Annotated in this window: 87 protein-coding genes, 1 tRNA gene and 2 pseudogenes (1 of these 90 cut by a window edge); 32 read left to right on the forward strand and 58 right to left on the reverse strand. The window is 68.3% G+C overall.

Going from position 1 to position 115,343, the window contains the following annotated elements:
* Positions 1-676: 676 nt before the first annotated feature.
* The 3 genes from OG587_RS43685 to OG587_RS43695 all read left to right on the forward strand — a co-directional run bounded on the left by OG587_RS43685 (position 677) and on the right by OG587_RS43695 (position 9,556).
* Positions 677-1,861: a serine hydrolase domain-containing protein gene (locus OG587_RS43685; RefSeq protein WP_329084745.1), complete on the forward strand. Its 1,185-nt coding sequence runs from the start codon at positions 677-679 to the stop codon at positions 1,859-1,861.
* A gap of 681 nt (positions 1,862-2,542) precedes the next feature.
* Entirely contained in the window at positions 2,543-5,470 is a 2,928-nt protein-coding gene (locus OG587_RS43690) for an ATP-binding protein (protein WP_329084746.1), read from the forward strand.
* A gap of 309 nt (positions 5,471-5,779) precedes the next feature.
* Entirely contained in the window at positions 5,780-9,556 is a 3,777-nt protein-coding gene (locus tag OG587_RS43695; protein ID WP_329094191.1) for a S8 family peptidase, read from the forward strand.
* 245 nt (positions 9,557-9,801) lie between these two features.
* Here OG587_RS43695 and OG587_RS43700 read toward each other — a convergent pair.
* Positions 9,802-9,875: transfer RNA gene (locus tag OG587_RS43700), tRNA-Lys, on the reverse strand.
* Between the two features lie 135 nt (positions 9,876-10,010).
* On the opposite strand from OG587_RS43700, the gene OG587_RS43705 reads away from it, so the two are divergent.
* Both OG587_RS43705 and OG587_RS43710 read left to right on the forward strand, forming a co-directional pair.
* Positions 10,011-10,862 carry an AAA family ATPase gene (locus OG587_RS43705; protein WP_329084747.1) on the forward strand — a complete coding sequence of 284 codons (852 nt, stop codon included), beginning with the start codon at positions 10,011-10,013 and terminating at the stop codon, positions 10,860-10,862.
* Positions 10,863-10,893: 31 nt separating this feature from the next.
* Entirely contained in the window at positions 10,894-12,255 is a 1,362-nt protein-coding gene (locus tag OG587_RS43710; protein WP_329084748.1) for a vWA domain-containing protein, read from the forward strand.
* 105 nt (positions 12,256-12,360) lie between these two features.
* Here the strand turns inward: OG587_RS43710 and OG587_RS43715 are convergent, their stop codons facing one another.
* Positions 12,361-13,098 (reverse strand): nuclease-related domain-containing protein, encoded by a 738-nt coding sequence (locus OG587_RS43715; protein WP_329084749.1) that lies wholly within the window; start codon positions 13,096-13,098, stop codon positions 12,361-12,363.
* Positions 13,099-13,322: 224 nt separating this feature from the next.
* Here OG587_RS43715 and OG587_RS43720 point away from each other — a divergent pair, with 224 nt between their 5' ends.
* Positions 13,323-13,925, forward strand: coding sequence for a TetR/AcrR family transcriptional regulator (locus OG587_RS43720; protein WP_329084750.1), 603 nt, complete (start codon positions 13,323-13,325; stop codon positions 13,923-13,925).
* Between the two features lie 31 nt (positions 13,926-13,956).
* Here the strand turns inward: OG587_RS43720 and OG587_RS43725 are convergent, their stop codons facing one another.
* The 3 genes from OG587_RS43725 to OG587_RS43735 form a co-directional block, all read right to left on the reverse strand.
* A complete protein-coding gene (locus OG587_RS43725) occupies positions 13,957-15,066 on the reverse strand; it encodes an acyl-CoA dehydrogenase family protein (protein ID WP_329084751.1) in 1,110 nt (369 codons plus the stop codon).
* A gap of 170 nt (positions 15,067-15,236) precedes the next feature.
* Positions 15,237-16,412, reverse strand: coding sequence for an acyl-CoA dehydrogenase family protein (locus tag OG587_RS43730; protein ID WP_386266948.1), 1,176 nt, complete (start codon positions 16,410-16,412; stop codon positions 15,237-15,239).
* A 126-nt stretch (positions 16,413-16,538) separates the two neighbouring features.
* Positions 16,539-17,741, reverse strand: a complete 1,203-nt coding sequence (locus OG587_RS43735) for an acyl-CoA dehydrogenase family protein (RefSeq protein ID WP_329084752.1) — start codon at positions 17,739-17,741, stop codon at positions 16,539-16,541.
* A gap of 76 nt (positions 17,742-17,817) precedes the next feature.
* On the opposite strand from OG587_RS43735, the gene OG587_RS43740 reads away from it, so the two are divergent.
* Together OG587_RS43740 and OG587_RS43745 are read left to right on the forward strand one after the other, a co-directional pair.
* Positions 17,818-18,414: a YdeI/OmpD-associated family protein gene (locus OG587_RS43740; RefSeq protein WP_329084753.1), complete on the forward strand. Its 597-nt coding sequence runs from the start codon at positions 17,818-17,820 to the stop codon at positions 18,412-18,414.
* A gap of 44 nt (positions 18,415-18,458) precedes the next feature.
* Positions 18,459-19,046 (forward strand): GNAT family N-acetyltransferase, encoded by a 588-nt coding sequence (locus OG587_RS43745; protein ID WP_329084754.1) that lies wholly within the window; start codon positions 18,459-18,461, stop codon positions 19,044-19,046.
* Between the two features lie 145 nt (positions 19,047-19,191).
* On the opposite strand, the gene OG587_RS43750 is transcribed toward OG587_RS43745, so the two are convergent.
* Positions 19,192-19,770, reverse strand: a complete 579-nt coding sequence (locus OG587_RS43750; RefSeq protein WP_329084755.1) for a TetR/AcrR family transcriptional regulator — start codon at positions 19,768-19,770, stop codon at positions 19,192-19,194.
* Between the two features lie 73 nt (positions 19,771-19,843).
* Here OG587_RS43750 and OG587_RS43755 point away from each other — a divergent pair, with 73 nt between their 5' ends.
* Positions 19,844-21,061 (forward strand): FAD-dependent monooxygenase, encoded by a 1,218-nt coding sequence (locus tag OG587_RS43755; RefSeq protein ID WP_329084756.1) that lies wholly within the window; start codon positions 19,844-19,846, stop codon positions 21,059-21,061.
* 24 nt (positions 21,062-21,085) lie between these two features.
* Here OG587_RS43755 and OG587_RS43760 read toward each other — a convergent pair whose 3' ends face one another.
* The 3 genes from OG587_RS43760 to OG587_RS43770 all read right to left on the reverse strand — a co-directional run bounded on the left by OG587_RS43760 (position 21,086) and on the right by OG587_RS43770 (position 24,343).
* Positions 21,086-21,946 (reverse strand): DMT family transporter, encoded by an 861-nt coding sequence (locus tag OG587_RS43760; protein ID WP_329084757.1) that lies wholly within the window; start codon positions 21,944-21,946, stop codon positions 21,086-21,088.
* 174 nt (positions 21,947-22,120) lie between these two features.
* On the reverse strand, positions 22,121-23,671 hold the full coding sequence (locus tag OG587_RS43765; protein ID WP_329084758.1) for a pentapeptide repeat-containing protein: 1,551 nt from the start codon (positions 23,669-23,671) through the stop codon (positions 22,121-22,123).
* Positions 23,672-23,977: 306 nt separating this feature from the next.
* On the reverse strand, positions 23,978-24,343 hold the full coding sequence (locus tag OG587_RS43770; RefSeq protein WP_329084759.1) for a VOC family protein: 366 nt from the start codon (positions 24,341-24,343) through the stop codon (positions 23,978-23,980).
* Between the two features lie 543 nt (positions 24,344-24,886).
* Here OG587_RS43770 and OG587_RS43775 point away from each other — a divergent pair.
* Positions 24,887-25,012: pseudogene (locus tag OG587_RS43775) on the forward strand (EamA/RhaT family transporter); the annotation flags it as partial.
* A gap of 314 nt (positions 25,013-25,326) precedes the next feature.
* Here the strand turns inward: OG587_RS43775 and OG587_RS43780 are convergent.
* Complete coding sequence (locus tag OG587_RS43780; protein ID WP_329084760.1) at positions 25,327-26,118, reverse strand: class II aldolase/adducin family protein; 792 nt, start codon at positions 26,116-26,118, stop codon at positions 25,327-25,329.
* 439 nt (positions 26,119-26,557) lie between these two features.
* Here OG587_RS43780 and secA2 point away from each other — a divergent pair, with 439 nt between their 5' ends.
* Positions 26,558-28,759, forward strand: coding sequence for an accessory Sec system translocase SecA2 (gene secA2 / locus OG587_RS43785; protein ID WP_329094194.1), 2,202 nt, complete (start codon positions 26,558-26,560; stop codon positions 28,757-28,759).
* Positions 28,760-28,799: 40 nt separating this feature from the next.
* Here secA2 and OG587_RS43790 read toward each other — a convergent pair whose 3' ends face one another.
* Entirely contained in the window at positions 28,800-29,192 is a 393-nt protein-coding gene (locus tag OG587_RS43790) for a hypothetical protein (protein ID WP_329084761.1), read from the reverse strand.
* Positions 29,189-29,422, reverse strand: coding sequence for a hypothetical protein (locus OG587_RS43795; RefSeq protein ID WP_329084762.1), 234 nt, complete (start codon positions 29,420-29,422; stop codon positions 29,189-29,191). Before OG587_RS43795 ends, OG587_RS43790 begins: the two co-directional genes overlap by 4 nt.
* A gap of 199 nt (positions 29,423-29,621) precedes the next feature.
* On the opposite strand from OG587_RS43795, the gene OG587_RS43800 reads away from it, so the two are divergent.
* Positions 29,622-30,425 (forward strand): helix-turn-helix domain-containing protein, encoded by an 804-nt coding sequence (locus tag OG587_RS43800; RefSeq protein WP_329084763.1) that lies wholly within the window; start codon positions 29,622-29,624, stop codon positions 30,423-30,425.
* Positions 30,426-30,548: 123 nt separating this feature from the next.
* Here OG587_RS43800 and OG587_RS43805 read toward each other — a convergent pair whose 3' ends face one another.
* The 10 genes from OG587_RS43805 to OG587_RS43850 all read right to left on the reverse strand — a co-directional run bounded on the left by OG587_RS43805 (position 30,549) and on the right by OG587_RS43850 (position 42,673).
* Positions 30,549-32,021, reverse strand: a complete 1,473-nt coding sequence (locus tag OG587_RS43805) for a PepSY-associated TM helix domain-containing protein (protein ID WP_329084764.1) — start codon at positions 32,019-32,021, stop codon at positions 30,549-30,551.
* A 330-nt stretch (positions 32,022-32,351) separates the two neighbouring features.
* A complete protein-coding gene (locus tag OG587_RS43810) occupies positions 32,352-32,894 on the reverse strand; it encodes a hypothetical protein (RefSeq protein WP_329084765.1) in 543 nt (180 codons plus the stop codon).
* Positions 32,895-32,999: 105 nt separating this feature from the next.
* Positions 33,000-34,067, reverse strand: a complete 1,068-nt coding sequence (locus OG587_RS43815; protein WP_329084766.1) for a CU044_5270 family protein — start codon at positions 34,065-34,067, stop codon at positions 33,000-33,002.
* Positions 34,060-34,902, reverse strand: a complete 843-nt coding sequence (locus OG587_RS43820) for an RNA polymerase sigma factor (RefSeq protein ID WP_329084767.1) — start codon at positions 34,900-34,902, stop codon at positions 34,060-34,062. Before OG587_RS43820 ends, OG587_RS43815 begins: the two co-directional genes overlap by 8 nt.
* Before the next feature lie 92 nt (positions 34,903-34,994).
* Positions 34,995-36,818, reverse strand: coding sequence for a GH39 family glycosyl hydrolase (locus OG587_RS43825; RefSeq protein WP_329084768.1), 1,824 nt, complete (start codon positions 36,816-36,818; stop codon positions 34,995-34,997).
* 53 nt (positions 36,819-36,871) lie between these two features.
* A complete protein-coding gene (locus OG587_RS43830) occupies positions 36,872-38,476 on the reverse strand; it encodes a glucoamylase family protein (RefSeq protein WP_329084769.1) in 1,605 nt (534 codons plus the stop codon).
* 18 nt (positions 38,477-38,494) lie between these two features.
* Positions 38,495-39,304, reverse strand: a complete 810-nt coding sequence (locus OG587_RS43835) for a carbohydrate ABC transporter permease (protein WP_329084770.1) — start codon at positions 39,302-39,304, stop codon at positions 38,495-38,497.
* A gap of 116 nt (positions 39,305-39,420) precedes the next feature.
* Positions 39,421-40,368 (reverse strand): carbohydrate ABC transporter permease, encoded by a 948-nt coding sequence (locus OG587_RS43840; protein ID WP_329084771.1) that lies wholly within the window; start codon positions 40,366-40,368, stop codon positions 39,421-39,423.
* A 2-nt stretch (positions 40,369-40,370) separates the two neighbouring features.
* Complete coding sequence (locus OG587_RS43845) at positions 40,371-41,621, reverse strand: sugar ABC transporter substrate-binding protein (RefSeq protein WP_329084772.1); 1,251 nt, start codon at positions 41,619-41,621, stop codon at positions 40,371-40,373.
* A complete protein-coding gene (locus OG587_RS43850) occupies positions 41,618-42,673 on the reverse strand; it encodes a LacI family DNA-binding transcriptional regulator (RefSeq protein ID WP_329084773.1) in 1,056 nt (351 codons plus the stop codon). The genes OG587_RS43845 and OG587_RS43850 overlap by 4 nt, the downstream gene beginning before the upstream one ends.
* A 484-nt stretch (positions 42,674-43,157) precedes the next feature.
* On the opposite strand from OG587_RS43850, the gene OG587_RS43855 reads away from it, so the two are divergent.
* Entirely contained in the window at positions 43,158-46,271 is a 3,114-nt protein-coding gene (locus tag OG587_RS43855) for an AfsR/SARP family transcriptional regulator (protein WP_329084774.1), read from the forward strand.
* A 179-nt stretch (positions 46,272-46,450) separates the two neighbouring features.
* Here OG587_RS43855 and OG587_RS43860 read toward each other — a convergent pair whose 3' ends face one another.
* The 4 genes from OG587_RS43860 to OG587_RS43875 all read right to left on the reverse strand — a co-directional run bounded on the left by OG587_RS43860 (position 46,451) and on the right by OG587_RS43875 (position 50,605).
* Positions 46,451-46,594: a hypothetical protein gene (locus OG587_RS43860; RefSeq protein ID WP_329084775.1), complete on the reverse strand. Its 144-nt coding sequence runs from the start codon at positions 46,592-46,594 to the stop codon at positions 46,451-46,453.
* A 728-nt stretch (positions 46,595-47,322) separates the two neighbouring features.
* On the reverse strand, positions 47,323-48,366 hold the full coding sequence (locus OG587_RS43865; RefSeq protein WP_329084776.1) for an NADP-dependent oxidoreductase: 1,044 nt from the start codon (positions 48,364-48,366) through the stop codon (positions 47,323-47,325).
* 295 nt (positions 48,367-48,661) lie between these two features.
* A complete protein-coding gene (locus OG587_RS43870) occupies positions 48,662-49,657 on the reverse strand; it encodes a zinc-binding dehydrogenase (RefSeq protein WP_329084777.1) in 996 nt (331 codons plus the stop codon).
* Positions 49,658-49,768: 111 nt separating this feature from the next.
* Positions 49,769-50,605 carry an SDR family NAD(P)-dependent oxidoreductase gene (locus OG587_RS43875; protein WP_329084778.1) on the reverse strand — a complete coding sequence of 279 codons (837 nt, stop codon included), beginning with the start codon at positions 50,603-50,605 and terminating at the stop codon, positions 49,769-49,771.
* Between the two features lie 201 nt (positions 50,606-50,806).
* Between OG587_RS43875 and OG587_RS43880 the strand changes: the two genes are divergently transcribed.
* Positions 50,807-51,934 (forward strand): helix-turn-helix transcriptional regulator, encoded by a 1,128-nt coding sequence (locus tag OG587_RS43880; RefSeq protein ID WP_329084779.1) that lies wholly within the window; start codon positions 50,807-50,809, stop codon positions 51,932-51,934.
* Positions 51,935-51,953: 19 nt separating this feature from the next.
* On the opposite strand, the gene OG587_RS43885 is transcribed toward OG587_RS43880, so the two are convergent.
* From OG587_RS43885 to OG587_RS43895, 3 genes are all read right to left on the reverse strand, one after another.
* Positions 51,954-52,343 carry a DoxX family protein gene (locus tag OG587_RS43885; protein ID WP_329084780.1) on the reverse strand — a complete coding sequence of 130 codons (390 nt, stop codon included), beginning with the start codon at positions 52,341-52,343 and terminating at the stop codon, positions 51,954-51,956.
* Positions 52,344-52,726: 383 nt separating this feature from the next.
* Positions 52,727-54,061: an ATP-binding protein gene (locus OG587_RS43890; RefSeq protein WP_329084781.1), complete on the reverse strand. Its 1,335-nt coding sequence runs from the start codon at positions 54,059-54,061 to the stop codon at positions 52,727-52,729.
* Entirely contained in the window at positions 54,058-54,960 is a 903-nt protein-coding gene (locus OG587_RS43895; RefSeq protein ID WP_329084782.1) for a hypothetical protein, read from the reverse strand. The genes OG587_RS43890 and OG587_RS43895 overlap by 4 nt, the downstream gene beginning before the upstream one ends.
* A 97-nt stretch (positions 54,961-55,057) precedes the next feature.
* Between OG587_RS43895 and OG587_RS43900 the strand changes: the two genes are divergently transcribed.
* The 5 genes from OG587_RS43900 to OG587_RS43920 all read left to right on the forward strand — a co-directional run bounded on the left by OG587_RS43900 (position 55,058) and on the right by OG587_RS43920 (position 59,899).
* A complete protein-coding gene (locus tag OG587_RS43900) occupies positions 55,058-55,501 on the forward strand; it encodes an MmyB family transcriptional regulator (RefSeq protein WP_329084783.1) in 444 nt (147 codons plus the stop codon).
* 90 nt (positions 55,502-55,591) lie between these two features.
* The gene (locus OG587_RS43905) at positions 55,592-55,981 is read left to right on the forward strand and encodes a hypothetical protein (protein ID WP_329084784.1); all 390 of its coding nucleotides are present in this window, start codon (positions 55,592-55,594) and stop codon (positions 55,979-55,981) included.
* 594 nt (positions 55,982-56,575) lie between these two features.
* Entirely contained in the window at positions 56,576-56,845 is a 270-nt protein-coding gene (locus OG587_RS43910; RefSeq protein ID WP_329084785.1) for a hypothetical protein, read from the forward strand.
* Positions 56,838-57,482 carry a DUF6879 family protein gene (locus tag OG587_RS43915; RefSeq protein ID WP_329084786.1) on the forward strand — a complete coding sequence of 215 codons (645 nt, stop codon included), beginning with the start codon at positions 56,838-56,840 and terminating at the stop codon, positions 57,480-57,482. The genes OG587_RS43910 and OG587_RS43915 overlap by 8 nt, the downstream gene beginning before the upstream one ends.
* 179 nt (positions 57,483-57,661) lie before the next feature.
* The gene (locus OG587_RS43920; RefSeq protein WP_329084787.1) at positions 57,662-59,899 is read left to right on the forward strand and encodes an ATP-binding protein; all 2,238 of its coding nucleotides are present in this window, start codon (positions 57,662-57,664) and stop codon (positions 59,897-59,899) included.
* A 95-nt stretch (positions 59,900-59,994) separates the two neighbouring features.
* Here OG587_RS43920 and OG587_RS43925 read toward each other — a convergent pair whose 3' ends face one another.
* From OG587_RS43925 to OG587_RS47435, 9 genes are all read right to left on the reverse strand, one after another.
* Positions 59,995-61,167: a hypothetical protein gene (locus OG587_RS43925; protein WP_329084788.1), complete on the reverse strand. Its 1,173-nt coding sequence runs from the start codon at positions 61,165-61,167 to the stop codon at positions 59,995-59,997.
* A complete protein-coding gene (locus tag OG587_RS43930) occupies positions 61,164-64,106 on the reverse strand; it encodes a DEAD/DEAH box helicase (protein WP_329084789.1) in 2,943 nt (980 codons plus the stop codon). The genes OG587_RS43925 and OG587_RS43930 overlap by 4 nt, the downstream gene beginning before the upstream one ends.
* Positions 64,103-65,527 (reverse strand): hypothetical protein, encoded by a 1,425-nt coding sequence (locus tag OG587_RS43935; RefSeq protein ID WP_329084790.1) that lies wholly within the window; start codon positions 65,525-65,527, stop codon positions 64,103-64,105. Before OG587_RS43935 ends, OG587_RS43930 begins: the two co-directional genes overlap by 4 nt.
* A 488-nt stretch (positions 65,528-66,015) precedes the next feature.
* Complete coding sequence (locus tag OG587_RS43940) at positions 66,016-67,215, reverse strand: McrC family protein (protein WP_329084791.1); 1,200 nt, start codon at positions 67,213-67,215, stop codon at positions 66,016-66,018.
* The gene (locus OG587_RS43945; RefSeq protein ID WP_329084792.1) at positions 67,212-69,290 is read right to left on the reverse strand and encodes an AAA family ATPase; all 2,079 of its coding nucleotides are present in this window, start codon (positions 69,288-69,290) and stop codon (positions 67,212-67,214) included. Before OG587_RS43945 ends, OG587_RS43940 begins: the two co-directional genes overlap by 4 nt.
* An 815-nt stretch (positions 69,291-70,105) precedes the next feature.
* On the reverse strand, positions 70,106-71,068 hold the full coding sequence (locus OG587_RS43950; RefSeq protein WP_329084793.1) for a DNA-processing protein DprA: 963 nt from the start codon (positions 71,066-71,068) through the stop codon (positions 70,106-70,108).
* Between the two features lie 194 nt (positions 71,069-71,262).
* Positions 71,263-72,498 carry a hypothetical protein gene (locus OG587_RS43955; RefSeq protein WP_329084794.1) on the reverse strand — a complete coding sequence of 412 codons (1,236 nt, stop codon included), beginning with the start codon at positions 72,496-72,498 and terminating at the stop codon, positions 71,263-71,265.
* A 46-nt stretch (positions 72,499-72,544) separates the two neighbouring features.
* Positions 72,545-74,007 (reverse strand): IS3 family transposase gene (locus OG587_RS43960; protein ID WP_443075356.1). Its coding sequence is split into 2 segments (ribosomal slippage): positions 72,545-73,633 and positions 73,636-74,007, totalling 1,461 coding nucleotides; the frame shifts between segments, so codons are not numbered across the junction.
* Between the two features lie 35 nt (positions 74,008-74,042).
* On the reverse strand, positions 74,043-74,228 hold the full coding sequence (locus OG587_RS47435; protein ID WP_443075357.1) for a helix-turn-helix domain-containing protein: 186 nt from the start codon (positions 74,226-74,228) through the stop codon (positions 74,043-74,045).
* A gap of 210 nt (positions 74,229-74,438) precedes the next feature.
* On the opposite strand from OG587_RS47435, the gene OG587_RS43970 reads away from it, so the two are divergent.
* Complete coding sequence (locus OG587_RS43970) at positions 74,439-74,996, forward strand: ATP-binding protein (protein ID WP_329084795.1); 558 nt, start codon at positions 74,439-74,441, stop codon at positions 74,994-74,996.
* Positions 74,997-75,170: 174 nt separating this feature from the next.
* Here OG587_RS43970 and OG587_RS43975 read toward each other — a convergent pair whose 3' ends face one another.
* The 4 genes from OG587_RS43975 to OG587_RS43990 all read right to left on the reverse strand — a co-directional run bounded on the left by OG587_RS43975 (position 75,171) and on the right by OG587_RS43990 (position 89,114).
* Positions 75,171-76,928, reverse strand: a complete 1,758-nt coding sequence (locus OG587_RS43975) for an AIPR family protein (protein ID WP_329084796.1) — start codon at positions 76,926-76,928, stop codon at positions 75,171-75,173.
* A 122-nt stretch (positions 76,929-77,050) separates the two neighbouring features.
* Positions 77,051-81,178 (reverse strand): Eco57I restriction-modification methylase domain-containing protein, encoded by a 4,128-nt coding sequence (locus OG587_RS43980; protein WP_329084797.1) that lies wholly within the window; start codon positions 81,176-81,178, stop codon positions 77,051-77,053.
* Positions 81,175-84,000 (reverse strand): helicase-related protein, encoded by a 2,826-nt coding sequence (locus OG587_RS43985; RefSeq protein ID WP_329084798.1) that lies wholly within the window; start codon positions 83,998-84,000, stop codon positions 81,175-81,177. The genes OG587_RS43980 and OG587_RS43985 overlap by 4 nt, the downstream gene beginning before the upstream one ends.
* Entirely contained in the window at positions 83,997-89,114 is a 5,118-nt protein-coding gene (locus tag OG587_RS43990) for a DEAD/DEAH box helicase (RefSeq protein ID WP_329084799.1), read from the reverse strand. Before OG587_RS43990 ends, OG587_RS43985 begins: the two co-directional genes overlap by 4 nt.
* Positions 89,115-89,371: 257 nt before the next feature.
* On the opposite strand from OG587_RS43990, the gene OG587_RS43995 reads away from it, so the two are divergent.
* Complete coding sequence (locus OG587_RS43995; RefSeq protein WP_329084800.1) at positions 89,372-91,468, forward strand: UvrD-helicase domain-containing protein; 2,097 nt, start codon at positions 89,372-89,374, stop codon at positions 91,466-91,468.
* Between the two features lie 48 nt (positions 91,469-91,516).
* Here OG587_RS43995 and OG587_RS44000 read toward each other — a convergent pair whose 3' ends face one another.
* Positions 91,517-94,030, reverse strand: a complete 2,514-nt coding sequence (locus tag OG587_RS44000; protein ID WP_329084801.1) for a GmrSD restriction endonuclease domain-containing protein — start codon at positions 94,028-94,030, stop codon at positions 91,517-91,519.
* 411 nt (positions 94,031-94,441) lie between these two features.
* Here OG587_RS44000 and OG587_RS44005 point away from each other — a divergent pair, with 411 nt between their 5' ends.
* Positions 94,442-94,999 carry a DJ-1/PfpI family protein gene (locus OG587_RS44005; protein WP_329084802.1) on the forward strand — a complete coding sequence of 186 codons (558 nt, stop codon included), beginning with the start codon at positions 94,442-94,444 and terminating at the stop codon, positions 94,997-94,999.
* 269 nt (positions 95,000-95,268) lie between these two features.
* Here OG587_RS44005 and OG587_RS44010 read toward each other — a convergent pair whose 3' ends face one another.
* On the reverse strand, positions 95,269-95,874 hold the full coding sequence (locus OG587_RS44010; protein ID WP_329084803.1) for a DUF998 domain-containing protein: 606 nt from the start codon (positions 95,872-95,874) through the stop codon (positions 95,269-95,271).
* Between OG587_RS44010 and OG587_RS44015 the strand changes: the two genes are divergently transcribed.
* Entirely contained in the window at positions 95,762-96,214 is a 453-nt protein-coding gene (locus tag OG587_RS44015; RefSeq protein ID WP_329084804.1) for a TetR/AcrR family transcriptional regulator C-terminal domain-containing protein, read from the forward strand. The genes OG587_RS44010 and OG587_RS44015 overlap by 113 nt on opposite strands.
* Positions 96,215-96,366: 152 nt before the next feature.
* Here OG587_RS44015 and OG587_RS44020 read toward each other — a convergent pair whose 3' ends face one another.
* From OG587_RS44020 to OG587_RS44050, 7 genes are all read right to left on the reverse strand, one after another.
* The gene (locus OG587_RS44020; protein ID WP_329084805.1) at positions 96,367-97,521 is read right to left on the reverse strand and encodes an ARPP-2 domain-containing protein; all 1,155 of its coding nucleotides are present in this window, start codon (positions 97,519-97,521) and stop codon (positions 96,367-96,369) included.
* Positions 97,518-99,002, reverse strand: a complete 1,485-nt coding sequence (locus OG587_RS44025; protein ID WP_329084806.1) for a hypothetical protein — start codon at positions 99,000-99,002, stop codon at positions 97,518-97,520. Before OG587_RS44025 ends, OG587_RS44020 begins: the two co-directional genes overlap by 4 nt.
* Positions 99,003-99,162: 160 nt before the next feature.
* Complete coding sequence (locus OG587_RS44030) at positions 99,163-100,119, reverse strand: phosphotransferase family protein (RefSeq protein WP_329084807.1); 957 nt, start codon at positions 100,117-100,119, stop codon at positions 99,163-99,165.
* Between the two features lie 181 nt (positions 100,120-100,300).
* Positions 100,301-100,618 (reverse strand): hypothetical protein, encoded by a 318-nt coding sequence (locus OG587_RS44035; protein ID WP_329084808.1) that lies wholly within the window; start codon positions 100,616-100,618, stop codon positions 100,301-100,303.
* Positions 100,619-100,675: 57 nt separating this feature from the next.
* Complete coding sequence (locus OG587_RS44040) at positions 100,676-101,266, reverse strand: phosphoribosyltransferase (protein ID WP_329084809.1); 591 nt, start codon at positions 101,264-101,266, stop codon at positions 100,676-100,678.
* A gap of 142 nt (positions 101,267-101,408) precedes the next feature.
* Positions 101,409-102,329, reverse strand: coding sequence for a DNA-processing protein DprA (locus tag OG587_RS44045; protein ID WP_329084810.1), 921 nt, complete (start codon positions 102,327-102,329; stop codon positions 101,409-101,411).
* A gap of 112 nt (positions 102,330-102,441) precedes the next feature.
* Positions 102,442-102,870, reverse strand: coding sequence for an ATP-binding protein (locus OG587_RS44050; RefSeq protein WP_329084811.1), 429 nt, complete (start codon positions 102,868-102,870; stop codon positions 102,442-102,444).
* 352 nt (positions 102,871-103,222) lie between these two features.
* Between OG587_RS44050 and OG587_RS44055 the strand changes: the two genes are divergently transcribed.
* Together OG587_RS44055 and OG587_RS44060 are read left to right on the forward strand one after the other, a co-directional pair.
* Positions 103,223-104,116, forward strand: a complete 894-nt coding sequence (locus OG587_RS44055; RefSeq protein ID WP_329084812.1) for a helix-turn-helix domain-containing protein — start codon at positions 103,223-103,225, stop codon at positions 104,114-104,116.
* A 16-nt stretch (positions 104,117-104,132) separates the two neighbouring features.
* Positions 104,133-104,342, forward strand: coding sequence for a DUF397 domain-containing protein (locus OG587_RS44060; RefSeq protein WP_329084813.1), 210 nt, complete (start codon positions 104,133-104,135; stop codon positions 104,340-104,342).
* A 124-nt stretch (positions 104,343-104,466) separates the two neighbouring features.
* Here the strand turns inward: OG587_RS44060 and OG587_RS44065 are convergent, their stop codons facing one another.
* The 3 genes from OG587_RS44065 to OG587_RS44075 form a co-directional block, all read right to left on the reverse strand.
* Positions 104,467-104,631 (reverse strand): hypothetical protein, encoded by a 165-nt coding sequence (locus OG587_RS44065; protein ID WP_329084814.1) that lies wholly within the window; start codon positions 104,629-104,631, stop codon positions 104,467-104,469.
* Positions 104,632-104,900: 269 nt separating this feature from the next.
* Positions 104,901-105,896 (reverse strand): CU044_5270 family protein, encoded by a 996-nt coding sequence (locus OG587_RS44070; protein ID WP_329084815.1) that lies wholly within the window; start codon positions 105,894-105,896, stop codon positions 104,901-104,903.
* Positions 105,889-106,473, reverse strand: a complete 585-nt coding sequence (locus OG587_RS44075) for an RNA polymerase sigma factor (RefSeq protein ID WP_329094196.1) — start codon at positions 106,471-106,473, stop codon at positions 105,889-105,891. Before OG587_RS44075 ends, OG587_RS44070 begins: the two co-directional genes overlap by 8 nt.
* 164 nt (positions 106,474-106,637) lie before the next feature.
* On the opposite strand from OG587_RS44075, the pseudogene OG587_RS44080 reads away from it, so the two are divergent.
* The 5 genes and pseudogenes from OG587_RS44080 to OG587_RS44100 form a co-directional block, all read left to right on the forward strand.
* Positions 106,638-106,769 (forward strand): annotated as a pseudogene (locus OG587_RS44080) (DNA/RNA helicase domain-containing protein); the annotation flags it as partial.
* A 279-nt stretch (positions 106,770-107,048) separates the two neighbouring features.
* The gene (locus OG587_RS44085) at positions 107,049-107,447 is read left to right on the forward strand and encodes a transposase family protein (protein WP_329094197.1); all 399 of its coding nucleotides are present in this window, start codon (positions 107,049-107,051) and stop codon (positions 107,445-107,447) included.
* On the forward strand, positions 107,444-107,671 hold the full coding sequence (locus OG587_RS44090) for a hypothetical protein (protein WP_329084816.1): 228 nt from the start codon (positions 107,444-107,446) through the stop codon (positions 107,669-107,671). Before OG587_RS44085 ends, OG587_RS44090 begins: the two co-directional genes overlap by 4 nt.
* 247 nt (positions 107,672-107,918) lie before the next feature.
* On the forward strand, positions 107,919-108,332 hold the full coding sequence (locus OG587_RS44095) for an ATP-binding protein (RefSeq protein WP_329084817.1): 414 nt from the start codon (positions 107,919-107,921) through the stop codon (positions 108,330-108,332).
* A complete protein-coding gene (locus OG587_RS44100) occupies positions 108,329-108,622 on the forward strand; it encodes a hypothetical protein (protein WP_329084818.1) in 294 nt (97 codons plus the stop codon). Before OG587_RS44095 ends, OG587_RS44100 begins: the two co-directional genes overlap by 4 nt.
* 205 nt (positions 108,623-108,827) lie before the next feature.
* On the opposite strand, the gene OG587_RS44105 is transcribed toward OG587_RS44100, so the two are convergent.
* On the reverse strand, positions 108,828-109,310 hold the full coding sequence (locus OG587_RS44105; protein ID WP_329084819.1) for a hypothetical protein: 483 nt from the start codon (positions 109,308-109,310) through the stop codon (positions 108,828-108,830).
* 143 nt (positions 109,311-109,453) lie between these two features.
* On the reverse strand, positions 109,454-112,054 hold the full coding sequence (locus OG587_RS44110) for a DNRLRE domain-containing protein (RefSeq protein ID WP_329084820.1): 2,601 nt from the start codon (positions 112,052-112,054) through the stop codon (positions 109,454-109,456).
* A 521-nt stretch (positions 112,055-112,575) separates the two neighbouring features.
* On the opposite strand from OG587_RS44110, the gene OG587_RS44115 reads away from it, so the two are divergent.
* Together OG587_RS44115 and OG587_RS44120 are read left to right on the forward strand one after the other, a co-directional pair.
* Positions 112,576-113,028, forward strand: a complete 453-nt coding sequence (locus tag OG587_RS44115; protein WP_329084728.1) for a hypothetical protein — start codon at positions 112,576-112,578, stop codon at positions 113,026-113,028.
* Positions 113,025-114,050: an IS3 family transposase gene (locus OG587_RS44120; protein ID WP_329084729.1), complete on the forward strand. Its 1,026-nt coding sequence runs from the start codon at positions 113,025-113,027 to the stop codon at positions 114,048-114,050. The genes OG587_RS44115 and OG587_RS44120 overlap by 4 nt, the downstream gene beginning before the upstream one ends.
* Here the strand turns inward: OG587_RS44120 and OG587_RS44125 are convergent.
* Together OG587_RS44125 and OG587_RS44130 are read right to left on the reverse strand one after the other, a co-directional pair.
* On the reverse strand, positions 113,992-114,780 hold the full coding sequence (locus OG587_RS44125; RefSeq protein WP_329084821.1) for a DNRLRE domain-containing protein: 789 nt from the start codon (positions 114,778-114,780) through the stop codon (positions 113,992-113,994). The two genes, OG587_RS44120 and OG587_RS44125, sit on opposite strands and share 59 nt — an antisense overlap.
* Positions 114,731-115,343 carry the 3' portion of a hypothetical protein gene (locus OG587_RS44130; RefSeq protein ID WP_329084822.1) on the reverse strand. The gene runs 290 nt beyond the window's last position, so 613 of the gene's 903 nt are visible here — the last part of the coding sequence; its start codon lies off the right edge, out of view; it ends in the stop codon at positions 114,731-114,733. The genes OG587_RS44125 and OG587_RS44130 overlap by 50 nt, the downstream gene beginning before the upstream one ends.

Raw genomic sequence — 115,343 nt, forward strand, 5'->3', positions numbered from 1 at the left:
TGCAACCGACGAAACCCGCGGCGAACTGCTCCAACTCGTCCGCGAAAGGCGTGCCGAATGCTCTCCCGGAACCGCTCTCCGTCTTCATCCTGTTCTTGATCTGAGCAATCTCAGCTGGATTCACAAACGCCTCCACAGGCTATTGCGGATGGACCTTTACCCCCTTTTGGGGGGCTGTTTATCAACCGTACGATTTGGTGATCAACTCTGTCAATAGAGCTGATCCAACTTGCCGAAGGTGCCCGTGGCGGCTCGCCGGTACCGGCCCGAAGATCGGTCGCGTAGTGGGCAGGCGGCTACATCGGCGGCCTCGCGGCGGCGCTGAGCATCGCCGATCGGGGACACCGGGTGACCGTGCTGGAACGCCAGGCCACGTTCGCCGAACTGGGCGCCGGCATCCAGCTGGGGCCGAACGCCTTCCACGCGCTCCGCCGCCCAGGGGTCGGCGAGAGCGTGCGCGACCGGGCGGTCTTCATCGACGAGCTGCGCCTCATGGACGGCACGACGGGCGACCGGGTGGCCGGCATGCCGCTGACCGACGGCTACCGGAGCCGGTTCGGCAACCCGGGGGTAGTGCCAGCTGTACCAAGAGGCTCCAGCTCATGGGATCGAAGGGATGATCTCCTCCGCGACATGCTTTGGGGGTCGGCAAGTGACCCGCGAACAAGGAGTCCCGATGTTCAAGCCCACCTCCTCCCGATCCCGCCTCCTCGCCTGCGGGCTCGCCACGATGATCGCCGTCGGCGCCGTCGCCGCGCCGGCCACGGCGTCGGCCACCGCGACACCCGCCGGGACCGCTGCCGCCACCGACAGCGCGCCCCTGCAGAAGGCGCTGGACGACCTCGTCAAGAAGGACAACTTTCCCGGAGCGCTCGCGACGGTGCATGACAGTGATGGCAAGGCGCACTACTACACCGCAGGCGTCGGCAACCTGAAGACCAGGAGCAAGGTTCCCGCCGACGGGCGGGTGCGCATCGCCAGCAACACCAAGATGTACACCGCCACCGTCGTGCTGCAGCTCGTCGGCGAGGGAAAGGTCGAGCTGGACGCGCCGATCGAGAGATACCTGCCGAAGCTGGTCCGGGGCAAGGCCGGCGACGGCCGCAAGATCACGGTCCGCCAGATCCTCCAGCACACCAGCGGCCTGCCCGACTACGACGAGGCCCTCTTCGCCGACTTCGCCGACTTCGCCGGCTTCCTGCGGAAGTACTGGAAGCCGCAGGAGATCCTGGATCTCGCCCTGAAGCAGAAGGCGCTGTTCAAGCCCGGCAAGGGCTGGAGCTACAGCAACACCAACTACGTGCTGGCCGGCATGCTCGTGGAGAAGGTCACCGGCCGCCCGATCGGCCAGGAGATCACCGACCGGATCATCAAGCGCATCGGGCTGCGCGACACCTACTGGCCCAAGGCCCGCGAAAAGGGCATTCGCGGCCCCCACCCCCGCGGTTACTTCGCGACCAAGCCCTCCGAGCCGTGGGTCGACGTCACCACGTTCGACCCCTCGTCCGCCTGGGCCGCCGGGCAGCTGATCGGCACCCCCGGCGACCTCAACCGCTTCCTGCTCGCGCTGCTGAACGGCGAGCTGCTCGAACCGGCCCAGCTGGCGGAGATGAAGAGGACCGTCGCGGCGCCCGACGCCGACACCGTCGGCGGCTCGCGCTACGGCCTGGGCCTGGCCACCTTCAAGCTGAGCTGCGGCGGCTTCGCCTGGACCCACGGCGGGAACGCCCCCGGCTACACCACCCGCAACGCCGTGACCAAGGACGGCAAGGCCGCGGCCGTCGCCATCACCGCCCTGCCCATCACCATGGAGGGCGCCAAGAACGTCGAGAAAGCCCTCGACACCGCCCTGTGCGAGTAAACGCAAGTAACGGGTAACCGGCCCGCTCGCCCCCGCGCCGCCCCGGCGGCACGCGGGGGTGTCGGCGTTCCGGGTGCCGTCCGACCACCCGACGACTGTTCCCGCGAAGACACGACCGTGAGACGGCCACCCGTCGGCCGTCGCGCAACCGACGCCACCTTCAACGGGGGGCGCACTGTGGTTCCCGCCCCGGAGCGCCGAGAGATTCACTGATCTCCGCACGTATTTTCACGCCATTGTGCGCGTGTCGGAGAATGTCCGCCATGGACTCCCCTGTGATCTTAGCCAGCCTGCCTTACGCCCTTGGCATCGTCATGCTCGGCCTGGGCCTCAGCCTGACCTTGGATGACTTCCGGTACGAGTCCTAGCCACGCAGAGGCTCGGCCAGGAATCTCTCGGCGGCTCGCCCGCGCGTCGTATTCCCGGCGGCCGGTTCGCGGACCAGGTCGTGCGCGAAGCGGAACGTGTGCGAGTCGCCGGGCGAAGGCCCGAGCAGAGCGAGCGCCTCCCAGCGGTTCCAGCCCGTCGGGACATTCCCAAACCACCGAGCGTCACCACCCGATGAGAGAGGAGCTTCTGCGGAAGGCGTTCCGTGCACTTGGCGGGTGACGACTGGAAGGCGTTCTACGATTTTATTGTGAAATTCACCCGAAATGGCCACAAAGCAGGTTTTGTAGGGATGTGAGTACGAGACCCCCGTATGACTCGTCGGATCGCCCGCCCGCGAAGGCGGCGCGGAGCGCCGCTGGGAAGCGAGTCGTATCCCCGACCCTGGTCGGGCGCGTCGAGGAGCTGGCGACGCTGGTGGCGGCGGTGGCCGGTCCGCCCGCGGTGGTGTCGATCGAGGGCGAGGCCGGGGTCGGCAAGACCAGGCTGGTGTCGGAGCTGCTCGGCCGGCCCGAGGTCGCCGGCCGCCGGGCACTGCTGGGCCGGTGCCACCGGTTCCGTGAGTCGTTTCCGCTGGGCCCGGTGATCGAGGCGGTGCGCGGCATCGGGGATGAGCTGCGGGGGATGCGTCTCAGCGGAGTGGCCGGAGCGTTGCGGCCGTTGTTGCCGGAGCTGGCAGAGATGCTGCCGGCCGCACCCGATCCGCTGGACGATCGGATGGCCGAGCGTCACCGGGTTTTCCGGGGGCTGGCGGATGTCCTGGTGGCGGTTTCGCCGGCGGTGCTGGTGCTGGAGGACCTGCACTGGGCGGAGGAGCAGACCACCGATTTCATCGCTTATCTGCTGGGCAGTCCGCCGCCTGGGCTGACGGTGGTGCTCACGTACCGGGGTGAGGAGGTCAGCGCGGCGGTGCGGGCGTCGACGGTCAGGCTGCCGCCCGGTACGAGCCAGGCCCATCTCGTGCTGGCACCGTTGGACCAGGGCGAGACCGGCGCTCTGGCGACCGCGATCCTGGACACCGAGCGGGTGTCGGAGGAGTTCGCCCACTACCTGTGGGAGCGCACCGCCGGACTGCCGTTCGCGGTGGAGGAAGTGCTGGCTCTGGTGCGTGAGCGCGGTTCGCTGGTACGCCGCGGTGACCGCTGGACCCGCAGAGTGCTGGAGGAGCTCGAGGTTCCCCGGGGGGTCCGGGACTCGACGCTGGAACGGATCGCCCGGCTGCCGGCCGACGCTCACCGGCTGGCCGAGGCCGCAGCCGTGCTGCATACCCCCGTCGCGCTATCGGTTCTGCTGTCCGTCGCCGAGGACGCGGGTCGAATCGAGGGCCTGGAGGAAGCCGTCGGCTCCGGCCTGCTGATCGAAGACGGCGAGGCGTTCGGGTTCCGCCACACACTGGCGGCCCAGGCGGTCTACGAGACCCTGAGCGGTCCTCGCCGACGTGAGCTGCACGGCCGGGCAGCCGACGCGCTGCGGGCCCTCGACCCCGTTCTTCTCGGTCAGGTGGCCCATCACCTCAAGCACGCGGACCGGCTCGCCGAGTGGGCCGCGGCCGCGGAACAGGCGGCGGGGCAGGCCGTCGCGCTGGGACACGAGGACGAGGCCGTCCGCCTGCTCGCCGAGGTCGTACGGCATGCGCCGATGACGGGCGAGCGGCGCGGCCAGGTCGCGGTGAGGCTCGGGTGGGCCGCACTGGACACGCTGCGTGCGCGGGAGGTCGTCCCGCTGCTGGACCACGCTCTGGACGACGACCTGGCCGGGCCGGTGCGCGGAGAGTTGCGGTTCTTGATGGCCCTCGCCCTGGGCCAGGCGGGCCAGGACTCGGCCCGGCAGCGGGAGCTGTTCATGGCCGCGATCGACGATCTCCAGGACCGCCCGGACCTGCGGGCGTGGGCGCTGGTGGGCCTGGGCGTCACGCCTCGTCCGAACGAACCGATCCGTGAGAATGTGCGGTGGCTGAGCCGCGCACTCGAACTGGTCGACGAGGTCGACGACCGGCTGCTCGAGGTGTTCGTGCTGGGCAAGGCTGGTTCCGTCTTCCTCGACATCGGGGACCCGGCGTGGCGTGACGTGACCGATCGCATGCTGAAGATCACCGGTGGCTCCCCTCAGCAGCGTCGCGAGGCGAACGCCCATTGTTCGGTTGGTATCTCCGCCTGTTACGCAGGCCATTTCGACATGGCCGAATCAATGCTCAGCAGCGGGCTGCGCGCTTCGGCCGTGCAGCAGAACCGGCGGCTCGAGGTCATGCTCCGCAGCGGACTCACGCTGGTGCGGTACTGCCGCGGTAGCTGGAACGGATTGCGCGGCGACGTCGACGACCTCCTCGCCGACGTCGCTCACTACGCGCCGAGCCTCATGGATGTCGAGCTGGCCGGCGGCAACCTCAACCTGGCGTACGGCGCGGTGGACCAGGCGGATGAGCAGCTGCGGCGGGTCACCGAGCTGGCGGTGGAGATCGGGGCGTACGAGGTCGTGCCGGCGGCGGCCGGCGGATGGGCACGGGCCAGGCTGGCACTTGGTGACACGCAAGGTGCGCTCCACTGTGTCCAGTTGCTGCTGCACGAGCTCGACAGGTGGGGTTGCTGGCCCTCGGCCGGCTGGGCGCTGCCGTCGGCCGTCGAGGTGTGGGCGGCGGCCGGCGAGTACGGTGAGGCGCGGCGGTTCACCGAGCGGGTGGAGCGAGAGCTCCGCCACCTGGACGCGCCGCTCGCCTCCGCCGCCTTGTGTTACGCCCGGGGTGTGCTGGACGGCCGTGCCGACGACTTTCTGACGGCGGCCGTGAAGTACCAGAACGCGTCCGCCCCGTACGAGGCGGCAAGGGCGAGCGAACGCGCGGCCGGCCTGCTGCTCGACGGCGGCGACCCGCGGGGCGGCTCGGTGCTGCGAGACGCCGTGGCCGTCTACGAGCGGCTCGGCGCGTCATGGGACCACGGCCGGGCGGCCGGCGTCGCCCGGTGGCACGAGGTCGCCCTCCCGGCCCGCCATCGTGGTGGGCGTCAGGGCTACGGCGCGAGGCTGTCCCCCCGCGAGCGTCAGGTGGCGGAGCTGGCCGCCCACGGGCGGACCAACAAGGAGATCGCACAGGCGCTGTTCGTCTCGGCCAAGACGGTGGAGAAGCACCTCGCCGCGGTGATGCGCAAGCTCTCGGCCCGCTCACGCACGGAGCTGGAGCGCCTGCTGGAAGACGCGGCGAGCAAAGATGGGGGATTCCCCAATAGCTAGCGGTTCGCCCGCTCTCGCATCGTGTCCGTGTGGAAGAGAGCAGATCACCAGCGCCGGACGACGAGGTCGGACCGACCGATCGCGACCGGAACGAGCGGCTGCCGTCAACAGAGCCAGAGGCTGCGACGCCGGCCGAACCCACCACCGCCGAACCCGTCGAACCGGACGAGGACGGGTGGGTGCCGCTGTGAGCTGCCGTAGGAACCAGTTCTGAGAACCGATCTTGCTCCGTAGATCATATAAAGCACCGAAAGGGTTTCCATGCGCTTTCTCCGTTCCAGGGCGCCCGTAGTGTTGGCGGGCGTGTTGATGGTCGCGGTCGCCGGGCCCGCCGCGGCTGCCGTACCCCCCGCCTCCACGCCACCGTCGCCCCCTGCGAGTCGGGCCACCGCCAAGCCGCCGGTGGAGAAGACCTTCACTCTGCTGACCGGTGATGTGGTCCGGTTGAGAACCTCGGCCGACGGCAGCGCGACCGGTGAGGTCGTCAAGGATGTCGCGCCCCTGGGCGACATCACCTTCCAGCGAATGACCGGAGGTCTCTACGCGCTGACCGGCGAGACGGTCCGCCAGATCGCCGCGGGCAAGCTGGATCGCGAGCTGTTCAACCTGACCAGGCTCGCCGAGTACGGCTACGACGACGCGCACACCAAGCAGTTGCCGGTCATCACCACCTACAAGGACACGCAGGCGCGGGCCGCGGTGCCCTCCGCGCCGAAGGGCACGTCACGCAAGCGGACGCTGACCAGCGTCAAGGGCCAGGCGCTGGCGGTCGACAAGAGCAGAACGACCGACGCGTGGGCGGCGCTCAAGGGCGGAGACACGCAGAAGGTCTGGCTGGACGGCCGGGTGAAGGCGTCGCTGGACGTGAGCGTGCCCGCGGTCGGCGCGCCTGCCGCCTGGTCGGCGGGGCTGACCGGCAGGGGCGTGAAGATCGGTGTGGTGGACACCGGCATCGACCGGGACCACCCGGACTTCGCCGGCCGGATCGCCGCGTCGCAAAGCTTCGTGCCCGGCTCCTCCTCCGCGATGGACGACAACGGGCACGGCACGCACGTCGCGTCGATCGCGGCGGGGTCCGGCGCGGCATCCGACGGCAAGTACCGGGGCGTCGCGCCGGATGCCGAGCTGGTGGTCGCGAAGGCGCTCGACGCCGGAGGCTCCGGCGCCAATTCCGACATCATCGCCGGGATGGAATGGGCGGCGAACCAGGGCGCCAAGGTGATCAACATTAGCCTGGGCGGCCTCGCGACCGACGGGACCGATCCGCTGTCGCAGGCGGTCAACCGGATCTCGGAGGCCACCGGCGCCTTGTTCGTCGTCTCGGCGGGCAACGACGGCACCGCCGAATCGCCGTACTGGATCGGCAGCCCGGGGGCCGCGGACCAGGCGCTGACCGTGGGAAGCGTGGCCAAGACCGCCCCGTACGAGCGCAGCTACTTCTCCAGCTGGGGCCCGCGGGTGGGCGACAACGCGGTGAAGCCGGAGATCACCGCGCCGGGGGCGGAGATCGCCGCCGCCAGGGCGGACGGCTCGACGCTCGGAGGTGACGTCGGCAATCCCAGATACCAGTCGATGTCGGGCACCTCGATGGCCGCGCCGCACGTGGCCGGCGGCGCCGCGCTGCTGGCGCAGCAGCACCCGGACTGGAACCGCGGTCAGATCCGCGACAGGCTGGTCAGCACGGCCAACCCCGGCAAGGAAGGCGAGGTGACCCGGGAGGGCGCCGGCATGATGGACCTGGCCCAGGCCACGACCGGCGGCCTGAGCGCGACCGGCACCCTGAACCTGGGCATGATGCGGCCTCCGTACAAGACGGCCACCGGGACGGTGACCCTGCGGAACACCGGCACCGAGGCGGTGCGTGCCACCCTGGGGCTCACGCTGTCCACGATGGACGCAAAGATGGTCGAGGCGACCCCGTTCGAGCCCGGCGAAGCCGTCACGGTGACCCCGTCGGCGGTGGACGTGCCGGCCGGCGGCACCGTCACGGTGACGGTGACGGTCAACCCGGAAGCTCTGGAACTCGGGGCGTCCTACGGCTTCCTCGAGGCACGACACGGTGACACGGTGGTGCGGACCACGCTGGGCTGGACCAAGGACGCCGAGCGTGCCCCGTTGAAGGTCCGCGGCATCGACCGCACCGGCACCCCGGCGCACACGACGTGCTGCTCGTTGCTGAGCCTGATGGACCTGGAGACCGGCCAGGACTGGCTCGGCCTGTACGACCACGGCTCGGCGTACTTCATCGGGCTCGGCTACGACCCGATGCTGCTGCTCGGCCGCCGGTACGCCCTGATGACCAACATTTCGGACTGGACCGCCGAGGAGCCGTACTTCAAGGTGTCGGAGAGCATCGCCGGTGAGCCGGAGCTGCTCATGGACGGACCTCGGGAGCTGGTCTTCGACATGCGAAAGGCCCGGCGCGTGGAATACCCCACCCGGCAGCCGACGGAGGCGGTCGACCGGATGAGCGTGGGCTGGAGCCGGCGCGTCGGAACTCCCGGCCACGACATCGGCGTGATCGGGCAGACCTTCCACGGCGGCACCGGCCCGGCCGAGGTCTACGTGCTGCCCGGCACGACCAAGGCCACCACCGGCACCTTCACGATGGGATTCGGTACGCAGCTCGTCGCTCCCGCCCTGACCATGAAGGTCACCGGCCCGCGGGCGCCCAAGCTGCGCCCCGCCTACCCGCTGGAGCACTCCGGCGCCTGCTACGTCGTCCTGCGGTGCACGGCCACGTTCCGGTCATCCGGGGCGTACCAGGTGGTGGACGCGGGCAAGGGCAGCCCGGCGGAGCTGGCCGCGGCCGGCGTCCGGGGCAAGCTGGCGCTGGTCGACGAAACCCTCGCCATCGACGAATGGGGCACGGTGACGCCGCTCGACCAGGTGGTGGCCGACGCCGTGGCGGCGGGCGCGGCCGGTGTGCTGGTCGCCGTGGCCGACTCCGGACCGGCCCGGCGCGCCATGGAGAAGCCGGCCACGGTGCCGGTGGCGGTGCTCACCCACGACGAGGGTGAGCGGCTGGGCGCGGCCGCCGCCAGGGGCCGGACCACCGTGGAGACCGGCGGTGAACCGGTCTCTCCCTTCCTGTACGCCCTGTCCCACACCGTCAAGGACAAGATGCCGACGGACACCGTCTTCGAGACGGAGCCGAGGAATCTGGCCACCATCACGGCCCGCTACCGCGCGGACACCCCCGGCACGCTGTACCGCGTCGACAGCATCACTTCCAACAACCTGATAACGGGAATCACCAAGGTCGTCGCTCCGTTCACCCGCACCGAGTACGTCTCGCCGGGCATGCGCCGGCAGTATGTCAGCCAGACGAACGGGCTCCACGAGGAGAACTCGCGCGAGTACGCGGCCGGTACCCGCGTCACCGAGGACTACTTCTCCGCGCCGATCGCACCCGGGCCCACGAGCCCCGAAACCCTGACCGCGTTGTCATACGCGCAATGGGGGTACGGCTACATCACGCTCAACCTGTTCCCGCTCCGGATCGGCAACGGGTACCACTACCTGCCTCAGTGGCCGCAATCGACCATCCGGTACCTGAAGGACGGCGACGTGCTGTGCGAGACGGCGTACCTCAGCAGTTGCACCGTGCAGTCGCCGACACCTGGCCGGCACCGGATAGAGCTCGACACCCAGCAGTCGTTCAGGCCGCTGTCCCCGTCAAGCCGTACGGCCTGGGAGTTCGCCGTCCGGTTCGACAGTGACGGCTCGGCCGGGAACGAGGCCGGCGAGATCCTGCCCATGGTCGACGTGCGCTATGACGTGGAGCTGAACCCGAACAACACGGTCCGGGCCGGGTCGAAGTACTCGATCAAGCTGCTTCCCGGTTACCAGCCCGGATACAGCGGATCGGACAGGTTCGGCGTACGCGCCTGGGTCAGCAGTGACGACGGGGCCAAATGGACCGACCTGGGCAGCCGCAAGGTCAGGGACGGCAAGACGGCCGAGTACGAGGTCGGCGCGCCACGCAACGGCGAGTTCGTGACCCTGCGGGTGCAGGCCACCGACTCCGCCGGTAACTCGATCGACCAGACCATCACCAGGGCCTGGAAAGTCGAACGGAGGTAGGAGGACCGCGACATCGGTGCCGTCCGCGGGGACCACCCCCGCGGATGGCGCCGTTCGTCCAGGCGGCCGACCACGCGCTGCGCGACTCGTCGTCTTGGTCGTCGTCGATGAGGGGACTCGTCGACCTCGCGCCGCCAGGCGTGGCTTTCCTCGATGAGGACCAGGCGAGCACCCCCGGGCCCAGAAACGACTGTGGGCATCCCCGCCGACAGCGGGGATGCCCACAGCATCGATCTGAACCGAAGTGCGCCGCCAGGGACTCGAACCCCGGACCCGCTGATTAAGAGTCAGCTGCTCTAACCAACTGAGCTAGCGGCGCTTGAAGCCCTTGAAGGATAGCGCACATCGGGCGGCGCCTCGAAATCAGCGGCGGCCGCCGGCCGACGACGACCGTGGAGCCGAGACGATCACCGGCTAAGCTAGAACAACATTCGGTCCTGTACTGGGAGCACACATGTGGTTCGCCTCACCGAGCGACGCCGGCGACCGGCTCGACGCCGTCGACTACCTCCCCGACGACTCCATCTCGACCTCGGTCTTCCTGGCGGGCGCGCTCGGCAAACCACTTCTCGCCGAGGGCCCCGCGGGGGTGGGCAAGACCCAGCTCGCCAAGGCCGTGGCGGCGGCGACCGGGGCCCGGCTGGTCAGGTTGCAGTGCTACGAAGGGCTGGACGAGGCCAGGGCGCTGTACGAGTGGAACTACAAGAAGCAGCTCCTGCGCATCCAGGCCGGGCAGGGCGAGGACTGGGACGCCACCCACGACGACATCTTCACCGAGGAGTTCCTGCTGGAGCGGCCGCTGCTCGCGGCGATCCGGTCGGAGACGCCGGTGGTCCTGCTGATCGACGAGATCGACAAGGCCGACGTCGAGGTGGAGGGGCTGCTGCTGGAGATCCTGTCCGACTACCAGGTCACGATCCCCGAGCTCGGCACGATCGCCGCCGTGCGGAAGCCGTACGTGGTGCTGACCTCCAACGCGACCCGCGAGCTCTCCGAGGCGCTGAAGCGGCGCTGCCTCTACCTGCACCTGGAGTATCCGACGCCGGAGCGCGAGCGCGACATCGTGCTGGCCCAGGTGCCCGCGATCGAGGCGAGCCTGGCCGAGCAGCTCGCCCGCACGGTCGCCACCCTGCGCGCCCTGGAGCTGAAGAAGTCGCCCTCGATCGCCGAGACGATCGACTGGGCGAACACCCTGCTGGCGCTGGGCAGGACCGAGCTCGACGAGGCGGCGATCGGAGCCACCCTCGGCGTCGTCCTCAAGCACGCCTCCGACCAGACGCGCGCCCGCAAGGAACTCGCGCTGTGACCGGCCCGGTTCGCGGGACGGAAGGCCGGAGATGAGCCTGCTGGACCGGCATCTGGGGTTCGTGCGGGCGCTGCGCGAGGCCGGGCTGCCGGTGTCACCGGCCGAGGGGCTGGACGCGGCCAGGGCGCTGGAGGTGATCGACCTGACCGAACGGGAGTCGCTCCGGGCCGCGTACGCCGCGACGCTGGTCAAGCGCCCCTCGCACCGGCCGGGCTTCGACACGCTGTTCGACCTGTGGTTCCCCGCCTCGACGACCGGCCTGCGGGCGTCGCGCGCGGCCGAACCGGACCTGCCGGACCTGGAGACCGCCGAGGTTCCCGAGCTGCGCGACCGGCTGGCCGGGCTGCTGCTGGGCGCCGAGGGGATGAACGAGTTCGCGCGGGCGATGGTGGAGCGCTTCGGCCGCCAGGCCGCGAGCCCCGGCAGGCAGAACTGGTTCTCCTACCCGGTGATGCGGGCGCTCTCCCCCGAGACGCTCATGGCGCGGCTGCTCGCCGAGGTCCTCGCGGGCCGGGAGCGCGGCGGGCTCGCGGAGAAGGTCGCCCGGCAGCGGATCGGCGAGCACACCAGGCGCTTCGAGGACGCCGTCTCCGGGGACGTGCGCCGCCGGATCGCCGAGGACTCCGGGATCGAGCGGATCGCCCGCTCCGCCGTACGCCCGCCGCTCGAGCAGCTCGACTTCCTGCGGATCACCAAGGCCGACCTGGCGAGGCTCCGCCGGGAGGTCCACCCGCTCGCCCGCCGCCTCGCCGCCCGGCTGACCGTCAAGCACCGGCTCGGCCGCCGTGGCCGCCTCGACTTCCGCAGGACCGTACGGGCCTCGCTGTCCAGTGGCGGGGTACCGCTGACCACCTTCAACAGGCCGCGCCGCCCGCACAAACCCGAGCTGGTCGTCCTCTGCGACGCCAGCGACTCGGTCGCCTCCTTCGCCCACTTCACCCTGCTGCTGACGTACGCGCTGCGCGAGCAGTTCACCAAGGTCCGCGCGTTCGGGTTCGTGGACACCGTGGACGAGATCACCCGGTTCTTCGTACCGGGTGCCGACGTGGTGGAGGCGATGACCCGGCTGGCGCGGGAGGCCGACATGGTGCGGTTCGGCCGGACCGACTACGGCCGCGCGCTGGAGGGGTTCGCCGAGCGGTACGGCGACGCCGTCGGGCCGAAGACGTCCCTGCTGATCCTGGGCGACGCCCGGTCCAACTACCAGCCGCCCGCGCTGGACACGCTGAAGCGCCTGGCCGGGGGCGCCCGGCACGCCTACTGGCTCAACCCGGAGCCGACCGCCCAGTGGGACAGCGGCGACTCGCTGGCGACGGCGTACGGCGGGATCGTGCCGATGTACGAGTGCCGGAACGTCGCACAGCTGGCGGCCTTCATCGAAGACCTCGTCTGACGAACGGGGAAGGCGCCCGGTCCCGCCGGGCGCGGGTACCCGACGCCCACACGGATCGGCTCGCCCGATGACATGTCAGGCGAAAAGGCCAGGCGCCGGGCGCGGTCAGCTCATCCGGCGCAGCACCCGAGCGGCGGTCCTGACCAGGACCTCCACCTGGGCCTCGTCGAAGTCGGCCCGGGGACCCTGCTGGATCCAGCGCGCGACCAGGCGGGGCTTGAGAAGGGTGAGTCCCTCCGCGGTGACCGACCGCCTGATCTCCCCGCCGTGCACGGCGATCAGCGGCTCGATGGTGACGGGGATGCCCGACTCGCGGGAGAGCACCTCGGCCAGCGACTCGGAGACCTCGACGAGCGCCTTGGCCACCTTCGTGCCGTACTTCTCGCCCAGGAACAACCGGTCGCCGTACCGGGCGATCTCGGTGTCGGGGTCCCACGCCTCGTTGTCCACCACCCAGACGCCACCGGGGCCGATGACGAGGTGGTCGACCGAGGCCTTGCCCGGCATGGCCCGGCCTTCGAGGATGTGGTAGCCGGCCCTGCGCAGCTTGCGGCGGAGCAGCTTGCCGGTGATGGTCTCGCCCCGGCGCCTGCCACGCCAGACGGCGGTGGCGTCGTACTCCCGCCAGGCCAGGACCGCGTCCCCGGCGGCGACGAGCAGGCCGCACAGCAGCCCGAGGATCGGCGGGGAAAGGTTGAACCGGTAGGCGAGCGCAACGCCCACGGCCAGGCCGACCGCCGCCTTGACCGCGCGCATCTTCCTGCGCTGGACGGTTTCCTTGATCCAGAACTGCTCGTACATGACCTGCGGCGACAGGCCGTGGACCTGGTCGACTGGCGTCACGTAGATAGATCCGCCCGGCATAGCGAACCCCCATGGCTAGAACGGTCGGCGAGGAAAGGGAGGGGGACCTGCCACGCTGAAGATCCTTAGACTATGAAATACCCAATCGGGGGCTCCAGCTATCTCTGAATGGCAAAGGTGACGCAAGTAACACGTATTCGCCAGCCGTCAGCGCCATAACCGACCAGTCGGTATGCTTTCCCTCACCACACCATGGGGGACGCATGACTCAGGACCAGGAGCCGGTACGGCAACGCCTGCTCGGCGAGGCCACCCGCCTGTTCGCCGAGCGGGGCTTCGAGGGTACGTCAGTGCAGGAGGTCGTCTCGGCGGCCGGCGTCACCAAGGGCGCCATGTACCACTATTTCGATTCCAAGGATGATCTGCTCCACGAGATCTACGGGCGCGTGCTGCGCCTGCAGATGGAGCGGCTGACCCACTTCGCCGCCGGCCCGGGGTCGGTGTCCGAGCGCCTGCACGCCGCCGCCGCGGACGTCGTGACGACCACGGTCGACAACCTGGACGACTCCAAGATCTTCTTCCGCTCGATGCACCTGCTCGCACCCGACACCCGCAAGGTCGTCCGCGCCGAGCGGCGCCACTATCACGAGCGCTTCCGCGACCTGGTCACCGAAGGACAGCGCGAGGGCACCTTCAGGAGCGACGTCCCCGCGGACATCGTCGTCGACTTCTTCTTCGGCTCCGTCCACCACCTGGGCACCTGGTACAGCGCGGAGGGCGCGCTCTCCGGCCCCGAGCTGGGGGCACACTTCGCCGACCTGCTGCTCACCTCGCTGCGACCGGATCGGCCGGCACTCCCCGCGTGACCCTTCGCCCGACCAGGGCGTCGACGTGTGGTCAGGCCGGACCGGGCAGGTCCGCGAGGTCCGCCAGGGCTTCCCGGTGGGCACCGGGAGTGCCGAGCGCGATCTCAGTGGATTTGGCGCGCTTGAGATAGAGGTGAAGCGGGTGCTCCCAGGTCATCCCGATCCCGCCGTGGAGCTGGACGCTCTCCTCGGCGACGCGCACCGCCACCTCCGAGCACCACGACGTGGCCACCGCCGCCGCCAGCTCGCGGTCCCGGACCGCCTCCCGGTCGCGGGACGCGCCCGGCCCCGAGTCCGTGGCCAGCAGGTCGGCCGCGTTCCTCGCGGCGGCGCGGGCACGCACCACGTCCAGCCAGAGATCGGCCATCCGGTGCTTGATCGCCTGGAAGGACCCCACCGGCCGGGCGAACTGGTGGCGCTCCTTGATGTAGGCGAGCGTCGTCCCCAGACACCACTCGGCGACGCCCAGCTGCTCCGACGCGAGCAGTCCGGCGCCGAGGTTCAGCACCCTCCGCGCGTCGAACCCGCCGATCGCCTCACCGGCGGGGGTGCCGGAGAACGTGACGGTGGCGATCGGCCGCGTCAGGTCGAGCGACGGGACCACGTCGATCCTGACGTCCTCGGTCCGAACCACGTAGAGCACCGTTCCGACGGGCACGAGCAGCACGTCCGCCACGTCCGCGCCCGCCACCGCCCTGATCTCCCCGTTCAGGACCCGCCCGTCCGCGACGGTGACGGTCTCCGGCAACGGCCGGTACGGCGAAGCCGCCAGCGACACCGCGAGCGCCGCCGTCGTCTCCCCCGAGGCGAGTTCCTGGATCAGGTCCTCCTCGCCGGCCTGCAGCAGGGCCGTGGTGGCGAGCACCGAGCTGGTGAAGAACGGCAGCGGCGCCACCGCCCGCCCCAGCTCCTCCAGCACCACCGCGACCTCCCGCGCCGACGCCCCCGCCCCGCCGTACTCTTCCGGCACGAGCAGGCCCGCCACCCCGATGTCCCGGGACAGCGTCTTCCACAGGCCCATGTCGTACGGCGCCTCGGACTCGACTCGCCCCAACACGGCGGCGGCCCCGCAGCGGTCCGCGAGAAGATCCCGCACGGAGGCGCGCAGTTCTTCCTCGACCTCGGTATACAGCAGTGTCATCGGTCGCTCACCACTCCTCATTCACTACGCGGCCCGCTCGTCCCTCACGACCCACTCCACTCACTACGTCGGATTCACTCCGGTCATCGGTCGCTCACCACTCCTCATTCACTACGCGGCCCGCTCGTCCCTCACGACCCACTCCACTCACTACGTCGGGCTCACTCCGGTCATCGGGGGAGGTCCTTCCAGGGCACGTCCTTGTCGACGCGGGGTTCCGAGGGGAGGCCGAGCACGCGCTCGGCGATGATGTTGCGCAGGATCTCCGAGGTGCCGCCCTCGATGGAGTTGCCCTTCGCGCGGAGGTAGCGGTATCCGGGTCCCCGGCCGAAGAAGTCGACGGTGTCGGAACGGCGGAAGGTCCAGTCGTCGTAGACCAGGCCGTCCTCACCGCGCAGCTCCACGTCCAGCCCCGACAGGGCCTGGTTGAGGTCGGCGAAGGCGAGCTTCATGCCGGAGCCCTCGGGTCCGGGCTGCCCGGCGGAGAGCTGCTCGCGCAGGCGCGTACCGGCCAGGCGGGTCACCTCCGCCTCCACCCACAGGCGCAGCAACCGCTGGTGCAGGTCGTGGGTGCGCAACTCGGGCCGGGAGCGCCAGGTCTCGGTGACCAGGCCGACCACGCCGCCGCCCCGCCGGACCGGCGCGCCGCCGATGGCGACCCGCTCGTTCATGAGCGTGGTCTGCGCGACCCGCCAGCCGTCGCCGACCTCTCCCAGCCGCAGGTCGTCACCGAGCCGTACGCCGGTGAGGAAGACCTCGTTGAACTCGGCCTCGCCGGTGATCTGCCGCAGCGGTCTGACCTCGACCCCGGGAGCGTGCATGTCGCACACGAAGTACGTGAGCCCCCGGTGCTTGGGCACGTCCGCGTCGGTCCTGGCGACCAGGATCGCCCACCGGGAGTGGTGGGCGCCGGAGGTCCACACCTTCTGCCCGTCCACCACCCACTCGTCGCCGTCCCGCACCGCGCGGGTGCCGAGCGTGGCCAGGTCGGAACCGGCACCGGGCTCGCTGAAGAGCTGGCACCAGATCTCCTCGCCCGTCCACAGCGGGCGCAGGAACCGCTTCCGCTGCTCGTCGGTGCCGAAGGTCAGGATCGTGGGCGCCGCCATCCCCAGCCCGATCGTCTGCACCCCGAGGTCGAGCTGCGGTGTCCCCTCCAGCTCGCGCTCCACGACATTCTGCAGCTCACGCGCGGCTCCGAGCCCGCCGAGCCCCTCGGGGAAGTGCACCCAGGCCAGCCCGGCGTCGAACCTGGCCCGCAGGAACTCCAGCCGGTCCCCGGCGGGGTCGTGCCCCGCCAGGAACGCGGCAGCACGCTCCCTGACCGCCTTCTCGTCCAGCGCCACGAACGCTCCCTTCGTCGAATCTCCATGGACCCTCGCCGACCCTCTTCGGTTCGTGCCCCGCGCCTCCGGGACGTCTCGGCACCGCCCGCCGCCCCGGGTGTGCGGGATGACGAGGGCGACGCCGGGTCACATGTGTTTCTTGAGTTCCCGATAGGCCAGGGAGCGCTTGTGGACCTCGTCGGGCCCGTCGGCCAGCCTCAGCGAGCGCGCTCCCGCCCACAGACCGGCCAGCGGGAAGTCCTGGCTGACGCCTCCGGCACCGTGGGCCTGGATGGCCTTGTCCAGGATCCACTCCACATCGCGCGGTGTTGCGATCTTGATGGCCTGGATCTCGGCGTGGGCGCCCCGGTTGCCTACGGTGTCCATCAGCCAGGCGGTCTTCAGCACGAGCAGGCGGAGCTGCTCGATCCTCACCCGCGACTCGGCGATCCAGTCCTGGACGACACCCTGCTGGGCGATCGGCTTGCCGAACGCGTTGCGCGACAGGGTGCGGACGCACATCATCTCGACGGCCCGCTCGGCCATCCCGATCAGCCGCATGCAGTGGTGGATGCGGCCGGGCCCGAGGCGGGCCTGGGCGATCGCGAAGCCGCCGCCCTCCTCGCCGATCAGGTTGTCGACCGGCACCCTGGCGTCCTCGAACACGATCTCGGCGTGCCCGCCGTGGTCGGAGTCGGAGTAGCCGAAGACGTGCATTCCACGCTTGACGTGCATGCCGGGTGTGTCGCGCGGCATCAGGATCATCGACTGCTGCCGGTGCGAGGACGCCTCGGGGTCGGTCTTGCCCATCACGATGAAGATCCTGCAGTTGGGGTTCATCGCGCCGGAGGCGAACCACTTGCGGCCGTTGACGACGTACTCGGAGCCATCCCTGACGATCGACAGCGCGATGTTCGTGGCGTCGGAGGACGCGGTGTCGGGCTCGGTCATCGCGAACGCCGACCGGATCTCGCCGCGCAGCAGCGGCTCCAGCCACTCCTTGCGCTGCCACTCGCTGCCGAACATGGAGAGGACCTCCATGTTCCCGGTGTCGGGGGCGGCGCAGTTGGTCGCGGTCGGGGCGATCCTCGGCGAGCGGCCCATGATCTCGGCCAGCGGCGCGTAACGCAGGTTGGTCAGGCCCGCGCCGTGCTCACCCGGCAGGAACAGGTTCCACAGGCCTCGCCTGCGCGCCTCCTGCTTGAGATCCTCCATCAGCGGAGGGGTGGCCCACCCGCTTTGGGCGGCCTGGGCCTCGAAAGCCTCCTCCACCGGGTACACACACTCGTCCATGAAGCCGAGCAGCCGTCCCCGCAGCTCCTCGGTCTCGGTGTCGAACGCGAAATCCATGGGCCCTCCTCACGGTCTCCCGTGAGGGTACCGACCGGACGGTATGACTGTCGACACGCCCCCTATGCTGAACGCCATGGACCCCGTCTTCTTCGCCACCCCAGAGGAGTTCCGCACCTGGCTGGAGGCGCATCACGAGACCGGGACGGAGCTGCTGGTGGGGTTCTTCAAGAAAGGCACCGGCCGCCCCAGCATCACCTGGCCCGAGTCCGTCGAGCAGGCCCTGTGCTTCGGCTGGATCGACGGCGTCCGCAGAACCGTCGACGCCGAGAGCTACAGCGTCCGCTTCACACCGCGCAAGGCGCGCAGCACGTGGAGCGCGGTCAACATCGCCAAGGTCGCCGAGCTGACCGAGCGCGGCCTCATGCGCCCCGCGGGCCTGCTCGCCTTCGAGCAGCGGACCGAGGACAACTCGGTGATCTACTCCCATGAGCAGGCCGGGGAGTCCGCGCTGGAGGAGGAGCAGGAGCGCCGCTTCCGGGCGGAGACGGCGGCGTGGGAGTGGTTCCAGGGCCGGCCGCCCGGCTACCGCAGAACCGCGCTGCACTGGGTGACCACCGCGAAGCGGCCCGAGACGAGGGAGAAGCGTCTCACGCAGCTGATCGAGGATTCCGCGGCGGGGCGCAGGCTCGGGCAGTTCGACCGCCGAGTGGTTCCCGGGAACACTCCCTGAGTGGACCTTCGAACAGGTCCACCGCGGGTTCTAGGGTCATCCCCATGACCGCGAAGATGCCCGCTCCCGTCACCCTCGAAGGCGAGACCGTACGGCTGGAGCCGCTGACCGATGGCCACGTCCCCGACCTGTTCCTGGCCGGTGGCGGCGACGACGAGGTGTGGCGCTGGATGCCCGCCCCGACCCCGCGCACCGAGGCCGAGCTGGCGGAGATCGCGGTACGGCTGGTCGAGACGCCGGACCACGTGCCGTTCGCGGTGATCCTGAGGGAGACCGGCCGCGCGGTCGGCTGGACCACCTACATCGACACCCCGGGGTACGCCGACAGCATCGAGATCGGCTGGACCTGGTACGGCAGGTCCGTGTGGCGCTCCGCGGTGAACACCGAGTGCAAGGTCCTGCTGATCGACCACGCCTTCGACAAGCTGGGCGTGAACCGGGTCCAGCTCAAGACCGACAACCTGAACGTCCGCTCACAGAACGCGATCATGCGCGTCGGCGGCGTTCCCGAGGGCACCCTGCGCCGCCAGCGCCGCCGTGCCGACGGCACCTGGCGCGACACCGCCTATTTCAGCATCCTCGACGACGAGTGGCCCGCCCACCGCGCCCGCCTCACCGGCCTGTCCCGCTGAGCAGTCTCCCCTGCCGGGCCGCCACGTCGCCCGAACCGTCACCCGCTGAATCCTCGCGCCGCCTGAACCGCCGAACCGGCCCGCCGACCTCTCCGAACCCTCCGAACCCGGAGCCCGCGAACCCCCACGGCCCACGGCCCACGGCCTATAGGGCCTCGTGGCCGAGCATGCCGCGCAGGAGCTCCCTGACCCCCAGGCGGAGGTCGTCCAGGGTCGGTTCCGCTCCGGCGCCGATGACGGCGTCGAACATCACCCCCTCGCTGAAGGCGATGATCTGGCGTCCGTGCCGTACCGGGTCGGACGACCCCAGGGCGGAGAGAATCGCGACCGCGGGCTCACGGAAGCGCTCACCGGTCCTGTCGTAGATCTTGCGCAGCTCGGGGCGGCGGGTGGCCTCAAGGGCCAGCTCGTAGCGGGCGACCGTCCAGCGGCGGCCGACGGTCAGCTGCGTCCAGAGCGCCTGGGCCGTCATCTCGGCGAGCGCTTCGACCACGTCCGGCCCCGGGGGGCCGAGGAGCAGCGAGAACGCGTCGGACTCCAGCTGGGCGAGCCGGGCGAGGGCCAGCTCCAGGAGCGCGGACCGGGTGCGGGCCAGGTTGGAGGTCGACCCCGGCGGCAGTCCCGCCGCCTCGTCCACGGCCCGATGGGTCAGGCCACGCATTCCCCGATCCACCAGCAGGGCGATGGCGGCATCGGCGACGAGCTCCGCGCGTTGGGACTTCACCCTCCGATACTACATTTGTAGTTCAACTACAGGCGTAGTAGTGTCCACTACATCCGTAGTGAAGGAGAAGGTCATGGCACGTGCGGCGGTCATCGGAGCGGGCATCGGCGGGCTGGCGGCGGCGGTGGCGTTGCAGCGGCGGGGCTGGGAGGTGACGGTGTTCGAAAGGGCGGCGTCCCTGGAACCGGTCGGCTCGGGAATCGCCGTCGCCGCCAACGCGCTCAGGGCGCTCGACACGCTCGGAGCCGGTGACGAGATCCGCGAGCTGTCGGCCCTCCAGGGCTCGGGCGGCATCCGGCGCTCCGACGGCAGATGGCTGGTGAGGACCAGTGTGGAGGCCGCCTCGGCGCGCAACGGCGGCGACTCCGTGGTGCTGCTGCGCCGCGCCGACCTGGTCGACGTGCTCTCCGCCCGCCTCGCACCCGGCACGGTCCGGCTGAACACCGAGGTCTCGGAGGTCGACGCGGAGAGCGGCCTGGTGACCCTCCCCGACGGGCGGGTGGAGGCGGACCTGGTGGTGGCGGCCGACGGCATCCACTCCCCCATCAGGTCGGCGCTGTTCCCCTGCCACCCCGGCCCCCGCTACGCGGGAGTCACCAGCTGGCGGGTGCTCATCCCCGCCGAGGGCGTCCCGGGCCAGGCGTACGAGAGCTGGGGGCGCGGCAGGGTCTTCGGCGTCATGCCACTGGCCGGGGGCACGTCCTACTGCTACGCCACCGACACCGTCCCGGCGGGCGGCGGTGGCGGGGACCAGCTGGCCGAGCTGCGACGGCTGTTCGGGGACTGGCACTCCCCGATCCCGGAGCTGCTCGCCGCGGCCTCACCGGAGAAGGTCCTGAGGAACGACGTCTACCACCTCGCCACCCCGCTGCCCGCCATGCACCGGGGCAGGGTCGCCATACTGGGCGACGCCGCGCACGCCATGACCCCCAACCTGGGTCAGGGCGCCTGCCAGGCGATCGAGGACGCGGTGGTGCTGGCCCACGTGGTCGGCGACGGCGGAAGGTTCACCGGCGGCACCGGAGCGGACGGCGGAGGCGCCGCATCATCGGGCGGAAGCGGCGGGACGACCGGCGGGAGCGGCGGGCTGGCCGGGTACACCGCCGCGCGGCTGGAGCGTACGTCCAGGATCGTGGCCCGGTCCGCCACGATCTGCCGCGTCACCCGGATGCGCGACCCGCTGGCCGTGCGGCTGCGCGACGCGATGGTGACGCTCAGCTGGCGGCTCGCCCCCTCGCGCGTGCACGGCCCGATAGACGAGGTGCTCCGCTGGACACCCCCCTCCGCGTGATCGTCTCCCGCAGTGCGGATACGCCTACGGCGCGACGCTCGCCTTCTCGCGCATCGGGGCGGGAACCCCCTGGTCCGGGGAGAGCCGTCCCAGGGTGATCGTCCCCCAGACGAGCAGCGCGGCGGCGAAGAGGGCGGGGATCACGTTCAGCCAGCCGCTGGGCACCGCCTCGTCGAGCAGGAGAGCCCCCGCGAGGATGGAGGTGATCGGGTCGACGATCTGGACGGCGGCGTAGGAGATGCCGAAGTAACCCACCTCGTAGGTCTTCTGCAGCAGCACGACCGCGCAGACGAGCAACACGGGAATGGCGAACGTGAACCAGTTGAGCAGCGCGCTCAGGTCACCGTCGAAGTTGCCGCCCACCACCCGGACGAAGGTGGAGACACTGGCCGTCACGGCCCCCGCGGCGACCGACAGCACCAGCGCGTGGGCCGAGCCGGTCATCTTCCGTCCCAGCAGATGGGTCACCAGCACGATTAGCCCGACGCAGCCGAGGAAGCCCAGCGCCTCCTGGTTCGTCATGTGAGGTCTCACGGGGTGCGCGGGGACCAGCAGCAACAGGCCGAGCAGTCCGACGGCCACCGCGGCCGAACCGATGATCTCTCCCCTGTGCGGGCGCCTGCCGTGCAGCATCGCCGCCAGCGGTACCGCGAACACCAGCGTCGCCACGCTGATCGGCTGCACCGCGATCAGCGGCGCGAAACTGAGGGCGACGGCGTGCAGGGACGCCCCGGTGAAACCGATGACGCCGCCGAGCCACCAGCGGGGCCGCTTCATCAGCTTCAGCGAGGCGCCCTCGGAGACCGCCTCGAACTGCTGGAGCGCGGCACCCAGGGCGTAACCCAACGCGCCGACCAGGGCGATGGATATCCCGACCCAGGTCATCGCCACCCCACATAGCGGACGGGGCATCCGGAAAGAAGCGATTCACGGGTCATCCCGCAAGCTTAGGGCGCGTGACGAACGGGTAGGGACCTTCCCCGGCCGTACGACATGCGGCGAGACACCACCCGGCCGGTGCCGGTGAGAGCGCGGCGCCCTACCGGGTGGGAGACGCTCTCACGAACCGGCACCCCGGGCACGTCCGGCGTCCTGGTCATCGGCCTGGGCCCGGCCGGCACCCGGACCGCCGTCGCCGGTCCGGGTGCCGGCGGGTTCGCCGGGCCGGGAGTCCTCCCGAACGGGACGCGCCGCACCGGAACCGTTATCACGGACGAGACTCGCCGCACCGGAATCGTCGTCGCGGACGAGACGCGTGGTGCCGGGGCTGTCATCGCGGGTGGCCTCGCGCCAGCCGGTGGGCCAGGACCGCCGGACGCCGGGAGCCTCCCGTACCGTCGCCTCCCAGAAGGCGGGCGCGGTCGTGAAGACGGCCTCGGCGAAGGACGTCCCTCCCTCGAAGGCGGCCTGGCGGAAGACGGCCTCGTTCTCGAACACGGCGTCGCCGAAGAGCACGTCCCCCGCGAAGGTGGTCGTGCGGAAAAGGGCCCGGTCCTTGAAGACGGCCCGGCTGAAGAGCACCGTCCGCTCGAACGTGACCTCCCGGAAATCCGCCCGGAGGGCGAACACGGCCTCCCGGAACATGACGTCGCCCCTGAACACGGCCCCCTCGAAGCCCGCCTTGTAGTTGGCCTCCCCCCAGGCGGCCCTGCCGGTGAAGACGGTTCCCCCGAACACCGCCACGCCCTCGAAGATGGCCCTGTCGAAGCGGGCGAACCCCTCGAACCTGACTCCACCGAACCGGGCCTCCCGCATCCGGCAGTCGACGAACGCCGGCTTCACGAGCCACGCGCCCGTGAGGTCGAGGTCGATGTCCGGCCAGAACGTGACGGGCCGGACCGGCTCTGACCTGCTCCAGCGCAGGTGGTTCCTGAGGATTCCCTGCGCCGTGGCGCGCACCTGGAGTTCCTGCGGGTCGACGGCCTTCTCCTGACCGGTGGATTCCCCCTCTTCCGGCGCGGCGGGGACGGGAGGCATGCGGAGATAGGCGCAGATCACGTCGACGATCGTCTGGCGGTGTTCGGGATTGTCCTGCGCGACGCGTTCCAGGGCGTGCAGGCCGGCCAGGCGCACGGCGGCCTTGTCGTGCCCGAGCTGGTCGGTCGCCTTGGTGTAGAGCTCGGTCACGCGCCGCTCGCCGGCGTCGTACTCCTGGTAGGCCTGCGTACGCTCCCCGAGCCACTGTCGGCGCACACCCAGGAGGAGCGCCACCAGTCCCACGGCCCCGGCGCCCACGGTCAGGCCGGTCTTCACCGCGTCCAGGCGCATCTCGACGCGCTTGGACGCGTCCGGCGCCGTGTCCGCGAGGAACAGCAGGACGGCCGTGGCGCTCCACATGGACACGACGATGAGTACGACACCGGCGAGAACCCACCACCAGGACAGGACGCGCAGTGCCGCGCGGTCGTCCCGCCGAGGGCGCGCCAGGGTCAGCCCGGCACCCACCCCCGCGAGCACCGCGGCCACCAGGGCGAGCAGGCCGGGCAGGGGGACGTAGGCGGCCACGTCCGGAGCCCCGGCGCGACTCGCCACCAGCGCGGCCGTCGCCACCACCCCCGCCGCGACAAGTGAGCTCACGCCGATCGTCCCGCGCCTGGGGTGCCACCTCATCAGTCCTCCTTGGGAGTGGGGACCTCCACCTTCAGGCGAGCCTCAGGCGAGGAAGAACAGGCCCTCCCCCTCCCCGCGGAGAGAGGAGAACCCGGAAGGCAACTCCAGCGCATCGCTCCCGGATCGTCCAATCGCCCGGATAAACGTCCTGCCCCCGAACCCCCGACCTTCGGGGCTGCGGACCTCCCAGGCTCCGGAGCTTCGGGGCTTCGGGCGGTGATCCGGTCCGGGAGCCGCGCGGTCAGTGGTCGAATCCGGACCGAGCCCCCGATGTTTATCCGGTCCGAGGGTGTTCGCGGTCAGTCGTCACTGGCCGCTGGGCGGGCAGACGCAGAACAGGTGTCCCTCGGGGTCGGCGAGCACGACCCACTTTCCCTCGCCGGGCTGGAAGTCGGGCCGGGTGGCTCCGAGCTCCAGGTAGTCCCGGATGGCCCCCTCCAGGTCGGGGACGCGGACGTCCAGGTGGAACTGCTTGTCGGGGCCCGGCCACGTGGACGGCTTGCGGTCGAGGTTCTGCTGGAAGTAGATGCTCATCGTGCCGTCGCCGATACCGGCGTAGGTGTCCTCCGCGTACTGGACCTCGTAGCCGAGGACGGTCGCGTAGAACTCGGCCAGCCGCTTGGGCTCGGCGCAGTCGATGCTCACCGCGAGAAGTTGTGCTGTCGTGGTCATGAAACGATCGTCTCGCCCGTACCTGTCAGCTGCTGTCACGTTTACCGGGACGGTTTCCGGAGGGGATGCCGGGACGATTCCCGGAACATGGGCCGAGACAATTCCCGGCGCAGACGCAGACGCAGACGTCGGCGCCGGGAACAGAAACGGGAACGGGAACGGGGCCAGGGTCAGGAACGGGGCCAGGGTCAGGAACGGGGCCGGGAACGGGTGCCGGGGCACGGGCCGGGATAAGTGGTGGCCGCCGTGAGGAGCACCTGGCTAGGGTGATCCCGTGCTTCTGATCGTTTCCCCGCCGACCGCCCGCTAGCGGGCGGCCCTCTCCTGACGACCGGACCCCAGCGGTCCGGTGGGTGCTTGCCGTCCGCATACGTGCGACCTGACGACAACCACCTCATCTGGAGAGATCTTCATGACGCATGTCTCCGTACGGCGGGGCCTGCTGTACGTGTCCATCGCGGCGACCGCCTGGGGCACCGGCGGCGCGGCCGGCGCGCTGCTCCACCAGGCGGGCGGGCTCGGCCCCGTCGCCGTCTCCTTCTGGTGCTGCCCTCCGGTGACCCGCTCGCCTCCTGGGCGGTCGTCGTCTACCTGGGTACGGTCCCGACGGCCCTGGCCTACGGGCTCTTCTTCACCGGTCTCGCCGCGGTACGCGCCACGACGGCCGCCGTGATCTCCCTCGTGGAGCCGGTCGGCGCGGCGTTCCTGGGAATCGTGCTGCTCGGCGACGGTGTGCGGGAGCGTCCTGCTGCTCGGCGCGGTCGCCCTGCTCGCCCTGAAGGAGAGAGGACAGGTGACCGCCCCGGCGTGAGCCGCGCGAGGGTCTCGTACGAAGATCCGTACGGGACCCTCGCCGGACCCGCGCGTGAGCCGTACGGGACCCTCGCGGGTCGCACGGCTGTCCCGGCGGAGGGCTCGCGGTGCCGGAGCCGTGGCCGTGGCTCGGAGCCATCAGCCGGACGGGCCGTACGCCTCGCGGGATGTCAGTCGAACAGGTCGGGTTCGGCGGCGGTGATCTGGTCGTGCAGGGGCTGGAAGTTGATCCAGCCGACCACGTCGTTGCCGATCTGGCCGTGGGTGAGCTTGGCGTTCTCGTGGGTGATCTGGACAGTGGGCCCTGCGGCCTTGGCCAGGAGCTGGGCCTGACACGAACGCTCCATCGTGATGAACCACCAGGCGGCGGCGTCCACGCTGTCGCCGACGGTGAGCAACCCGTGGTTGCGCAGGATCACCGCCTTGTGGGAGCCGAGGGCCTGGGCGATGCGGCGGCCCTCCTCGGTCTCCACGACGACACCGGTGTAGTCGTCGAACAGGGCGTGGTCCTCGTAGAAGGCGCAGGCGTCCTGGGTGAGCGGTTCCAGGAGCGTGCCGAGCGACGACAGCGCCTTGCCGTACACCGAGTGGCTGTGCGCGGCGGCGACCACGTCCGGCCTGGCCTGGTGGACCATCGAGTGGATCGCGAACGCGGCCTGGTTGACGTGGTGGCGCCCCTCGACCACCTGGCCCTCGTGGTTGACGAGGATCAGGTCGCTGACCTTGATGTGCTTGAACGACACGCCGAACGGGTTCACCCAGAAATGGTCGGTGTGCTCGGGGTCGCGGACGGTGATGTGTCCGGCCACGCCCTCCTCGAAGCCGAACCTGCCGAACAGCCGCAGCGCGGCGGCCAGGCGTTCCCGGCGGTGGCGGCGTTCCTCCTCCACGGTCTCGAACTTCTGCGGCAGCCGGAAGACGAGCTGGTCGGTGGGAACGGGCTGCAGGTCGGACAGGCTCATCGCGCCTCCAGGGCGGTCATCGTGTCTATGACGATCATCGTATGTCCAGCACTCACCGGTTCATCGGTGCGAGTCAGCGCGAGTCAGCGTGGGTCGGTGCGAGTCAGCGCGGGTCGGCGCGGGTCGGTCCGAGTCAGTGCGGTCCGGGTCGGCGACGGACGTCGAGTACCGGGGCGGGTTCCCGGCCAGGCCGTCGAAGTGGATCTCGTACCGGTAACCGGAGAAGGCCATGTTCCAACCTTTGTTCCGATCACCGTGGATGTCCACGACTTGTTGGCTAAAATCACGTCCGACTTATCGCGCTATGGCATGGCAAGTCCCGGGTGCCCCGAAAACCTGACGGACGCACCTGGATCCTGAACGGCCGATCTTTGCACCACAATGTGCGGAGAGACGGAACGCGAGCCCGGAGACGGGCGTTGGAGGGAACGTGGCCTCGATTACCCAGCTATTCAGGCGGCTCCTCGAACGCCCCGGCTCCATCGACCTCTCGAAGTTCGAGCGGGTCGTCGCGGAGGCCGGGACCCGCGAGGAACGGATCCGCGCGCTCGACGAGCTGCCCACGCCGTCGGCCGACGACCTTCCGGAGTTCTGCGCGATCATGCGGGAGGCCTCGCGCCGCACGCTCGACCTGCGCCCGTACGACGTGCAGCTGGTCGGCATGCTGGCGATGCTGTCGGGAAACGTCGCGGAGATGGCCACCGGCGAGGGCAAGACCCTGTCCGGGGCGATGGCCGCCGCCGGATACGCCCTGCAGGGCAAGCGCGTCCACGTCATCTCGGTCAACGACTACCTGGCCCAGCGTGACGCCGAGTGGATGGGCCCGCTCTACGAGACGCTCGGCGTCTCCTGCGGCTGGATCGGACAGAACTCCACACCCGACGAGCGCCGGGCGGCCTACGCGGCGGACGTGACGTACGGCTCGGTCAGCGAGATCGGCTTCGACGTGCTGCGCGACCGGCTGAGCACCGGCGTGGACGACCTGATCGTGCCCGCACCGGCCGTGGCGCTGGTCGACGAGGCCGACTCCGTGCTGGTCGACGAGGCCCGGGTGCCGCTGGTGCTGGCCGGGGCCGCCGACCCCGGCGACTCGGTGCCGGAGATGGCGGCGCTGGTCAGGCAGCTGGTCAAGGGCTACCACTACGAGCTCGACGACCAGGCGCGCAACGTCCACCTGACGAGCAAGGGCATCGACACCGTCGAGCAGGCGCTCGGCCTCGACCTCTACGACACCCCGGCCACCCTGACGGACGTCAACCTCGCACTGCACGCGCACGCCCTGCTGACCAAGGACGTCGACTACATCGTCCGTGACGGCAAGGTGCACCTGATCAACCCGTCGCGGGGCCGGGTGGCGCTGCTGCAGCGCTGGCCCGACGGGCTGCAGGCGGCGGTGGAGGCCAAGGAGGCGCTCTCACCGTCGGAGACCGGCGAGATCCTCGACTCGATCACCGTCCAGGCGCTGATCACCCGCTATCCGGAGAAGTGCGGCATGACCGGCACCGCGGTGGCGGTCGGCGACCAGCTGCGGGAGTTCTACGACCTCAAGGTGGCCGTGGTCCAGCCCAACCGGCCGTGCGTGCGGACCGACGAGCCCGACCGCCTCTTCGAGTACCGCATGGAGAAGGACCTCGCGCTGGTCGAGGAGATCGTCGAGGTGCACGCCACCGGCCGGCCGATCCTGATCGGCACCCTGGACGTGGCCGAGTCCGAGCGCCTGGCGCTGACCCTGGCCGGGCGCGGGCTGGAGTGCGTGGTCCTCAACGCCAAGAACGACGCCGAGGAGGCGGCCATCATCTCCCGGGCCGGGGAGCGCGGCGCGCTCACGGTCTCCACCCAGATGGCCGGGCGCGGCACCGACATCCGCCTCGGCGAGGGCGTCGACGAGCTCGGCGGCCTGTACGTCATCGGTTCGGGCCGGCACACCAGCAGCCGCCTGGACGACCAGCTCCGCGGGCGCGCGGGCCGCCAGGGCGACCCCGGCGGCTCGATCTTCCTCGTCAGCGGCGAGGACGAGCTGATCACCCACTACGTCGCCGACGAGTACGCCAAGGGCGTGCCGGAGCACTCCCTCGTGGGCCACGCCCAGCGGGTCGCCGAGGGCGTCAACATGGAGATCCACCGCAACACCTGGCGCTACACCCGCCTGCTTGAGCGCCAGCGCGGCCAGCTGCTGGAGCGCCGCGACCGGGTCCTGCGCGACAGGGTGGCCGGCGAGGCCCTGGCCGCCGCGGCTCCCGAGCGGTGGGCGGAGCTGCAGGAGAGGGTCGGCGAGGACGTGCTGCACGAGGCCGCCCGCCAGATCGTGCTGTTCCACCTCGACCGCGGCTGGGCCGACCACCTGGCGTACCTGGCGGAGCTGCGGGAGGGCATCCACCTGCGGGTCCTCGGCAGGCTCAACCCGATCGACGAGTTCCACAAGGACGCCGTCCCGGCCTACCAGCGCCTGCTGGCCGAGATCGAGGCACGCTCGGTCGAGGCCTTCGAGACGGCCTCCGTCACCGACGAGGGCCTCGACCTCGAGGGCGCGGGCCTCAAGCGCCCCACCGCCACCTGGACCTACCTCGTCCAGGACAACCCCTTCGGCACCGAGTGGGACCGCATCCTCAACCGCCTCGCCACCAAGGTCCGCCACCGCTGACGCCCTGAAGGACGGCCCTCATCCCAGGGAGGGCCGTCCTTCAGGCGCCGAGCTGGTCAACCCGCGACTTCGACAGCTCCAGCAGGGCCGCGCTGTCGCGAACGGAGACGCCCGCCGCCCGGAGGGCCGCCACGGCCTCTCTGGCGGTCTCGCCGAGTTGCGCGGCCACCTGGTCGCGCCGGGCCCGAAGCTCCCTGTAGGTGTCGAGCACCGTGGACGGAACACCGGCCACCTCGTACAGGTACGTCACGACGATCTCGGCCTCCGCGGAGGCGTCGAGGATGAAGTGCTTGACCGCCTCCACTTCTTCGTACAGCTCCGCGAGGGTGTCGCCGGAGACGCCCCCCTGGATGGGGGCGTCCATCGGGAGCGCGATCCAGTAATCGGTCTTGCGCACAGCCTTCATCGTGAGCCGCAGGGGTGCACCGGTCATTCCAACCATCCCTTTCCGAACACGTCTTCCAAATCATGTACGAGAGCCGCGAGCAGGTCGGGGTCCATATGCCGCAGGGGAACCCGGGACCGGGCGACCACCACCTGATCGGATTCGTAGAGCAACAGGGACCGGGTGGTCCTGCCCGCGTCGATCCAGTCGGGACGCAGGGCATGCCGACGTGCGAGCTCGTAGATCCGATCGCGGATCTCGAGGTATGTCTGAAGCACGCACGGAATTTAGCGTACTGGACGAGTGGCGTCCAGCGAACTGGACAACAGGTCGGCGGTTTGCCGTGATGCATGGGGATAAATTCCAGCACCCTGTTCACATCGTCCGGACGTGGGGCGGTACGCGTCGCCGACATCATGGCGCGCGTTACGTACGTGGTAATGGTTTCGCCGAGCACCCCCGGTTATCGTGGCGTACGTGACCACCACCAGCGCGTCCCGGCCGGTAGGCGAGCTTCTGCGCCAGTGGCGGGAACGACGGCGGATGAGCCAGATGGACCTCGCGATCCAGGCCGACATCTCCACCCGGCACCTGAGCTTCGTGGAGACGGGCCGGTCCAAACCGAGCAGGGACATGATCCTCCACCTCGCCGAGGAGCTGGAGCTTCCACTGCGCGAGCGCAACCACCTGCTGCTGTCGGGCGGGTTCGCGCCGCTCTACGCGGAGACGCCGCTCAGCTCACCGCACATGGCGTCCGTACGGGAGGCGCTGGGGCAGGTGCTGAGCGGGCACGAGCCGTACCCGGCCGTGGTCGTCGACCAGCGCTGGAACCTCATCGACCGCAACGCCGCGACCGGGGTGCTGCTGCGCGGGGTCGCGCCGGAGCTGCTCGTCCCCCCGGTCAACGTGCTGCGGCTGAGCCTGCACCCCAAGGGCATGGCACAGCGGATCATCAACCTGGGCGAGTGGCGGGCCCACCTGCTGCACCGGCTCCGCCGCCAGATGAGCCTCACCGCCGACCCCGACCTGGCCGCGCTCTGGCAGGAGCTCGACGACTACCCCTGCGACCAGCCGGAGCCGGAGATAGACCGGCCGGGTCCCGGTGACATCGTGATTCCCCTCCGGCTCCGCCGCGGCTACCGGGAGCTGGCCTTCTTCAGCACCATGGCCACCTTCGGCACCCCGCTGGACATCACCGTCGCCGAGCTGGCCATCGAGGCGTACTTCCCGGCGAACCCCGAGACCGCCGCCTACCTGCAGCACCAGCACCACCCCGACTGACGGGGGCGGGGATGCGGCGTGCGCCCCACGCCGCACCCCCGCCGTCTCGGCCGGTCCGGCCGATGTTCACCCGGTCTCGGCCGGTCCGGGTCCTGGAAGGTCTTCAGCCGCCGTCAGCGGGTCTCAGCCGGAAACCCCGGCCCCGGCCTCGCTGGACTCACCGGGCCCGCCGGGCTCACTGTCCTCCCGCTTCCTCGCGCGTGACGCCGCGACCCTGGCCAGGACGACGTCGACCACGAGGAAGGCGAGCAGCGAGATGCCCAGCAGCGGGAGGAACACGCCCACCGCGATCACCACGACCGCCAGGGGCAGGACCACGGCCAGGGGCAGCCGCCGCAGGCCGCCGCGCTCGTAGGGGGCGCCGAAACCGCGGGTCGGGCGGCGCAGCCACCACATGCGGTAGCCCCACACGATGACCGAGATCAGCGCCAGGGCCAGCGCGGCCAGCAGGATCTGGTTGACCAGGCCGAACAGCATTCCCATGTGCCCGTCGATGCCCCACCGGGTCAGCTTGGCCCCGATGGGGAAGTCGTCGAAGCGCAGCTCGGCGGTCGCCTGGCCGCTGGCGGCGTCGACCGCCACCTGGTCGTTGCGCTGCGGCCAGAGGCGGTCCGCCTCCTTGACGACGTACGGGTTGCCGGGCTCGGCCGGCCAGACGATCTCCAGGGGTCCGGACAGGCCCTTGCCCGCCGCGGCCCGGACGACCTGGTCCGCGTCGGCGGCCGGGGTGGCGCCCGCCCCGGCACCCCCGGCGGCGTGGTCACCGTGACCGCCGGAGACGGGCATCGACGGAGTGGACCAGCCGAGCGAGGTCTGGAGCACGTCGACGTTGACTCCCGCGTACTTCGACCAGGTCAGGCCGGTGACCGACAGGGCGAGCAGGCCGACCAGCGCCCACAGGCCGACCGAGCCGTGCCAGGAGAGGGTCTTGCGCAGGCCGCGGGCGCCGCGCTCGGGGGCGACGACGCGGCGCAGCCGCTGACCGGCACGGCGGCGGCGGGTCAGCCACAGCACCAGGCCGCCGAGCCCGACCAGCCACAGCCAGCTGGCGGCCATCTCGCTGTAGATACGTCCCGGCTCGCCCAGGTGCAGGTGCCGATGGAGCTGGGAGATCCAGGTACGCACGGGCAGCGCGCCCGAGCTGCCGTAGCTCTCCAGTGCCCCGCGGACCTGGGCGGTGTACGGGTCGACGAAGACCGCCAGGCGGGTGCTCTCCGCGAGGCCGGGCACGTCGAGCAGTACCTGGGTCGTCGCGTCCGGCTCGTCGTAGGTCCGTACCGCCCCGACGGTCCCCTCGGGGTGCGCGGCGGTGGCGGCGGCGACCTGCCGTGCCAGGGGCAGCTTCTGCTGCCCGGCCGGTACGGAGGTCGTCAGCTCGTGGGAGTGGACCACGTTCTCCAGTTGGAAGGAGGCGGCGTACAGCAGGCCGGTCGTCGCCGCCACCAGCAGGAAGGGCGCGATGAGAATTCCGGCGTAGAAGTGCAGGCGGAGCAGGAGCGAGCGCAGCGTCGCCCAGGTGGAGGGCACCCCGGGCACGGGGGTCGGGGAGGGACCGGTCGGTCCGGCCTCGGGCTGGATCTCGACGTCAGACGTCATGGGAGGTTCTCCGTTCGCAGGGAACGCGCGCACCGTCAGGTACGCGCCACCGCGGTGTGAGGTTCAGTTCGGCGTCGCCGAAGGGCAGGCGGGGCTCCGGCCCTCACCAGCGGAAAGGCATGGCGGGAACCGGGCTCGCGGCCCGTTGGCATGGCGTGACGGGTACTGGCACAGGTACTGGCGGATGCCGCCGGGCGCCGGTGTGGCGGCGCTCGGGCTCACCGACGAGGGAGGGCGCGACGGCGCGACGACCCGCGGTCGGGGAGGGTACGGCGCTCGGAGGCGCGGGCCCGCGAGGGCACGGCGGCGTCCGGGCGCGACGGCCCGATGTCAGACGGCGTGCGAGGGCGCGGGCGGCCCGCGGCGCGAGACGGCGGCGGCGAGCAGCCGGGTGACCGGTGACACCCGGTCGTCGGGCACGGCGGGGAGGGTGACGCGCTGGACGACGGGCGCGTGCCACCGCAGCAGGGTGAGGACCGAGGCGAAGAGCAGCAGCAGGAGCGTGGCCAGGCCGCACTCCCCCCGCTCCAGCCAGTGGGCCGACAGCACCGCCATCAGGGCGTGCACCAGCAGCATGAACAGGCCGGTGGACAGGTCACCGGCGCCGTGCTCGTGCCCGGTCGACGGCGGTACCGCGCCGGAGGTGAACCACAGGTGCATGCCGTACTGCGCGGCGAAGCTCGCGCCCAGCAGCATGCCGAAGCCGCGCCGCCGACGGGCGAGCACGAACGCGCCCGCCGCGGTCGGCAGCACCGCCCAGACCAGCACACCCGGTCCCACCGGGCTGCCTCCGGCCAGCACGTGCATGGCCAGCGACGCCGTCACGCACGCGACCGCGAACACCGCGGCGCGAACAAGACGGAAGGCGTGCATGGGGCAATGGTGACAGAGAATGGCGAATCCGCCAGCCCCTTGAACTCTTGTTAAGAGTGTGGATTAATACCACTCGGTCTGTACGTCACGATTGGGCGGTCTGTGCTACTTGGCCACCTCGGGTGCGCGGTCGACCACCTCGACCTTCAGCTGCGCCGTCGAGGTGATCAGGGTGCCCTCGGGCGCTCCCGCCGCGGCCGCGTCCACCACGACGACGCGCTCGCCCAGGTACAGGTAGGTGGAGGAGTCGAAGATGTACTCGTGCCGCACCCCGCCGAACCTGTTGACCATGGCCACCGCGACCCCCCTGCGCCCGGCGGCGTCCTCGGCCTCGGCGACGGTCTCGACGCCGGGGATCGTACCGGCCGCCCGGAACAGCGCGGCTCGCTGGGCGGACGGCATGTACGCCTGCGTGATCATCGAGCCGACGTTCCCCCATGCCGTGTAGTCGGCCAGAGGGTCTCGCGCCAGATCCCGGTAGAGGTGTTCGCGCATCCCCGCGGGGTCGGTGGGCAACCGGCTCAGGTAGGCGTAGTCGGTGCGCCGGTGTTCGGCACGGACGTCGTAGCCGGTGAGCTTCGACGGCGGCGCGACGCCTCCCTCCCGCCGCTTGGCCTCGGCGGGCAGCGGCTCCCCGGGGAACGGCCTCGGCTCCAGGTGCTCGCCCGCCATGACCCCTCCGTCCAGGGGGGAGCCCTCGACCGGCAACCACACCTTGTGCACGCTGCGGTCGAGGTAGCGAACGTCCTTCCCGCCCTCCTTCAGCTTGACCGGGAACATGACCTGCATCTCGTAGACGAGGAACTGCCCGGGTTCCGGGTGCAGCTCGTCCCGTTGGCTCGCGGTGTCCGCGGCCCGCTGGAGGACCGCCGACATCGACACGGGCGCCACCTGGACGGCCGTCTCCGGCACGAGGGGCGAGCGAGTGCCGACGCCCCCGATTCCCACGATCATCGCGGCCCCGGCCCCCATCGCGAGGCTCGTCCTGAGGCTCAGCCGGAGGTTCCTCCTGAAGCTCTCCGAGCGGCGTGCCCGGCCGGCGGCCGATGCCGGCGGCGCCGCGCCGAGGGCGGCGATCTCCGACAGCAGCCGCCCCTCCTCGGCCCGCAGCTCCGCCGGGTCCGGCCGGGGCACCTCGGAGCGCAGCCGGTTCACCTGGGTCATCTCATCCATGGAAGGTCTCCTCGCTGACGGACGTGGGGTCGACCCCGCCGAGTTCCTTACGCACCTTGCTCCTGGCCCGGTTGACCCGCGAGCGGACCGTGCCCACCGGGATGTCCATCGCCTGGGCGGCCTCCGTGTAGGTGAGGCCGCCCCAGGTCACCAGCAGCAGCACGTCCCGGTGGCCCGCGGGCAGCCGCGCCAGGGCGGCCGCCAGCCTGCGCCGCACGGCACCGGCGCTCAGCCTCTCGTCGCTGCGCTCGGTGAACGGGACGGTCACCGGGTCGACGCCGGTCCGTTCGAGAACGCGCAGCTGCCGCACCTCGACGCGCTTGTGCCGCCTGATCAGGTTGGTCGCGATGCCGTACAACCACGGGCGCGCGCTGGGCTGCGACGGGTCGTAGCCCTCCCTCCCGCGGAACGCCGCCAGGAAGGTGTCCGCCACGACGTCCTCGGCCGCGTCGGCCCCCAGTCGCCGGGTGACGTAGTGCTTGATCTCGGGCGCGTGCCGGTGGAAGACCGCGGCGAACGCCTCCGGCTCCCGCCGGGACCGCTCGATGAGGGAGGCGTCGTCGGCCTCGGCCCCGTCGGCGGGAGAGACGTCGCGGTCCCGCGCCCCGTCTGCGGGGAGTGCGTCGCGACACCCCACCCCGTCGCCGTCGCCGTCGCCGTCGCCGTCGCCGTCGCCGTCGCCGTCGCCGGAGAGGGTGTCACGCTCCCGCGCCCTATCGGCGGGAAAGGTGCCACGATTCCCCGTCTCGCCAACGGGGAAGGCGTCACGGTCCCCCGCCTCGTCGACGGGAAAGGTACCGCCCACCCCCGCCCGGGTTCGGCTCGTTTCGCTCATATCCGGCCTCTCGGCTCTCGGTCAGGACACCCGTTGTTGCCCTCCCGCGTGCCCGCGGTTCCCGAAAGAGACAAGATGAATGCGCTCCCCCGTCACACCGGGGTGAACTCCAGGTAGGAGACGGCGGGCATGGGCAGGGTGAACTCCAGCCGCAGGGTCCCGTCCTCCGCGCGGACGGTACGGGCGGGTTCCAGCTCGTCCAGGATGTTCGCGGCGTGCAGCCGCTCCCACTGCTCGCCCTCCGGCCAGTCCGCGCCCCCGCCGACCTCCGCCCAGACCGCCCGGATGTTGGAGTGCCGCTCGTCGATCCGGTGGTGGCCGACCGCGTACTCCCCCGGGGGCAGTCCCTCGACGGTGAGGGTGACCTCGCGCGACAGGATCGCCGCGCCGTCGGCCCTGTCCTGGTCGAGGGTGCCGTTCCACACCAGCACCCCGACGGCGCCGGTGGCCGAGCGCGCCGCCCACGCCTCGACTCCCGCGACGTCGCCGGTGGCCGAGCAGGCGAGCTCGTCCGCGCCCAGCCGGTCGGCCAGGGTGAGCGCGAGGTAGCGGGGCTTGCGCAGGTTGCCGACCGTGAGCAGGCCGAACCCGCCGTGGAAGAGCGCCGGTGGGCGGCCCAGCTCCTCGAAGTGGTCCGAGGCCACCCAGTGGGCCAGCGCGTCCACCCGCCCGGCCGCCGACCTCATCCCGTGCAGCAGGAACGCCGCCCCGAACGGCCCGTCGCCGATGCCGTGGAAGTGCGTGGGGGTCGGGCCCCACTCCGTCCACCAGATCGGCGTGCCCTCGCGGCCGTGCCGCTCCAGGACGGGCCGCCAGTCGAGCGGGGCGTTGCCGTAGGTGTGGGTGGAGACGAAGTCGAGCGCCGCGCCCGAGGCGTCCACGTGGTCGATCAGCTCCTGGACCCAGCCGTTGGCCGCCGACGACGGGCCGCCGACGCGGATGTCCGGGTGGACGTCCTTGACCGCCGCCGCCGACACGTCGTACAGCCGGAAGAACTCCTGCGGCGTACCGCTCCAGAAGACCTCCAGGTTGGCCTCGTTCCACACCTCGAAGGCCCAGTTGTCGACCACCTCCCGCAGGCCGTACCGGTCGACGAGGTGCCGGGTGAGGTCGCGGACCAGGTCGCCCCACCGGTCGTAGTCCCTGGGCGGCGAGATGATCGCCCCGTAGCCGAAGACCGTCTTCGACGGGTCGGAGGCCAGGTCGCGCGGCATGAACGACAGCTCCACGATCGGCCGCATGCCGAACGCGGTGATCGTGTCGTAGACCTCGTCCACCCGGGTGAAGTCGTGCACGGGCTTCCCGTCGTCCTCCCGGTAGACGCCGAGGTCGTCGCAGAGGATCGCGTGGGCGCGCACGGTCTCGACACCGAGCTCCTCCCGCATCGTCCGCAGCGCCTCGGTCAGCTCGGGGCCGATCGGCCGCCCGCCCACGGTGTCGGCGGACAGCATGTACGACAGGTGCTCGGAGCCGATCATGTACTTCCACGGCCGGGGCAGCGGCCGCGTGCTCGCGGAGGCGTCCACCCGCAGGGCCGTCGCGCCCGGTTCGGTGAGCGGCGCGGCGAACACCGGTCCGGCGAAGGGGCCGGTCCGTTCCATGGTGGTGACGGCGGCGACCCGATACCAGGCGGGTTCCCCGCGCGTGTCGACGTAGCGCGGATCCGGCACGGCCGGCACGTCGACGTCGCGCTGCTCGGTCGAGGTGTACGGCCCCTCCTCGGCGGGCGCGCGGTGGACGATGTAGCCGATGGCCCCGGCCACCGGTTCCCAGGTCAGCGTGACGTGCCCGCCTCCGCTGTCGGCGCGCAGGCCGCGGGGGGCGGCGACCTCGACCCGTCCGGCCGCGGTCACCTCCCCCGACGCCTTGTAGATGCGGGCCTGCCAGTCTCGGCGTGCGGCATCGGCCGTGCTCATCAGATACGTCTCCCCGATGGTCGGTTGATGGATGTGTGCGTGGGCGGCACGACTCACTTGGGAGGCACGACGGCCCACTCCTCCTGGCGCAGGACGGGGGCGAGTCTGGCCGTGACGTCGCGGGTCGCGAAGTGGCGGCGCAGGCTGTCGTCCGCGAGCGCGTTGCCGAGCGCGATCATGATCATTCCCTGGTCGAGGGCGAGATACTGCTTGGCGACCTTGCCGCTGCGCACGGCGACCGCGTCGTAGAAACCGCCCGGCCCGTAGGAGTCGAAGTTCGCCCTGAGCCTGGCGAGGTTGCCGAGGGCCGCGTCGGGCGCGTGGCGCAGCGCGAGGAACGACGCGTGCGGGGTGACCACGCCGTCCCCGTAGGACTCCGGCTCGGGCTGCCCCTCGCGGCATCCCTCGAACCCGTAGTCGACGGAGGTGCGCTCCTGGTCGGAGGTGTAGCCGGGGGTGTCCATGCCGATCGCGTCCACGCCGTACTCGCGGTAGCCTCCGGCGGGGTCGTTGGACGGGGAGAAGCCCCAGTATCCGTACTTCGCCTCGTTCATGCCGTGCTCGATCTGGGCGGCGATGTAGACGGGCTGGTTGCGGCCCCAGCTCCTGGCGCCCCAGACGTCCTCCGGCACGAGCTGGGTCACCATCAGCTCCTCGAACATGCTGCCGCCCCAGGTGGGCACCAGGCGCATGCCGCGGTAGCCGTACGTGCCCTCGAAGACGTTGACGCCCATGTACGTGCGCCAGGCGCCGACCGGCTTCTGCTCGGCCCACGACCAGTCGCAGGTGTCGGGGAAGGTGCGCCACATGCCGTAGTAGTGCTCGGGCGGGAGCTGGCCGAGGGCGATGCCGACGTAGCTGGCGATCCTGGCCTCGGTGAGCGCGCCGTAGTGGTGGCAGGTGGAGTGGACCGTGGTCCCCGAGTCGTTGTAGTCGCTCTCGACCGAGCAGCCGGTGGGCTTCTCCGGCCAGAACCCGCCGCGCAGCAGGCCGGTGCCCGCGTCGGGCCGTGCCTGCGGGTCGTAGTAGGACTCGAAGTCCATGCCGTTCACCAGCGCCCCGGCCTGCTTGGAGACCTCGGGCACGGCGCTGCGGATCATCATGAGGGAGGCCGCGAGCCAGCCGTTGTCGACGCTGGACAGGAACGGCTGGACGGCGGAGCCGTTCTCCGGCCAGGTACGCACGATCTCCAGCGTGCGCGGGTCGTACCAGTTGTAGAACTGGCCGGTCGGGGCGTGGCGCTCCAGCCTGGCCGTCGAGGCGAGCGTCCTGGTCACCCGGCGCAGGGCCTCACCCCGGGAGATGAGGTGGGTGTCGCGGGCGGCCACCGTACTCCACAGGTAGGTGGCGATGTTGGTCGGCGAGGTCACCTTGGCGCGGGTGGCGGGGTCGAGCGAGCCGTCGATCTTGTCGGAGGGCAGCCCGGTCGCCGGGTCGGTCATCGCGTCCATGGACTTCCAGGTGTCCACGGCGTAGCGGCGCAGCAGTTCCCGCTGCCGCCCCGCCGCCGACGTTGTCAAGGGGACATCGGGGGAGACGAGGGGAGACGCGGAAGGGGAGACGGAGGGGGCGGGGGAAGGGGTGGCCGAGGCGGGAGAGGGGACGGCCGCGACCAGGGCGAGACAGGCCGCCAGGACGGCCGTGTGACGACGACGCACGGGGGCTCCTTACGTGGGTTACTTGAGTCCGGTGGAGGCGATGCCCTGGGTGAAGAAGCGCTGCAGGAAGACGAAGAGGATGAGGACCGGCAGCACGACGACCACCGCCCCGGCGATGAGCAGGCCGTACTGGGTGCCCTGGTAGCCGTTGAAGATCGCCAGTGCGACGGGCAGCGTGTACTTGTCCTCGCTCTGGGCCACCACCGCGGGCCAGAGGAAGTTGTTCCACGAGCCGAGGAACGTGATCAGGCCGAGCGTGGCCAGGGCGGGCCTGCAGAGCGGCATGACGATCCGGAAGAAGATCCGGAACTCCTTGGCGCCGTCGACCCGCGCGGCGTGGATCAGCTCGTCGGGGATGTCCGCGATGAACTGGCGCATCAGGAAGATGCCCAGCGGGGTGACCAGGCCGGGCAGGATGATCCCGAGAAAGGTGTTGACCAGGCCGAGCTTCGCGATGAGCACGAACTGCGGGATCATCACCACGATGGCGGGCAGCGCCATCTGCGTCAGGACCAGCGCGAAGAGCACGTTCTTGCCGCGGAAGGCCATCTTGGCGAAGGCGTATCCGACCATCGAGCAGAACAGCAGGTTGCCCGCGACGGTGGCGAGGGCCACCACCGCGCTGTTGACGAACACCTGCGTGATGTTCATCTTCTCCAGCAGCTCGCCGTAGTTGCCGAGCGTCCACCGCACCGGCAGGAAATCCGGCGGGTCCCGCCTGATCTCGGTCTCCGGCTTGAACGAGGTGAGCAGCGTCCAGACGAACGGGAGCACGACGAGCACGAGTCCGGCGCTGAGCAGCGCGTACGTGGAGAAGCGGCGTTTCACGAGGGCCCTGGGGCCCGGAACGGGTTTCGCGGGGGCACTCCGCCTCGGAGCCTGTCTCACCCCGGCCTCCCGGCCCGAAGCGGATTTCGAGTCGGCCTCCCGGCCCTGAACTTGTCTCACCTGGACCTCCCGACCCGGAACTGCAGGACCGCCAGGGCCACGATCACGGTGAACAGGACGCTCGCGGCGGCGGCGGCGTAGCCGTAGTTGCCGGAGCCGAACTGGTTGTAGATGGCGAGCGACGCCGAGGTGGTCGCTCCCGCCGGGCCTCCCCTGGTCATCACCAGCGGCTCCTCCATGAACTGGGCGAACCCGATCGAGCTGTAGACGGTGCAGAACAGCAGCGCCGGGCGGAGCATCGGCAGCGTGACGGAGCGGAAACGCTCCCAGCGCCCGGCGCCGTCGACCTCCGCCGCCTCGTACAGCTCCCGGGGGATGCCCTGCAGGGCGGCCAGCAGGACGACCATGTCGAAGCCGAAGCTCCGCCAGGCGGTCATCACGATGATCACGGGAAGCGCCAGGTTCTCGTCGGCTAGCCAGCGGGGGCCGTCCACGCCCACCGCTCCGAGCAGCTGGTTGACCAGTCCCGCGTCGGGTTCGAGCAGGAACCTCCAGGCCACCGCGACGCCGATGATGCTGGTGACGTACGGCAGGTAGTAACCGAGCCGGAAGAACGCGGCGGGCAGCCGGGCGATCCCCGAGTTCAGCGCCACGGCCGCGCCCAGGCCGAGGGCGATGGTGAGCGGGAGCGCCGTCACCACGAAGATCAGCGTGTTGACCGCCGCCTTGCGCATGAGCTCGTCGTCGAACAGCCGCAGGTAGTTGTCGATCCCGACGAGGTTCACCCCCAGGGGGTCGCGCACGTCGGTACTGCGCATGTCGGTGAAGCTCATGCCGAGCTCGACGAGGAGCGGCCCCGCCCAGAACACCGCGAACATCACGACGAACGGCGTCACGAACATCCAGGCCAGGCCGGTACGGCGGAATCCACCCCGGGGTCGCCGCGCCCCGGCGGGGGCCGGTCCGGTGGACTCGCGCGAGTCCACCCGCTCGCTGACCACCATGGTCAGACCCCGGTCCCGATGGTCTCGGCCTGTTCCTGGACGCTCCTGGCCGTCTCCTCGGCCGTCTGCTTGCCCAGGGCCATCTTCTCGATCTCGGTCTCCATCACCTTGGCCACCTGCTCCCAGGTCGGGACGGCGGGGACGGCCTTGGCGTCCTTGAGCTGCTCGCCGAAAACGGTGACCCGCTCGTCGGCGGTGAGCGCCGGGTCCTGCCAGGCGGCCTCGACGCTGGGCAGCGCGTTGACCTTGGTGTACCAGGCGGCCTGGACCTTGGGGTCGACGAGCCAGCGCAGGAACTTCCAGGCGGCGTCGCGGTTCTTCGCGTCCTTGAAGACCACCATGTCGCTGCCGCCGACCAGGCTGGGACCTCCCGCGCTCCCCTTCGGGTAGGGCGCGACGGCGAAGCTGTCCCCGAAGCCGTCGCCGCCCTCCTTCTCCAGGCCCGCGATCATCCACGGCCCCGAGTAGAAGGCGCCGACCTTCCCGTTGACGAACGTCTGCGGGAAGGCGCCGGTCGGCTGGTCGGTGCTGGAGAGCCCGCTCTCGAAGAACGAGCCGTACTGCTTGAGCGCCTTGACCATCTCGGGCGTGTCCAGCGTCCACTTCCCGCCCGAGACGATCTCGCCCCCCGCCTGCCACACCAGCGGCAGCACCTCCTGCCAGGAGCCCTGCCGGAAGTTCTGCTCGACGCCGAGCGAGGCGCCGCCCCGCTCCTTGAGCGCCTTCACGAAGGCGGTGGTCTCCTCCCAGGTGGCGGGCGGCTTCACCGACGCCTTCTCCGCGAGGTCCTTGCGGTAGTACAGGGCGCGGGTCTCGACGTACCAGGGCACGCCGTACGCGGTCCCCTCCACCTCGACCGTGCCCCACGCGCCCGGGAAGAACGCCGACTTGTCGATCAGGTTGGCCGGGGCGGGGTCGAGGGCGCCGGTCTTGGCCATCTCGCCCATCCAGGTGCTGCCCAGCATGGTGATGTCGGGGGTGGCGTTCCCCGCGATGGCCGCGGTGATCTTGTCGTGGGCCACGTCCCAGCCGAGCGGGGTCACCTTGATCGTGATGCCGGGGTTGGCCGTCTCGAAGTCCTTGGCGAAGGCGCCCAGCGCCTCCCCCTCGGCGCCGATCGCCCAGACCGTGACCTCACCGGTGGCCTTGCCGGTGTCGACGTCCCTCGCCTGCTCCGCGGCCCCTCCGCCGCTCCGGCCGCACCCGGCGAGCACCAGTCCCAACGCGAGGATCCCGACGGCGTACTTCTTCACTTTTCCTCCAGGGGGTGAGGACCGCAGCTGGATCGGACGATCAGCTGGGTGGGGAGAATCTCGGAGTTCGGGACGGTACGAGTACCCTTGATGAGCTCGTCCAGCGCGCGGGCGGCACGTGCGCCGAGCAGGCGCATGGGCTGGCGCACCGTGGTGAGGGCGGGCCTGGCGTGGCGGGCGGCCATGATGTCGTCCCAGCCGGTGATCGCCACGTCGCCCGGCACGTCGAGGCCGAGTTCCTCGGCCGCCAGGATGACGCCGAGGGCCACCTGGTCGTCGGCGCAGATCACCGCCCGGGGACGGCGTCCTCCCGCGGGTCCCCCGCCCGGCCCCCCACCGGGTCTCCCGCCGAGCAGCGCCCGTCCCACCGCGTACCCGCCCTCCACGGTGAGCTCGCAGGGCAACGGCTCCGGGGGCCGGATCCCGTGGCCGGACAGGACCCGCCTGACCCCCGTCCAGCGCTGGGTGACGTCGCCCCGGTCGTCGTCCCCGGCCAGGGCGAAGGTGGAGTAACCATGGCCGAGCAGATGAGTGGTGAGCGCCTCGGCCGACGCGATGTTCTCGCTGGAGACCGCGTCCGCCCGCTCGACGGGATCGCGCGCGAGCAGGACCAGCGGCGTCCTGCTCCTGACGATCTCGTCCACCACGGCGTCCTCGACGGTCCTGCCGAAGATCACCATGCCGTCCACCCGGCCGACAAGATCCCTGACCAGGTCCTGTACGGCGGCCCGCCCGCGCGTGGACAGGATGAGCACGGAGCGGCCGAGCTCGGAGGCCACCTCCTCGTACCCGAGGAGCACCTCGGCGAAATAGGGGCCCGACAGGTCGGGGAAGACGATCCCGTTGGCCGCGTGGCGCCCCTGGGCGAGGGAGACGCCGAGGCGGCTCGGGGTGAAGCTGAGCTCCTGGACCGCCCGCAGCACCTTCTCGCGCGTTCCGGCCGCGACGGGGCCGGTGTTGCGCAGCGCCCGGGAGACGGTGGCGATGGAGACGCCCGCCCGCTGCGCGACCTCGTAGATGGTCGCGCCCTGACCTTCGTCACTGTTTGACACCTGTCGTCCGATCTCCCCGCGAGTGGAAGCGCTTACACTCCACGGCGACGGAAGGTGGAAGCGCTTACAGTGGATGGTCGGAGTCAATCACCGGACGGAATCGCCGGTAAAGGTTTGTTACACCACCGTTACCAAATGGGCACGGTGTCACACCGGGCCCCGTGAGACCTTCCCGAGCCTCGTGAGACCTTCCCGGGAGAAACGAGACCCGGCCGGAGGAAAGAATCCGATCGGGAGGGCTACCTGACCGAAAGAGGGCAACCTGATCGGGAAGGGAATCTGACCGGAAGAGGGGACCTGACCGGGGAGGCGACCTGACCAGGAGGGGAAGGCCCTCGACGTCCCTTCAGAGGAACGAATGTCAATCGACTACCCTTAAAAGATCAGCCGAGCTATCCTCGCCGGAATCGGGCAGTCCATAACCTCCTGGGCGCGGCGCCGTTCACCTCGCCCCCTGAGATCCGTGAGCCGTTCGGGGAGCTTGATGAGATTCCAGGTACTCGGCGATGTGACGATCATCACCGACGGACGTCCTGTGCCACTGTCCTCACGCAGGCAGGAGCAGCTGCTGGCGCTCCTCGTCTGCGCGCGAGGGCGCATCGTGGCGGCGGAAACCCTGATCGACGCGCTGTGGGGGGAGCGGCTCGGGCCGCGCGCCGGCAAGAACCTACAGGTGCTCGTGCACCGGCTGCGCAGGACGCTCGACGCCCCCGAGCGGATCCGGCACGACCGCTCGGGCTACACGCTGTCCGCGCGGCCGGAGGAGGTGGACGCCTGGCACTTCGCCGACCTGGCCGAGCACGCCAGGCGGACACTGAACCAAGGAGAGCTGGAGGCGGCGTCCGTCCTGCAGCGGGAGGCGCTCGCGCTGTGGAACGGCCGGGCCTTCTCGGGACTGGACGGCGTGGCCCAGCTGGCGGAGGCGGCCGAACGCCTGGAGCAGAACCGCAGGCGGGTGCTGACCGAGCGCATCGACACCGACCTGGCACTGGGCAGGCACGCGGAGGTCATCCCCGAGCTGATCTCGATGGTCGCGGAGGATCCGCTGGTGGAGTCCACGACCGCGCGGCTGATGGTGGCGATGCACAGGGCCGGGCTGCGTACGGAGGCGCTGGAGGCCTACCGGCGCGCCCGCACCGTCCTGGCCGAGGAGCTGGGGCTGGAACCGGGACCGCAGCTGCGCTCGCTGGAACAGGCCATCCTGCGCGGGGACACCCGGGTCGGCCTGGATCCCCGGCCGGAAACGGCGGCACCGGTGAGGCCCCCGGACCCCGCCGCTCCGCCGGATCCGGCCCCGTCCCTGCTGCCCGCCGGGGTGAGCGACTTCACCGGGCGCGACACCGAGCTGCGCTGGCTCGTCTCGGTCCTGCGCGACCGTCCCGCCTCCGGACCGGTGATCTGCTCCGTCTCCGGCATGCCGGGGGTGGGCAAGAGCGCGCTGGCCCTGCGGGCCGCCCACGATCTGCGGGACGCCTTCCCCGACGGGCAGCTGTACGTGAACCTGCGGGGCGCCGGGGCCGAACCGGTCGAGCCGTCGCACGCGCTCAGCCGGTTCCTGCGCGCCCTCGGCACACCGGGGACCGCCATTCCCGACAACCTGGACGAGCGCGCCGAGGTGTTCCGCGCCCGCCTGTACGACCGGCGCGTGCTGGTGCTGCTGGACGACGCCGCGGACGAGGCACAGATCGAGCCGCTCATCCCCGCGGGGAACGGCTGCGCGGTGGTGGTCACGAGTCGCGGCGCGCTGACCGCCCTGCCCGGCGCGCAGCGGCTCGCCCTGGGAGTCCTCGGGACCGCCGCCGCCGTCCGGCTGCTGGGTACGATCACCGGCCGGGTCGAGCTGGCCGCCGACACCGCCACCGCCGGGCGGCTGGCCGAGCTGTGCGGGCATCTCCCCCTGGCGCTCAGGATCGCCGGGGCGCGACTGGCCGCCCGGCCGCACTGGAGCGTCGACCGGCTGGTCTCCCGGCTCGCCGCCGAACACGACCGGCTCGACGAGCTCACCCACGGCACCCTGTCGGTACGGGCCAGCCTCGCCCTCGGTTACTCGGGTCTCGACGAGCCCAGCCGTACCCTGTTCCGCCGCCTCGGCCTGGTCGAGACGCCCGACTTCGCCGGCTGGGTCGCCGCGGCCCTGCTCGACACCGGACCGCACGACACCGGAGCACGTGACAGCGGGTCGCACCACACCGGGGCACGCGACAGCGGAGCACGTGGCACCGGACCGTACGCCCCTGGGTCGCACGACTCCGGACCACACCACAGCGGAGCGCACGACACCCGATCTCGCGGCACCGGAGCGCACGACGCCGAGGAGATCCTGGAAGGACTGATGGAGGCGCAGCTCGTCGAGTACGCGGGCCAGGACGGCATCGGCGAGCCCCGCTACCGCGTCCACGACCTGGTACGCCTGCACGCCAGGGAACGCGGCGCGACCGACGATCCCCCCGGTGCCACCGACGCCGCGCTGACCAGGCTGGCGGGAGGGTACCTCGCGCTCGCCGAGCGGGCGCACCGGCGGCAGTACGGCGGCGACTACACCGTCCTGCACGGCGGCGGGCCACGCTGGGACTGCGGGGATGCCACCTCCGACCGCCTGCTCGCCGACCCGTCCGGCTGGCTGCGCGGCGAGCGGCTCGGCCTGGTGGCCGCGGTGGAGCAGGCCGCCCGGCTCGGCCTGAGCGAGATGTGCTGGGACCTGGCGATGACGGCGATCACCCTGTTCGAGGCGCAGGGCCACTTCGACGACTGGCGGCGCACCTCGGAGACCGCGCTGGCCGCCGCCCTGCGCGCGGGCGACCGGCGAGGCGAGGCGGCGATGCGCTACTCGCTGGGCACGCTCGCCCTGTTCCGGCAGCGCTACACCGACGCGCGGCCACACCTGGAGGCCGCGCTGCCGCTCTTCGAGGCGGTGAACGACCGGCACGGCCAGGCCCTCACCCTGCGCAACGCGGCGCTGATCGAGCGGGTGGAGGGTCGGGTGGAGACCGCGCTCGACGCCTACCGGCGGGCGCTGCGGATGCTCCACGAGGTCGGCGACCGGCACGCCGAGGCCCACGTACTCGGCAGCATGGCCCAGATCCACATCGAGCATGACCGCCCCTACGCGGCGGCCTCGCTCCTGGAGACGGCGCTGGCCGCCTACCGGGACCTGGGCAACGTCCGAGGGGTCGCGCAGATCCTCAACAGGCTGGGACTGCTGCACCTGCGTCAGAACGACCCGGGGCGGGCGAAGGACGCGTTCGGGCAGGTACTGGCGGCCGCCAGGTCGACCGGAGACCGCATCGGCGAGGCGTACGGCCTGCTCGGGATGGGCGAGGCCGAGCTGCTGGCGGGTGAACTCGACCACGCGGCCAACCGGCTCGACGCGGCGCTGCTGCTGGCCGAGGGACTCGGGGAACCCTTCGTCGCGGCCCGTGCCCGCCTGGCCTGCGGACGGCTCGCCATCGAGCGCGGCGAGCACGAGCTGGCCGCGTCCATGCTGGACCGGGCGGTGCGGGAGTTCGCCGACATCGGCCTGCCGGTCTGGCACGAGCGGGCACTCGACGCCCGGCGCGCCCTCGAAGGCATGATCTCCTCCCCGCCCGCCCCGTGCTGACCTCTCACCCGCGTGCTCTCCACACCGTCTCCCTCGGCACCGTCTCCCACGGCGGCCGGTCATCACTCGCATGCCTCCACATCGCCCGCTCCCGGCCGGCCCGGCCACGGTGCGCGGCCGGACGGGAGTGCCGCAGCCCCGCCCGGCCGCTTCACGCGACGCCGGTTCCCGCCCGTGGGCTACTCGCCCGGGTCCATCCAGTGGCTGTCGTAGTTGGGCTTGGTGACCTGATCATGCAGCTCGATCGCCGAGGCCGGTGTGGCGCCCGCGCCCAGCAACCCGGCCACCATCAGCGCCAGCAACCCCGCCTTGATCTTCTTCATCTCTCTCCTTGATCGTCAACAGATCGGTGCCATACCCCCGTGGGCGTTGGTGATCGATAGCAAACCACGACCACCAGGTGCCGCATATGGCATCTCGCTGTTGAACTTCCTCCCCTTCGAGGCGTCCCCGCCCCTCTCCCCTCGGGTGCCGACGGCCTTACGACAGACCGGCTCGGTCCCCCGGTCACCAGACCCCGCGCTGACCTGCCGCTCGACGCTGAGCGGCCGGTACTCGCCCCTGGGCGACCAATGCCCGGTACGTGACCGTTGGTGCCGGACGTCCGGCGAGAGCGAGCCGGCGGAGAAGTGAGCGACACTCCTCGGCGGGGTCGCGGTGACCACGTACGACCCGCTTCCCGGCGTCATCGCCGTGGCAGCCCCCGTGGCAGCCGCGGCGATGACTCCGGCGGTCGCTGTGGCCCGCCTGACGTCGTTCTCGATCGGTGTACCACCCGGCGTTCCGGACGGTTCCCGGACCGACGAGAAGCGAGGCGACGGGCATGGATACGGCCGGCTGACCGGCCGTACCCATGTCGCCCCGGTGTCGTGTCGTGTTGAGCCCCAAGTACGGACGACCACCTTCACCTCAAGCACAGCCCGGATACCGCCTGCGGACGGTATCCGGACTGGTCAAGGCCAAGATAAACGGCGCCGGTTTCACGCCGGTTTCACCTCGTTCCCCGTGCCGGGTCCGGAAACCACGGGGCCGGAGAGGCGCGGATCCGGTCTCACGGAACGGTGACAACGATCTTGCCGAGGCGGTGCCCCTCCTCGCTGAGACGGTGGGCGTCGGCGGTCCTTCCCAGCGGGAAGGTCCTCTCGATCGGCACGCGCAGCGCGCCGCGCTCCAGCAAGGGGAGGACCTCCGCGAAGACCTCCGCCGGGGAGACCCCGTCGGCACCGGTGGAGAAGCGCACACCGTACTCGGCGGCCCGCCCGTCGGCGATGGTGACCACCCTGTCCGGACCACCGGCCAGCTCGACCGACATGGCGAGCACGTCGCGGCCGGAGGCGTCCAGGACCGCGTCGACACCTTCCGGCGCCGCGGCGCGCACCCGCCCGGCCAGGCCGTCACCGCCGTCGCCGTACTCGACCGGCCGCACGCCCAGCTCGCGCAGGAAGTCATGACGGGCCGGGCTCGCCGTGCCGACCACCCGTACCCCCCTGGCGCGGGCGAGCTGCGCGGCGACCAGCCCGACGCCACCGGCGACCGCGTGGACCAGCAACGTGTGCCCTTCCTTCACGTCGAGCTGCCGCAGGGTACGCCAGGCGGTCTCGACGGCCACCGGCAGCGCGGCGGCCTGCTCGAAGGACAGCCAGGCGGGCATGGCCAGCAGATCCCTGGCGTCGACCGTCACGTGGGTGGCCGCGGCACCGGAGACGACCTTGCCGAAGACGGCCTGCCCCACGCTCCAGCCCCCGTCTCCGGCACCGGTCCCGGCAGCGCTCCCTCCACCGGTCCCGGCGGTGGTCCCTCCACTGGTCCCAGCAGTGGTCCCGGCACTGGCGCCCACGCCCGTACCCGAACCGATACCAGCGCCAGCGCCAACGGCGTCGACCGTTCCGGCGAACTCGACACCGACGCCCGCGGGCCCGGCCGACAACTGGCCACGGTCCATGAACCCGTAGCGGAGTTTCCAGTCGATGCCGTTGACCCCGGCGGCCCGTACCGCGACCCTCACCTGCCCGGGTCCGGGATCGGGAATGGGAACATCGTCAAGGGTGAGCACCTCGGGGCCGCCGTACCGGGCGTAGCGGATGGCCTGGGACATGGTTTTCTCCCTCTGAGCGCGTGCGCGCCCGATTGATGGGATGGAGGGCCGGGCGCGCGACCACGGAGGTGTGGGAAGCGCCCGGATCGGCTGGTGACCCCCCCGGTAAGTCACCGGATCCGGAACGGATAGGAAAGCGGGCACACGCCGTCACCCGGGAACGAACCAGAAGGCGGGTCCCGGCCCGGTGGAGGCAGCCCCCTCGGACCGGGAAGTGCCTCTCGGCGGGTCCCTCGGAACGGGAGGCACCGGCCGGCAGGTCCCTCACGACAAGAGGCACCGACCGGCAGGTCCCTCAAATCAGCAGCAGGGTCTTCCCCACCGTGTCGCGGGCCTCGATGGCGGTGTGCGCGTCGGCGGCCCGCTCAAGCGGGAAGGTCTGTCCGACGACCGGCCTGATCCGGCCCGCCGCCGCCTCGGACAACGCCAGCCCGGCCAGCCGCCTGCCCTCCTCCGGGGCGAACTGCACCTGCTCCATCCCGCGCACGCTCACCCCTCGCCGCTCCGCCTCCCCGGGGTCGATCTGCGCGAAGCTCCCGCCGGGCACGCCGTACGTGAAGAACCTGCCACCGCGCGACGTGATCCCGAACGCGTCCTGGCCGATCCGCCCGCCGGCACCGTCGAAGACCACGTCCACCCCGTCACCGCCGGCCGTCCCGAGCGGTCCCCCATCGCCGGCCGCCTCCCGCACCCGCTCGGACCAGCCCGGCTCGGAGTAGTCGACCACGGTGTCGGCTCCCAGCTCCCTGGCCAGGTCAAGCTTGCGCCCGCCCCGGGCGGCCGCGACCACGTGGGCGCCGACCGCGTGGGCGAGTTGCACCAGCAGGCTGCCGAGCCCCCCGGCCGCCGCGGTGACCAGCACCCGCTCCCCCGGTTTGATCTCGGCCGCGCCCGTCAGGCTCAGCGCGGCCGGGCCGATCTGGAGAAGCGCCGTCGCCTCCCGCACGCCCAGCCCCTCCGGCACCGGAACCAGGGCGTCCACCGGGACCACGACCCGCTCGGCGTAGCCTCCGTCGCCGGTCATGGCGATGACGTCGCGGCCGATCCAGCCCTGATCGACCCCCTCCCCTGCCGAGACCACCCGCCCGCCCACCCCGCCCCCGGGCACGTACGGCGGGCTCTGGCCGAAGAATTCGGCACCCCAGCCGGTGCGGAGCTGCGTCTCAAGGAACAGGACGTCCACGACGGACACCCCGATCACGACCTGCCCGGCTCCGGCGACCGGCTCCGGGGCCCGGCCCACCAGCAGTACCTCTGGTCCCCCGAACGCGGTTACCTGGACAATGCGCATATCGATCACTCTCCCTCGATGCCTTCACGCACAGTCTCAGACCTCAAGTTATGTTGATGTCAACCGGGGAAATCGGGGAGAGCGAGAAGACCGAGGAGACCAGGGAGGTTTTCACCAGGGAACGGGACCGGCGGCGTCGAAGTAGCCGCCGGTGGGGCCGTCCATCCCGATCAGGGCCATCCGCACGATGACCTCGGCGCCCTCCTCAACGGTCTGGACGCCGCTGTGGGCGTTGAAGTCGGTGGCCGTGTAGCCGGGATCCACCACGTTTATCCTGATCTTCGGGTAGGCCTTGGCGTACTGCGAGGTGATCATGTTGAGGGCGGCCTTGGAGGAGGCGTACGCCAGGGCGGGGATGGTCGACTCAAGGCGCCCCGGGTCGGTGGTCACGGCCAGCGACCCCAGGCCGCTGCCGACGTTCACCACGACGGGGGCGTCCCCGCTTTCGAGGAGCGGCAGGAACGCCCTCGTGACGCGCACGACGCCGAAGACGTTGGTCTCGTAGACCATCCGGATGTCGGGGACGGTGATCTCGCCGACCGGCTCGCCGGGGCCGGCGATGCCGGCGTTGTTGACGAGGACGTCGAGACGACCGGCCTGCTCGCGGACGACCGCCACGGCGGCCTGGACGGAGTCGTCGTCGGTCACGTCGATCAGCACCGAACGGGCCTCGCCCCTTCCCGCCTCCCGCGCGTGCCCGTCGCCGGAGCCTCCCGCCCCGCCCCCGGCATCGAGCCCTCCCGCCCCACCGTCGACGTTGAGCCTTCCCCTTCCTACCCCGTCGCCGGCGTTGAGCCTTCCGGCCCCGGCGTTGAGCCTTTCCACCGCCTCCCCGCCGCGCCGGGCGTCGCGCGCCCCGACGTAGACGGTGTGTCCCGCCGCGACCAGGCGGCGGGCGGTCTCGAAGCCGAGCCCCTTGTTCGCTCCGGTGATCAGTGTCGTTGTCATGCACCTCACTGTCGTCACGGCGGGAACGCACAGGTAGTACCCGGCGCTTCCTGGGACGGGCGGTACCAGGCCCGGGCGGGAAAGGCCCGGATGGCGTCCCACCCCCTCCGGCGGTACCGGACCGTGGACGGGAGAACAGTCCGTCCTGCCTGGTACGGGCGGTACCAGGCTGTGCCCCGGGAACCGGCGCATACTGGGTGAATGACCGGGAGCGGAGAACTGGGCCCCGCGCTGCGGCACTGGCGTGACCGGGTCGACCCGGCCGCGGTCGGGCTGCCCGGCGGCGGGCCACGCCGCGCGGCGGGCCTGCGGCGCGAGGAGCTCGCGATGCTCGCGGGGGTGTCGGCCGACTACATCACCCGCCTCGAACAGGGCCGGGCGACCTCCCCGTCCGCGCAGGTCCTCACCGCACTGGCCCGAGCGCTGCGGCTGTCCGCTCAGGAACGCGAGCACCTGTTCCTCCTCGCGGGGCAGCCACCACTCACCACCGGACGCATGTCCACACACATCACCCCGAGCGTGCAGCGACTGCTCGACCGGCTGGACGGCATACCCGTCAGCGTCTGCGACGCCTCCTGGAACCTGATCAGCTGGAACCGGCTGTGGGCCGCGCTCTTCGGGGACCCCTCCCTGCTGCTCGGGCGCGACCGCAACGTGATCTGGCGCCACTTCACGGGCCGGCCGGGTCGCGTCAGCCACACCCCGGAGCAGGAGACCCGCTTCGAGATGGCCGCGGTCGCCGATCTCAGGTCGGCGACCGCCCGCTATCCCGCCGACACCGATCTGCGGTCGTTCGTCACCGACCTCCGGAGCCTCAGCCCCCGCTTCGCGGAACTGTGGGACACCCACGTCGTCGGCATCCACGAGTCGGACCACAAGATCGTCCACCACCCCGACGTCGGCACGCTCACGCTCGACTGCGACATGCTCACCGTACCGGGCAGCGACCTCCGCATCATCACCTACAGCACCGCCCCCGACACCGACTCCGCCGACCGGCTGAAGCTCCTCAGCGTCATCGGCACCCAGACCATGTGGCCGTCCCGATCCTCTTCAGAGGACCTTGCAGGAACCATGACTTTCTCGTCGCGGGGCCCGCACGCGGCGCGGCCTCGACCGCGGCCCGCCGGGTCCGCTCGCGGTAGGCCAAGTAGGCCAAGCGCGGCTGTCGCGCCGGTGGGCCGTCGAGAGGTACATCAGCCGCGTGAAAAGACCCCGCCGGATGTGGCCTGGCGGGGTTGGGGTCTTGGGACTGTCCGGCCGGAATTAAACGACAAGCCTCCGCCACAGGTCAGAAGGTTGCGGGCTGAGGCGTCGCGGACGAGCTGATCTCGGTTTGGGCCGGAACTCAGTAGTAGGCCACGTTCACGGCCAGGGCGGCCGCCGCCAGCGTGAAGAACACGGACCAGGCGCCGAAGTGGTGGTCACGGGCCCGCAGGTGAACGCAGAACGCGCCGAGGAAGTACAACACGAGGCCGGCGGCGGCGAGCAGGCCCAGCACCGGAACGGCGAACCCGGCCAGCAGTCCCAGCGAGCCCGCCGCCAGCATCACGCCCAGCGGGAGCGTCCAGGAACGGGGCACGCGAAGCTGGTCCGCCTGCTTCTTGGGGTATTCATGGCCGATGAGGTTGGCGATGGCGGCCAGGCCGACGACGGCCGAGGCGAGGAGAGTGATCACGAGGTAGGCGGCGAACACGATGGTCCCCTTGTCCGTGAGAGTGACAGGCCGTTTGCGCACTACACGGACGAGATGAGCTGCCGGGAACGTGACATGCCCCGGCGTGACATGGGTCACGGCTCCGCCGGCCGACGCCGGGGACGACATCACATCGGTTGAGCACCAGGTGCATGAGGTGGTGAAGGTCACCCACCTGCAGTGCCCAACGAGCCGGTCAGACGATCGTGATCTGGGGTGGTCGGCCCTCGGGGAGGAATGGAACGATCAGTGGCACCGGCGCGTGCGGGAAACCACACACTCGTTCGCGCCTGGCCGCGGCTATGGGAGCAACGCGGCTCAGCGACGCTCGAAGGGATTGACTCCCCAAGGATCGCGGTGCGGCTCGCCGCGCGTCTGAACCGTCCGATTGAACCGTCCGATCCCTTCGCGTACGGTCCAGGCCCTCACGCCGTCCGCGTGCTGAGCGGGAGACGGAGGACGAAGCGTGCTCCGCCCGAGGACGCGTCCTCGACGTGGAGGGTGCCGTGGTGGGCGCGGGCGATGTCACGGGCGACGGCCAGGCCGAGCCCGGTGCCGCCGCGGTCGCGGCTGCGGGCGGTATCCAGCCGGGCGAAGCGCTGGAAGATGCGCTCGCGCTCCGCTGGAGGCACGCCCGGACCGTCGTCGGTGACGCTGAGCTCGGCTATGCCTCCGGCTCGGCGCACTGTGACCACCACGTCGCGCGCGGCGTGCCGTTGCGCGTTGTCCAGCAGGTTGTCCAGCACCCGGCGGATCTGTTCCGGGACGGCGTCGGCCGTCATGCCGGCGGTGAGGTCGAGCCGTGCCGGGTGCGGATCGCCGAGGCGGCGCGCGGTTCCGGCCTCGGCCAGTATGGCCAGGTCGACGGGCTCCAGGGCGGTGGGCGGTGCCGCCCCGATCCGGGCCAGCATGAGGAGGTCGCTGATGATGGCCTGCAGCCGGTCCACATCGCCCAGGGAGTGTTTCACCAGGTCGGCGAGGTCGGTCTCGTCGGGGTGAAGTTGCGCCTCCTCCAACGTGACCCGTAGCCCGGCCAGCGGAGTGCGCAGTTCGTGCGAGGCATCGGTAGTGAAGCACCGCTGGCGGTCGAGCGCCTGCTGCAACGACGCGGTGACGCGCTCCAGCTCCGCGGATATCGCGTGCTCGCGGGTGTAGCGGCGGGCGTTGTCGACGCACACCGCGGCGCGGCCGACCAGTTCCTCGGCCAGGGCGAGATCGTCCTCCTCGAACTCGTCCTTGCCCGTGGCGCGATAGAAACTCACCACCCCGAGTGTGACGCTCCGGGCCCGCATCGGCACCGTGATGAGCGAGTGGATGCCCTGCTCACAGATTCTCCGGCCGCGCTCGGGATCCTGTGCCGGCCATCCGAAGGTGGTGGACAACACCGGGTCGAGCACCGGCTGCTCGGTGGCGAGGCTGCGCCCCTGCGGCGTGGACGGGAGCGGGTGGATGAGTGCGCCAAGCTGGTACAGAGCGGTTCCCTCCCCGATGCCCGCGAAGGCGACCCGGCGCAGCCCCGCGTCCATGCTGCCGGGCTCGTCGCCCCGCAGAACGCAGTCGGTCAGGTCGACGGCGACGTAGTCGGCGAACCGGGGGACGGCGACCTGGGCCAGTTCCTCGGCGGTCCGGGTGACTTCTAGGGTGGTGCCGATGCGGGAGCCCGCGTCGCACAGCAGGCTGAGTCGCTCGCGCGCCCGCAGGGCGAGCTGGCCGATGCCCGGCTCGCTCACGGCGAGCAGCCACTCGTCGGTTCCGGTCACCTTCCTCCCCCGTTCGGCCAGGCCTCCTGGCCGTCGGTGAGCCTCGCCTTCACCGCGATGGCGGTGGAACCGATGATCGGCTGGGCCACAAGCGTGGCGGTGCGGCCGTCCGAGATGGCCATCTTCACCACCGCCGCCCGGCCCTGCGCGACCAGCCTCACGGCGGCGTCCTCCAGGGCGAGCCGATCACGGCGGCACAGGTCCAGGGGCGTGGAAGCCGTCGCGAAGCCTCCCTCTGGCGCCCGGAGGAACTCCTCCATCAGGGCCCGCTCGTGTTCGACCACCATTTCGAACAATCGCCGCTCAACGGCGGCGGCCGATCGCCGGGCCAGGACCATCATCTCCGCGTTGGCCGTGTCGTTCAGGCAGACGACGCTGATGGCCCCGTCCACCCGCCCGCTGAGCGGGTGGCGTATCGGGGCACCCACGCCGGTGAGCCCGCGCAGTTCCTCCGCGAAGTGCTCATTGCCGGTGACCTGGCAGATTCGCCGTTCCATCAGCGCCGAGCCGAAGGCGCTGGTGCCCATGTCCGCCTCGGCGAAGCGGAACCCGGGCGCGGCGCCGACCGCGTCCAGAGTCCGGCGCAGGGCCGGGTCGCCCTCGTTACGCAGGAACAAGACCCCACTCGCATCGCCCAGGAACACGGTCACAGGGGTGCCCATGATGACGTTGAGCATCCGCTCGAACACGGGCCGTGCCGCGCGCACCACCCCGCAATCGAAATCAAGATCACCGGACAGGCGCGGCCGCACGGTGCTGGGCGTGAGTCCCGCCTCCTGGCACCGCCGCCACGAATGCAGGGTCGCGGCGCGTACCTCATTCCCCGTGAGCTTCCCCTCCAGGAACCACTCCACGAGCTTCTCGTCGGGCCCTCCCCCGTCATCCCAGCCATCTGCCATCCGGCTCACTCCAGAAACTTCCACACGGTGAGCTTCATGCACCCTGCGTCCAGAATACGGAGGAACCACATCTCCAATCTCATATTCTGGCAAAGAAATGTCAGGTTCTGGCCTTCCCCTGCGGAGGTCGCCATGTCCGCGCACCCTCAGATGCGGATGCCACCGGAATGGGCCTTGCCCCAAGGCGGAGCAGGAGACCCGCTTCGAGATGGCCGCGGTCGCCGATCTCAGGTCGGCGACCGCCCGCTATCCCGCCGACACCGATCTGCGGTCGTTCGTCACCGACCTCCGGAGCCTCAGCCCCCGCTTCGCGGAACTGTGGGACACCCACGTCGTCGGCATCCACGAGTCGGACCACAAGATCGTCCACCACCCCGACGTCGGCACGCTCACGCTCGACTGCGACATGCTCACCGTACCGGGCAGCGACCTCCGCATCATCACCTACAGCACCGCCCCCGACACCGACTCCGCCGACCGGCTGAAGCTCCTCAGCGTCATCGGCACCCAGACCATGTGGCCGTCCCGATCCTCCCGATGAAGGCCTGAGCGATCGTCTCGCGCGGCGGAGCCGACAAACGCCTGCTCGCAAGGGGCGGAGCGTCGCGGTCAACGTACCGGGTCGCCGGGCGTGACAAGTTTCGCGGCGGCGGACTTTCGCCGTTTTGGAACATGGCCGACACTGAACAACATGTCGAGACGCACGCTGGCCTGGTCGGGTATAGCCGTGGCGCTGGTGGTACTGGCCGCGCTGGGGTGGTATTTCATCGCGGTCGGCCTGGATCGTGCCGATAAGCTCGCCAGCGTTCTCGGAGCCTTTGTCGGACTACTGGGGCTGGGGCTGGCGGTTTATGGCGTTGTTTCCTCGCGCCCAGAAGAGGCCGAGCCCGAACCCGAGCCCGGCGATGTTCACAACGAGATCAGCGGCACCGTGCACGGTAATGCCGTGCAGGCCAGGGATATCGACGGCGGTATCACCTTCGGTGCTCCAAAGCCTCACAGAGCGCAGGACGTGGACTGACCGCCCTTCACCGAGACAGTGATCAGATCCCACCGACAGCACCGGCCAACTGCCCCCGTACCAACCGGCACCTCAGCCGTAGATCACGAATCGTGCGTATGCGAGCCCGCCGTGATCGACACTCCGGGCATCTCAGATAGGGTCCTGGCCTGCGATGACACCGGCGCTTCCGCCCTCTTCTCATTAAATATGAGAGTTCCTGATATGAGAAAACCCCATGTGCACTGTTCATGCCATGGTGTTCTCAACGTCTTCGGAGTCCGCTGACCACCGGAATCGATCACCGATGAGCTGGATGTCGGAACACGCAGCCATGGCACAAATCTGAAAAAGTCCGTTTCGGTCCGCATCTAGCCGATACCCATCCACCCAAGGTCGACTCGGCGTCAAACCATCGTAACCCTACGTATTAAAAACCAGCGAAGCAGCGCGACGAACACTTTTCACTCAGTCCGTTTTCCTCCCGTTTCGGACCAGCCGTTTGTTTTTTCAGCTATTTTTGGGCGACAATCTACTCATTCCGTTGTCCCAGAGAAGCGTCCAACATATGCTCCGCACAGGTGAAACGTACAGCCAAGCCGAGTGGAGGCGGGCATGGCTCGTTCCTGGGAGGCCGACCCTTTCGCGTCGTTCGAGCGGCGATTAGGGAAGTCGGCCAAAGAGTTGGATCATTCGGACGGTCGTGACGAGTGCCCTGATATCTGGCAACTCAGCAACGGTGACATCGCGGTGATCGGCAGGGACCTCACGGCCGCCTACAGTCCTCACCTGCCGGAGGGCGTGTCCCTCGCCCCAGATGAGCGACTGGTCGTCATCCCCGGCATCATGCTCAGCGCGGCGAAGCCGGACATCGCCGATGCTTGATCCCTGTGCCCCTTTCGTCGTTCCCACGCAGAGCGTTCCCGCGCAGGGCGAGAAACTCGTCAGGGAGGCCTACAGACGCGACTTCCGGCAACGGGATGCGCTGATTCGCAACCGTGACTCCTGGAAGTTCGAGCGGCGGCAGCACTTCGAGGAACAGGGCAGTCCCAGCCGTGACGCGTTTCGCCGAGGTGACTGGGACGAGGCGCTGCGGCTTCTCAACGAGAGACGAGACGACCTGCTCGCGCTCACCCGGGAGGACGAACGGCGCGGCTCCTTCTTTCACCGGGTACGGGTGGTCGAGACGCCGCTCACGCCATACATTCGGTGGGAGCTGCACTCGCTGCGGCTCCGCGCCGAATGTGGTGAGAGAATCCGTGTGATCGGCGTGGAGAAGGTGGCGGCCTCGGAGAAGGCCGCTCCGCTGCCGGAGGTGGTCATCCTCGGTGGCCAGACCCTCTACCACGTCCTCTACACCACGGCCGGCGTCCCGGACGGCGCGGTTCGCTACACCGATCCCGGCTTCATCGCAGGTTGGGAGAAATACATCAAAGACCTCTATGAGGGCGGGGAAGATGTGATTTCCTACTTCGACCGCGAGTTGGCCCACCTTCACTCGCCCAGGACGAAGATGGAGTAGGCGTCAAAAGAACCGGAGAAGGAGAGGAACGCCCCGGCGGTTCGCGTTCCGAACTGTCGGGATCCTCTCGTGATGTCGTACAGGCCAGGGACGTCAGCGGTGGAGTCCACTTCCACGAGCACGGCAAACCGGGCCGGAGCGACTCCACAAACCTCACTCCACGGCAACTACCGGCCGATGTGCGCGGGTTCGTCAACCGCACCGACGAGTTCGAAGAGCTGAACACGGTTCTTGTCGGCGAGGACGGCGATCCGCGCGTCATCTCGGTGTACGTGATCGCCGGGACCGCGGGCGTGGGAAAGACGTCACTCGCGCTGCGCTGGGCCTATCAGGTCCAGGACCGCTTTCCCGACGGGCAGCTCTACATAAATCTCCGTGGCTATGACCCGGGAGAGCCGGTCACCGCTCAGGAGGCCCTGCACCGTTTCCTGGTCGCGCTCGGCGTCCGCGCCCATTCCGTGCCACAGGACCCCGACGCCGCCGCCGCGCTCTACCGCTCGCGGCTGGCCGGCCGCCGGATGCTGATCGTTCTGGACAACGCGGCGACGGCGAAACAGGTCCGCCTTCTGCTGCCCGGCAGCGCGGGCTGCCTGGTCGTCGTCACCAGCCGCAGCCGGCTGTCGGGTCTCGCCGTACACGATGGAGCACACCGGCTGACGCTGGGCACGCTGCCCGAACCGGAGGCCGTCGCCCTGCTGCGGGCCGTCACCGCCGGATACCGCCCGGAGGACGACGAGGAGAAGCTCACCGAGCTGGCCCGGCTGTGCGCCCGGCTGCCGCTCGCCCTGCGCATCGCCGCCGAACGCGCCGTCAGCTACCCTCACATGCGGCTGGACGACCTCATCGCCGACCTGCGGGACGAGTCCGCTCTGTGGGATGCCCTGAGCACGGGAGACGACGAAGAGGCCGGAGCCGTCCGTACGGTGTTCGCGTGGTCCTACCGCGCCCTGCCGGAGCAGGCCGCCCGGCTGTTCCGCGTGCTGGGCCTTCATCCGGGCCCCGAGTTCGGCCTCCACGCTGCCGCGGCCCTCGCCAAGCTACCCCCCGGCCGGACCCGGCAGCTCCTTGACTCCCTCGTCGGCGCCCATCTGCTTGAGCAGACGGCGCCGGACCGTTACCAGTTTCACGACCTGTTGCGTGCCTACGCCGCCGACCAGGCACAGCAGGAGGAACCGCCCGAGGAACGGGAGGTCGCGCTGCGCCGGGTGCTGGAGTGGTACCTACACACCGCCGACGCCGCCCAGAGCTGGATCAATCCCGCCGAAGCCTGGGTGGAACTCGCGCCACCGACGGACGGGGTGCGTCCACTGACCTTCTCCGACTACAACGCCGCCGTCGACTGGTCCGAGCGTGACCACACGAACCTCCTGCAGGCGATCAGAAGCGCCGCCTCGACCGGACAGGACCGGCTCACCTGGCAGCTGTCGGCCGTCCTGTCGAACGCGCAGTCTCCTTCGGCACCGGTCGCCGGCTGGCTGGCCGTGGGCCGCTTGGGATTGGCGGCGGCCGGACGGCTGGGTGACCGCGTCGCGGAAGGGCAGTTGCTCACGGAGCTGGGCATGGGATACACCCGGATCAATCGTCTGGCCGAGAGCCTCGAATGCCACCGGAACTCGCTGGCGATCTGGCGCGAACTGGGTAACCGGCTCGGCGAGGCGCACTCGCTCAACCTGATCGGGCTGGCGCATCTCCGCACGAGACGACTGGACGACGCCGCAGGGCACTTCGAGCAGGCCGCCGTCGCCTTCCGGGAGCAGGACTCCGCTCACTGGGAGGCCACCATGCTGTCCAACCTCGCCAGCACCCACTACCACGCGGGCCGCCTCCCGGAGGCCGCGGACGCCGTCCGGCGCGCACTGGCGGCACACCGATCCCTGGACAACCAGCGCGGTGAGGGCAACGTCCTGCGCCTCATGAGCGAGCTCCAGCGTGAACGGGGAGAGGTGGAGGAAGCCCTGAAGTCGGCTCAGGCCGCGCTGGACATCGCCCTCGCCCTCCGCCACAACCGGCTGGAGGGCTTCTGGCTCATTACCCTCGGCAACGCCCAGCAGGCCGGCAGCCGGTTCGCCGACGCACTGGACTCCTACCACCGCTCCGCCACGCTCCATCGCCGCCTCGGTGACCGCAGCCGGGAGGCATTGGCCTGGCATGGCGTAGGCGAAACCTATCGCCACCTCGACCGTCACACGGAGGCGGCCGACTTCCACCGCCAGGCCGCCGCGGTCCATCACGAGCTCGGCGACGCTTGGAACGAGGCCCTGGCCCTCGACGGCCTGGGTGCGGCCCTGCTCGACGAGGACCTGGAAGCGGCTCATCGGCACTGGACGGAGGCGCTGGGCCTCCTGTCCGGCTACGACGACCCACGGGCGGTGGCGGTACGCGACCGCATCGGGCTGCGGATGACGGAGACAGGCTGAGCCGGCCAGAAAATATGCATGAGACCTGGCCGTTCACCTTCGGCGGCCAGGTTACGGAAGACAGGACATACAAAGGGAGAACCGGCGTCGATCGGTCATTCGAGCACGTCGAGGTGGCCGAGATGGTCGTACATACGTTCACCGACAGCGTGGGCGCGCAGTTCGGCGAACGTGGGTACGGTGACTTCCAGCTGAACCGCCAGGATGCCGGCGCGCTCAGCCAGATCGGCCCGGGTACGGACTCCGTACAGGCGGGCCATACCAAGGACTCTTTCCAGCACGGCACGACGACGTAGCCCGGCATCGTCACACCACAGCTGCAGAAAATGGTGGCTTCGCAGTTGAAAGGAACCCACCTGGCTCAATGGCAGTTTCGGGGATCCGCCGAACGCGCCCGGGGCCAGGACCACCCGCCAGACGGCGTTCGGCAGTTCCTGAAGCCTGCCAGGGCCAAATTTTCTGTCGGCGAGCCATTCAGTCCATAGCTCGCGTGGGTTCACCCGGTCCACCGTGTCGATCCTCGCCCGGATCGCCGGAACGTCATGGCAGACGGCCTCCATGAAATCGTCCCGGCCGGAACCGGTATCGGTATAGGCGAGCAGGGAGCGGTCGCTGGTCTCGATCAGATAGGTGGGCAGGTAAGCATCCCGTGCCGCGACGCCTCTGATCTCCCTGAGCTGGGCAGGAAGGTTGTAGTCGGCCCGATCGGGACGGGCGGCGAGGTCGTCGACCATCCGGGAGTGGAACGCCGTCTGCGCGAACAGCGAAAGGAACCGCGTACGGTCCTCCAGCAAATCCTGCGGGACGTTCGGGTTGGGCAGCACGGTGAGTGATCCCCGATGGTAGCGCTGTGGCAGCGGCCTGCCGGTGAAGCGTTCGATCAGCACCTTCTGCCTGTTCTCCTTCGGGGTGTACCGCACGCCCGCCCGTACGGACCGCAGCCCCAGCTCGGTCAGCCTGACCTCCTCGTGGCCGCTCACCGTGAGATGGCCGATCACGGTGAGGAAGGCGAGACAGCGGTCCACCAGAGAGGGCTCCAGGCCGAAGAAGGCGACCAGTTCGTCCCGAGTGCCGATACCGCCCTCCGCGAGGGCGCGGGCCAGGAACCGGTCGATGACCTCGTAGGCCTGCTCGTCGTAGACGTTCGCGGTGACCTCCACCTCCCACAGGGGCCATGAGACGGCGAAGAGGCGCACCGGCCGGACTCCGGGGACGGTGACGGCGTGCTCCACGGCACGCCGGGCGGGGTAGATGGCGCGTGTCGTCATGAGAACTCGTCGAGGCGGTCGAGACGGGCGGCGACCTCGGCCGAGGGCCTCAGGTCACCGACGCGGCGGAGATGGTCCATCATCTGCCGCACCAGCACTCGGAACCCCTCGTCCCTGGCTGCGGTGAGGGTCGTGGTGTCCCCCACCAGCACGAGCTGCCTCCTGGCCCGGGAAACGGCGACGTTCAGCCTCCGCAGTTCCTTCAGGAATCCCACCTCTCCACGCGCGTTGCTGCGGGTGAAGGCGTAGACGATGAGATCACGCTCACCTCCCTGGAAGGAGTCGACCGTACCGACGTTGTCCGCCACCTCGGTGCCCTCACCGAGCACGCGAGCGAGTCCGGCACGGATACGCTCCACCTGCGCGCGATAGGGCACGATCACCGCCCAATCCTTGTAATACCGGGTGTATCCGGCCACCAGCCGCACCACGATGTCGGCCTCCAGCCGGTTGACGTAACCGGGTCGACTGCCCGCTTCCTCCGCTCGCTCGATCGCCGGTCTGTCGCTGGTATCAATCATCGCGAACGGGCTGGCGAAGATGGGGTCGTCGTGCCTCCCGGCATGGTCGGTGCGGAGTACACGTTCGTAGAAGGCCGCCGACACGAACTCTCCGACCTCACGCGGCATCCGTCGCTGCACGGTCAGCATGACCTGGTGGTCCGCCGACACGGCTCCGTAGAGCCGCTCGAAGGCGCTTCTACGCAGCACGTCGGCGACCTCATTCGCGTCGGCGGGCGGCAGGTCACCGTTCCGAGCCAGGTTGTCTCCCCATTCGCGTACCTCCTCGTCAAGGTACGGCGGAAGCTGCTGGTGGTCGCCCACCAGGATGGCGCGCTTCCCCCGGACCAGGGGAACGAGGAGGTTGGGCGTGGAGATCTGGCCGGCCTCGTCGACGATCACCAGGTCGAACTCCAGCTCGGCGAGCAATTTGGTGGTCGCGGTGCCTATGCAGGTGGCGGCCACCACGTCCGCGTAGCGCACCAGCTCACGCTGAAGGTCCTGCTCGGCGTCGCCGATCCTGGCCCGCCATTCGTCCAACAGGGCGGCCCGCGTCCGAAACATCGCCACGACCTGTCCTAACCGGTCACGCAGCGCCTCCCAGCCTGCCAGGTCCGCGGGTGGCCGTCCGTCCGGCAGCGACTCCTCCGAGATCGGGGTGACGTCCGCGACGATCGACCGCAATGATCTCGCGGCCTTGGACACCTCGTCCATCGCCTCCTCGCCGTCCCGACGAGCGGTGTCCCTGGCCGCCATCAGCCGAGCCGCCTCCGGATGAGCTGCGATGAGCCTCTCCGCCTCGACCTGTTCCGCGCGACACGCCGTCTCGGCTCGCGTCACCTCCTCGGTGGCGAGCACGAACTCCTGCCGGACCGCATGCAGCCGGGCCAGCCGACGGCCGGCCAGCCCGCGGTAGAAGAACGCGAGCATCCCCGAAGCCGTCCGGGCCTGGGCGCTCGCGTGCCGCCGCTCCCAGGTCTCCCGCCGGGCGTCCAGCCGCTCGGCGGCGGCGCGTGCGGCGGTGAGACGGCTGACGGCATCGGTGATCCGATCGGCCTGGACCGGCTCCAGCCGGTGGATGGCCGCGTCGAGACCGGCCGCGTGTTCCTGTTCCTCCCGCTCGGCCGTGCGGGCGGTCGCGAGAGACTCCGTGAGGTACGCCAGCCGGCGGCCGGCCGCGTCCCCGTCGCCCGTGAACGGCGCCAGGCGCGAGACCGTCCCCTCTGTGGAGGCGCGAATCCGTTGCCGCAACGCGGTGACGTGACTCTCCACCATGAGATCGCGGGCACGGCCGGTGATGACATCCTCGTTGCCGACGCGCACCGCCAGGAGGTCCGCGGGCAACTGTTCCAGGACATTGTCGACGGCCCGGTTGGTATGCGAGGTGATCAGCACGCGTTCGCCCCGTGCGGCGCACGCTACCGCGATCTCGGTGATCGTCCTCGTCTTGCCGGTGCCCGGCGGCCCTAGGATGAGCAGCAGGTCGGGCACGGCGAGTGCCCGCTGGAACGCCGACAGCTGGCTGTCCTGGTCGAGCACCCCACGCGGCCGATCCTGGGGATCCACCCCGAAAGAGGCAAGGCGCCGGTCGACAAGCCAGCCGAGCAGCCCACGGTTAACCACATCTCCCCGACGCAGTGCGTTCACGGTGTCGGCCTGCGCCTGGAACACGCGGTCACTGGGCATCACTACGAGGGCCCCCTGGGCGGGGATGCGGCCGTAGTCGACCGCCGTCTCGAACCGGATGAGCACGTCCAGCCCTTTCGCCCTCACCACCCTGCCCTTCAGGTCGGGCTGGTCGGTGAGATACACCACGGCCCCGGCCGCCAACGTGGCGGGACGCACCAGGCCGAAGACGTACATGCTCTGGGCGGAGCGCCGCTCCTCGCGGACGCTCTCCCTGCTCCGGTAGTGGACGGGCGGCGCCTCGCGCTGCCGAGCGACCTCGATGTCCCGGCCCGCCTCGATGACCTGGGCCATCCGGTCGAGGTACGCGGTGTGATGCGGGGGCAGCGACGGCCGTTCCGGCTCGGAGGAACCGACACCGCCCCAGGCTCGCCGCAGCAGCGGCCAGTGCGCCGACATCCCGTCCGGCACGTCGCGCAACTGGTGGAAACCCTGCCAACCGGCGGAGCAGTTCAGCAACAGGGCGCCACGCAGTAGCCGCTCCTCCTCCCGGAAGCCACGCGGGAACGCGGTTCCGAGATTGTAGGCGTCCCCGCGCCGGGTCACGAAGAGCCAGGCGACATGTGTGTCGGTGTAGACGACGAGACGGTCCGGATTCTCCTCCAGCCTGGCGGGCAGCGCTCCCATCCTGGACAGCCGGGCCATCTCCTTGATCAGTTGGTCCGGCCGCAGGTGTGGCGCCAGCCGACTTCGTACCTTCTCCGACGGGATCACCGCTACCGGACCCGGCAGGGACACCAGCGAAACCGTCACGAAAACCCTCCTTGGGAGATTTCCTTCCGTCCCTGTCGTAGTGCCGCGGCGAGCATCCCGATCCGCTCCGGGCGACGCCGTGGATCGGCGTCGAGGGCGCGCGCTAACAGCTCGTCGGCGACGGAGGGGAACCCTCGTACGGTGACCCGCATCGGCGGGGATCCCCCAGGCAGGGGCGGATGGCCCGTCACCGTGTGATGGACGACGGCGGCGAGCTGGTAGAGATCGGTGTGCGCCCCCGGCTTCGGGGAGTGCGGGCTGAAACGCGCCTGCTCGGGCGCGCGGTAGCCGTCAGTGCCCTCCCCTGGTCGCGGCGGCCAGGCCGCCAGTCCCACGTCTCGCAGCACCGGTTCGCAGGCCCGGCCGGTCATGACGATCGCGTCGGGGCTCAACTTCCGGTGGCTGTGACCTCGCCGGTGGAGCTCGGCGAGCGAATCGGCCAGCCGCGCGGCCGCGTCCAGGACCGCCGCGACCGTGAGGTGGTCAAGCGGCCCGTCGCCTGGCCCGAAGACCTCGCGCCAGACCGGCCCCGGGGGCAGTTCCGAGGCCACGGCGATCCCGCGAGCCGGATCCTCATAGTGGCCGAGCAGCCGGGGCAGTCGGCGCACGCCCAACATGCTGGAGAGCAGCGCCGCCTGGTCCCGCAGGGCACGCCGGGCATCGGCCGAGGCGGGACCGTCACGGAGCATCGTGATCTGACGCAGCCGTACTCGGGCGGACGCGGGTTCGATACGGTCGGCGGTCGCCTCTCGCCACGCCCATGACCGGTCGGGGCTGAAGGTCTCGGCCGCGTCATCGTGCAGGAGGTAACAGTCACCCCCAAGACGTAGCTCCTCGCCTCCACGCCAAGGAATGTCCGTCGGGACGGGACCCGCTAGCGGCATGAGGGGCGGATCGACTGGCTCGGCGGGCCGATATGGGTCGTAGTAGACCCTCCTGACGGTCGCCGCCTCGGGGAGGTCGAGGCGGCGACGCAGCCCGCTCTCGTCCCACAGCTCGATGGTGATGCCGGTCTCCGTCTGCTGCTCCTGCCTCCAACGCTGCCACCATCGCAGTGTCGGAGCGTCCAAGCTGCAGGGGATGCACAGCACCCATTTCTTTATGACATAGCCTTCTTTTTCCGCGTATTTCCGGGCCGACGCGAAGGATTCCCTGACCTGTCTCTTCTGGGATTCCCCGAACCCGTTGATGAAGTATTTCGCCTGCCAGTCCGTGATCTCATCGTTGAGATCTCCCACCAGCACGTCGATGCCCCAGTCACCGGGATTCGCCTGAACCGGCACCGCCTCCTGCCCGGTGACCGCCGAGACGAGCGAGACGAGCATCTGCTCGAAGTCCTCCCTGGCCCCCGCCTCACCCCTGCGCTGGCGGTGTGCCAGGAAGTCAATGGGATGCTCCCCCGCCCCGAACCCATGGCTCATCGCGGTCCTTTCGTCTCTCGTGGACTCCTCGTCCACCTCGGCCTCCGAGCCCATCGGGCCAGAGGCTCGGCATCTCCTCACCCGCGTCCGGGAGGCGCACACCGATCCCTCACCGCACCACCGGTCGATCCCGCATTACCAATCCGTTGTACATCAACGACACGTAATTGAAAGAGGCGCCGACCGGTTCACCGCAAATACCACGAGACTAACCATGCCAATAGCGACATTTAGCACAAGCACAAATGTCATTGATAAGTCACTTAATTCTCTTGAACAACACGGACGACGGCAGGCAACGGCCACCCCGCACCGATCCGGTGACCTCCACGGGCCTGGTGACGACGCGGCCGGCGGACCAGTACGCACCGCCCCTGTCTGCCCTCTCCCTCTCAACGCACGTCCGTTTTCGGCCACGCGGAGGGCGACGCTATCCGGCCGACGCACTCCATCGAGCTCATCCGCACGCCGCACCCGAGCGATACGGGTTACCGGCCGACGTCGTTCCGCAGGATCGATCCGGCGACCCGCTCGACGGTGGCGAGCAGGCGCACCGGTGGCAGGGTCAGGTCGATCGCGTGCTGCGTGATCTCGATCCCCGCGCCGTGCACCACGTGCCGATACGGCTCGGCGCTCCCCTCGGCGTACACCAGATGACCGCGATCGAGACCGAGCGCCGTGCAGTACGCCAGCATCTGATAGAGATCCGCACCATGGCCGTCGGGTCCTGTTGAGATCTTGTACTTGCTGTCCACCACCGCGGCGGGAACCTCTTTCCCCGCGGAGTCGATGACATAGCGCACCAGGTCGGGCTTGAGCAGAACCCGCCGCCCGTGATCCAGGTGGTGGCGGCGGTCTTGCGACTCGGTGCGGCCACCGGACGGGCGGAACGCCTCCGCGAGGGCCACGGTCACGAAGTCCTCGAACACCCGCCACATCTCCACCAGCAGGCCGTTCACCCGGACGGCCGTTCCGTCGTCCAGCTCGTAGGAGGCTCCGCGGAGCACGAGCTCGGCCAGCCCGAGCGCGGTCTGGTAGCGCGCGTTGATCCGGCTGGGACGCCACACCGGGGACGGCTGCCCCGGCACCGGCGGCGTGACCCCGGCCAGCCTGGCGATGGTGTGCCGTAACGTCTTGCGGGTCGATACGGCAATGCCGGGCAATCGCAGCAAGCGGGCGGACGCGGCCAGCAGCAGCCGGTTCTCGGCGATATCGACGGTGTAGTCGTCGTAGCGGACCTCGACCGGCAGCGGGAGCCCGTACCGGCGGCGGATCTGGTCGGCCTCCCGGATCCGGCCCCGCACGACCGGCAGTGCCTCCTCCACTTCCCGGTAACCCTGCAGCACTCCCTGTCGCAGGGCGCGGTCGACGGCCAGCGCGTAGGCGTGCGCGAGCGCCGGAAGCAGATCGGGGTGCTCCCCCGCGTTCACCTCCTCCTGCCGCCACCCGCGCGGCCGGCTGGCGTACCCGAGAAGGAAGAGCACCCGGTCGATCGGAGTCTTCGGGGTGATCCGCACCTCGACGCCACCGATGACCGCCGCGCCCACGTATCCGTTGTCGCGGACCTTCCACAGTCCCGGCCTCGGTCCGGGGCCCATCCGTACGACCTTCGCCGCCGCCAGCGCCGCCACCTGCTCGGTGGTCAGCTCGTACTCGACCGGTGGAGCGCCCTCCTTCAGATCGATCACCGATCGAGCCCCAGCCGGTGCCGGAGTACGGACAGGCCGTACCGCTCGGCGACGTCGATGCCGTCGCCGTAGTGGTGCTCCTCCAGCAACGGCAGGATCTGGGTCCGCCAGACCCGCTCGAACCCCTTGGTGTCCCGGTGGATCGCCGCCCGCATCAGGTACGACGGGCCGATCTTGAAGTCGCGGTCCTCGATCCGGGCGTTGAGCTCGGCCAGCAGGCGGGCGGCGGCGTCGGGCAGTTCCTTGCGCTCCAGCCATCGCCCCAGCATCTCCCGGGTCGGCGTCTCCTCCGGGTGCAGCTCCACGAACGCGAAGCGGCGCCGCATCGCCGCGTCCACCAGCGCGATCGACCGGTCGGCGGTGTTCATCGTGCCCAGGATGATCAGGTTCTCCGGCAGCGTGAACGCCTGGCCGGTCCCCTCCGCCGAGGAGTACAGCAGGTCGACGGCCTTCTTCCGATACTCCAGCAGGAAGTACAGTTCCCCGAAGATCTTCGCGAGGTTGCCCCGGTTGATCTCGTCGATGATCAGGACGTACGGCTCCTCGGGATGCTGCCGAGCGGCGTCCACCAGCCGCAGCAACGGACCGGGCAGCGGCTTGAAGGTCACGCCCTGTCCGTCGGCGGTCTGCACCGGCCGGAAGCCCTCGAAGAAGTCCTCGTACGAGTAGGCCGGATGGAACTGCACGAGCTTGACGTTCTCCGGCTTCCCGCCCACCAGGAACTGGGCGAGATGCTGCGCGAGGTACGTCTTCCCCGTCCCCGGTGGCCCATAGAAGATCAGTTGCGGACGGTCGCGGAGCAGTTCCACGCACTCCTGCAACCACTCCTGGTCGACGAGCAACTCTTCGGCCAACTCGGCACCGGCATCCGGCAGCACCAGGTCCCGGACAACCGCCGCCCTGTCCGGCTCGGGCCCGACCAGCGCCTCCAACTCCTCGACGAACTCCGTCAGGTCGAGCACGTCGTGCTGGGTGGCCAGCTTCGCCGAGATCTCATCCGGCAGGTCGTCGGCGAAGTCGAGTGGGGCCTTCGGGTTCAGCCACTCGACCGGCCGCTGCAGGTTGGCCCGGTTCTCCACGCTGGCCCGGAACGCCGGACCACCCTTGATCTGGCCGAGGTAGACCTTTCCCCCATCATTGCTGAGCACCAGATCGTCCTCGCGCATCCGCGACAGGAACGCGTGGAACTCGGCGGTTTTCTTCAACCGGTCGTTGTACGAGCCGTGTGCGTAGTCCTCGTCCACCGCCGCCCGGATCGCCTCCTGCGTCGTCCCCGGCGGCGACTCCCGGAGCTTGGAGGCCGGAAGCGAGCAGTATCCCTCCGCCAGCCAGTCCCCCACCAGACTCACCCCGTGCACGTTGGACCCGCGCACCAACCACGCGCGACGCGGACGCTCCGGCCCGTCGCCGTCCTCCGCGTCATCGTCCACCAGTTGCCGCAGGTCGGCGCCGGAGATCCGTCGCTCCTGCGGCACCATGCCGAGCAGCGCGTCCAGCCCGTCCGCGGTGAGCAACTCCTGCCACTGCTTCCGCAGCCGCTCATCGGCATGCGCGTCATCCGGAACACCACCGTCGGAATCCAGCACCCGATGCCAGCCCTCGGGCCGTTCCCCCTGGAACAGCCGTATCAACCACGCGCCATCGAGACCGGTCTGCGCGGCCAGGTCTCCGGCCGCGACCCAACTTCCCTCCGGTACGGCCTCCGCCAGCCGTTTGGCGGACTCGAACCCCGCCTTGTGCTGCGCCCAGTACTGGTAACCGGCATGGGCTTCCACGGTGAAGGACGAGACGTCGAGGTGGCGCTTGACGGCGATGCGGCCGAGCGGCGTCAGATACCAGCGGCGATGCGCCTTGGTGACCCAACCGGATTTGACCAGGCCACCGCTCTTCCACTGCAGAGCGAGCTCGGGCCTGTTACTCGACTTGCCGCTCTCGTTCCACTGCTCGTCCACGTCCGGCAGCCGCTTCTTGATGAGCGGCCACATCTCGGAGACGGGCAGGCCGTCGGGGTACTCGGCCAGTAGCCGAGCGGCCATGAACAGAATCTGCCGGGTGAGCTCCATCCGCGATGCCATGGTTGGATCATCGTCGCGTCCACCCTGACCATTACATCCTGAACCAGGTGACGACTCTTGGCTGCCTGCCACTTCTGCGGTCAATGGCCGATTCCAGTTCCCGGAAAGTAGCCACTCCACTCCCATGTGTTACGAAATGATGCCTCCATGCGTCCCCTCGCCCCCATGACGGGCTACATCGATGAGTCGATTCACACCGAAGCCCGGCTCTACGCGGTTGGGTTGGTGCTCGCGGATCCCGCCATCGCCGAGGACGCCAGAACGCGACTTTCCGCCGTGACACCTACCGCTCGCGCACCGCATTGGTCGCAGGAAGACAAGAAAACCCGCGCTGCGCTGATCCATGAGGTCGAATCTCTGCCGATCTCAGCACGGGTATACGGCTGCCGCTTCGAACGGCCCAAGCGCAAGGAAGCCGCACGCGCCCGAGCCCTGACCTGGCTGGTGAACGAGCTGCCGAGTCACGTCCGCCGCATCGTGCTGGCAGAGCGCGAGATGAACCAGGATCGTCATGATCGGAGAGTTCTCGGAGGACTGGCAGGCCGACCGGCGCGTTTCGAATATAGCCACGCCCCGTCCGCGAAGGAGCCGCTTCTCTGGGTGGCGGATGTGGTCGTCAGCAGCACAGCCAAGGTGCTTGCCCTTGATGAGGGTCCCGCGACATGGGAACTGGGAGCAGTGCTGTCGTATGTCGGATGCGAACCTATGCGACTCGATGAAACGCGAAAGCCGGGCCACCACCTGCGGAGGTTAACCCGGCTTCACTTCATGACCCCGAGCGGGCCATGCATCACCTATTGTAGTCATGCCGTTACTCATGTCAAGCAACTTTGCGCAAGTCCGGACGGAAGCCCGTGGATCAACTGCTTCAGACAGGGTGGAGCTTCCGAAAGAACATCAGGATCGGCCCGGAAGTCGGAGATCACTTGCTCGACCACCGACAGTAACTGCTCAAGGCCGGAGACCACATGCACTCCGGGCTTCTTCGCGTACTCCCGAGCCCAGTCGTGTTCCAGAAGCTGGTCGGGCATCACCACGGGACGGCCGTGCTCAAGAGCCAGCCGGGCCTGGATGCGTGCCCCGCTCTTCCAGGGCGCCTCGACCACCACCGTGGCCGCGGCGTAACCACTCACCACCGCGTTGCGCATCGGAAAGCTCTGCTTGCTGGGCGGTGCGTCCGGCCAGAACTGGCTGATCACCGCGCCTTCGTGGGCGATTCGCTCCTGCAGAGCGCGGTTCTCGTTCGGATAGAACCGGTTGATCCCGGTTCCGATCACGGCCACCGTACGGCCATGGGCGTCGAGCGCCGCCTGGTGCGCGGCGGTGTCGATGCCCCTGGCGAGCCCGCTGACCACGGTCACACCGTTCAGAGCCAGCTCTCTCGCCACCGCTGAAGCGATCCGTAATCCTCGCTCACTCGCCTGGCGGGTGCCGACGACGGCGATCGCCCGTTGATCCTCGACGAGGCCACCTCGCGAGAACAGCAGCGGAGGCATCTGGTGGATGCTGCGCAGCCGACTCGGGTAATCAAGGTCAAAGCAGGCGTGAACCCCGATACCCGCCGCTTCCCAACCCTCCACCAGCTCCGCCGCATCCGCGATCGCGGACACCACGGGATCGGATGCGGGGAACAGGGTCTCCTGCAGCCTGAGCCGGGATTCGAGAACGGTCACCGCACTGCCGGACTCCAGCACCTCAAGCCCGATGTCCTGCCACTTCGCCCCAGGACGCTGCAACAACGCCACAAGAGCGGCACGTTCGCGCAGTTCCGGAACCATGCTCCCGATGCTACTGGTGTACGAGAGCAATGCCCCGGTGCTTACCTCTCTCAGTCTCACCACATCTCCTTGAACGACACCTCTGTCGTCGGCGCGGTCAGACCGATCACGCGACACCTGCATCTTGGCGGCGACGTCAGACGGTCATGATCGCGAACGCCTTCTTATGCGGTCCGCGGAACGGCGGTGAGAGATCAGGCGGCGAGGGCGTGATTGAGGTGGTCGTGGAACTCACGAACCATGATGCTGTCCCCGTACGGCTCCAACTGGCTGGCGAACCGCCGAATCAGCTCGACCGAACGGGTGGAGGCCAACGCCTTCGTCTCCGGGATCGCGGCCCGTGCGGAGTCGAGGGCCTGCTCCAGCTCGCCCATTCCCAGGTATGCCTCGGCGGCATGCACTCGATTGAGCCGGGTGGACCTGGGGAGGCGCTCACCGAACGCGGCCACGGCCGCTTCCGCATAGTTCACCGCCCGTATGTGATCGCCGAGCAGCCGCCAGCAGTTGCCCGCCTCCGCGTTCAGCTCAGCCTCCTCATACCTGCTCGTCCACACCGGGTCGCGGTCGGTGGCCCCCTGAACGTGGATGCTCTCTGCCTCAGCGAGCAGGCGTTCGACCTGCTTTCCACTGTGGCCGTCACGGGTTTCGGCCGGTCTGGACTGCAGAGCCGTTGCCCAGGCCTCCCTAGTCAGCATCAACGCCATGACGCGCGGGGGTGCCTGCGCCCTGCGGGCGGTGTCGGTCGCGGCCCGTGCCAGCCACACCGCCAAGGTGGCCTGATCCAGGTGAATCGCCTGGCGGGTCAGCGTCGCCAACACCCAGGCGCCTGTCAGCGAATCGTCCCCCGCCTTTGCCAGCCGCAACGCCTGGCCGAAGTGCTGCTGTGCCTGGCCGTGATGACTCAGGTCGAAGGCCGTCCAGCCCGCCAGCCAGGTCATTCCCGCCGCCGCCGTCATCAGCACCGAACCCACCCGGTCGTCATAGCGGCCCCGCAGCAGCGGAGTGACCGTCTCGTTCAGGTATCGCACGACCACCGGACGAACCAGCCCGGCACCGAAGCGCTGATCTATCTGGCCGAACACCTCTCGTGCCTCGTTGATCCGGGCGACGTCGGCCGGGCCCACCGTGCACCTGACCCCCTGCTGCGCGACCGTCCGAGGAGCGGTGGCGTAGTTCCAGGACATCAGCCACTCGCCGAGCACCGAGGGCACGAACGGCAATGAGGCCAGTAAGTGACGCCGGGACGCATCCATCTCGTACCTCCACAACAACGCGGCCGACTTCACCGTAGCCGCCGTCGAGGTGTCGCCGTACTCCGTGATCGGCCACGATGATGTCTCCCCGAAGGACCAGCCGTCTATCCACCGCTCGACTTCCAGCGCGTCAACCCCGAACGCGGTGGCGATCCGGGCCCGGTGAGCCGCTCGCACGCCCTGCTCTCCACGCTCCGGTGCCTGTCAAACTGGGTGACACAGGTCAGGCTGCAGCGTTCTGTGCTGATTGCTCCGTTTCGATCTTGGCTTCTGGCTGGTTGATCCAGGCACGTTCGGGTAGTCGGGGCGGGGTGGGCATGCGTCGGAACCGCTCGGGGTTGGCGGCGTAGGCGGCGGCCAGGACCCGGGCGCGCTCGGTCTGGACCTGGCCGACGGTGTCGTGGTGGACCGAGGCCGGCGTGTGCAGAGCGATCCCCGAATGCCGGTGCTCGTTGTTGTAATAGGTGAAGAACCGCCGGCAGAACTGGCGGGCGTCCTGGATGGACCCGAAGCGTCCGGGAAACGCCGGGCAGTACTTCAACGTCCGGAAGTTCGCCTCCGAATAGGGATTATCGTTCGATACCTTCGGCCGGGAATGTGACTGGTCGATCTTCAAGTCGGTGAGGAGCTGGCCGACGGTTTTCGATGTCATCGGGGTACCCCGGTCGGAATGGATCGTCTTCGGCGTCGATCCGCCGTTCCGCTCGATGGCATTCTTGATGAACCGTTTTGCGAGGTGGGCGTTCTCGGCGGGCCAGGTCTCCCAGTGCACGACGTACCGCGAGTAGATATCGATCATCACGTACAGGTTGTAGACGACCCCCTTTTCGGGTCCTTTCAATTTTGTTATGTCCCACGACCAGACCTGGCCGGGGCCATCGGCGACGAGTTCGGGTTTGACCTTGGCGGGGTGGGTGGCCTGGGCGCGCCGGTCGCCGGTCATGCCCTCGGCACGCAGCAGCCGGTACATGGTGGAGATGCTGCACAGGTAGGTGCCCTCGTCCAGCAGGACCGCCCACACCTGGGCAGGTGCCTTGTCGATGAACCGCCGCGAGTTCAGCGTCTCGATCACCTCGTGCGCCTCTTCTCGCGACAGTTTCGCCGGATGGGCCGGACGCGGCCGCGCCACGGGAGGTCCCGGCCGGGGGTTACGTGATCGGTGCACGGTCGACCGGGATTTCCCGGTAATATCGCAGGCGTATTTCGTGGAAGTCAAGGGCTCGAGTTCGGTGAACGCCCCGTCGATCACTTCCGTGGCTTCGTGTCGGAATCCGCGCTCTCGGAGAGCATTTCCAAGAGCGCGTGTGCTTTTCCCATGATCTCCAGCGCGGCTTCCGTCGTCGCCAGTTTTTTGGTGAGTCTCTCGTTCTGCGCGCGCAGCTTCTCGTTCTCGACCTCGGCGGCCGACTTCGACGGTTTGCGGACCTTCGGGGTCAGTGCCTCCAATGCGCCGTTCTTGCGAGCTTTGCGCCATTCGGTGATGTGCGAGGTCAGTAGCTTTTCCCGGCGCAGAAGCGCGCCCGAGGCGCCGGGCTCGCCGTCGGCCAGCAGCCGGTCGTACTCCTCCAAGATCCGCAGCTTGTAGTCCGCGGTGAACGTCCGGCGCTTGGGCCGGCCGCCGCCCGAGGGCTTCTTGGAGCTGCTCACCTGGACATCATCTCCCGGCTCGGGCTCCAGGTCGGTCAAGCTCAACGTCACGTCAGAAACATCCAGTTCTCGCCCTACTCATGCCATGCAAGGTTAGTTTGTCCTTTTGTGTCACACCAGTCTGACAGGGAGGGCTCCCACCGCGCCCAGGTCGTCGGCCCCACCCCGACCGCCTCCGCCGCCGCCCCCTGACTCAGCCCGCGCTGCCTGCGTGCTCTGGTCAGCTCCGGACGCCCTTCGCCCCGCCGTGGCCCACCCACAACCGCCCCCCTGAAGTAATCGAACGACTACTCATTGTCATGTCAGCAAGCCTCGCCGCGCCACCATGCGCAGCGAAACGACCACCAAACGACCACCTCAGGCGCGCTGCTCACTCCCTGCAACTAATGGGCCGGCCTCGGCGTTCATCTCTCCCAGGACCGTGCCGTTTCCTGTTGTGCACCGTCACCGACAGCGAACGGAGCATTTCCATGCGGTCAGCCGACAACCTTCCCCCAGACGCTCCCGATCACCCCGGCATACGGCACACCACCGGCGAACTGCCCGGCGACATCCGGTTGATGGTCAGGGCCCTCCATCCCGGCTCGGCCTCCCGCCGGGCCCGCGCCATCCTCCGTGAGGTGCTCCAGGAGACCGGCCTGGACGAGGACGCCATCTCCGACGCCGAACTCGTCGTCGCCGAACTCGCCGCCAATGCCGAGAAGCACGCCCGCCCGCCGTACGAGCTGCGCATCATCAGCGTGGACACCGTCCCTACCTGGTGTGAAGTCGTCGACGGCGATCCCGACCTGCGCGAGGTCGGCATCATCTTCAACCTGCTTCACTCGGTGGACGAGATCGGCCTGCCTTTACTCGCCGAGAACGGCCGCGGCCTGCTCCTGGCCCACCGGCTCTCGCACGGCCACTGCCACGTCTACGCCACCACGACCTTCACCACCGGCGCCCCCACCAAGGCCGTCACCTTCGCCCTGCCCACCCGCCCCGACAACCAGCACCCATTCCCCACCGCTCCGCCCTACCTGACTTAATTCTCCTCCTGAAGCTGGAAAGCCAAGCCCTTCGATCGCCCATCACTCAGAGCCACTTCAACACCCATGTCCGTGACTTCCAGAAGCCCACACTCCTGGCAGCTCACAAGAGCAGCGCACCGCATGCAAACTGACTCTTCGGCATTATGGTCACATAAAATATCCACCTTGCCACTAAGGTCGGACTTGTATTGCTTCCCTAAAAGCATCCCATAGATCATCCACATCCTCTAACACTGGCTGGGCCGCTGCCTCAAATTTTTTGATAACCTCACCTTGTTGAGCCAAATTCCAGCGCACGGCTTGAGACACTAATGGCTGCAGGTGCTCGGGGGCGAAAGGGATTAAGCACTTAACCATTGGTCGCCATAAGGCAATAGCCTCACTAGGACCCACTGGGTCCGCTAACTCGATACGAAATAAATTTTTTGGAAGCTCGTCTAGATGCGACGTCACGCAGCTTGATGCCGCTGCGATCAAAAGCCACGTGGCACCTTGGCATCCCAGATAGTCAAGCTGCTTGCGTTTGCCGCCTTGCAACCGAGAAGAATTTTGAAGCTCTAATCGGCGTTCCTCTATGGCTTTCCCAACCCCCCAGCAAAGCAGAAAGTGACGCGCCGTTATATCCTCGTTGAAATATCTTCGATAAAGGGAGTTTGAGTCCCATATAGAGGAGGGGTTTCTGTGAGCAGTCACGGGATCGCCGTGGAATGAAGCCAGGGCCCGTGCTGCATAAGTGGCTCGAATGGCTGCGTTATCTACTCGACGGACCGCGTCCTGATTACCCCCTAAGCGAGGACGCACGTAATTCGAGATACCTAGACTCGAAAATTCTTTTACGAGTCGCTGCTGAGTTCGATCATTGCTGCGGAATCCCTCAACCGACACGCTATTCTGTCGATTGTTGAGCTTTATTATTTTTTCAATGACCGACTGATCGCGGCATTTAATAAATCGAATACCTACTTGCGCCTTCTCTAAATTAGCGCCCCCGCTTCCGGAAAGAGCGCCCGTAGTTTGAGCGCCATTGACGATGGAGATTCCTTTGATAATCAGGACATCTTCATTATCTATCTCGAAATCGTCGACCAAAGCAGTAACGCCATTGTTGTAGACGAAAAAATTCTCAGGCTCCTGTTGTAGGGTTACCCGAATACCGTTGTTTATATTGCTTGCACGATTTATTCGCCCTAGGTAGTCTCGCACATTGGCCGAAAAGAGCGCTTCTTTGTATGACCAATATTGCCCCGCGAGCCAGCTTAGCGGCACACTGGTTTGAATTGCTTCCCATCCAGGGCCGGAGATTTTTTGTCCTCCGTTCCATGGAATTTGTATTACTTCTTTTACGGCAATCGGAGACTCATAGCTCCGATACCATGAAGCGAGTTGGGGTAGAGATACTTCTAAGCTCTCAACGCTAATCTCTGGCGCAACATCCGAATAAAGCGAGTTCAGGGCGTTACTTGCAGCATCCTTAGCCCCAGTTAACGCCTCGTGAATCTGCGGCTGATCTTCGAGGTTATGAACAAACCAGATCTTAAGGTGCCGAATTTCTCCGTTTTCGATAGCCGACCTAGCTGACGAAATCGCTGAATCAAGCCGAACAGGAAGCCCTTTTAGTTCCTTTGTCAACAGCCAATCAACTGCCTGATGCAGGTCTCGAACTTTTGACTCAGCGACTGTTTTCTTCTTGAGAGCTTCGTATGATTGAGCTAAAACGACTATCCCGGCGTCTCGATCCACATGAAGAAAATCGCATGAGCGATCTCCCGAAGTATCGGTAAGAGCATCCGCAGCGATAGTGTGAATATCCTCGATCCCTAATAGGATCTGCGCAGCAAACAGCAGCCGCTTAGAATGCCTGTAACGATCTAGATCGATTCTAGAGTCCAATGCCCTCTGTAGTGCTAATTCAGGATCGACATCGTTCACTTCCAGACCTCTCCGGGTAAAAGCCGCCTTCAAAGAGGGCGGGAATCAGATTACATATAAGCTAATTTACTTCTGCAAATACTGGACATCGCACGTAAGGCGGGACACTCTTCTCAGGAGTATTACTTTTTCAATTCGGAACGTTTACGATGACGAAGGCCATTTCCGGGAGGCGGGTCGAGAGGAGTCTGGTACGGCTTGCGCCCGTCGATGGCACCCTGCATGGCGTCGTAAATTTCCAGGATCGTGTCCTTAGTGCGCTGAAATAGGTAGGGAGATTTGTTCCGGAAGGCGCGGAAGGTATCCATGATGTAGTCCACGTCTTTGCGAACGATGCCATACAGGTGGAAGTAAGCCGCGTCCAGCTCGGCCCGCAGCCAGAATCGGCGCTCGTCGTCCCATCTGTACGGAGCGCCTTCCTCGCCGTGATCGAGGGCAAAAGCTTCCATGTCGTAGGAGGTGTATGAAAGCTCCATCACTCGTACATTTACCCATGAGCTCAGCCGCTCGCTCGGATCCCACAGACAATCCTGCTCATATGACTCAGGCGGCAGCACTGCAAGCTGATTAAAATAGTTGTAGGTAAGATGCGTGCCAGAAATCTTCTGCCTGGCGACGTAATCCAGAACAAATGAACATAGATTAGCGTACAAGCCAGGTACCTGTTGTGAAGAGGTGAGCATCAGAGGGGAGGTATGGCCAGTGGCAGCCCGGGGAAAGATGCTACTGATGACAGTGCGAGTGTCTGAACTACGACAGATGTCGCGCCAGCCAAGCAGCCAACCTTTCTCCCACTTACGGAAACGACGATCACCTTCGACCATATTTGGCGGGCAAAGCTTCTCTTCGACCTCATCCTCAGCTACCCAGTAACGGGCCTGCACTGTATAAGATGGGTCATCTTTTTGCACCGAAGTCGGTCGAGGTAATGTGCCTACATTAGCTTGCGCTTGAGTCTGCCCCCCGTAAGTACCGAAACGATCGTCGAAATGATGGAGCATCTTCGCCTCGTACAGCGGCAGCAACCGCTCACCATCACGCGTGAGAACATTGCCTTCAAACTTCCAGCCAGAATCAAGCATGCTATCCATGCTCTCGTTATCAGCTGCACTAGGTCGGAAGATATCTGAGTCACTCGCCATGTTAAATACACCTTGCATGAACGAGATATCCCAAGGATTACCCCCCTCTCCGCCAAAGTGATCTCGCCATAGCACTGGAACGCGACGATAGATACTGAGAGTTATTTCTGCATTTTGTTTGTAATCGAACACTGGACAGGTGTTGGTGTTCGGGTTGAGCAACCTGATGTCTTCTGGAGTGAGAACAAATTCCCGTTCAGCAATATCCGGAACCTGGCGAACCCTGAAAGCTAGCTCGATTTTCCCTTGGGGAGACCGAGGGCCGGTGCCAGTCCATAAACAGAATCGAAACGAGTGATGGACGTCCGCGAAAACCTTATCCTCGTTCTCGAAGTCATAAAGCGAGGAAAGCGTTTTAGTCGCGATCATGTCCTTGAAGAAGAATTGCGTACCGGCATCGGTTGCGATACCGGTGGGGAGAACCATTCCTACCCGGCCACGCGGAGCAGTCATTATCCGCCCGGTTTCCGCAAAAACTGCGTATGTGTTCAAACGCCCCATACCCGTCAGCGGGTAGCGTCCCGATGACTTTAGGAAGCTCGTCCAGACAGAGGGCACACGCAGTTCGAGCAGGAAATCGGCATGAAGATTTCGGTCAGCCTCTTCCATACTGGTCGCCAGCGCCGCGATGGCCTTCTTCCTCGCTGCCGCGTTTTTTGCTTTGGCGATCTTCTCGTTCCGGGTTGCGAAGAACTCCTGCTCCTTGAACTCGACCTTCTCCCAAGGAGGATTGCCGAGAACACAGGTGAAGCCACCTTCCCAACCAGTGGCTGGGTTCAGGTCGGAACTGGAACCGCCGACACGGAAGACCTCGGGAAACTCCAGGTGCCAGTGGAAGAAGCCATACTGCTCGGTCAACTTCTGAAGTTCGTTTGCCCGATCCTGTGCCAACGAGGCACCAGCTTCCAAGCTGCGGATGGTAGCGGTGGTGATGGCTTCGGGGGCATCGTCGTGCTTGCGCCAGGCGAACGCGGCACACCATGCGTGAGCGATCTGGCGAGCCTGCATGAGAACGTCGGAACTCTCCAGCTCGCGGAAGCGTCGTTCCTGTTCACGGACGTCGGCGACGCCGGATACTCGGAGAGCAGCCAGAGTGCGAACCTGCTCAGCAAGCTCCTCGTTGCCTTGCGCTTCGCTCCTGTCGAACAGCCCATCCTGCCGAGACTGGGATGCGCTGCCGGACTCCCGCAAACCCCGTTGAACCTCTCGCGCGTTCCGCTTCTTGAGCGAGCCCGCCGTAAACCGGTCATCGCCTGGAATCGGCTTGAACGCATCATCAGGGATACCGGCGGCGATGAGCCTCGGTGTGGCGCCGATCAGGGCGTTGCCGACCTTGATATGGGCGTCCAGGAAAGCCAGCGGTCTGCCCGGTTCCAACGACTCGATCCACAGGGACACCTTGGCCAGTTCGGTGGCGAGGGGGTTGATGTCCACGCCGTAGACGCAGCTGCTGACCACCTTGCGCATGGCCTTGTTCACTTCGGACGGCACCGGCTCGGCCTCGCCGGTGACCAGGGTCGCGTACCGCTTGGCGACCCGGCGGGCGGCGGCGACGAGGAAATGTCCCGAGCCGCAGGCCGGGTCGCAGATGGTGATCTTCAACAGGTCGTCGGCGACCCCGGATGCGGCGTACTCGTCGATGACCGGGTCGAGGGCGGTGTCGAGCAGCGACTCGATCAGCGACGACGGCGTGTAGTACGACCCGGTGGTTTTGCGGTCGTTGCCCGCGACGGTCTTGAGCGTGAATGACGGCACCGCCAGCTCGGGGTGCGGGACCAGCTCCAGCAGTGATTCATAGACGCTGCCCAGTTCGTCGGCTCCCAGGTGCTGGAAGTCGACATCGCGGGGTCGTCCGTCCTTGCCCCGTACCGTGGACATGTGCCGGACGGCGGTGAGCAACGCCTGGTTGGGCAGGTCGCAAACGAGGAACTGGTCGGGCACGGGCCTGTCCGTCAGTTCGGCCAGGGCGTCGTCCGTACGGAAGAAGAGACCGCCGAGGCCGGGCAGGCCGAGCGCGGGTAGGCCGTCGTCGTCACCAAGCGCCCTGATGACCCGGGCGGTGGTCTTCCACAGGTCGGTGTGACGGTCCCCGGCTCGCCGGGCGGCGAGGTTGCGCAGCCGCCGGGTGGAGAAGTAGGCGTCGTAGCGGTCCTTCGCGGCCTGGGACGCCCCCGGGGCGAGCAGCGCGTTCCGGTCCTCGGCGACGAAGAGGAAGATGAGCTGGTAGGCCAACCGGAGCAGCTCGTGGTGGAAGTCCTTCTTCTTGAGCGCGCCGGAGTCGAGCTGGTCACGGAGCTTGGAGTTGGCGACGAGGAAGCCGGTGCCGAGCGTTTCGAGGGCGTGCTGCACACCGTCGCGGAGCTGTTCGCGGGCTCTCAGCTTGGTCGCGTCGGCGAAGGCGCGCCATTTCTCCAGCCAGCAGTCGGCGCAGGTGGGGACGGAGTCGTCGCCGGAGATCAGTTCGAAGCGGGAGGCGTGCAGCAGGGTGTAGAGAAGCACGAAGTCCGAGTAGAGCTCGCCGTCGAAGATGGCTTCCAGGTCGAACTCGACGTACGCCGCGCCGACCAGGCTGGTGGAGTCGCGCAGGATTCGGAGCTGCCGTCCGTTGGAGAGCACGCCCCACAGGTGGTCGTCGGAGAGGTTGAGAAATTCCTGGAGCATCGACTGCGGGGCCCGCTTGGTCTCCGCACGACCGGGGACGCCTCGATCCAGTTCGGTGTTCCAGCCGAGCAGGTGCATCGGCACGCTGTGCCACAGGTGGGAGACAGGAAACTCCTTCTCCCCCGCTTTCAAGCCACCCCGGACGTACGGCACGTGCCCGAAGCCCAGCTCGCCGAGGAGCACCTGCAGCCAGCGTTCCCTGGTGGGGGTGGTGGCGGCGTCGCCGTCTGGCAATTTGTCCACCCGGTCGCGGAACGCTCGGTAGGCGCCGAGCAGGTACTCCCACCTGCGGCTGGCCGCGTCGCCCAGCCGTTCCGAGGCTGCCAGGTGGTAGTCCTCGGGGCGGATGCCAGGAAGCTCGCGGTCGGCGGCGCCGATCCGGGAGAGCACGTCCTGCGGGATCAGACCGCCCTCGACCTTGACGGCCAGGTAGGCGAACTTCTTCATCGGGCACCGCCGGTCGGGAGGTAGACGTAGACACCGAGCACGTCGGTCTCGGGGTTGGCGGTCACCTTGAGTCCTCTCACTCTCTCGCCGATCGCGCCGCGGACCCGCTGGTGAGATTCGGCGAGCCTGTCGGCGAGGGCCTCTCCGCGGGTGCGCAGGTCGTCGTCGAGGACGGGGATCTCGTCGGCGACGCGCTGTGCGGTGCGGTCGATGAGCTGCCGCAGGACGTTCTCCGGCCGGGAGGTCAGCACCTCCGACACCTCGGCGTCGCTCAGCCACTCGCGCCCGTCCTCGGCTGCCCGGTAGCCGAGCACCTGGGCGTCTTCGGCGATGAGGGTGCGCGTCCCGGCCCGGCCGGGCAGCGTCACGTGGAAGCGGTAGCGGACCAGGAGCACCGTGGTGCGGGTGCGGACCACGTCGGTGCGGACGACGCCGAAGCGGCCGGCCGGTCCTTCCGCGTCGAGTGCGGAGTCCAGGACCGTCCGGGCCAGGTCGCGGATCATGGGGTCGGTCCGTACCAGGGCGTGGCTGCCGGGTGGTGCTGGAATGTCCGGGTGGAAATTCAGCTCCGGGGCCTTGCCGTTGAAGCTGAGGCCAAGGGCGTGCCGTACCGAGACCGGCAGTTGCCGGGTGTCGGCGGCGAAGCCCTCGACCCGGTTGTCGATGATCGCGCCGAAACCGGAGAGCGCGTCGCGGGCGAACCGCGCGACGTCGTCGGAGCTGCCAAGAGCGGCGCGAATCTCGGCGACCTCGCGTTCGACCTCGTCGAGCTTGACGCCGGAGTGCGCGTACTTGGTGAGCGCCTTGGACTCGCGGTCGGCGGCGCTCTCCCAGGCCCGGTGGATCTGGTCGCGGGTCTTGGTGACGCCGTAGTCCAGGTCGAGCTGGTCCTGGTCGTTGTCGCCGCGGATCAGCAGGCCCTCGATCAGAGCCTTGATCACGTCGTCTCCGCCGCTGGGGACGGGGACGGCGACACCGGTCTGCTTGGCGATGGCGCGGTGCTTGCGGATCAGCACGTTGAGCACCACGCCGTCGATGCCGTTGTCCAGGCCGTACATGGTGACGGCCCGGACGATCTGCTTGCGCTGGCCGAACCGGTCGACCCGGCCCTCCCGCTGCTCGTGCCGGGTGGGGTTCCAGGCCAGGTCGTAGTGGATGACCGCCTGGAAGTGCTCCTGCAGGTTGACGCCCTCGGACAGGCAGTCGGTGGCGACCAGCACGTGCCGGCCGGGTTCGGCGCCGAGCGCGTCGATGGCCTCGATGCGGGCCTCCGGGGGGAGGCGCCCGGTGACGTGGCGGACGTGCGCCTTCTTGCCGAGGGCCTTGGCCAGGTGCTCGGCGACGTACTCGGCGGTGGGGATGAACCGGCAGAAGACGATCGGGTCGTAGCCGTCGGCGAGCAGCGACTTGACCTCGTCGATGAGCGCCGCGAGCTTGGCGTCCTCCGACGGACCCTCGATCGCGGCGAAGGCCGACGCCAGCTTCTTGAGCCGCCTGGCCTCCGCCGACGTCTCGTCGTCCTCGGCAAGACCACCGGCCGCCGCGTCGATGCCCTCCAGGGCCTCCTCGTCGGTGAGGTCGAGCACGCTGGAGCGCCCCAGCTCGTCGGCCTCCCGGTCGGTCTCGGCGCGGATGGTGGCCGATCGGGTGACGAGCGTGGCGGCGGCGGCCCTCGGGGAGGAGGCGACGGAGCGCAGCATCGCGAGGGCCGACCACCAGGACACCCGCTGCCGCAGCCCGCTGCCCGGCTTGCGGACCGTCTCGCGGGCGTAGTCGAGGACCTTGCGGGCGAGCCTGCCGTACTCGCCGGTCAGCGCGTAGGAGACGTCGCGAATGTGCCGGTCCTGCGGGAAGGGCGTCTCCTGGTGGTAGGGGGAGTCCTCGCGGAGGAACTTGCGGATGTCGCGGCGGCGGCGCTGTACGAAGTGCCCGGCCAACTGCTCGCGGCCTTTCACGCTCTCCAGGTCGACGTTGCGCAGCTCGGGGTCGAGCAGGGCGATGAGGTCACGGAAGGCGTCCTCTTTACCACTGTGCGGAGTGGCGGTGACCAGGATGAGGTGCCGTTTGGGGGTGGCTCTGGCGATCTGCTCCAGCAGCCGGTAGCGGAGCTGGCCCTGCTTTCCGGTCGATCCGGCCGACACGCAGGTGTGGGCCTCGTCGACGATGACCAGGTCCGGACAGGTGCGGACGAACTGCTGGTAGCGGCGGTCGGTCTTGATGAATTCGGTGGAGACCACGGTGTACCGGTGCTTGTCGAAGATGGTCTCGTCATGGCGGAGTTCGCGCTCCAGCCGGTTGGCTGTGGAGCGCAGCACCAGGGTCGCCTCGATGGCGAACTTGTCGCGCAGCTCGTCGCGCCACTGCTCGGCCAGCGCCGGGGAGCAGAGCACCGTCAGGCCGGTGGCTTCACCGCGCTCCAGCAGCTCCTTGGCGATCAGCCCGGACTCGATGGTCTTGCCGATGCCGACGTCGTCGCCGATCAACAGCCGTACGGTCTCCATCCGCAGTGCGAGCAGCAGCGGGACGAGCTGGTACTGGCGCGGGCTGACCGCGATGGAGGCCAGCGAGCGGAACGGCCCGGCGCCGGAGGTGAAGCCGATGCGCAGCGCGGTCCGCAGCAGTCCGGCGGCGACGCTGTCGGCGACCTCCTCAGGCCTGGGCGGCGGGAAGGTCGCGTCGGTGACCTCGTCGGCGAACAGGCAGGCCTCGAAGTCGGTGTCGCCGTTGAGCGGCCGAGCGAGCAGGAAATCGTCGCCGCTGCCGGGCTGGACGACCCATTCGCGGCCCCGGGCGGCCACCAGGGCGCCGACGTCGTAGCTCATCGGGTGCCCCGTCCGGTGCCGAAGACGCTCGGGTACCTGCGCACGATCTCGCCCCACTCCTCGTCGTGTCGGAATCTGATGACCAGCCAGCCCAGATCCATGAGCCGGTCCTCGGCTCGAATGTCGCGCTCGGTGACATACGCGTCGTCGTGATGGGGTCCATCGACGAAGACGGCGACGTTGCCCGCCTTGGTCCGGTAGACGAAGTCCGGCTTCGCCCTGGCGTCGGACAGGAGCTCCTGGGCTCCGTCGGGGAGGCGGTAGTCGCCCTCCCGCAGAAAGTCAACGAAACGGCGCTCCAGCTCGCTGCCCGCGGCGTCGCTGAGGCTGTCCACGTGTTCCTCGACGGAGACATGGCCGCCGCTCGGCTCAGTGGCGGTGTCGGCCAGTGCCCGCAGGATGTCCACCACCGCGAGCCTGTCGATCTCCGCGTGCCAGCGCTGGTTGCCGTAGGAGAGCAGACAGTCGTAACAGCCGCGCTCGCATCGCTCGGTGGCGTTCGGCGCGTGGTCGAGGTCCTGTCCGGTGTCCGGATCGATGTGGATGATCTCCAACGCCCGGTGGGCCACCTGCCGCAACGCGTCGGAGTCGTCGTGCAGCCTGCGTAGCACCCCGGCACCGCCCTCTGCGCTCTCAACGAAGAGCATCCGCCCACGGTCCTGCGGGTCGGGCAGTTCCTCGCTGGTCAGCTCGGCGTCCTCCAGCTGGAATTCGGCCTCGATGCCGCGCTCCAGCGCGTAGCGCAGGGTGGTGGCCACGGTGCCGGACACCCGGTCGGTAAGCCGGATCACGCAGATGTTCTTACGGTCCTCGACGAACGGAACGACCTTCAACACGCGCTGCGCGTCCTGGGTCAACGCCAGCCCCTCGTCCTCGGGGGTGCGCTCGGCAGCTTTGGTCTCGCTGAGCCACCGGCCGCGGACTGGGTCCAGCCAGAAACCGACGTCGTTGGAGTTCCGTCGTCCCCTGGCTCCCCTGTTGATGACGCGGACGGTGGCGGTGTCGCCGTACACCACCTCGGCCAGCGATCTCCTCGCGCCGCCCGCCTCCCGTACGTCGGCCCGCAGCCGACCAGAGCGGGTGCCGTGTGTGCTGAACCGGTAACTGGTGACCAGCTCGAACCCGGCGCGGCGCCGCTCCTCCTCGTCGGAGGAGATCCGCTCGCGGAGGACGGTGTGCACGGTCTGCAGATGCATCAAGCCGTTGAGCGAGCCACCCAACTCGGTGTCGCACTCCTGGCAGCGTTCCACTCCTACCTCGCGGGCGTGCCAGTAGCCGCACTCCGCGCAGATCCGGGCCTCGGCGGTGGCCACGTCGCCGGACTCCCCGGCCGGGACCTGGACGCTGGCCACCTGGTAGCGCTGACCCTCGTGGTAGATCAGCGCGCCGGGGCCGAACTCTCCGATCGCGATGAAACGGGGGCGCTGCACGTAGCTGCCGCGCTGCTTGCGGCCGGGGATGTAGGCGGCGAGCGGAAGCCGGGGGAAGGAGTAGCCGGGCAGGAACCCCTCGGAGGCGAAGTAGCGGTAGGTGTAGAAGTCGCTGAACTGCTGCTCGGTGTCCTCGTTCTTGAGCAGCCGGATCTGATTCTCCGCCTGGAGGCGGCGCCCCTGCGCCTGTTTTCTGGCCTGAGGGGTGGAGGCATGGTCCAGGACGCGGCGGTTCTGCTCGGCCTGCTCGGACATCGCCGCACGGTACAGGTCACGCCACCGGTCGCAGGCGGCGTCGAACCGCTCGGCCGCGCCCCGCACCTTCCGCTCCACCCAGTCCTCGTCCCACCAGGTGGTCTGCTCCAGCTTCTCGGTCTTGGCGATAGTGTCGAGCATCCGCCGGGCACGCGGTACGGCACGGCGGAGCGCATACTCGTCCGCCATCTGAAGTCGGACTTCCTCGCGCACCGGCAGCTTGTCAAGGCGGGATATGTCGAGCACCTCGGCCATCTGGCTGTGCAGGTGCGCGCCCGTCTCAGCCAGCCAGATGGCGTGCACGTGGGAGAGGACGAGATCCTCGTTGGTCAGGTCGAGCCGGGGCGGCTGGACACTCCCGGCGACCATCAGGTGGCTGCGCCGGAAGTAGTACTGGTCGTGCGCGCTGCCGGTGGAGCAGTAGGTGGTGATGAGGGCCGGCTGGCCGCTCCGGCCCGCGCGGCCGGAGCGCTGTGCATAGTTGGCCGGGGTTGGCGGCACGTTGCGCATCGCCACCGTGTTCAGGGTGGCGATGTCGACGCCGAGTTCCATCGTCGGCGAGCAGTAGAGCAGCGGAAGCTTCCCGCCACGGAAGAGTTCCTCGCGCTCCTGGCGGATCTCGGAGCGCACCTGAGCTGTGTGCTCGGCGGCGTGGATGTCGGCGAACTCAGTGGCGACCTCCGCGTACAGGTTCTTGAAGAACGCGCTGACCCGGGTGCCGACCTCGGCGTCCACGGTCTTCCTGAGCGGGTCGGGGGCGCCGGTCCTGCCGTCTCCGGCCCGCCAGATCAGCTCGGACGACTTCAGCCGATAGCCCTTCGCCCCGTCGCGTCCCTCCTGGACCTCGGTGAGCAGGGCGTACTCCTTGAGGGTCTCCAGCAGACTGGCGATGATCGCCTGTGCGTCGTCGACGGTCAGCCGGTCCGGGTGGTTGGGGAACATCCCCGCTCGGCGGAGGTAATTGCCGAGGGCGGACCGGCCGGTGAAGTTAACCCGGTCGCGGCTCTCGCCGGGACGTCCGGGGCGGGCGAAGACGGTACGGGCGCTGTCGCGGGTGCCGCCGTCGGGCAGCGCCCAGATCCCGGTGAGGTGCTGGCCGCTCTGCTTCTGGATCCGCTCGTACCCCTCCGGGGTGAGATCTTCCACGTCGATGGCGAGCGCCCGCCGCATCTCGTCCAGCACGATGCGTGCCAGGTCCGCGCGGTGCGCGGGGTCGTCGGTACGCAACGCCGGATGTGCCTTCTCCCAGTACTCGGTGTCGGCGGCGATCTCGTCGAGGGCCACGTAGTCGAAGCGAAGCAACCCGGTCTGCTCCAGGTTCGGCATGGTGATCCGCCAGCCGCGCTCCAGATCGAGATAGATCAGGTAGGAGAGGACGCTTCGGAACGCCTTGAGCACGGCCTCCTTCTGACCGAACTTCGCCTCGGGATTGTCCGCGAAGGCGGCCAGTGGCAAGTTCATCGCCCTGGCCACCCGCTGAGCCACCTCGTCGTGGCGCAGCCCCTCCTCGGCCGCGGACCTCGCCGCCCGGTAGAGCGCGCCGCGAAGCTGGGTCACCTGGACGAAGTCGTTCAGGTGACCGGCCTGCAAGCTGGCGTCCTGTCGGTTGTCGACGAAGGTAAGCAGCTTGCGGGCATCCTCGTCGAGTTGTCCCTTCCCGTGCTGCTCGTGGAGGCTGCGCACCACGCTGGCACTGATGATCGACACCGCCGAGCTGCGACCCTCGGTCGCGAAGGTGGCCAGCTTGGCGAAGTCGCGGCCCCGGTTCTGCTCGTACGCCACCCGGCAACGCAGGCAGAAGCGGAACGGCGAGGGCACGTACCACGCCTGGATTCCCGCACCGGTGGGAACTTCGGAGCCGCCGGGGCCGAGCCACACCTCGCGGGGGAGCTTGTCGCCCAGCGCCGGGCGCACCTGGGACCGGCCGTCGGCGTCCGGCTCCAGCCAGGAGTCCGGCAGCCTGCCCTCTCCGATCGGGTCTGCCGGCCAGGGGTGCTCGGTACTGAGGTAGAGATAACCGTTGACCGTGTCACCACCGGGAACGTTCGCCTCCTGGCGGGCGCTGTAGCGGCCGCCCTTCTCCCTGGCGACGACGAGGTAGTCCTGGCCGCACTCCCGGCAGAAGGCCAGTGGCAGCAAGATCTTCTCTCGCTGCCCGGGGACGCTGACCTGGTACTGGCTGGTGATGTAGCGGACGTCCTCGGGCTCCAGGCTGACGTAGGTGGTGTCACCCTTGGAGAGGAACTGGTGCAGCCGGAACGCGAACAGCGGCCGGGTGGTCTCCGGGTGCGGGGCCTTTGCTCCCTCCTGGAGGAGGCGCTCGATCGCCTCCGTACAGTCCTGTTGGGCCCGTCCGGTGGCCACCGACAGTTTCTCGGCGACCTCGGCGACCTTGGCCGGGTGACGGCGGACCAGCCGGTCGCTCCCCGCCTCGGTCTCCAGGCCGAACTCCGACTCGATCCAGGTAGCCAGCGGGTCGTCGACCAGTGCCTCGTACGACCGGTCGCCGCCCGCCGCCGCCATGGCGTCGACCAACTCGGCGCGGGTTGGAGCGGCGTCGGCGGTGGCGCGGACGAGCGTCTCGCCGATCACTCGGTCGGCGGTGACCTCGGTGCCGAACAGGCGGGTGGCGACGCCGGCCACTACCTGCCGGGTCTTCGCGAAGGAGGTGCCGGTCGCCATAGTGGCCGAGGTGCCCACACACTGCAGGTTCGGTGCGTCACACGCGTCACGCAGCCGCCGTACCAACAACGCCACATCGGCGCCCTGGCGGCCCCGGTAGGTGTGCAGCTCGTCCAGCACGAGGAAGCGCAGGCCCTGGGCCGCGCCGATCAGGTCGCGGCGCTCGTCCGGCCGGGTAAGCAAGTACTCCAGCATCACGTAGTTGGTAAGCAGGATGTCGGGCTTGCGGGCCAGGATTCGGCTGCGCTTCTCCGGGGCTTCCTGCCCGGTGTAACGCTCGAAGCTGACCGGACGCGCATTGCTGGGAAGCCCCCATTCCAGGAAGCGTTCCAGCTCGTGGAGCTGGCTGTTGGCCAGCGCGTTCATCGGATAGACGACGATCGCCTTGACCCGTCCCGGTTCGGGATCGCGCAGGATGGAATCGACGATCGGGACCATGTAGGAAAGGCTCTTACCGGAGCCCGTCCCGGTGGTCAGAACGTAGCTGCCGCCGTCGCGGGCGATCTCGACCGCCTCGCGCTGGTGACGGTGGAGGGAGAGAGGCCGGCTTCCTGGATCGTTCCCATCTGTCTTGATCCTGAAGAGCTGCTCGCACATCGGGTGCAGCAGACCCTCGGTGACCAATTCGGAGATCGTGCCGCCACCGGCGAAGCTGGGGTTCAGTGAGACCCACGGGTGCGGCCATCGCACCCGCGCCTCCTGTTCGTCTTTCAGGTGCTGGGCGATCCGTTCGTCGCGCACGTGCACGAGCGAGGTAGTAAAACGGTCATAGTCGGATATAAGTCGCTCATGAACCCGAAAGACATCCATTTATGGACAGATACCCCTTTTAGGACAGCGCCCGAAATGACCGATTGACTGACCGGAACCCGAGCACTTCCACGGCTTTTCCGGATGAGCATCCGATTTAACCAGCTGAAGGGGCAGAAATGAACCTCGGTTTATCCTGCACCTCATACCGGTACGATCACGACGGCAGCAGCGAGAAACCCGGGAGATGATGCATGGCGAGACTCGGCGTCCACCGCGACTTCTTCCGCACCTTCCTCAAGCTCGAAAAACCGGTTCAGGACCAGACCATCGAGGTGTTCTCGAAATTCCAGCAGGCGACCCACACCGGGCTGCACCTGGAGCCGGTGGCCAAGGCCCGCGACCCTCGGATGCACACGATCCGCATCACCCTCTTCTGGCGGGGCGTCGTGCTCGCCCCCGATCGGGGCGGCCTGTATGTGCTGCTCAACGTGCTGCCGCACGATGACGCCTATGACTGGGCCCGGCGACGCCGTGTCACGGTGAACGCCGCTACCGGTGCCGTCGAGCTGCGTGACCTCGTCACGCTGGAGGAGCGGGCGGCGTCGGTCACTCCCACGGTCACGCCCGCGACTCCTCTTTTCGGCCACGTCAACGACGCCGACCTGACACGTCTCGGCATCGACGCCCAGGTGCTCGCGTTCGCCCGTACGTTCAACAGCGAGAACCAGCTCGACGGGGCGCAGGCGTTCTTCCCGAAACAGCAACACGACGTGCTGGTCGGCCTGGCGTCCGGCATGACCCCCGACGAGGTCTGGGCGAGCCTGCCCACCCCCTCCGCCGAGATCTCAGGATTTGATCCCGAGGACGTCACCGCCGCCGTCGAGCGCTCTCCCGGACAGGTGCTGCTGGTCAACGGGCCCGACGAGCTGATGGACGCGTTCACCAAGCCCTTCGCCCTCTGGCGCGTCTATCTGCACCCCTCCCAGCGCGACGCCGCCTCCGGCTCCTTCAGCGGACCGGCGCGGGTGACGGGCGGTCCGGGAACGGGGAAGACCGTCGTCGCCCTGCATCGCGCCAGACAGCTCGCCTCGCGGGTGAGTGACGACAAGTCCGTCCTGGTCACCACCTTCGTCCGGACATTGCCCGCCACCATGGAGGACGCCCTGCGGCAGCTCACCGACGACAACGGCACGCTGATGGACCGGATCGAGGTCCGGCACATCGACGGCGTGGCCTACCGGATCGTCACCGGCGGCACGGGCGGCCTCGCAGTACTGCGTTCCGAGGACGAGAAGGCGCGCTGGGCGAAGGTGGCCCGGAGTCTCGGCCTCCCCTCGCGCTTCGACGAGGCGTTCCTCGCCCACGAATGGCGACAGGTGATCCTCACCCAGGGCATCGTCTCCCAGGAGGAATACCAGCGGGCGTCGCGGCCGGGGCGGGGAAAGGCACTCGGCCAGCTACAGAGGACGCAGGTCTGGGCTGCCGTCACAGCGTTCACCGACGCGCTGCGTGCGGATGGGGTGTGGACCTACGAGACCATCTGCCTTGAAGCGACCCGGCTCATGGAGGACGGCGAGCGTAGGCCGTACCGGCACGTCATCGTGGACGAGGCGCAGGACCTCAGTCCCTGGCACTGGCGCCTGCTGCGGGCCACGACCGTCCGTGGCCGCGACGATCTGTTCCTCGCCGGTGACACCCATCAGCGGATCTACGACTATCGGGTGTCCCTGAAGAAGCTGGGCATCGACATCGCGGGCAGGTCCACCCGGCTCAGGATCAACTACCGGACGACCGCGGAGATCCTGCGGTGGAGTCTCGGCCTGCTTCGCGGGGAACGGATCGACGACATGAACGGCGACCTCGACACGCTCGCCGGATACCGGTCGGACGTCCACGGCGCCGATCCTCGGCTGAGCGGTTTCGCCACCCAGCAGGACGAGTTGGCGGGGCTGGTCGAGACCGTCGGCCGGTGGCTCGACCAGGGGGTCGCGCCCGGCCAGATCGGCGTGGCGGCGCGCTCCAACATGCTCGCCGACCAGGCCGTCGCCAAGCTCAAGGCCGCGAACATCCCGGTGACCGCGCTGGCCAAGAGGCACACCGACCACGAGGTCGGGGTGGGCACCATGCACCGGATGAAGGGGATGGAGTTCCGGTGCATCGCGGTCATCGGCGTCGGAGAACACTCGGTTCCCCCCGCCTCCGCCGTCACGTCCGCCGAGGAGGACCTGATCGCCCACCAGCAGGATCTGCAGAAGGAGCGTTGCCTGCTCTTCGTGGCCGCCACCCGTGCCCGTGAGGAGCTCACCATCTCCTGGCACGGCTCTCCCAGCGCATTCCTGCCCGCCTGATCGGCGTGTCCTCCGGAGCATGGACCGGAGGACAAGTGGGCTCACCGGCTACTCGTCCTTGGTCACGGTCTGGGTGAACCAGTCAAGCGAGGAGACCACGACGTCCCAGACGGATTCGTTGACCAGCAGCGTCGTCTTGAACGAGGGGTACAACTCGATCTTCGCTGCGGGTAGGTCGACGCCCGGAGCGTCGTTGAGGCGCCTGCGGAGCTGATCGCGGAGAATCGGATCGTCGAACGGCGGCCGCCGCTTCAGCGTTCCGAACGGGACTTCGACAGTGTCGGCGTAGAAGCGGATCATCGCCAGCGTCTTGCCGTCCCTCTTGATGATCGGCGCGCACGAGCTGCCCGCGGACCGGCCGAACTGGATCTCACCACCGCGGGCCCGCCACCAGTCGAGCAGCCGGGTGACCGCACCGGCCGCCTGCGGCCCGCTCCCCTCACCCAGTTGCTCGAAGAAGCGGCGCTCGTACTCCTCCAGATCTCCCTGGTCGCCGGGGAGCAGCTCGGCCTCGCTGATGTCCAGCGCGGCGGGGAGTCCCAGCAGCTCGGCGAGCTCCCTAGCGGAGATCAACTGGGTCCGGTCCGCCCTGCCGACCTCGTCGAACTTGATGCCCTCGGCTCGGAGCACCTCGTGGACGTCCCGCTCGTCATCCTCGTCCGCCCAGCCGAAGCCCTTGGACACCTGGCCCGACGCGTTCAGCACCCGATGCGCGTTGAGCAGGCTGGTCTTGGCCAGGTGAGCACCCACCGGGACCGCGTGCGAGCCGATCAGCTCGGCGAGGTCCCCGTAGGTCGTCCAGGTGCCGGCCGGAAGCGCGGCGAGCGCCGCGTGCAGCAGCGTCCAGTCGCGGGACGGCCCCACCGGGCCGCTGTCCAGCGGGCCAGGCCAGATCTCGATCGCCCGGGTGGCGAGCCGTTCCGCGCGGGCCTCGATCTCCGCCTTGCCCCATCGCTCCTGCTTGGCGATCTCCTGGTTCATGACCACTCCGCTGCGCGTGAAGAAGTCACGCTTCCTCGCGAAGGACATGTTGCCTAGCTCGGAGTTGTAGCCGCTGAGGGTGAGGTTGCCCAGGGTGTGCACCAGCTCCTTGTGTAGCCGCTCCGCCTCCCCCTCAGTGGCGAGTGTCTCAAGCCAGTCGGGCGTCGGGCTCTGCGGCAGCACATGCTCGATGGTGATCTTCTTGTCGGAGAGGTCCACCCTCTCCTTGGGGTCGTAGGTCTCCTCCAACCGGCGAAGCACGAGCTTCTGCTGCGCGGTACGTCCCTGCCAGTAAAAGGCCTTACCGCGGATGTCGGCACGGAACTGTTCGTCGGAGGACCAGTACAGCCTCGCCGCCGACAGCTCAGTACGCAGAACATCCGCCACCTGCTGCTCGCCCGTCAGCTGACGGGTGAGCCGCATGAAAATCTTGTTCAGATTGCCGGATGTGACGCCCGAGATCAGCCGCCGGATCAGGAAGCTCTCGATATAGCTCAGCCCCTCGCAGACCTCCTCGTCGGTGCAGTCCCCGCTGTCACGGAGCTCCAGCAGTCGCATGATGACGGGGTACGCGGTGCTGCCCTTCCACTCGTTGAGAAAGCGCAACCGCCTCTCGATCTCTGTGTCGCCTTTTGGTTCGAGGATCTGCTGGAGATAGCGGGAGCGGCGAGAGAGCTCCTTCACGTACTCCTCGACGCGTTCCTCGACCTTTCCCCTGTCCACGGTCACGGCCCGCAGGAGCTCCTGGTGACCCCGATAAGCGTCGTTGTACTGGGCCTCGTCACCCCGGTCGAGGATCAGGGTGAGATACATCAGCTGATCCAGCGCCTTGTGACCGAGGAGTTTCTGCATCGGCAACCAGTAGGTGTCGTGGACATACTGCCCCTTTGTCGGCAGATGCATGAAAACGTAGTTACGGATCAGGTCCACCTGGCTGAGCCGCATACCGGTGTTGTTAATGGATTCGAAGATCCGAAAGGCGTTGTCGTCGTCCTCCACGACGATCTGCACCAGGTTCAGCCGATTGAGGACCACGCTCTCGACCCGGGCGATGTCGTGGGGATCGGCCGGATCGTCGACCTCGACCAGCTTGGTACGGAAGAACTGGTAGGCGCTCGCGACCCGGCTGTCCGTCTCCCCCAGCGGCACTCCCTCGACACAGGCCTTGTAGGTGGCACGGTCGACCTGAGTGGGCAGCAGGCGATATCTGAGATTTCCCGGTTTGAACTTGTTGATCAGGTGGGTCTCGTTGATGCGCTCACGGTGCATCGGGTCCTCGGCGGCCTGGTGGTCGCGTAACGCGCACAGCGCCACCATCAGTGTCGTCAACCGCTGCTGGCCGTCGACGACCAGCCACTGATAGTTGCCCGGCGAGTTCTCCGGGCCGGGAGCCAGCACGACCGACCCCAGGAAGTGGGTGTTCTCCTTGCCCTGCTCGATCTGATCGACCTGTAACTCGATGTCCGCCCACAGCTTGGCGAGCTGCTCGCGCTCCCAGGAGTAGGGCCGCTGGTACAGCGGGATCATCAGCTGCTGTTCACCACCGATAAGACCCCGGAGCGTCGTCTCGTTGGCCTTCATGCCCACCTCCATGGAACGTTCCTGCAACAGGAGTCACGATCATTACACGACGAGGAGTTTCAGCGGAGGTGATCTTCAAAGAACGCCTCGCGAGTGAATCCGTTCACGGACGCCTTCAACGTAAACCCTGGACCCGACAGATTATCTCTCCAGGAAATCTTCGGCCCAAAAACACCTGGCAGTGGTGCGCGAATCCATCCTGTCAGCCGCTCTCGTAGACCTGTCCGGTCTTGGCCCTCAATGGAGCGTATGTAGACGGTCGAGCTCACCGCGTTGACATGCTGCGGCACTTCTACCGCGACGGCGCGTACGGCGGATGTCCATTTTACCGGTTCGTGGAAATCCCTGCCGTTGACCTCATCCGTACGCGTGGTAAGGATCGAAGGACACGGACCACGGAGGTGTTGCGCGATGGCGAAGGTGCTGATCGTCACAGGTGACGCGGCGGAGGACCTGGAGGTGATGTACCCCTACCAGCGGCTGCTGGAGGAGGGGTACGAGGTGGACATCGCCGCCCCGAGTGTGAAGAAGCTCCAGTTCGTGGTGCACGACTTCGTCGAGGGGTTCGACACCTACACCGAGAAGCCGGGGCACACCTGGGGGTCGGACATCGCGTTCTCCGACGTCGATCCGGAGCGGTACGCGGCACTGGTGCTGCCGGGAGGCCGGGCGCCGGAGTACATCCGCAACGACCGCCGGTGCCTGGAGATCGTCAGGCACTTCGCCGAGAGCGGCAAGCCGATCGCGGCGCTGTGCCACGGGCCGATCGTGCTGGCCGCGGCGGGGGTGCTGAAAGGACGGGAGAGCAGCGCCTACCCGGCCTGCGCCCCGGACGTCGAGCAGGCGGGCGGGACCTGGATCGACAGCGAGGCCCACGTCGACCAGAACCTCGTGACCGGGCGGGCCTGGCCGGACCATCCGGCGTGGATGCGCGAGTTCATGAAGATCCTCCGCGCCACGACCGGCTGAACGGTCTTCTCCGCCCTCCTCCCCGCCACGACCGGCCGAGCGGCGCGGGCCCCCGCAGATCCTCCGCGCCGCGACCGGCCGAGACGGGCGAGCTCCCTAAAAGTCCTCCGCGCCACGACCCGGCCGAGCGGTCCGCTCCGGAGATACGGGCTCCGGAAAGGGGTTGGCCTCGTCCTGACCGGCGGGGAGGCCCCGGGTCCGCTCCAGAGATACGGGCTCCTGAAAGCCTCCATCCCGTGAGCGGCCGAGCGGTCTCTCCGGCGTGCCCCTCACCCGATGCCGGACCCGGCCGGCGTGTGGGATCCGCGTACCCGTACCGCGAGCACCGAGGCCCGCCCCCAGCCCAGGAGTGCCATGGCGCGGAGGAGCAGGCTCAGGGGCCGGGAGTCCTCACCGCCGTCCGACAGCAACCCCGCCAGCAGGTAGAGGGCGGGAAGCGCCACGCCCGTGGCCGCGCAGCAGAACGCCCATCCGCGCTCTCCCCGTGCGGCGAAATGGCGGGTGAAGACGAAGCACGCCGCGACCAGCGAGACGAACACCACACCGAACGCGACACCGTGCAGGGCGTAACTCCAGCCCGGATCCTCGAGAAGACCCGGCGGCGCGCCGGGCGGGTAGCCCCACGACGGCTCGAAGCGGAAGACACCGGCGCCGACCAGGCCGATCCCGTACGCGCCGATCAGTAGCGGGCCCCAGGTCCCGCCGCGGCCCGGACGCAGCGCCCGCCACAACCCGGCCGCGAACGCTATGTTCAGCAGCCCGGTGACGACGAAGTCGGCGATCTGGATCCACCTCAGGTCGCCCAGGCTCAGCAGGCTGAGCGGCTGCCGCGACTCCCTGCTCGCCCACCGCGACGGCGCCCGCCTCGTCGCCAACGCCGCGAGCCTCGGCCCGGCGACGATCAGAATGTTCGACGAGGAGCTGACCGCCATGGTCGGCCACGGCTTCACCCCGGTCCTGGCACTGCGCACGATCACCTCCCTCACCCGCTACGTCAACGGGTGCGTCCTCCAGGAGCAGAGCGAGCGCCGGGAACACCCGGGCACACCGCCGGACCGGCTCGCGGCACTGGCCGAACAGCTCGACGGGGGTATGGAGGCCACCCTGATCACGGCGTTCCGCGAGAGTGGCGGCTCGTTCGGCGAGGACGCCTTCGAACACGGCCTCCGAGCCCTGATCAACGGCACGGCCATCGCCCTGGCCCGCACGGCCTGAACCGCACCCGTCCCGCTTGGCCCGAACCATCGAATCCGTCAACGGCGAGGATCGTGTCCGGCCCTCTTCCGCCGGCGCACGACGCCGTTCCGTCCCGCCTGAACCTGCTGCGGAGGGTCTCCGCGAAGCTCAAGGCGGTTCATCCGGTACGGTCAACGACGACCGCGGCGGGCCTGGGCGCGGTAGTGGTCGAGAACGTCCTGGCGAAGGAGATGGCCGAAGCCCGCGGCCTCGATGCGCAGGCCGAGCTCGGGCTCGGTCACGCCGAGCATGACGGCGGTGTCGGCCACGTTCCAGTTGCCGGCGGCGAGCCTGGTCAGCAGGTGACCGCGCCGGACCTGGTTCTCCGACAGGCGGAACGTCTTGAGGTACGCGAGCTGCCCGGCGCTGTCGGTGATGAGCTCGCCGATGTGGTTCTCACGCTGCCGTTCGAAGGGCGGCAGGAAGCGGGACAGGCGATACCCGCCCATCTCGTAGACGCGCTGGTAGGTGTAGTCCGTGCCCAGCAGCCCGCCCGCCATGACCTGGTCGTGGAAGGCCGCCCACTCGTCCTGCTGCCGGCGGGCCTGCGCGCGCAGATCGGCGAGCGACCGCACCGTCTCGTTCGCGATGCGGGCCCGGAAGTCGGGCACCGGCCCGCCGAACATCGCGTAGTGGTAGATCAACTCGCCGTACAGGTCGTGCACAAGGGTGGCGTGCAGGGCACGGTAGTCATCGGGGTGCGGCACCACGAACACGGCGGCGAGCGCGTCCGCGACGTAGACGAGAACGCCGCACTGGCCGCGGTGGATCTCGAAGACGCGGAGGGCGTCCTCCAGACCGCTGACCGCGGCGCCCGTGTACGCCTCCTCGACGCGAGGCGAGAGCCCGCGGCTGATCGCGCGGTGTGACCATTCCTCCCACGCGATCTCCGGTCCGCCGAAGTGCAGCGCCAGATAACCTTCGAGCGCCAGGTGCAGGGGCAGGAAGCGCAGCCGGTTCCTGTCGGTTCGGCGAGCCATCCGACGGTGGAACCGCAGCGACATCCGGTCGGGCGTGCGGTCACGCTCCTGCGGCCCCCGGAGCTGGGTTCCGTACGCCGCGGCGGGGGTGCCGTCGCGCGTCCAGTTCGCCACGAACCCGTGCGGAATGTAGGAGAAGTACGCGGTCCGCGAGTCCACCTGCACGACGCCGAACTCCGCGTCATAGAGCCGGGCGTCGAGCCGCAGGTCCTCGATCGGCCTCTCGCGGACCAGCGGGACGAGCCGTACGCCACCCCATGCCTGCCCGGGGCGGCTGGAGAGCCCGGTGAGGGCGAGATCCGTCATGCGTCCTCCCGTAGGAACACCTCGACGCGGCGCGCCAGATGGGCGCGCAGCTCGAAGATCCCGGTGCGCCCCTCCGCGAACTGGGCCAGCTCCACCAGGGCGACCAGGTTCTCGGCGTCGCGAATCCCGGCGGTCGGGACGGTGGGCGCCAGCCGCCGTACGTCGAAGTCGGCGGCGTCGTACACCGGGTTGAGGTGCACGATGCCGCAGGTGTGGTCCAGGTCGAGCCGGGTGCGCCAGATCCGCAGCACCTCTCCCGCGAGCCCCGGCGGTGAGTTGTCCCATCCGTCGGAGACGATGACGAGGCGCCCGGGTCGGCGTTCGAGGCCGTCGAGGATGCGCTCGCCGAGCGGTGTCGCCCCGTACGGATGGACGAGCAGCGCGTCCGAGCGGCCCGACAGCCACAGCGGCGTGTACTCGGAGGCCAGCGCCTCCAGCAGGAAATGGCAGGCGAGCGCGACGGCGAGCGGACGGCGGCGCTTGTGCCCCGAACCGTACGCGGAGAAGCTGTCGTCGAGGACGGCGACCACCGCGCCCCAGCGCCCGGCCTGATCGCCCGCGGTCCGGCGGGCGGCCGCGCGCAGCGCCGCCGTCAGCTCGGCGCGGCGGTGCGCGCGATCGGCCGTCGAGAGGCCGAGCACGTACGACGCCAGCCGGGTCAGCGGCATCGTGGTGAGGTCGGCCCGCACCGCGTCGGCGCCCAGGCCGCGCGCCGACTCCTGCAGACGCAGCCGTTCCAGCCGGGTGAGCCGGGGCGCGATGCGCTCCAGGAAGGCGGCGCGTGCGATGCGGTGCTTCGCCGCGAACCCCTCCGCCACCGTGTAGGGCAGCTTGTACAGCGCGGCCTGCTCGTAGTGGGCCCGCCGCCAGGTCTCCAGGATCGGTGTGGTGTAGGCGGCCGGCCGGTGCGGGGTGAACAGGAACGGCCCCAGCTCCCCGCCCGGTCTCAGGTGGGCATGGCGGACGACGTCCTTGACCGCGCCGCGGTACTTCACCGCGTCGAACGCGAGGTCGGGACGGGCGGCCAGCCAGTCACGCATGATCGCCCTGGTGCGCCGGTTGTTGACCTTGGCGCGGCGCAGCTCGCGAAACAGCCTGTACACCCGGGGCGGTGGCAGCAGGGCGAGCCTCCGGGCGATCAGGCGCCCCTCGGCCCGACGCTGCCCCGGGTCCGCCTCCCCCGTCGTGACCAGCAGGTTTCTGGCGATCAGTGCGGCGTTGTGGTCGTTGACGTCCAGGGCGAGGGTGGCCGCGTACAGGTCGCGATAGTTGCCCAGCAGGTAGCGATGCAGGAAGTCCAGCGAGAGGCTCTGCTCGTCCGCGCCGGAGTGGAACTCACGCTGGCCGGTGGAGGTGATCGCCGCGTTCACGAACAGCAGGACGTCGTCGGCGGCGATCAGATCCGCACCGGTCTCGATGTGAGCTTCGATCGCCGCCTCCGGGGTGGGTGATGTACGAGGCCGGCCGGGGAATGGGGGCACGAGCTGCGAATCATCGCTTCAAAGGCGGGTCCCGGAAGTCGCACCGGAGTCCCGCGGCCGGCTCCGGAAGGCTAGCACCGATATATCGCCTTCTTCTGCCCTATTTCCTACTGCCTGAGGCGCCAAGTCGGCCATAAGGCAGGATTGATCGTGGCATGTTTCAGGTCCACGCTGTGCGTGTGCGCAGCCACTCCAGAGCGGTTTTCCCCTGAGCCGCCTGGAAGGCACGCAGCGTCGGCAGACCTGGCGGATCAGGTTGACGGGATTGCCGGACGAAGAATCCGGTGAGCGCGGCCAGTACCGCGGTCACCGCCGCAGGATCGGCGTCCCATCCGACCGGGTGAGCGGTGAAGACCTCCTCCGGCGGCGGACCACCCTGCATCCGCACGCTGGGGAGCATCTGCAGCAGATCGAACCAGCCGGCTCCGACGAACGCCCACGGCCAGTCGACGACCATTACCTTATCGGCGGTGAGCAGCAGGTTGTCCGCCCGGATATCACCATGGACCAGGCTGTCTCCCGCGATGGCATGCGGCCAGCGCGCTTCCAGATCCGCCAGCGCATCCAGGTGACGTGTCGCCCACACATCAAGACCGGCCAGGTCGTCAGCGCCTGTTTCACGAGCCTCAACCAAGTTCCGCCACCCCTGGAACTGCTCCCCGAGACGCTGCTCGGCGGGCGGGGCAGCAGCCGGGGCGGGGGCCAGCGCGGTGGCCAGCTGAGTCAAGGCATCCAGAACTCGTCTCAGCTCATCGGTCCGCCACGGGTCGGCCGGCAGGCGGCCGTCCACGTCCTCGAACAGCAGCGCGACCCAGCCTTCGGAGTCGAATGAGGCCAGCAGCCTGGGCGCGGGCACGTCAGCGGGAAGTGCCTCGGCGATGCGAGCTTCGGCGCGATAGATATCGGCGGTGAGCGGATTCGGCTCGGGACCGACGGCCTTGGCGAACACGCGTCGGCCGTCGGCCAGCCTCAGCCGCGCAGCGGCGCCCGGTGAAAACCCGCTGGTCTGGGTCACCGCCTTGACAACCGGCGCACCGAGATGTGTCTCGACGGCCTGGCGGATCTGTTCGGGCACGGCGTGCCATGGCAGGCGCGTTCCGGTCGCAGGGGCGTTCATCGTTCCATCATGGCGAAGATCGCGTTCGACGGCGACTTCAGATGCCTTGACCCGGCTGCTTCCTCGGCTGCGCGTCGCCGGCCGGACCGAGCTCACCGACCGCTTCCTACGAGTCCGTGGCGACCTGCGCACCTACGATCCAGCTGGGGTCGGGCGACATCCTGACGGAACCCGACGACGCCTACCTGGGCGTCGTCCCCGACGTCCGCTCCGCCTCCAGGCCGGCCGCCGTCAGTGGGCCCAGTACGCCGAGGGCCGCCGCGCGGCTGAGATCCTCATGGTGGGCCTGGTTACGGAAACTCCGCAGGCAGCCGTAACAGGAGGTCTCCTCACCACAGTCGCAGACCGACGCCACCTGCTCGCTGTAGGTGTCCTTGACGTCGACCTCCGCGATCAGGGACGACCCTCGAAGGCGTCTGGACCAGGATTCTTCCCGGATGTTGAGCAGTCCTACGGGGCCGACCTTCTTCGCGGACTCAGCGTCCTTGGAACCTTCCATTTCAGAAAAAGTAATCACTGACAACGGAATTCGGAAACGTGTCGTTCGTCATCTCCGTCAGGAGTGAACGGCACACCGATCCGAACGAAAGGATTTGTCCTTTATCTCCTGAATAATCGGTTTCCATCCTTCCCATTCCGGGTTCACATGACGTCCGAGCACCACGGCGGCGACCTTGTCGGCCCCCGCCAGCTTGAGCGCGTACGACGCCGACTGGACGCGCGACCCGGTGGTCCAGGTGTCATCGAGCAGGAGAACGCGAGCGCCCCTGAGGTCTCCACCGGACACCTCGAACCGGTCGACACGAAATTCCCGCACTTCAGAAGGGATGTGAGGATTTGCGGATAACTCAGCCCACGGCAACCCGAGCCGGCCCCCGACCAACGCCCGCAGAGGATGTTCGCCCGGCCGGTTCCTGGTGCTCGGCACGACCGCCGCATGACTCCACCCGGCGACCCGAGACGCTCGGGCGACACAGCCGAGATGCTCCTTGACGAAGAGCAGCAGCAGACTGAGGAGATTGGTCTGACTTTCCCACGAGGGAGGTTGCGCCTTGTAGGCGGCGAGACCGTGCGCGTGCTGGGCTCGCTTCACCGCATAGGAGATGGGGACCACGATGTCGGCGACCCGCGACCGCGCCAGCGTCAACTGCCGGTCACAAGGGTGACAGCGGCTCCAGCCTGGATTCACCGGCCCTCGGCACACGTAACAGATAAAAGGTGTGGGATTAAGGGGATTGCGTAGGTAAGAGGCCTGCTGAGCGACTCGGGTGCGAATGAACTGCCAGGGATCAGCTGGTTGCGACAAGGTGGGGGGTCTCCGGAAGCGCGTCAGGGCCGGTGTGCAGATCCGAGATCACTTGCTCCACAACCGAGAGTAACTCCTCAAGGCCGGAAACCACATGCACTCCGGGCTTTTCCGCATACTCCCGCGCCCAGTCATGCTCCAGAAGCTGATCGGGCATCACGACGGGGCGGCCGTGCTCAAGGGCCAGCCGTGCCTGAATGCGCGCGCCACTCTTCCAAGGCGCCTCCACCACCACCGTGGCCGCCGCATAACCGCTCATCACCGCGTTGCGCATCGGGAAGCTCTGCTTGCTGGGCGGAGCGTCCGGCCAGAACTGGCTGATCACTGCCCCTTCGCACGCGATCTGCTGCTGCAGCGCCCTGTTCTCGCTCGGATAAGAACGATTGATGCCCGTTCCGATGACGGCGACGGTCCGGCCCCCCGCCTCGAGCGCCGCTCGGTGCGCGGCGGTGTCGATGCCCTTGGCGAGGCCGCTGACCACGGTCACCTTATGCAGGGCCAGCTCTCTCGCCACCGTGGACGCGATCTGGAGACCCCGCTCACTCGCCTGCCGGGTGCCCACAACGGCGATCGCACGCCGGTCCTCGGTGACAGCACCTCGCGAGAACAGCAGCGGGGGCATCTGGTGAATGCCGCGGAGCTGGCTCGGGTAGTCGCGATCGAAACAGGCGTGGACGCCGATCCCCGCTGCCTCCCACCCTGCCAGCATCTCCGCGGCCTGCGCGATCGCGGTCACCACGGGATCCGTCTCGGGGAAGAGCGTCTCCTGGAGCCGGAGCTTCCGCTCAAGCACCGCCACCGCGCTGCCGGTTTCGAGCACATCGAGCGCGATGTCCTGCCACTTGGCACCAGAACGCTGCAGCAATGCCACGAGTGCGGCACGTTCACGCAGTTCCTGGAGCATGCTCCCGATGCTACCGGGCAACAGGGGCACCACCCAGAGTCTTGGTTCATCACATCCCAAAAACTCGAACTGTTCGAAGCAGCGACCGTTCGGTCTGTCACTCGGGGAAAATCTACGGAGCCGCAAGGGTGCACCAGACGATCTTTCCGCCAGGAGCCAGACGGTAGTAGCCCCAGCTGGTGGCGAGGAGGTCGACGAGGTGGAGGCCACGACCGCTCTCGTCGTCCGGGTCGGGGGTTCGCAGGACAGGCGGGTTGCGGCTGGCGTCCCAGACGCGCAGCACCACCGTCTCGCCGACCAGGTAGAGGTCCATCCAGATGCGGTCCGGGTCGGCATGGGCCGCTTCGATGTCGGCAGGGCATGAGGTGTGTGCCTTGACGGCGTTGGAGACCAGCTCGGAGACGACAAGCTGGGCCGTCTCGATCAGGTCGTCCCGCCGCCAGCCCTCCAGCACCCGCCGGACGTGCACGCGGGCGTAGTAGGGCGAGGTCGGGAAGACGGAGAGTTCCAGATAGTGCTCTGTGGTGGTTACACCGGTCATTTCACCCGCTCCTGGTCAGTACGTCGGGCATAGGACCGGCACCGTTCGCAGACGGGGGACGCCGCTCACCCCACGGGGGACGGGGGCACGGTGCCGGTCCTACGGGAAGCACGGCCGGGGAGCGTCGCAGATGTGTCGCCGGTCGTACCGCTGAGGCCGGACGGACACCCGACACGGGGGTGGGCCGCCTCGGGAGGGAAGATCGTCCGCCCGGCCGTCTGGGGAAATCATGCGTTTCGCCTTCCAGCGGGGTGGCCGCCTGGAAGGCTTACGGAGAGGGCATGCATCATCACCATGAGTAAATGCAATGCAGGCTCTTACACTGCCCGCATAATCCAGAGAGGTGCCGAGGATGCAGGAAAGGGATGAGTTGGGGGTAGTTGCACCCCTGCCGCGAACCAAGCGCCAACCGCCAACGGTGCGTCTGCGACGTCTGGCGGCCGAGCTGCGTCGCCTCCGCCAGGAGGCCGGACTCTCTCAGGCCGAGGTGACCGAGAAGACCGACGTCAACCTCGCCACGCTCCATCGGATCGAAACGGCCAAGACCAAGCCGCAACTCCGGACACTCAACGCCCTGCTCGACGCTTACGGTGTCACCGGCAGTCGGCGCACCGACCTGGTGACACTACAGAAGGAGGCCAAGCAGCGCGGGTGGTTGCATGGTCTCGAAGCGGTTCTCCCCGACAAGTACAGCGCCTATATCAGCCTGGAGGCCGAGGCCCAGCAGGCCATCAACTACGAGTCGCTGTTCATCCCCGGCCTGCTGCAAACCGAGGACTATGCGCGGGCAGTGATCCGAGGTGTGGTACCAGCCGCCACCGACGCAGAGATTGACAGCTTCGTCACCGCCAGGATGCAGCGGCAGGCTCTTCTTGAGCACGAGGCGCCCCTACAGCTGTGGGCCATCATCGATCAAGCCGCTCTCCACCGAACGGTCGGCGGCAACAACATCATGCGCGCCCAGCTCTCGCATCTCACGCAGCAGGCTCGACGTCCACACATCACCATCCAGGTCATCCCGTTCTCCGCCGGAGCACACCCTGGGATGCCCGGCAGCTTCATCGTTCTGAAGTTCGCCACCGAGGGCACCGACGTAATTCACATTGACAGCATGGCTGGTGACCTGTTCTTTGAAAAAGAGGCAGATATTCAGCGGTACAACCACATCTGTGAACATCTTCGCGCGATAGCGCTCAGTCCTGCTGACACAGCGACGCTACTCGCGTCTCTACGCGAAGATCGTTAGAGGAAGGAAGCAAGGTATGCAGCAGCCAGGTCTATCCAGTGCACACTGGCGCAAGAGCAGCCTCAGCGGCGAAGGCCCGAGCTGCGTCGAGGTGGCGTTCGTCGACCACGACGTCGCCGTCCGCGACACCAAAGACCGCGACGGCGGAACCCTCATCTTCCGCCGCACCGAGTGGGCCGCCTTCATCGGCGACGTCAAGAACGGCCACTTCGACGGCATCGTCTGACGGTTCCCCTGAAAACAAGGTCGTCTTCCGAGAGGCTCGCGCTTCCCGGAAGACGATCCAGGGGCGATCTCGCAGTCGTCAACGGTCCGGCGCCCTGGGCCCGCCGAAGCCCCGGGTGACACCGTCAGGAGGATGGAGCGAGCTGCAGGCGGACCGGCTCGGTCAGCGCGGCGCGTGCCCCCTCGAAGTCGGCCAGCCGGGCCGCGACCGTCGCCACCGCGAGCCGTTCCGGCAGGACGGCGGAGAACTTCAGCCCGTGGACGGCTCGATGGTCGACGTCCGGCAGCACCAGGAAATGGAAAACCCCGGTCGATCAGCACGCTGCGGGTATATTCGGGGAGTCGCGAAAGCGAGCACATGCTTACCTGGGGCTTCTCGCCCCCGAGGGCGCGGTCTTCGGACCGCGCCCTCTTTTCTTCCCTGTCTTTCCCCCACCCGAGGCCGTGCCGCCATGAACGCGATCCCCATTGGGTGTGATCCCCGGTCCGCCTACTCCCAGCACCTTCCCAGGATCGGTCTGGGAGAAGGCGAGCACCGCGAGCGCGCCGTCGCGGGCCGCTAGGGGATCTGTCCGGGTTCGTCGACGACTCCCGCCGCTACCTCGGCCGTCGCGAAGACGCCCCCCTTCGGGAAGGCCACCTCGCCCTTGATGAGATAGTCCTGCAGGTAATCCGTCCGCGAGCCGAGATAGCGATAGGTCGTGCTGTCGAGGATGACGTAGGACCGCTGGGTGACCTGACCGTTCTCGTCGCGCTGCGTGCCGAAGCCCGGAGCACCGACCTCGTAGGCGATGCCCATGCCTGCCCTGCCCGCCGCGTCACGTACGCCGAGGTCCACCCGGACGCCCGGAATCCTGGCGAGAGCGCGGAAGATAGCGGCCTCCAGCTTGGGCGGCATGTAGACCTCCTGGCCGAGGTAGAGCGACAGCACTCGGAACGCCCGTGCGTCCGGGGGCTCGTCGAGACCACGCTCCTCGTCTGGCTTGTCCCTCCAGTGCCGGTCGCCCTTGACGTGGGCCAGCAGCCGGTCCGGGTCGGTGGGCAGCCTGGCCAGCCTGGCCGCGTACTGCCGGGGGGACAGGTCGTCGTTACCCGGGTCCAGCTCGATGGTCCGCGTCTCCATCGGGCCTGAGTCCAGCCGGGTCGCCTGCCTGGTGCCGTCGTAGCGCGTCCAGTGCTCCTGGACATCGACCGAGCCGTCGGCGGGCTGTATGCCAACGCTCTTGCGGTACAGCCACTGGTCGGGACGGGGCGGGGTGCGGTCGGGCCGGCGCTTCTCGGCCGTCAGCGCCGCCTGCCGCAGCATGACCTCCGCGCTCACCGGTGTCGCCTCCACGGTGACGGGCGGCCGGGCGGCCGACCGCTCGTCGTCGTTCACCACCACGACCACCGCCGCGATCACCGCGACGGTCGCCGCCATCGCCATCGACAGCGAGAGCACGGGCCGAAACCGGTGGCGGCGGCGCAGGGAACGCGCCCGCAGCGCGCGCAGGCGGTCGGCGTCGGGCTCGGGCGCGTCCGCCCGCAGATCTCTCAGCGACTTCAGGTCATCCACGGCCGGTCTCCTCCGAGATAGCGGACGGATCGACCCCGCCCAGGGCCTCACGGGTCTTTCTCCTGGCACGGTGCAGGCGCGAGCGCACCGTGCCGATGGGGACACCGAGTGCCCGCGCCGTCTCCTCGTAGCTGAGATCCGCCCAGGCGATCATCAACAGCACCTCGCGATCCTTCGACGACAACACGGCGAGTGCCCTCACCAGATCGCGCTGCGCCGCCGAGGCCGTCACCCGGGCCTCCACCCGGTCTGCGTAGCTCTCAGCCACCTCGTCCACCCCGGTCCTGGCCAGCGAGAGGTACGCTCTGACCTCGGCACGGTGGTGCTTGCCGATGAGGTTGGCGGCGATGCCGTACAGCCAGGGGCGGGCATTGCGGTAACCGGTGTCGTAGCGCCCGAGCCGCCGGAAGGCGGTGAGGAACGTCTCGGCCACGATGTCGTCGGCCATCGAGTCCCCCAGGCGCCGCGTCACGTAACGGTGCAGGGCGGGGGCATGTCGGTCGAACAGCACCGAGAAAGCGGCGGAATCACGCCGGGCACGCTTGATCACCTCCGCGTCGTCCAGATCTGTCTCCACACTCAAGCGTGAACTCCGTTTCCTCGGTCCGGTCACCCCTTTTCACCCGATGCCGCGAATCGAGTTCTCCACGCCTCCGTTCCGATGGATCTGACCGCTGGGCCTGACCGCGCCGTTCATCGCACGGTGCCCTGGCCTCCGAGCCCTGACCGACGGTATACACCGCCCAGGGCTTCGAGTACGACTGGAACGGCGTGATCATCGGCCCGGACCTGGTCTATCGCGACGGCAGGTTCGTCACTGTCCGGGCTGCCAGCAAGGACCCCGCCCTCACCCCACGGCCTTTTCAAAGTTAGTTGATCATGGTTTGGCTGCTGGTCCGCTGGAGTGCGTGCCCCGTCCTGTGACATGACGATGGCCTCTGGCCTGAGATGATGGAGTTCTCTACGCTTCGTCACCACAGGCCCGGAGACCATCTATATATCCGTTTCGTATGCTCTGGGTCTGGCTGTCGTTGTCGCGGATGGCGAGCTCGATCCGGAGGCGGAGACGGCCTTCTCGTCCGCCTCTGCGATGACAGAGCGTGACGATCGGCTGGACCTGGGGAGTGTCTCGGCCTGGCCGAGGTACTGGCCCTGATGCAGGACCCGCGCGACCCGCGCGGCGTGCGCCATTCGGTGCCGTCGGTGTTGTTGATTGCGGTGGTGGCGGTGCTGGCCGGGGCGCCGAACCTGCCGGCGATCGCCGAGCGGGCCGCGGATCTGTCCCAAGAACAGCTACGGCTGCTGGGCGCGTGGCAACATCCGCGCAGTGGGCTGCGGGTCGCGCCCAGCTACGGGACGCTGTCACGGGTGATCCACGGCGTGGACGCGGCCGAGTTGGACCGCCTGGTCGGCGGCCGGCCCGCGCCCGGCCGCTACCGGCCGCGGGCCGCCTGGCCGGGGTGGCGCTCGACGGCAAGGTGCTGCGCGGCGCTCTCACCGAGAGCGGGCAGTTGTGCCTGCTGCAAGCGGTGCTGCACGAGCCTGGGGTGACGATCGCGCAGGTCGCGGTGCCGGATGAGACGACCGAGACCACTCAGGTGCAGGCACTGCTGGATGGCGTCGACATTGCCGGGATGGTCGCTACGACCGATGCTGCGCACACCAACGTCAAGACCGCGGCCTACCTGATGGAGGTCAAGCGCGCCTGGTACGTGCTGCCGGTCAAGGGCAACACCCCCGGCCTGCTGGCGGAGGCACGCCCCGCCTGCTTCTGAAGATCTTTGAGCAGTGCAGCGGAGATAACCGACACCTGGCCCACCCTTCCGTCCTGTCATGCGACACCAGCACCCTGTCCAGTCAGCGTCCGAGCATGGAGGTCTTCCTGCCACCCGGACGGCGAAGGCCCACGAGCGAGCGAAACAGCCGCGCCTCGGCCTTCCCCCAGGAGCACAGCCGAGACCGAGACGCCCGCACCAGGGCGCGGGCCCGGGAGATCCTCGAGCAGGTCACGCAGGTGACGCAATGAGAGCGCTCGGACTGCTGGGCCAGGTCGACCTGCCCGCGCAGATCGCAGCTGTCCCACGGGCCCGCCGCTACGTCCGCGACCTGCTCGACGGTGTGGACCATCCGCACACCGACGACGCGCTCCTCCTGCTCACCGAACTCGTCACCAACTCCGTACGCCACTCCGACTCCGGCCGTACCCCCGGCGGCCGGGTCGTCGCCGTCGCCCACCACGATGGAACGCTCCACATCGACGTCGTCGACGCCGGATCGGTAGGCCGCCGACCCCAGGTCTACCTGGATACCGACCCCGACAGCGGCGGCGGGCGCGGCCTCTGGCTCGTCCAGCAACTGTCCACCGCGTGGGGCTGGTACGAGACCTCCGCCGGGCGCGTCGTCTGGTTCCAGCTGGCAGGAAAGGTGGCCCCGTGATCCTCTGGGACCACCCACCCCGCTGCCTCAGCCCGCACGTCCTCCCCGCCCGCTCCCACTGCGAGGCGCTGACCTGGCATCCTCCACGCGGCGACACCCAGGTCCGGGTCGTGAGGTGGACCTGCGACTGCGATCCACTCTTCTACGAGCTGTGCCAGGCGGGCGGCGTCAGGTTCATCCGCCGCACCAGACGCTCACGGAGTGACCTGACAATCGACGAAACCGACCGTCGGCCCGCCGCGGAAGCCGACGCGATGTGGATCGCCCTGCTGCACGGTCTCGTGCGATGACAGGAGCCACCGCTCTTCGATCGCCTCCAGAACCGATCTCACCAAAAGTGATCATGTAGGTGTGATCAACCATGACCGGAAAAGCGAAGGGACGGCATTTTCCGCCGGAGAAGAACACCTCACTCGACGGCCAACAGCGACAGAGCCCGCTGCCGGGTGAGCGCGTGAAGTGCTCACCCGGCAGCACGAACACCGGAGCAAGGGATCAGCTCTGCGGCCAGAACCGGATGAGATATGACTCCAGATCATAGGAGGTGCTCTGCTGATCGCCTCTGAGCGGTTCTCGTAGGCGCCGCATGTAGGCATGAATATTCCACACCGTCTCACGGCTCCCCAGGTCGAAGACCAAACGTGGAGGGAAATGCTCCACCCAGTCCGTCAAGCAGACCTTTCCGGAAAACAGAAAGAGCTCGCCCTTCCAGTCTTTGGCCCACGCCTCCGACGGGGAGAACGGAGGTCCGTCCCAGAGTTCGAATCGCACATCGACCACCTGATCGCTGAGCTCTGTGGTGACCAGGCAGCCGTTGCCGCTCGGGGCGAACCACTCCCCTTCGGCGGCGAGGCGCCCCCAGGGCTCTTCCGCACCGGCCGTGGTCTCTTCTGCCATGAAGACTTCTTTGTCGATGACAACGAACGTCTTGTTCGAAACATGCACCTCGTCAGTGAGCTCAGCGATGATAGTCGCCACTTACACATCAACCCTTCAACATCGAGAGGCGGGATCGACTCTAGAAAACTCGTCAACAAGCACAACCGTTTTGTCGCGAACAAGCAGTCCGACCCAGGCGCGTTGAATGAATGACGCACCTGGGCCGGAATTCAACTTAAGACCTACTGGAGATCCACCCAGAACCGGTCGGTCATCAGTATTCGATTATTCTGATACCAGGCGTTGACTACTTCTCCGTGCGCCTTGTTCTCGTCGAAGTCGACCAGCTTCACGGAGTAGTTGTGCGCGGGACTCGCGTATGCGGCTCCCTGCCCTGTCGACGCGAACGGGAACTCGTCACAGCTCATCCCTTCAGGTCGCCTCTTTCCGAACTCCAGATCGCATGTCGCTATAGAGGCTCCCCGATTCGCACTTCTCCTGGTCGAATAAGGCTCTCGAGTGAGGAAAGAGTCCGTCCTGTTAGGACCGAACCCCCAGCCAGGAATGTTCTTGAACAACGTCATCCTGGGAAAAGCCCGTCCTCCCGGCTTCGGATCGGTGCCGTTCCCTCCGCCGGTCAGAGCGCTCTTGACATGGTCGTACATTCCGGGGAACTTGACTCCCTTGTCGCTCACGTCGTTTCTGCGCATGACGAGCGCGGGAACACCCTCCATGACAACGCAGCCGCCCTTGCCGGCCCCGTTGTGCCACGTATTGTACGAATGCGACCTGTCACAGCGAATGACGTGAGGACGATCGCTTTGCGCGCTTCTCTTGATACTCGCAACAATGACAGGGAAATACATCGACATGGTGGCTTCGATCGTGCATGAGCCGATCTCATCCAGGCCGTCGAGGCGCGTCGACCTGAAAGTCTCCGTCGTATGCCATTCCGGAGGGTTGGACATCCATGCGCTGATCGGGTGATGGCCGGTCATGCCGGTAACCTTCGTACGTCCACAAGCGCTCGAGTTACCGGGACTCTTCTCGTCCTTGATGACGTAGGAGAACTCGGTCAAAGCATCCGTGAGACTCCCACTACGATGTTCCACCGTTATACGTCGGGACACTTCGAACTCGCGCGTATTCACATGTGTTGAGATCTTGTAGAAGTAGCGTCCTCTTACCTCCCCGACCTTTGTCGACCCGACATACTGGCGACTGTACCAACTCAGATCTATGCAGTATGAGAACCGGTTTTTTATGTACCCTGCTCTGGTCTTGGTGCTCGCCGCGTTTTTACATTCGTTGTAACTGGCCTGGGGGGCTTCTTCCATCGTCGTCGGCAGGATGCTCTTGAGATACGAAGCAGAGCCCGGGGGGTCAGATACCGCGTTCGAGCCGACCGTCCGCGTCTTGGCCCCCTGCGCGATGGCGAGATCCTGCCAGTCGGACCACTGACTTGACACACCACCAACGGTGGCACGGGCACGCCAGCGCACCTTCCGACCATTGACGAGCTTTCCTTCCGGAACCTGAAGGGTTCCGGTGGATCCAGAGGAGACGCCTGCGACGGTTCCGGACCAGATCAGACCTTCCTTCGAAGTCACCTTCGGATCGTGGGCAACCTGGAACTCCACCGCCGAGTGACGTCGCAATGGATCGGACACCTTAGCCATCAGATGCGGTGTCGTCGTTGAACTGACCGCGTTCTCGTCTCCGGCTGTGAGTCCATGAGCCCACAACTTGCCAATGGCCGGTTCGGCATTCGCCTTACCCTGAGTCGATCGCGATTTCGCCTGTGCGCTCGCCCACTCGAAGGTCATGAACCCCCAAGAGTAGGGTTCCATCGTGTTGCCTGCGGCGTCCCTGGCTCCACTGACCTCTGCCAGGAACATGGAGTCTTCCAGCGAGGCATTCGGCGTGAAGGTCAACACCGTGTTGTTGGAGGACATCACCGCACTGCCGGCAAGGTTCGCCTCATCGAAGTAGTCGATCAGCGACAACTGAGCGTCGGTGACCGGCTCACTGAAGGTCACCGTCAACTGTGTGTTGAGTGGCACGCCCTGAGCTTCGCTGGCCGGACTCACCTCGACGACGGTCGGTGCTGTCGTGTCCGGTCCGATGGTCGGCGTCGGAGTGGGTGTCGGGCCAGAGTCGTCGAGATAGGTTACCTTCAACACCGGCGGATGAGCGTCCTCGTCTTCGGTCTCCGAGGCGTGGTAGCCGCGGTCGTACAAAGGCGCCGAAGCAGACTCGTCGACACCGCGAAGCAGCAGACCGTGGTTGCCCTGACCGGAGGACCACGCCTGCACCATGCCGGTCACCGGCCAGGTCCAGATGACTCCGGAGGAGTCTCCCTCCGAGCACCCACCGGGGTCCGTGGCGACCACCTCACCATTCGTAATGGCCGACGGCTGGTTGGACCAGTTCAATGTGGAGGCGTTCCAGGCCGTGGTAACCCGCTGTGCCTTGATGCCCGATTCGCTGTCACCGCAGCCGTAGATCTCTGTGTTCCACAGCTCCAGCTTGGCGTCTGTGATGGTCTTGCCCGCCAGAGACGATGTGTTGAATTTCAGGTAAGCCCGCTCGGTGATCCCGTGGTAGGAACCACTCCACAGACGGGGCCCGCCGGCACCTGTCGTCCCCTCGTCGTCGATCCAGGTGTCCACCTGCACCGGCAACGAGACCGTCTTCTCGTTCGGCGGATCTGGCGGGACCAGATCCGGGCCGAGAAGCTTCAGTTCGTCGGCGTACAGCGCGGATGCCGGCTGACCGGTCGAGATCACCAGCTTGATCTGTGCTTTGGCCGCGTTCGCCGGAGGGAAGTCCTGTGCATCCACCGGACTCCACGTATCAGGAGCCAAGGGATAACTCGACGTGGTTGAGCTGACGAAAGCTCCTGCGGAGTCGAACCAGTCGATCCCGTACTGCAGAGTACCCGCTGTACCCGGGGAGAAAAAACGTCCACTTATCCCGTGAAGATAGCTTGGATGCACGGATATATCGCCTTCGGAGCGGACGACAATCTCCGTAGCCCCGTCCGCAGCGGTGATCTTCGCCGACGAAACTCCGTTTGCCTCGTGGGCCCGATCCGTTGACCGCTCCAACACTCCGCCCGTTACCGTCCACGGGGCGGTCTCGGTCTCGAAGAACGGATTCGCATTCAGGATCCGCTGCGGCTGTTGTGGCGTAGGCAGCGGGTTCGGCTGCGGGAGGTCGCTCGGTGGATCACCTGGATTCGGATCGGCGCCGGCTTCGATCTCCGCGTCGGTAAGCCCCCCTCCCTGTCAGACTGGTGTGACACAAAAGGACAAACTAACCTTGCATGGCATGAGTAGGGCGAGAACTGGATGTTTCTGACGTGACGTTGAGCTTGACCGACCTGGAGCCCGAGCCGGGAGATGATGTCCAGGTGAGCAGCTCCAAGAAGCCCTCGGGCGGCGGCCGGCCCAAGCGCCGGACGTTCACCGCGGACTACAAGCTGCGGATCTTGGAGGAGTACGACCGGCTGCTGGCCGACGGCGAGCCCGGCGCCTCGGGCGCGCTTCTGCGCCGGGAAAAGCTACTGACCTCGCACATCACCGAATGGCGCAAAGCTCGCAAGAACGGCGCATTGGAGGCACTGACCCCGAAGGTCCGCAAACCGTCGAAGTCGGCCGCCGAGGTCGAGAACGAGAAGCTGCGCGCGCAGAACGAGAGACTCACCAAAAAACTGGCGACGACGGAAGCCGCGCTGGAGATCATGGGAAAAGCACACGCGCTCTTGGAAATGCTCTCCGAGAGCGCGGATTCCGACACGAAGCCACGGAAGTGATCGACGGGGCGTTCACCGAACTCGAGCCCTTGACTTCCACGAAATACGCCTGCGATATTACCGGGAAATCCCGGTCGACCGTGCACCGATCACGTAACCCCCGGCCGGGACCTCCCGTGGCGCGGCCGCGTCCGGCCCATCCGGCGAAACTGTCGCGAGAAGAGGCGCACGAGGTGATCGAGACGCTGAACTCGCGGCGGTTCATCGACAAGGCACCTGCCCAGGTGTGGGCGGTCCTGCTGGACGAGGGCACCTACCTGTGCAGCATCTCCACCATGTACCGGCTGCTGCGTGCCGAGGGCATGACCGGCGACCGGCGCGCCCAGGCCACCCACCCCGCCAAGGTCAAACCCGAACTCGTCGCCGATGGCCCCGGCCAGGTCTGGTCGTGGGACATAACAAAATTGAAAGGACCCGAAAAGGGGGTCGTCTACAACCTGTACGTGATGATCGATATCTACTCGCGGTACGTCGTGCACTGGGAGACCTGGCCCGCCGAGAACGCCCACCTCGCAAAACGGTTCATCAAGAATGCCATCGAGCGGAACGGCGGATCGACGCCGAAGACGATCCATTCCGACCGGGGTACCCCGATGACATCGAAAACCGTCGGCCAGCTCCTCACCGACTTGAAGATCGACCAGTCACATTCCCGGCCGAAGGTATCGAACGATAATCCCTATTCGGAGGCGAACTTCCGGACGTTGAAGTACTGCCCGGCGTTTCCCGGACGCTTCGGGTCCATCCAGGACGCCCGCCAGTTCTGCCGGCGGTTCTTCACCTATTACAACAACGAGCACCGGCATTCGGGGATCGCTCTGCACACGCCGGCCTCGGTCCACCACGACACCGTCGGCCAGGTCCAGACCGAGCGCGCCCGGGTCCTGGCCGCCGCCTACGCCGCCAACCCCGAGCGGTTCCGACGCATGCCCACCCCGCCCCGACTACCCGAACGTGCCTGGATCAACCAGCCAGAAGCCAAGATCGAAACGGAGCAATCAGCACAGAACGCTGCAGCCTGACCTGTGTCACCCAGTTTGACAGGCACCGCCCTTCGGGGATGTAGGCATCCAGCAGGTTGGATTTGACCGAGGTCTTGTTCGCTATGGCGTTCTGCGCGGCTTGCTCAGGGCTCAGGACATGTCCGGGAGGAGTGCCGTCGTAGACATTTCCGGCGTCCACCCATGCCTTGTCCTCAGCATACGAATCCGGCATCTGCTGGCCGGCAGGAAAATCACGCACGACATTCAGGTATTCAGGCTCTTCGTATTCGACGAACAGCACCGGTCCACGGCCGCCTGTCCCGGCCCATTCCGCTGAGAGGTATTCGCGGTAGTTGAGCGGGCCACCTTCGTTAAGGGCGCCGATCTGCAGGCCGTAGTTGGGTTCGCCATTGGACCAAGCCCGGACAATGTCCTCGATGGTGTAGTAGACCTCCTGGGCCGGGTCTGAACAGTACCGGGGCGGGTTGGTGTTGACCCGGCCCACGCCGCTGCCCTTGGTTCCCTGACCGCTGGTGGTGACCGAAGGTTGGTTGTTCCAGCGCAGGTTGCTCATCGTCCAATCGCTGGTGATACGGCGAACGGCGATGTCACCGACCTCGGCGCCACAGGCGTGGGTGATGTAGTTCCACGGCCTTAGGTCGGCATTGAGGATCTCCCGACCGTAGAAAGGCGCGCCGATGAGGTTGTAACGCAGGTAACTACGCCAGACCGCCCCGTCGCTGGTCTTGCCCGCCACCAGCGCGTCCATGAACTGGTTGGGGGCACCTGTGCCCCAGGTGCCGTTGTTGATGAAGGTATCGGCGGGCATGCCTGCGCCGTACCACGGGGTGGCGTCCATCAAGCAGCGTGACCGGGTAAGTGGTCGCGGGATCGGCCAGGAAGGCCTCATCCGGGGTGTAGCGCAGCACGGACCCCTTGCCGGTCTGCTCGACCGTGGCCGCGACGGTGCTCATCCGCCCGGCGTCCGGCGGCGCGTCAGGGCTCGCCGCCGTCTTGTCCAGCAGCAGAGCCGACGCCAGAGGGGCGGCCTTGCCGTCGCCTTCGAGGGCCGGCAGGGTCGGTTTGCCCGACGCGTCCTTGCCGTACTTCACCCCGGTCGGCAACTCAACCGGAAGACGAAGGTCGAGTTTTCCGTCCGGGCGCTGGGGGATCACGATCTCCTGGCGCAGGCCGGTGGGCGTGACGGTGACGACCAGGTCGATTCCGGGACCGTAGGCCGACCGGTAGGTGGCCGTGCTACCCGACAGTTCCGGCTTGGGCAGCGCGGTCGGCGCGCTGACCGCCGCCTCACCCTTACCTGTCTTGGCCCTG

The organism is Streptosporangium sp. NBC_01469, assembly GCF_036227305.1.
Classification (GTDB): Bacteria; Actinomycetota; Actinomycetes; order Streptosporangiales; family Streptosporangiaceae; genus Streptosporangium.

What these genes read in the sequence shown, in the direction of transcription:
- OG587_RS43695 (WP_329094191.1), top strand. Translation starts at nt 5,780, where the DNA reads ATGGTCGCGGTCGCCGGGCCCGCCGCGGCTGCCGTACCCCCCGCCTCC.
- OG587_RS43805 (WP_329084764.1), bottom strand. Translation starts at nt 32,021, where the DNA reads ATGACGTCTGACGTCGAGATCCAGCCCGAGGCCGGACCGACCGGTCCC.
- OG587_RS44045 (WP_329084810.1), bottom strand. Translation starts at nt 102,329, where the DNA reads ATGCTCCAGGAACTGCGTGAACGTGCCGCACTCGTGGCATTGCTGCAG.
- OG587_RS43925 (WP_329084788.1), bottom strand. Translation starts at nt 61,167, where the DNA reads ATGACGACACGCGCCATCTACCCCGCCCGGCGTGCCGTGGAGCACGCC.
- OG587_RS43765 (WP_329084758.1), bottom strand. Translation starts at nt 23,671, where the DNA reads ATGAGGTGGCACCCCAGGCGCGGGACGATCGGCGTGAGCTCACTTGTC.
- OG587_RS43685 (WP_329084745.1), top strand. Translation starts at nt 677, where the DNA reads ATGTTCAAGCCCACCTCCTCCCGATCCCGCCTCCTCGCCTGCGGGCTC.
- OG587_RS43895 (WP_329084782.1), bottom strand. Translation starts at nt 54,960, where the DNA reads ATGGCAGATGGCTGGGATGACGGGGGAGGGCCCGACGAGAAGCTCGTG.
- OG587_RS43755 (WP_329084756.1), top strand. Translation starts at nt 19,844, where the DNA reads ATGGCACGTGCGGCGGTCATCGGAGCGGGCATCGGCGGGCTGGCGGCG.
- OG587_RS43760 (WP_329084757.1), bottom strand. Translation starts at nt 21,946, where the DNA reads ATGACCTGGGTCGGGATATCCATCGCCCTGGTCGGCGCGTTGGGTTAC.
- OG587_RS43825 (WP_329084768.1), bottom strand. Translation starts at nt 36,818, where the DNA reads ATGAGCACGGCCGATGCCGCACGCCGAGACTGGCAGGCCCGCATCTAC.
- OG587_RS44055 (WP_329084812.1), top strand. Translation starts at nt 103,223, where the DNA reads ATGCAGGAAAGGGATGAGTTGGGGGTAGTTGCACCCCTGCCGCGAACC.
- OG587_RS44030 (WP_329084807.1), bottom strand. Translation starts at nt 100,119, where the DNA reads ATGAACGCCCCTGCGACCGGAACGCGCCTGCCATGGCACGCCGTGCCC.
- OG587_RS43915 (WP_329084786.1), top strand. Translation starts at nt 56,838, where the DNA reads ATGCTTGATCCCTGTGCCCCTTTCGTCGTTCCCACGCAGAGCGTTCCC.
- OG587_RS43900 (WP_329084783.1), top strand. Translation starts at nt 55,058, where the DNA reads ATGTCAGGTTCTGGCCTTCCCCTGCGGAGGTCGCCATGTCCGCGCACC.
- OG587_RS43790 (WP_329084761.1), bottom strand. Translation starts at nt 29,192, where the DNA reads ATGACCGGTGCACCCCTGCGGCTCACGATGAAGGCTGTGCGCAAGACC.
- OG587_RS43815 (WP_329084766.1), bottom strand. Translation starts at nt 34,067, where the DNA reads ATGGATGAGATGACCCAGGTGAACCGGCTGCGCTCCGAGGTGCCCCGG.
- OG587_RS43950 (WP_329084793.1), bottom strand. Translation starts at nt 71,068, where the DNA reads ATGGTTCCGGAACTGCGCGAACGTGCCGCTCTTGTGGCGTTGTTGCAG.
- OG587_RS43820 (WP_329084767.1), bottom strand. Translation starts at nt 34,902, where the DNA reads ATGAGCGAAACGAGCCGAACCCGGGCGGGGGTGGGCGGTACCTTTCCC.
- OG587_RS43880 (WP_329084779.1), top strand. Translation starts at nt 50,807, where the DNA reads ATGACCGGGAGCGGAGAACTGGGCCCCGCGCTGCGGCACTGGCGTGAC.
- OG587_RS43710 (WP_329084748.1), top strand. Translation starts at nt 10,894, where the DNA reads ATGAGCCTGCTGGACCGGCATCTGGGGTTCGTGCGGGCGCTGCGCGAG.
- OG587_RS44020 (WP_329084805.1), bottom strand. Translation starts at nt 97,521, where the DNA reads ATGACGGATCTCGCCCTCACCGGGCTCTCCAGCCGCCCCGGGCAGGCA.
- OG587_RS43780 (WP_329084760.1), bottom strand. Translation starts at nt 26,118, where the DNA reads ATGAGCCTGTCCGACCTGCAGCCCGTTCCCACCGACCAGCTCGTCTTC.
- OG587_RS44095 (WP_329084817.1), top strand. Translation starts at nt 107,919, where the DNA reads ATGAGAGCGCTCGGACTGCTGGGCCAGGTCGACCTGCCCGCGCAGATC.
- OG587_RS43770 (WP_329084759.1), bottom strand. Translation starts at nt 24,343, where the DNA reads ATGACCACGACAGCACAACTTCTCGCGGTGAGCATCGACTGCGCCGAG.
- OG587_RS43995 (WP_329084800.1), top strand. Translation starts at nt 89,372, where the DNA reads ATGGCGAGACTCGGCGTCCACCGCGACTTCTTCCGCACCTTCCTCAAG.
- OG587_RS43860 (WP_329084775.1), bottom strand. Translation starts at nt 46,594, where the DNA reads ATGAAGAAGATCAAGGCGGGGTTGCTGGCGCTGATGGTGGCCGGGTTG.
- OG587_RS43945 (WP_329084792.1), bottom strand. Translation starts at nt 69,290, where the DNA reads ATGGCATCGCGGATGGAGCTCACCCGGCAGATTCTGTTCATGGCCGCT.
- OG587_RS43735 (WP_329084752.1), bottom strand. Translation starts at nt 17,741, where the DNA reads ATGGATTTCGCGTTCGACACCGAGACCGAGGAGCTGCGGGGACGGCTG.
- OG587_RS43705 (WP_329084747.1), top strand. Translation starts at nt 10,011, where the DNA reads ATGTGGTTCGCCTCACCGAGCGACGCCGGCGACCGGCTCGACGCCGTC.
- OG587_RS44000 (WP_329084801.1), bottom strand. Translation starts at nt 94,030, where the DNA reads ATGAAGGCCAACGAGACGACGCTCCGGGGTCTTATCGGTGGTGAACAG.
- OG587_RS43980 (WP_329084797.1), bottom strand. Translation starts at nt 81,178, where the DNA reads ATGAAGAAGTTCGCCTACCTGGCCGTCAAGGTCGAGGGCGGTCTGATC.
- OG587_RS43855 (WP_329084774.1), top strand. Translation starts at nt 43,158, where the DNA reads ATGAGATTCCAGGTACTCGGCGATGTGACGATCATCACCGACGGACGT.
- OG587_RS44035 (WP_329084808.1), bottom strand. Translation starts at nt 100,618, where the DNA reads ATGGAAGGTTCCAAGGACGCTGAGTCCGCGAAGAAGGTCGGCCCCGTA.
- OG587_RS44125 (WP_329084821.1), bottom strand. Translation starts at nt 114,780, where the DNA reads ATGGACGCGCTGGTGGCGGGCAAGACCAGCGACGGGGCGGTCTGGCGT.
- OG587_RS44005 (WP_329084802.1), top strand. Translation starts at nt 94,442, where the DNA reads ATGGCGAAGGTGCTGATCGTCACAGGTGACGCGGCGGAGGACCTGGAG.
- OG587_RS43720 (WP_329084750.1), top strand. Translation starts at nt 13,323, where the DNA reads ATGACTCAGGACCAGGAGCCGGTACGGCAACGCCTGCTCGGCGAGGCC.
- OG587_RS43810 (WP_329084765.1), bottom strand. Translation starts at nt 32,894, where the DNA reads ATGCACGCCTTCCGTCTTGTTCGCGCCGCGGTGTTCGCGGTCGCGTGC.
- OG587_RS43745 (WP_329084754.1), top strand. Translation starts at nt 18,459, where the DNA reads ATGACCGCGAAGATGCCCGCTCCCGTCACCCTCGAAGGCGAGACCGTA.
- OG587_RS43740 (WP_329084753.1), top strand. Translation starts at nt 17,818, where the DNA reads ATGGACCCCGTCTTCTTCGCCACCCCAGAGGAGTTCCGCACCTGGCTG.
- OG587_RS43725 (WP_329084751.1), bottom strand. Translation starts at nt 15,066, where the DNA reads ATGACACTGCTGTATACCGAGGTCGAGGAAGAACTGCGCGCCTCCGTG.
- OG587_RS43970 (WP_329084795.1), top strand. Translation starts at nt 74,439, where the DNA reads ATGCGGTCAGCCGACAACCTTCCCCCAGACGCTCCCGATCACCCCGGC.
- OG587_RS44050 (WP_329084811.1), bottom strand. Translation starts at nt 102,870, where the DNA reads ATGACCGGTGTAACCACCACAGAGCACTATCTGGAACTCTCCGTCTTC.
- OG587_RS43910 (WP_329084785.1), top strand. Translation starts at nt 56,576, where the DNA reads ATGGCTCGTTCCTGGGAGGCCGACCCTTTCGCGTCGTTCGAGCGGCGA.
- OG587_RS43840 (WP_329084771.1), bottom strand. Translation starts at nt 40,368, where the DNA reads ATGGTGGTCAGCGAGCGGGTGGACTCGCGCGAGTCCACCGGACCGGCC.
- OG587_RS43865 (WP_329084776.1), bottom strand. Translation starts at nt 48,366, where the DNA reads ATGTCCCAGGCCATCCGCTACGCCCGGTACGGCGGCCCCGAGGTGCTC.
- OG587_RS43935 (WP_329084790.1), bottom strand. Translation starts at nt 65,527, where the DNA reads ATGAGCCATGGGTTCGGGGCGGGGGAGCATCCCATTGACTTCCTGGCA.
- OG587_RS44060 (WP_329084813.1), top strand. Translation starts at nt 104,133, where the DNA reads ATGCAGCAGCCAGGTCTATCCAGTGCACACTGGCGCAAGAGCAGCCTC.
- OG587_RS43985 (WP_329084798.1), bottom strand. Translation starts at nt 84,000, where the DNA reads ATGAGCTACGACGTCGGCGCCCTGGTGGCCGCCCGGGGCCGCGAATGG.
- OG587_RS43875 (WP_329084778.1), bottom strand. Translation starts at nt 50,605, where the DNA reads ATGACAACGACACTGATCACCGGAGCGAACAAGGGGCTCGGCTTCGAG.
- OG587_RS43870 (WP_329084777.1), bottom strand. Translation starts at nt 49,657, where the DNA reads ATGCGCATTGTCCAGGTAACCGCGTTCGGGGGACCAGAGGTACTGCTG.